The sequence below is a fragment of the bacterium genome (assembly GCA_035380285.1).
In the GTDB taxonomy this organism is placed as follows: Bacteria; Auribacterota; Erginobacteria; order Erginobacterales; family DAOSXE01; genus DAOSXE01.
This window is the reverse complement of record DAOSXE010000009.1, coordinates 1-105,602: the sequence shown is the minus strand read 5'-3', so window position 1 is coordinate 105,602 and position 105,602 is coordinate 1. Positions and strand designations below refer to the sequence as shown.

Below are 105,602 nucleotides of genomic sequence, written 5' to 3'. Positions count from 1 at the left end.
ATCGTTTCTCCTCCCGCAGTGCTACGCTCTGCTTCCGATAAAATCCCGGCCGGGACGGGGTGAATAGGTTGTATTTTCCCGACCGATGAACCACGGCCGCGGCGCGCCTTCGGCGCTGAACAAGGATAGTGTATCGGCGAAGGTATTTGTCAAGAAAAACCCGGGGAATACGTACCGCGGCCGCGCCGGCGGCGCCAGCGTGGAAGAACTCGGGAGTGTTCCAGCCCCTGGCTGTTTCTCTGTACTCGCTGGGGAGCCGGCCCCGTCCCGGCTGGCCCGTTGCGCTCCGAGCTAATTGTCGGACCGGGATGTCTCCAGCCAGGAACTGCCGTCCCAGATCAGGGTGATGGTGTCACCGGACTTGCCGTCCCATTGACCGGCGAGTCGTACATTCCCGGTGTCGGCGATGATGGTGCGATCCGTACTCGACCCGAGGGTGATGATCAGCATCTGGCCGGGGATGGAACCGTCTTCCAAAGACAGTTCTATATCCGAGAGAGCCCAGTTCACGATACTGTAACAGGCGTACCGGGGATTGAGCGTGTACGTGCCCCCCATGACATCCACCGTGGTCATCGCTGATTGCGGACTCCCCGCCCCGGTTATCGGTATATCGTCATACCGGCCGAAATAGATCCGGGTCTTTCCCCGGATTGCCCAGAGGCCGTTGGAGGGGCGGAATACGGCCGCCTCGGCCGCGGCCGACCCGGCATAATTGCCGGGTGCGGCGACGTCTCCGTAGGCACCGAAATAGAATCTGGAGAAACCCCGTACCGCCCAGAGGCCGGATGAGGGGCGAAACACGGCGATATCGTCATAGCCGTCTCCGTTGAAGTCGGCGGCCGGCGAGATCGCCGTCCAGGTCAGGCCGAGCAGGATGGCCGAGCTGATCGCTGCTTTTCTCATTTCCCCGTCTCCTGGGTCCGTGCTGTCTGAAGAGACTCGGGGTCGATCGCCCCGGTGTTTCTATTGAATATATCATCTCCCCGGAAAGACGACAGGCCGAACCTCCTTCAGAGGAAGTTCAGTTTCATGACCAAACCAGCTCCCCGAGCGCAACCCTTCGGTAAACTCGGGGCCGGCAACCAGGACGAATTTTCCTTGAAATGGATTTTCCGACACCTCTCACCGCACAACACCTCGGCCGGCAGCGCATCTCGTTGGTTCCCGCAGAGAAACCATTAAAATTCTATGTCCCCCTCGCTTCTCGTCGCCGCCGGCGAAGATGCATAAATGATAGGGCGGCCTGGAGGGGACGTCCCCTTTTCACATATTTCAGCTCGACCCTCTGATTTGATCGGATCATGAACCGTCGTTGCACGCGGCGGTTTGGGTACAGGAATTCCAGTTCGCTGTGGAATTCATTAAAGCGTAACAGGCACTTACGTATGAACAGTTGTAGAACCCGTACGTTCCGTTCAAAGTGGAGCATGACGAACTGATAAAGGAACAGCTATCGAATCCGGTGCCGGTATTACCGCTGGCCATGCAGGCGCTTATCCGATAAGTCTCTCGGAAGCCAGCGTTACAATCTGTGGCATCGCTGGCGGTTACCAGCGAGCAGTGGTCATATCCTTCTCCGTCGCAGTCTCTGCTCGAGCAGTTTGAAAGTTCCCAGCAATAAGCAAATCCAGCAGGAGTTACCAGTTCGCCTTCCACTATACACCCGGAAAGCGCAGCACAATTATAGTAACCGCCTCCCTCGCAGTTTTCGGCGAGGCAATTGACCAGCTGGTCGATATATCGGAAACCGATATTCGCCGCTTCCTTGACTTCGCAGGCATAGAGGCAAATATTAGTGGGGCCGTCCATCATGCCTGCAATACCGTTATGAGCGCTATCTAGACAAATAATATTGTTCAGCCGACAACCGTCGGCGTTTTCCATCAGAACGATCTGGGCCGATAAATCCCCGCCGTCGAGCACGCGAAGGTTCTCCATCGTCACACGGTCCGCATCCAGAACAATATGGGCCCCCGAAGCAAGGTTTATGACCGTGCCTCCGGAATCATTTCCCGCCCCGGTGATGATCCTGACCTCATCTATGGTAATGTCGGTCGAGGCCGAGTAAGTCCCGCTGGGGATGAAGACGCTGCGGTAGGTGTCGCTTTCCAGGGCCGCCACCAGATCGGCCCCGTCGTTGGGCTTGACCACGTAATCGTAGAGGCGTTGCCCCCCTCCGCCCGCCAGCGGGGTGTCGGTAGAGCCCCCGAAGTAGGTCCGGGTGACGCCCCGGACCGCCCACAACCCGACCGCCGGGCGGAAAATGGCGATGTCGGCGATACCGTCGCCGTCGTAGTCTCCGGGACGGGGCTCATCTCCGGAACCGCCGAAGTAAGCCCTGGTTACGCCCTGCACCGCCCAGAGTCCGGAAGCGGGGCGGAACACGGCCACGTCGTCGCGGGAGTCGCCATCGAAATCCGCCGCCGTAACGGCGTTGAGGACGTTCGATCCGAAGACGGTACCAAGACCGATGATGATCCATCTCCTCATCGTTTCTCCTCCCGCAGTGCTACGCTCTGCTTCCGATAAAATCCCGGCCGGATAGTGCATCCCGGGCGGGACGGGGTGAATAGGTTGTATTTTCCCGACCGATGAACCATGACCGCGGCGCGCCTTCGGCGCTGAACAAGGATAGTGTATCGGTGAAGGTATTTGTCAAGGGAAAACTGGAGGAGCCCCCGGGCTCGCCGGTGCCTTCTCCCGGGCGATATGAAGGGGAGATGGGAAGAAAGCCGCCGGGCGGGGGGGAGATGAAAGGGAAAAGAGCGCTCGGGAGGATCGGTATTCCTGAACGCGTTGTTTCGGTGTGCTTTTCCGGGAAGAGCTTGTCGATTTCGTCGAACGTACCGGCGAACTCGGGAAAATACTCGGCCAGAAATCGCGTCTTCAACCTCCCTGGTTGACTATATTCGCCATATTGATTCACCGTCAGCGCGCACTGTAAATCATATATAAACCGCCTAAGACGATCAGAACACCGCAGGCTTTTTTCACTATGAGCGCCCCCCGGGAACGCTCGTTCCAATTCAAATAGTGCTGCACTCCCTCGGCGAAGGTGCCGGCGGCGACGATCACCGAGCAGTGACCGATACCGTACGCAAGCAGAAGAGAGAGGCCGTAGAGAAGATTCGACGCGGCCAGCTTGAACGTCACGGCCAGCATGGGCGCCATATAGGCGAAGGTGCAGGGCCCGAGGGCGATTCCGAAGGCGAGCCCGATAATAAAAGCGGCCGCAAGTCCCTTCCTCTTCATCTCCACTCTCCCCGGACCCGACCAGGGCATCGGGATGAAATCAAGGAGATGCAGGCCGATCACGAGGAATATCACCGCGACAAGATAATTACCGTGCCTTCCAACGTCTCCGATCATCCTCCCTGCCCCCGCGGTGACCGCGCCGACGATACCGATGCTCGAAAGGATTCCGACCGCGAAAAGCAGAGAGAGGACAAACGCCCGCCGCAGGGATATGCGGCCCTGCTCGTCGATAAACCCGACGATGAGGGGTATGCCCGCCAGATGGCAGGGACTGAGGATGATACTGAACACCCCCCAAACCAACGAAGCCCCCAGGGCAAGGAGGGGCGTTCCCTCGACGGCACGGGATAAGGCGGCCAATGCCCCGCTCATCGTTTTCAAGTCCTCTCCGGACTTTTCGAGCTCGGACCCGAAGCGGCGGAAGGTTCCCAGGATCTCCTCTTTGCCCATGAAACCCTCGTGACGGGTGAGCTCTTTCCCGCTCGAATCGTAGAAAATCTGCGTGGGGATGAGACGGATGCCGTACTTTTCTCCCGCGCCCCTATTTTTCCAGACGTCGATGAACTCGACTTCAAGAACTCCGCGATATTCCTTCCCGATCTCTTCGAGTATCGGGGCCATCTTTTTGCAGGGGATACACTTGTCGGCCCCGAGGTCGATCAACCTGGGAAGCGGGCCTGTCCTTTCCGTTCCCCGGGAAACGACCGATTCCGTCGCGGCTACCGAACTCCCGACCCGTGAAGATCGGTTTTTCTCCTTCAGCAGGATAAGACCGCCCGCGATAACAAGCACCGCTATGGGAACGCCGAACTTCATCGATCCGCCCATATTCTCACCCGAGCAGGGCTTTGATCTGCTCTACGCTCGGCACCTTTCCGGCCATCTTCACCTCGCCGTCGATCACTACCGCCGGCGTGAGCATCACCCCGTGGGCGGCGATGGCTTTGAGGTCCTTCACCTCGACAACCTCGGCTTCCCGTCCCGACTCGGAGAGAGCCGCCTCGATGTTCTCCTTGGTCTTGTGACACTTCGGACAACCCGTTCCCAGAACTTCAATCTTCATGTGCAGCCTCCTTCTGTTTGTCTTGAAAAGATAATTACCCCCAAAATGTACCGAAGAAATATCCCGTCCCCATCGCCATGGCGACGACGAGGGCGACGAATACCAGCGTCTTCTTCGTCCCCATGACGCTCCGGATCACCAGCATGTTGGGAAGGCTCAACGCGGGGCCGGCCAGGAGCAGGGCCAGTGCCGGGCCTTTTCCCATCCCGGCCCCGATCAGCCCCTGGAGGATGGGAACCTCGGTCAGCGTGGCGAAGTACATCAAAGCCCCGGCCAGGGAAGCGAAAAAGTTGGCGAAGAGGGAGTTTCCTCCGACCAGGCCGGCTACCCATTCCGAGGGGATAAGCCCTTCGTGGCCGGCCCGGCCGAGAAGTGCGCCGGCTACCAGTACCCCGATGAAAAGCAGCGGGAGTATCTGCTTGGCAAAGGTCCAGGCGGAGGCCGTCCACTTCTTGATCTCCTCCCGCTTGAACCAGGCGATCAGCATCCAGATCAGGGAAGCGAGGAAGATCCCGGTCAGAACCCACTTGATCCGGAAGATGAAGTCCCAGATCCCGCCTTCGCCTCTCGCCGCCCCGCTCCAGTTGGCGAAGACCAGGACCCCCACCATCGAGGCGAAGTAGAGCCCGTTCTTCCAGAGCGGCCGCCCGTCTGCTTCCTCTCCCTCGGCAAAGCCGGCTCCGTTTGCCGCCTTCTTCCTCTCCTCTTTAATAAATATGAAGTGCATCGCCAGCCCGATAACCACGCTGAAGACTACTGCCCCCACCGCCCGGGCGATGCCCAGTTCCATCCCCAGTACCCGGGCGGTGAGTATGATCGCCAGGACGTTGATGGCCGGGCCGGAGTAGAGAAAGGCCGTGGCCGGGCCGATCCCCGCGCCCCGCCGGTAGATCCCGGAGAAAAGGGGCAGAACCGTGCAGGAACAGACGGCCAGGATCGTCCCCGAGATCGAGGCCACGCCGTAGGCGAGAACCTTGTTCGCCTTCGCCCCGAAATACTTGATCACCGCCTGCTGGTCGACGAAGACCGAAATTCCCCCGGCGATGAAGAAGGCGGGCACCAGGCAGAGAAGGACGTGCTGGCGGGCGTACTCCTGGAGCATCAGCAGCGCTTCCTTGATCGGACCATCGAAAGACAGGCCGGAAAAGGGCAGGAAGTAGGCCAGCAGAAAGATTGCCAGCATTATCACGAATGTCGCGACCTGTTTCACGGTACGTCTCCTTGAATCCTTATATCTTCATATGTCTATATATGGGGCTAAAAAATTTTAGCCCTCATGCTCCGGCACGAATCTCATCCCGGCTGACCGCCCGGGCTTCCTTTTTATCCTCGATTATCCGCGCATCCTCTTTCCCCCACCGCCGCAGCCCCGTCATTATCGTCGCGATGACGTCGTCCGTGCTCGTCGCCAGCGAATAAATGACCCACAAGCCGTCTTTTTCGTCGTTGACGAACCCCGCATCTCTCAGAATGCCCAGGTGTCGCGAGACGCTCGATTGAGCGATGCCCAGGATGCTGGTCACCTCGCAGACGCACATCGGTTTCACCTCCAGCATCTTCAGAATCCGGATGCGGTTGCGGTCGGAGAGGGCCTTGAATGTTTTCTCCAGTTTTCTCATAGCGGATTGATATATATCGAAATTTATCTATATACTAGCATGCGTGCCTATTCCGTCAAGGCCTGATCCCGGGTATCGCTACATCCCGGAAGAGCAAACCCCGCAGGTATGGCTCGGTTTTCAGGAGGCAGGTCGGGGATAGAGCGGTTAAACTCCTACTGGGAAGATGGCGTACATGAAAAAGTTAATCGTGTCGGCGATTTCAACGTGGCTCTTCCTGAGGGTGGGGGGCGCCGGGGCGGACATGACGTGCGATCCCGGCACCATGCCCAGGCCGGGGCAGTTCCAGGTCGGCTTGCAGGGCGCGTGGACCTGCTCGCAATACTTTGAAGACGTCGAGGCGAGGATCACCCGGGGAGAGGAGAGCTACCTCGTGGCGGCCAAGGACATCAAGGTCACGGACGACCGGTCCTTCATGGTCGGCCTCGCCTATGGCGTGAGCGATCGATTCGGCGTTTACGCCGAGTTGGGCCTCAAAGACGGCGGCACATTCCACTTCAGCGACTGGGAGGCGGACGGCGGCACCTGGTGGTCCAACGAATTTGATCTTAAGAGCGTTTTTGCGTGGGGATTGGGGGCCAAGCTCCGCGTGTTCGAGTCCCGGGAGGGCCTGGGCCTAGTGCTGGCCGCTCGGTACCAGCGCTACGACGACCGTGAGACCGGCGACATGGAATATCCGGGGCCCGGCGTCTCGCGTAACGACTTCAAAGCCGATTACTGGCAGGCGGACGTGGCGGCCGTCGTTTACCAGAAGCTGGGACCGGTGATTCCCTATGCGGGACTGGGCTATGAGTATGCCGAACTGACCATCGCCGGCCGTGCCAACTTGGGCACCCCCTATGCCGACCATATCGACTTTGGCGCCATGAACAGCGATGACGGCCTCAACGCCGTCGTGGGCTTGGGCTGGCGGCCGGCCGGCGGTTGCGGCGTGACCCTCCAGGGCGATTTCATCACCCGCACCGCGGTTGCCCTGGGGGTCAATTATGCCTTTTAGGCGCCCCGGACCTGCTCCAGCACTAAATGCGGGGTAGTATCCGGGTAGGTCTGGATGGGGGAGCCGTCCTTCCCTCCCGGATCACGGGACACAGGTTGCGGGCGCGGGCAACCGGTCTATTAGTGTATGCCCGGAGTTATCGCTACAACGCAGCTACGGCAATAAGAAAACAGCCGAACTCACCATCGGCCAGTTGTTTGAACGTATGGTTGCGAAGCGCGAGCCCCTTGATCGCCGTCAACTCCTCGCGGAAATTCGTCAAAGCCGGCATGCTTGAAGCCGTTCCCTGGACCGTGATTACCACGACCGGCCCCGTGATGCTCCGAAGAGAAAAATGGCCGTTCTGCCTGTACTCGATGTTCAACTTGCTGAGCGTGACGCCGTTCTCCCGGGCGATCGTTTCGATTTCGACGGCCCTGTCGGATCCGGATGCCTTCATCTCCGCCGAATTGGGTGCTTCCCCCGCAAATTCGGCCATAAGAAAACAGCCGAACTCGCCCTCGGCCAGTTGTTTGAACGTATGGTTGCGAAGCGCGATCCCCTTGATCGCCGTCAACTCCTCGCGGAAATTCGTCAAAGCCGGCATGCTTGAAGCCGTTCCCCGGACCGTGATTACCACGACCGGCCCCGTGCTGCTCCGATCATATTCGATGTTCAACTCGCTGAGCGTGACGCCGTTCTCCCGGGCGATCGTTTCGATTTCGACGGCCCTGTCGGCTCCGGTTGTCTTCCTCTCCGTGATATCGGGTACTTCCCTCGTTTCCGTGGTCACCGGTTTCCCGGCCGTCTCCGAGCGGGATACCGTCGGCCCGGCCAGGCATAGCAATGCCGCCGTCAACCCGACTTTAACAATTTTCATCTTCCGCCTCCTTATGGGGCTGCGCCCAAAGCTTGACCGGTCTCTGCTCTGTACTACGCTTCTAGGGAGCGGCGAGTTCAAGCCGTCCTCTTTGCCGTCAACGCCGCCCTGTCTTGGGTAAGCGTCGTATCTCTTTGGCATCCATGGAGAAACCAATCAAATCCTCCATCGACCCCATTCTGGTCTCGTGGGAATACAGGGAGGATTTAGGCACCGGGAAATACCGAAATCAGACCGAGTCGGCGAATGTTCTCAATGCCGTCCCCGCTCGAATCAGCAGCACCTCCGGCGGTGGAAGCTCCCTCCTGAGATCCGGAAATCCGTGGTCCAGATGGGAGCGCTTTACACTCCCCACCGGATCACGGAGAGAAGCTTGCGGAAATTGCTCTCCTCATCTCAGATAAAATAGAAAGGGCGGCCCCCCGAAATCGGAGGGCCGCCCTTCCTTGGTTTTCGTTGACTGAGATTAACTGGAAACCGGCAGATCCACAGTCTTCCTGAAATGGGACTTACCGAGACCCGCCGACTCCGTCACATCAGTTGTTGGAGGCAGCGATGTAGTTGCAGTTGTACCAGTTATCGGTCCCGTTGTCGAACGCGTAGCAGGCGCTGAGGTAGTTGCAGCTTCCGAAGCCATAGGTATCGTTGCTCATGGCCTTGCAGGCGCTGAGTCGGCTGCAGTTGTAGAACCCGTAGTTGGAGTTGTTTTCCCCTTCGCAGGCGCTGAGCATATCGCAAGTGGTGAATCCGTGATTGGTACAGCCGGTAGCCAGGCAGGAGGACAGCCTCTCGCAGGAGTAGAATCCGTTGATTGAAGATTCCCCTCCGTCCGCGATGCACCCCGAGAGGTTGTCGCAGTTATAGAACGCCGTTGCATCACAGTTTTTTGTCCGGCAGTTGGTCATGGCGCAGTGGTCGACGAACCCATAAAAGCCGTAGGAGTCGGACGTAAACGCCATGCAGCTGATGAGGGTGACATAGTCGGCGCCCGCCGCCGCGTTGAAAGCGTAGTGGTCGCTGCCGACGGCGTGGACGTTGATCAGGCGGGAATAATCGGCGTTAGTAGTGACGTAGATCTGGCCGTATGTTCCGCCACCGTTTTGGACCATCAGGTTTTCCACGGTTACCCCGCCGGAGGTAGTCAGGATGAGGTTGCAATTTGTTCCCAGGTTGATTGTCGTCCCGGTTGAATTTCCGATCAGCGGCGTGCCCGCGCCCGAGATCATCTGGACGTTATCCACGGTAATATCGGAGCCGACGGAGTAATACCCGGCGGGGATGTAGACGCTGTTGTAAGTCTCGCTCTCCAGGGCCGCCTTGAGGTCGTCCCCGTCGTTGGGCTTGACCACGTAGTCGTAGGTCCGCTGGCCGCCGCCACCTTGAATCGCAGTATCGGATGAGGACCCGAAGTAGGTTCGAGTCACCCCCCGTACCGCCCAGAGGCCGGTGGTCCCCCGGTAAATGGCGATGTCGGCGATCCCGTCGCCGTTGAAGTCTCCGGGCCGGGCTTCGTCCCCTGTCCCGCCGAAGTAGGCACGGGTTACACCCCTGACGGCCCACAAACCCGTCGAAGGCCGGAAGACCGCCACGTCGTCACGTGAGTCCCCGTCGAAATCAGCCGCCCGGGAAACCAGACTACCGCTTAAACCGGCAAGCGTGACCAAGCTCATCGCCAATATCTTCATCTCAAGACCTCCCTCGGTAATATCTGTATCCCAACGAACTATGTGGTCGGAACTGATTGTATTCCTTCCTTCGCAAGGCAGTCAATACCCTGGCCCCACCAGGGTTATCCTACGTGGCTTAAAAGGGTGCCCCGAGCGGCAAAATCTTAGGTTCCCAGGCTTATCTAAACTGGGTTTAGGCAAAAAAGGGAGGCGGAAAACCGCCTCCCCAGAAAAGGTGAGCTCCCCAGTCCGATGGCGGAACTAACTCTCATCTGGGATTGTTTTTGACTACATCTTCGAGGCGGCCCGCCGGCGGATGGGGAGGATAAAGCCGATTCGGACCTACCGGAACCCGATCTTCCTGGCCCGGGAGTGGGCGGAGGTGATGAAAAAGGGCAATTTCCGGTCCCAGGGCGCCTTTGCCAAGGCAATCAGGGTTTCGCCAGCCAGGGTTTCCCGGATACTGGGTCTTCTCCGGCTCTGTCCGGAGGTTCGGGAGGGCCTGTCCTCCCTCGGTGATCCGTTCTATTCTCGGAAAGTCACCGAGCGGCAACGGAGGTCGATAGTTACTCTCTTGGAGGACAGGCAAGTGATCAAGCTCAGGAAAATTCTCTAACTCCGGCTATGAAAATTTGTCCCGGTTCCGGAGCTATACAACTTTCGGACTGCCTTTAAGGTTCCCAACCCGGGAAAGGACAGAAGAGGATAGCAATTTGTAATAATATTTCTCGCCATAAGGAAATATATAATTATATTGCCACTTATGTAACTATTTCCCCCCCCACCAACGCCGTGTCCGCAAATGTAATTATTTTTCTTGACTTCAGCTCCTTTGTAACGATAATTCTGGTATCATAATCGTTTTTCCGGAGGAAGCAATGGCTGAACCCAAACAGAATAATTCGAAAGTCATGCCTGCGGGTTATGCGGCACTGATCGAGCGCTACGGCCTTGATGTGATTCCTAACTGGCATAAATCACAGGTGACCACCAGTGGAATTCATCGAATAGACCTCGATGGAAATGTTATCAAGGAGGTTTACCCGTCCAAGTACTGGCCGGGGGATACGCCGGGAGACCATCTTGAATTCGCGCTGAAGTATGACGGGACGAACCTCGCGATCCTGGCAGTATTGTTTCATAAGGCAAGCCCGGAAGATCTCCTCGAATATATACGTTCCAAACCAACGGGCAAATATGCCCGGCGGCTATGGTTCCTGTACGAATTCCTGACGGGTAAAACACTACCGCTCGACGACCTTACGACAGGTAACTACGTCAATCTGCTTGAAGCAGATAAATACTATACAGCTACTACGGTCCGTCAGATTCGACGTCAGAGGATTAACGACAACTTACCAGGTAATAGACGCTTCTGCCCGATGATTCGGCGCACCGCTGCCCTTGGCATTTTTGAAGAGGCCGACTTGCCGCGGCGTTGCCGGCAGGTGATAAGCGGCTATTCTCCGGAATTGGTAAAAAGGGCGCTTGTATATCTTTATACCAAGGAGACGAAATCATCCTTCGAAATCGAACATATCCAACCTACCTCCACCCGGACCGAGCGCTTCGTAGGGATACTGGAGATGGCTCGGCAGAATGACTTCTGCCAAAAGGACCGCTTGATTGAAGTTCAAAACCGCATAGTCGATGCCCGGTTCCGCGATACCGATTACCGCTCCAGCCAGAATTATGTTGGGGAAACGGTAGCCTGGCAGCAGGAAAAAATCCACTTTGTTGCTCCAAAACCCGAAGACGTCACCGGTCTGATGGCGGGTCTGATCGATGCCCACCAACGGATGCAGGATCAGGGGATACCAGCGGTTATTCACGCCGCTGCCGTCGCTTATGGATTTGTTTTTCTCCACCCGTTCGAGGATGGCAATGGCCGTATCCACCGGTTTTTGATTCACAACATACTTGCCCGAAGAGGCTTCACTCCAGAAGGAGTAATGTTTCCCGTTTCTGCGTCCATGTCGAAAAACCCCGCCGACTACGATGCCTCTCTGGAAGCGTTCTCCCGGCAGCTGATGCCTTTGGTCAAATATTCTTTAGATGAAGAAGGGCGGATGACCGTTCACAACGATACGGTCATCTGGTACCGATATATCGACATGACGGACCAGGCTGAGGCGCTTTTCCGCTTCATAGATCAGACCATAGAAACCGAACTTGCCGGTGAATTGGAATTTCTGGCTAATTACGATCAGACCAAGAAAGCCATCCAGGAGATCGTGGATATGCCCGACCGGCAAATCGATCTATTTATTCGCTTCTGTCTACACAACAAGGGAAGACTCTCCGCCCGGAAACGGACGAGTCACTTCAATTTTCTTACGGAGGCAGAAATCGCTTTGCTTGAACAGGCAGTCCAATCCGCCTACGGAAGCACTATTGCCGGTGATTGACGAGATCGGAGGCAGGTATGCGACTTCTGTCGATCAGCGCTACCCGCGACCATAGTTAGGCAGAGAGAAGGCCCATGGCATTTGCCATGGGCCTTTTTAGCTCCCCTTCGTGTACTCATTGAGAACTTGGCTTACCCTCCCTCCCTGGGAGAGGGAACCAGCCTTTTAGCCTCTCTATCATCCGAATCCCGCTGAGCGGCAGATGCTCACGGAATAGAGCCTGCAGATCCCCAACTCCGCCACTTGCTCCTATTGTTACCGGGAAATGCTGTAGATGCTGTGGTGCTGAGAGACCTCAAGGTACCAGAGCGGGGGTTGAGGAGGATGCTGGCCGGTAGGACGGTATCAGGCAGCCCGCCGCGCCGAGTTCGTAGCTAGTTACAAGAATCACTATCCTTATAAGAGCAGCTCTCCCAGGCAGAAACGGTGCAGTTGGTAGCAGTAGAGGAAGATATGTATTGGCATGAGTGGAATCCGTAATCGGAAATACCTGAGCCATAGGCCCGGCAAGCACTGATCATGTAGCAACTGGAAAAAGCCATCGAATCAACTTCTACTGCGATGCAGGACGAGAGATTTTCGCATCCCGAAAAACCGTAGTCTGTCTCGCCTTCAGAACCCAGCACCGTACAACTGGAGAGTTCCAAGCACATGGTAAATCCTGCCGGTGAGCAACTGACCGCTTCACAGCCTGAGAGCTTAAAGCAGCCGGCAAAGCCGGAACTAAGGCAATGGTAGGCTTGGCAATCGCTGAAAGTACAACTGCCTGATCCCTCTCCGTAATACCCTGTTCCATAAACTGATGCGTAGCAGCTTGCTACTGCGAGATAGTCGGTTCCGGTGGTGAAACGGAGACCATACATAGTTGCTGGCCCGCTTATGTAACAGTTCGTGATCGTGACGTGATCTGTCCCTGGAATATGAATGCAACCGTGTTGTGCATCGCCGCCGTCATAGAGGTATAGATTTTCTACCTGGCAACGATCGGCTTCGATTGATAGGTAGGCATCATCCGTAAAGTCAATCTTGGTATGTTTTTCACTTTCCCCCACGACTCTGCATACGTTTGTTATATTGATGGGAGTCCCGACAGAATAGGTGCCATCAGGGATAAAAACACTGCGGTAAGTATCGCTCTCCAGGGCCGCCACCAAATCGACCCCGTCGCCGGGTTTGACCACATAATCATAGGTTCGTTGTCCCCCTCCAGCCGCCAACGGAGTGTCGGTAGAGCCCCCGAAATAGGTTCGGGTGAACCCCCGAACCGCCCATAATCCGACCGCCGGGCGGAAAATGGCGATGTCGGCGATACCGTCGCCGTCGTAGTCTCCGGGACGGGGCTCATCTCCGGAACCGCCGAAGTAAGCCCTGGTTACGCCCTGCACCGCCCAGAGTCCGGAAGCGGGGCGGAACACGGCCACGTCGTCGCGGGAGTCGCCATCGAAATCCGCCGCCCGGGAAACCAGACTACAGCTTAAACCGGATAGCGTGACCAAACTCATCGCCAATATCTTCATCTCAAGACCTCCCTCGGTAATATCTGTACCCCAACGAATTATGTGGTCGGAACTGATTGTATTTCTTCCTTCGGCAGGCAGTCAATACCCTGGCTCCACCAGGGTTGCCCTGAGTGGTTTAAAAGGGCGCCCCGAGCGGCAAAATCTTAGGTTCCCAGGCTTATCTAAACTGGGTTTAGGCAAAAAAGGGGAGGCGGGAAACCGCCTCCCCAGAAAAGGTAGGACTTTCTTTGCTACGCTCGGGGTGAACTCACGTCCGTTCGCTTCCCGAGACAGAAAAAGCTCACAAAAAAAGGGGGGGCGTTACGCCCCCCCTTTTTTTGTGAGCTCCCCGGACAAGTCAATAGGCAGAACTTTTCGGGTCGTCTTTGAGTTTCCTCCCGATCTGAGAGGGGAAAAGGCGGCCAAATGTAAACCATCCCGGACCTACCGGAACCCTCTTTTCATAGCCCGGGAGTGGGAAGTGATGCTCCGGAGCGGGGAATATGCCTCTCAAACCGACCTGGCCCGCAAAGTCGGGGTCTCCCGGGCTCGGGTAAACCAGTATCTCCGGCTGCTGAACCTGCCCCCGGAGATCCAGGCAGAAGTAATTAAGATGGGCGATCCCCTCTCCTCCCGGAAGATAACCGAACGAAAGCTAAGATCGCTTATTGTAGGAGCTCGGAAGGAATAAAGGCAGCCGAACGTTGGTCATCCGCTTCGTCGTCTTCGGGTGAGTGTACCCCCTTTGTCAGTTGGTTCTTGTCATTTCTGACGCTCAGAAGATGACGGACAGCAACCAGGCCTTTGCTTTGGGGACTCTGCAGACGGACAACATGACCCGCGGGATTCGCCTTGAATCAGTTGAGCACCGGCAAGCAACCCTGCCTTGACTATCAGTTCGGCAGGAACAGCCTCGTAGGTCTTACCGTCAACCGTTATAGTTCGGCAGTCCAACTCTCCGCATGTGGAACAACACTTGCTTTGGCCGCTGGTGGCTGAGAGCCACTTTTCGATTGCTTCCCCTGCAATCCAGATACGATTCGACTCCAGCGGGTCCTTAAGGAATGCGGATTCACTAAGGGGTTCTTTCTTCAGAACGACGTCGATATCCAGCTCTTTCAAAGAACGCCTGAGTTTCTTAACTGCGTCTTCTACCGCCGTTTCGGTCGTTCCGCAACGGTCACATGTTTGTCCCTGCCGATTTACCAGGCGTTGCCAACGAATGTGCAGTTCCATGTCTCTCCTGTCACCCTGTTTTGTTATAGCGTATTGTTGAAATACGTTATTTCCCTTCCATCATAGCAGCAATGTCTTCCTCTACGGTGCCGATCGGCTTGATGTCGAATTTCTCAACCAGCACTTTGGCCACACTGGGCGAGAGGAAACCCGGCAGCGTGGGCCCCAGGCGAATGCCCTTGACGCCCAGGAACAACAGAGCCAGCAGCACGGCCACTGCCTTTTGCTCGTACCAGGCGATGTCGTAGGAGACGGGCAATTCATTGATGTCATTCAGGCCGAACGCTTCCTTGAGCTTCAGGGCGATCACCGCCAGTGAGTAGGAGTCGTTGCATTGGCCGGCATCCAGAACGCGGGGGATACCGCCGATGTCACCCAGGTCCAGTTTGTTGTAACGGTATTTGGCGCATCCGGCCGTCAGTATCACCGTGTCTTTTGGAAGATTCTCGGCTACCTCGGTAAAGTAACTGCGGGCTCCCTGGCGACCATCACACCCGGCCATGACGATAAAGCGCTTGATGGCGCCCGATTTCACAGCGTCGATCACCTTATCGGCCAGAGCCAGGACCTGGTTATGTGCGAATCCCCCCACGATTTTTCCTGACTCGATCTCTTCCGGCGGCGCGCATTTCTTGGCCAGTTCCACAACCGCGGAAAAATCCTTGGTGCCGCCTTCCGGCCTGTTCGGGATGTGCTTGGCACCCGGATAGTTGACCACGCCAGTGGTAAACAGCCTGTCCAGATAGGTGTTATCCTTTTTTATCGGAATCAAGCAGTTGGTGGTGAGGACGATGGGGCCGTTGAAAGATTCAAACTCTTTATTCTGATGCCACCACGACCCGCCGTAGTTGCCGACAAAATGGTCGTATTTTTTGAAAGCCGGATAGTAATTGGCCGGCAGCATCTCGCCGTGGGTATATACATCCACGCCTGTTCCTTCGGTCTGTTTCAGCAGCTCCTCCATGTCTTTCAGGTCGTGACCGGAAATCAGGATGCCGGGATTTTTCCCCACGCCGATATTCACCTCGGTGATCTCAGGATTGCCGTAGGCTTTTGTATTGGCCTCGTCCAGCAGGGCCATGGTGTTTACGGCGGTCTCCCCGGCCTTCATGACCATACCGACCATCTCATCCGTTGAAAGCTCTCTGGTGGTGGAAGCCAGGGCCTCCATGAGAAAGCCATAGATTTCATCCTTTTCATGACCGAGAACCGCGGCATGGTCGGCATAAGCGGCGATTCCCTTGATGCCGATGATCAGCATCCATCTCAGGGAACGCACATCCTCGTTTTCTGTGGCCGTGATGCGAACCTCATCGGACATGGCTTTGGCCACGATCTCTTCCCTGTCGTCCGAAGCCCAGGTGGCGCAATCCGGAAGCTCGCCGGATATATCGGAATCGACCTTTTCTTTGAGTGCGTCCCGGACCTTCAGGGCTTCCTTGATCCGGTCGATGATCACGTCATCGTCCCAGGCCACGTTGGTAATGGTGGTGAAAAGGGCTTCGCATATGAAGCGGCCGGCGTCTCTGTCCACCGTGCCCTTTTCCTTCAACTTTTCCCCGTAAACCGCGATGCCCTTGCAAATGTAAATGAGCAAATCCTGAAGATCGGCGGTCTCCTCGGGCTTGCCGCACACGCCTTTAATGGTGCAACCGGTGTTTTTAGCCGTTTCCTGACATTGAAAACAAAACATGGTTTCCCTCCTTGGTTATTCTTGCTTTTATCCTGCTTCTCTTTTTCCGTTAATCTGAATTAGCCTGATCACTCAGCCCCAGTCATCTCGCTGGGGTTCGGTGTCTTGAGGATCAGGAACGTCGCGTTCTCATCCGAAAGGTTTTTGATGTTCATAGGCGTCCCGAAAGCAACGGGGATAAGGTCGCCTTCTTCGGCTGTGATTTTCTCTCCGGCCAAATTAATAACCACCTTTCCTTTGATAACCACGATATGAACATTCGAGTTCGCGGTATGTTGGGGAACTTCCTGGCCGGGTTTCAAAGCCGCCTGCATCATCAGCAGGTACTTTTCATCTACCAGCTTCTTCTTCCCCATCCCCTTATCTTGGTACGGCGCTTCTTTCAACACATTCATCGCTGCTCCTCCATTCGTTATGTATCCCGTCATGCTACATAGAAATACTAATATAAAAACAAGCATTTTCCTCATTGGTTCCTCCTTCCCTTAAGGCGGTCGTACTTCGCCGGTCCGAGGCATTCCCGGGCCGAGGCGCACCACTTCAGGCACGAAGGGCCTAACTCCCGGTAGACCGTCCGCCCGCAGGAGGGGCAGACGGCTTCTTCCTCATCGCTCCAAATCTCCGTCTCCTCCCCGCAGGTCGGACAGATGATCTCATCGGGTTGCGGGTTCTTGATGGGTGCCGAGCCGGGGCACTTGAAAATGGTCATGATTCTCCTCTCCGAGAATCTTTCAGTATTTCAGGCACAGTCATACGGATTTTACCTCCTGCTTTTCAATGTCCTTCACCAGGGAACCGATAGTCAGCTCTTCAAGCTCGGAGGTGACCTTCTTTTCGATCTCCAGGAGCTTCTTGCGGAGGACACACTTGTTCCGGTTGTGGCAGATCCGTTTCCGGAACATGCAATCCACCAGCCGGATATCCCCCTGGAAGATCTCGATCAATCCGATGATCCTGATCTTCTCCGGTGGCACCTTCAACCGGTGTCCTCCGGAAACTCCACCCCTGGTATCCACCAGGCCCCTCTTTCTCAACTCCTGGAGAATCCTTCTTAAAAATTGGAGGGGAATCTTGTCCTCACGGGAAATCTCCCCGGAGGAGACGTAATCTCCCCCGGCCAGGGCCAGGAATATCAGAGCCCGGATCGCATAATCGGTGTTCTTGGTCAGAAGTTTCAATTTATCGCCTTGTTTTGAACCTTAATTGATACCAATTTAGTATTAATTAAGAAGTATGTCAAGGGACTTCTCCATATTTTTTCAGTTGATCTGACTCAAATCAAAGATGAGATAAAAAGAACCCCTCCGTGTATCGCACCTTCCCTCCTTAGTTCTCATTTCCTCTCCTTTGCTTGGTGTTTGCGCTGATAATACCCTTGAAAATGACTATTAGTGAAGACGCAAGTAGTTAGGAGCAAAGGGGATGGATATGCCGAGAGAGAAGAGACAATGCGGGGGGCTTGAGGATTACCAATGGCTGATCGCCCTGATTATTGAGGCCGTGGTCAGGGTAATCACGGCCATTTTCGATAAAGACAAACCGAGTAAGCCGGATACGGGTCCGGCTGCCGAGACCACAACCAACAACGAGAAGGAGCAGAACAATGGCTAAACTACACGGACCTTTGTTCTCCCTGGACGCCAGGGGGAAGCTGGGGAAGGCGCTGGTCTATTCGATCTGGAAGGGGCTTAACTACGCGCGGAAGTACGTTATCCCCTCCAATCCTAATACCACCGCCCAGCAAACGATCAGAGGATACTTTTCCGCTGCGGTGGCCGCTTATAAGGCGGAGGACCAGGCGACGAGAGATGCCTGGGAGGCGGCTAATACGGCTCTGGGTAAGCCCATGACCGGGTTCAACTATTACCTGGGACTGTATGTGAAGTATCTGATCGACAACGCTGGAACGCCGCCTGATCCGCCTTTTATGCCGCCCAGCGGAAGCTAAGCGGCTCCGGTGGCTCCGGAAGATACCCCCGCATCGCCTTATGGCGGTGTGGGGGTTTTCTTTTCCCCATAAACGCCCCTCTTCGTACCCTCTCCGCTTCCACTCCGCTTTAACCGATTTATTTACGGCGCTTCACCCTGCCGGGGTGGGGCGCCTTGTTTTTTAGGGGGATGGCTCGGGCCGGCGAAGCTGGACCGAGGCGGGCGGGGGGATTTAAGGGGGAGGGACGCGGAGCGGAGGCGGCGTGTGGACGCGGGCCACCGGCACGCGCGAGGGGCGAGTGAGGGAGGCGTAGTTAACATAACGTTTCGTTATGTTAACCCGAATGGGCGTCGCGGAGGGGTGAGGCAAGGGCAAGTTCGCATAATATGCGAAAAGCAGTCACGCAAACCAAGTGCCAGAAGGGGTGAAGGAGTCTTTCTCGTCGAGTTTGACCGGGAAATGGCCTAGGGTGATCGGGATGGCTATAGCTTTAATCAAGGTCATAAATTCTCCGGATCTCTTCCAGCACGGAGTCAAGATTCGTTGAACCTAATCCTAATGACTCGAAATCGATTTTTTCCGTTTCCATGCAAGAAACAAACTCTCGTAAATCGTCTTTGACCTTGTCGGGTATGTCCCCGCCAAAGTCCGGATTCAGGATTCGATATAATCTAAAAACATCGTTCCTATGCTTCTTGATATCCTTGCTGTCGATAGTCTCCCCTTTCTCCTTGCGCCTGCTCAAGTCAAGCCAGGCACGTGTTTTGAGAGGGATCAAGTGCTCGGGGCCGACAAAGGAAAGGCCATCCGAATCTTTTTTCCCGCCCTGAAGGAAGCGATAATAGTCATCGTCCAGGAGAATGGCGGATAGGCTTGCAACTTCTTTGCCGATTGGGATGGGAGTCAAGTGGCTCTCATTGGCCACCTGCAGCATATCGGGCGCTCGGGAAAACAACTCCAACATGAATGGATAACCTTTAGTCGCAGGTTCTTTGAAGCGGTAAAATTGCCGCCTGCCCGTCGCTTTTTGCTGGACTTTGTATTTTCCGCCCCGGACGAATTCCCAAAATGTTTCTACGAATGATCTATCCAACGCTTCGACACATAAGACTATGTCCAGGTCTTTGGTGGCACGAAAAGGAAGGCCGGTTTCCCCGAATGCCAGTTCGCAGGCGGTCCCCCCGATAAGCACATAGCGGTCCGCGTAGGGACGGAAGTGTTCTTTAAAGAGGTCCAATCCTATTACCATGGTTGTTCCTTCATCATTTCTTCTAGCGCGGCTTCAATACGCTCGTCCTTGTTTCCCTTGAGAGAAAGATACAACGACAGCCGATCCACCAGTTTATTTTCAGAAAACAGGGCCGGGGCGTAACTCCACACCTCGATTTCGAGTGCCCCCGGCTCCTTAGCGGGAAGCTTTTCGGCTTCCCGCCGCTGATTCAGCAATTTCCAATCTTCTCGGCTCAAGGCAAAAACGGGATTGGCCGGTTCGGCCAACATCGAGTAATGAGCCAGCGCCGTCAGACCTGCGCGCGGCCCCGGTGGTTCCAAGTGCGGCCGATCGATAAAAAGCCGCTTCTTCACCGGACTGCGTAAAAAAGACTGAGCCTTTGCCCAGATATCTTTCGGGGATTCGATAAATCTTAGGCGGCGTTCTCGACCTTGGGAAATTATCTCGCCCAAGCCGGCGGACTCCAGTTCATCGAAGGCACGAGTCATCGTCATAGCGGAATAGCCCAGACATTGAGCCATATCGGTTGGCGTTACTATCTCTTCCGCGTTTCCACGAAGCAAAACATATATGACCAGCGCCTGAGTGGAGGGGCTGAACGTCATGGTTTCGGCTCGAAGCTTCTTGAAATGCTCGCGCAGATCAATGCCCAGAAAGGGGAGGTACATCTGGTTTCCGGGAACCACGAAGGGCAGTTTGTGCTCGATCAGCCGTTTGCGGTTGTAGGCGGTGACCCTCTCCTTCACATAGACGATTTCTCCGTCCCATTTGGTTTTTACCTGGTCCATGTGTTTGCGGACGGTTGCCGGAGATTGCTCCTGTTTGCCGTGGTCTAGCATAAAAAGGTAGGTCATATCAAAAAGTCGTACTTCGAAGAAGGTGTAGGCGTCCCGGAGGAAAAACGGCAGATGTATGCTCTCCGCCCACGTATTCGGGCCGAGCGCAACGTCTAAGGTTTCTTTCATATATCGCTTGAGCTGCCCGAGTTCTGTTTGCATGCCGCCTCCTTATCATTAAACTTGCATAATAACTTTATCACAGTTAATGTGCGGCTCAAGCGTTATTATCTAAAATTATTCGCAAAATCGGATTCTCGACCTCACCCTCCACCAGGCAGTTGTTTCCGGTAACCGCATCTAGCTCGCTCCCAAGGGCCTACCCCCCGAATTGTTTGTGCCCGAGCCGGATAAAGCGATGGCGCAGAACGTTGAACGCTCTGCGCCATCGAACTGGCTCCTTGGGTAGGACTCCCCGTCGCTACGCTCGGGGTGAACTCACGTCCGTTCGCTTCCCGAGACAGAAAAAGCTCACAAAAAAAGGGGGGGCGTTACGCCCCCCCTTTTTTTGTGAGCTCCCCGGGTAGGACTCGAACCTACAGCCTAGTGGTTAACAGCCACCCGCTCTACCATTGAGCTACCGGGGAATAATTTTTGCTAAATAATCGCGCCCAATTCCCGACTTGAGGAATTTCTCTTTTTCTCTCGCTTTTCTTCTGTCCCCAACTCTCTCGCAATAGACCATCTCAAAGGGGCGCCTGCTCCTGGTAGAGCGCGTTTCGCCCCTGTTATGAGCCTTAAGCCTAGCTTCCGGAGCTTGTGAAATACCCGTATAAAGTTTTCCGTCTTTCTCGCTCAAAAGAACGTAGACATAATAATCCATCACCGCCACCCGCTCCCTGCCCGCCTTGCCTGCCATCTGCCGCAGGCAGAGTAGGCAACGTTTGGCGGGTACCATTGAGCCCGCCTCCGGCGGGTAAACTACCGGGGAATATCGAATTTCAAGGAGCAAACTATCGTATTTCCAGAAACGGCAATATAGCCGATTGCCGCTTCGACGCAAGGAAAAAGTGATTCCATCCGTTCGGCAAGAACATAACCGGCAACGAACTCGTACTCCACAGGGGACTGATGACAAACTCCGGGAAGTGTTACCTATGTCCTGAACCCGGACACTCCCTATCTGTGTAATCTGTGGACTCCCAGAGAGGCTGTGGTGGGGTCTGCTGAATTTAGGATACTGTATCTGAATTCTTCCCCCAATCAGAGTAATCAGGGGCAGAAATCTCCCTGGACCGGGGGAGGGGGCTACTGAATACTGGATTCTGACTCCTGAATTCTTTTCCTGAACCCCGAACCCTGAACCCGCTCTTCCCGCCCCCTCTTCCTCACCGTTGCCGATTTTTCCGGAGGAAGCTATGATCCACCTGGAATGAAGAATCGCTACGACATCCTCGTCGTCGGGGCCGGCCACGCCGGCTGCGAGGCCGCCGCCGCCGCCGCCCGGATGGGCTGCCGGACCGCCCTGGTGACCATGGACCTGGACGAGATCGGCAAGCTCTCCTGCAACCCGGCGGTGGGCGGCCTGGGGAAGGGGCAGCTGGTCCGGGAAATCGACGCCCTGGGGGGGATCATGGCCCGGGTCACCGACGGCTGCGCCCTGCATTACCGGCGGCTCAACACCCGCAAGGGGCCCGCGGTCCAGGCCACCCGGGCCCAGGTCGACCGGCACCGCTACCAGGCCCTGATGAAGGAACTGCTGGAGGGGATCGAGGGCCTGGACCTCTGGCAGGACACGGTCGAGGAGATCGCGGCGGAAGGAGAAAGGGTCGCGGGAGTCCGCGCCCGCGTCGCCGGGGAGATCGCGGCGGCGCGGGTGATCCTCACCCCCGGGACCTTTCTCAACGGGCTCATCCACGTGGGCCTGACCAGCTTTCCCGGGGGGCGGATGGGGGCCGAGGCCTCGTCCGGTCTGGCCGGTTCCCTGGCCGCGCTGGGGCTGAAGCTGGGACGGTTCAAGACCGGCACCTGCGCCCGGCTCGACGGGGAGACGATCGATTTTTCCCGCCTGGAGGTCCAGGAGCCGGACCCGGCCCCGCGCCCGTTCTCGTTTCAGGGGCGGCGCCGCCGCGGCCGGCAGCTCCCCTGCCACCTGACCTGGACCACCGAGGCCGTGCACCGGATCATCCGGTCCTCCCTGGACCGCTCCCCCCTCTTTTCCGGGGTCATCACCGGGACCGGGGTCCGCTACTGCCCCTCGATCGAGGATAAGGTCGTGCGCTTCCCGGAAAAGGACCGCCACCACGTCTTCCTGGAGCCGGAGGGCTGGGAGACCCGGGAGTATTACCCCAACGGCCTCTCCACCAGCCTCCCCCTCGATGTCCAGGCCGCGATCCTGGCCGGCATCCCCGGCCTGGAGGAGGCCCGGATGCTCCGCCCCGGCTACGGGATCGAGCACGACTACGTCGACCCCACCCAGCTGACCCCGGCCCTGGAAACGAAGGCCTGGGCCGGGCTCTACCTCGCCGGCCAGATCAACGGCACCACCGGCTACGAGGAAGCCGCCGCCCAGGGTCTTTTGGCCGGGATCAACGCCGCCCTCTCCCTGCGCGGCGAGGAGCCCCTGGTCCTGGGCCGGGAAGAAGCGTATATCGGGGTGATGGTCGACGACCTTGTCTTCCGCGGCACCCGGGAGCCGTACCGGATGTTCACCTCCCGGGCCGAGCACCGCCTCCTTCTGCGGGAGGACAACGCCGATCTCCGCCTCCGGGAGCACGGTTCCCGCCTGGGGCTGGTGGGCGCCCGGGCCCGTTCCGCTTCCCGCCGGAAAGGCCGGCTGATCGAGTCCGAGCGCGCCCGCCTGGCCGGGATCAAAGTCGTCCCCGGGTCGGAGGGAGAAGGGGTCCTGCGCGAGGCCGGGTTCCCCCCCCTGAAGAAGCCCTTGACCCTGGAGGAGGTCCTGCGCCGGCCGGGCGTGGAGTATTCCCTGGCGGCCCGCCTGGCCCCGGCCCCGGCCGCGCTGCCGAAAGAGGTGGTGGAGGGCGTCGAGATCGCGGTAAAGTACCAGGGCTTTATCGAGCGGCAGGAGGAAGCGGCGGGGCGCCTGCGCGCGGGCGAAGGAGTGGGGATCCCCGCCACGTTCCGGTTCCGCGGGCTCCCCGGTCTCTCCAACGAGGTTCAGGAGATCCTGGAGCGCCACCGGCCCCTGAACGTGGGGCAGGCTTCCCGGATCCCCGGCGTCACCCCCGCGGCGATCTCGATCCTGCTGCTGCACCTGAAGAGAGAACGGAAACGATGACCCGGCTGGCGCTGATCGATTACGGAATGGGGAACCTCCTCTCCGTCCGCAAGGCCTTCGAACGCGAAGGGGCGGCCTGCGAACTTTTGGCCTCGCCCCGCCCCTTCTCGGACTGCGACGGCATTCTCCTCCCCGGGGTGGGCGCGTTCGCGGACGCCATGGCCCAGCTCCGGGCCGCCGGCTGGGTGGAGTGGATCGGGGAGGCGGTCTCCTCCGGCAAGCCCTTCCTGGGCATCTGCCTGGGCATGCAGCTCCTCTTCTCCTCCAGCGAGGAGGACGGCGATCACGCCGGCCTCGGCCTGATCCCGGGGAAGGTGGTCCGGTTCCCCGACCGCCCCGGTTTCCACGTCCCCCACATGGGCTGGAACCAGCTCGAGTTCCCCCGTCCCGGAGTCCTCTTCGCCGGAGTCGCCCCCGGCGCCCACGTCTATTTCGTCCACTCCTACTACCCGGTCCCCGACGACCCCGGCGTGGTCGCCGCCGTCACCGACTACGGCGGCCCCGTGGCCGCGGCCGTGGAGCGGGGCAACGTCTTCGGGGTCCAGTTCCACCCGGAAAAGAGCCAGGCCGTGGGGCTGCGCATCGTGGCCAATTTCGTCGGGGTCTGCGGGGGAGGGCGCTGAGGTGCTGGCCCGCCGGATCATACCCTGCCTCGACGTCAAGGACGGCAGGGTGGTCAAGGGGGTCAACTTCCTGGAACTGCGCGATGCCGGGGACCCGGTCGAGCAGGCGCGCTTTTACGAATCCGAGGGCGCCGACGAACTGGTCTTTCTCGACATCACCGCCTCGGCCGAGGCCCGGGCCACCATCGTCGACCTGGCCCGCCGCACGGCCGAGCAGGTCTTCATGCCCTTTACCATCGGTGGGGGCATCTCCTCCGTGGAGCAGATCCGCGACATCCTCCGGGCGGGGGCGGACAAAGTATCCGTCAACACCGCCGCGGTGGGAAACCCGGGCCTCGTCAACGCCGGCGCCCGCCGTTTCGGCAGCCAGTGCATCGTGGTGGCGATCGACGCCCGCCGCCGCCCCGCCGGGGGCTGGGAGGTCTACACCCGCGGGGGAAGGACCCCGACCGGGATCGACGCCGTGGCCTGGGCCCGGGAGGCCGAGAGCCGGGGCGCGGGCGAGATCCTGCTCACCAGCATGGACGGCGACGGCACCCTGGCCGGGTACGACCTGGCCCTGACCCGGGCGGTATCCCGGGCGGTGGGAGTGCCCGTCATCGCCTCGGGCGGGGCGGGCACCCTGGAACATCTCCGGGAAGGCTTGGTGGAGGGGGAGGCTCACGCCGTCCTCGCCGCCAGCATCTTCCACTACCGCACCCACTCCATCCGCGAGGCCAAGGAATACCTGGCCGCCCGCGGCGTCCCCATCCGCCTCTGACCCGCCTTCGTTTCTTGCGTCCTGCCCGATGGTGCGCGGCTGCACGGTTGCCCCCCCCTTATATGTCACAAAAGCTGTGTGACAACTTTTATGACATTTTGTAAGGTGGAGAGATGAAAACGCACAAGATATCCATTCATCGCGAGAGATGGCGCCGAGGTTGTTTGCGTACGTATCGCAAACTCAACATTCCTTTATTGGTTTCGCATATCACTCAACACGCCGCCGGCCGTGATCCGCTTTTCATTCAAAAAGATGATTATGTGATGATGTTGGGCTTGCTGAAGGAATGCGCGGAGTCGTTTCGTATCCGTATACTTGCTTTTTGCCTGATGACCAACCATGTTCATATCCTCCTTCAACAGCAGAACGACAATCTGCCGGCGGCCATGAAATTCTTATTCCAAACGTATGCGGGCCGCTTCAATCGCAGATATGGCCGAAGCGGACATCTCTTCAAATCTTCCTACCGCCAACTCGCTTGTTTTGATGGAGCTTACGCGCTCAGCAATTCCGTTTACATTCACCTCAACCCCGTGCGCGCCGGTATGGTTGAGGAATATCGAGAATATCAATGGTCATCATGGCGGCTGTATTGTCGGGTTGACGCTCCGGTTGCTTTTGTGGACGCAGCGTTCCTTCTGTCCCTGTTGGGAGAAAATCGGGAAGAACAGGTTTCGACTTATTGCGACCTTCTCTCGAACGCTCTTGCCCGAGGTTCTGAAGAACGATTCCCCCAAAGCAGCGCCGTCTTCGCTCTGGATATCTGGAAAAAACGTGCCTTAGGGCTGCTTCAGTTTCATAGTCGGGACCGGAAATTTGCGCCGCCCTCCCAGGGAGACCTGATCGGCGATGAGGCTTTGGAAGCGGTGTTAGGGGAAATTGCGCGATCGGGAGGCTTCAAAGGCCTGAAGACGCCCACGGCGCGTCTTTTTGCTGTGGAACAATTGGAAGCGCGTGGTTATCGATTGAATGACATCGCTGACATGTGGGGTATATCTCTTCGTACGATTATGCGTTTGAAACAAGAAAATGTCACAAAAGATGTGTGACAACTTTTGTGACATTTAGGATTTCGACATGGGCTCGGAGGGGGGAGGTCAGCGCCACTGAGGGTAGCGGTAGTCGGCCTCGTCGTCGGTCAGCCGGTAGACCTGGTTCTTGAGGGGATCCCCGGCCAGGCTGAGGATGTAAAGCTGGTGGAAGTCGTTCCCGTCCCGCCGGGAGGAGAAGACCATCCAGGCGCCGTCGGGAGAGAGGGAGGGGGAATGGTCCTCCCCCAGGTCCTTGGTCAGCTGGATGTACCGGCCCTCGTCCAGGTAAACCATCCAGATATCGGTCTCCTTGCCTTTCGCCGAAGCGTAGATGAGGGCGCTTCCGTCGAGGGACCAGCACATGCCGCTGCCCTCGGCCGGATGGTTGATGATCTCCTTCGGCTTCTCTTCGACCAGGTCGAGCGTGTAGTTCTTGTACTGGTCCAGCTTGCCGTAGCCGAGGATCATCTCGTCCCCCCCCGGGCAGAAGAGCATGGTGCCCCCCTTGCCTTCCTCGAAGGGGGCGAGGAAACGCCGCACCCCGGTATCCATGTCGAGCAGGCAGAGCTTATCGACCCCGGTTTCGGTGCAGAAAAAGGCCAGCGTCTTCCCGTCGGCCGACCAGGCGGGGTAGGCTTCGGCGCCGGGGGTTTCGGTGACGCGGCGCAGGTCGGAGCCGTCGCTGGCGATCAGATAGATCTCGGGGTTGCCGTCGCGGTCGGAGACGAAGGCGATCGTCTCCCGGTCCGGCGACCAGGCCGGCTGCGAGTCGTCGGCGGGGTTGAGGGTCAGGTTCCGGCCTGCGCCCTCGGAAAAATCCAGCAGGTAGATGTCGTTGTCTCCCTCCAGGTCGGCCTGGACCAGCAGCTGCATGTCCGCCGCCGGGGAAGGGAGAGGGACCATCCCCGGTTCCGGAGTGGGGGTGGGAACCGCTTCCGCCCCCGGGGTCGTCGCCGGTTCGGGGAGAGCTTCTTCCCGGTAGTCCCGGGTAATCTGGCACCCCGCCGCCGCCAGGAGAGCCCCCGCGATCATGATTCTCGGGACTTTCATTAGCGGGAATACTAGCACGGATTCATTGCGGCCAACAGAAAAAGGACCGGGAGGCCCGTACGGGCCTCCCGGTCCCGGTTTTTTCCGGCCGCGGCCGGTCTAGAAGAGGAACAGGGCGCCGAGGATGAGTTCGAAATCGGGGGAGCCGTCGTCGAGCCCGATGCCCAGGCCCAGGTTGGCGTTGATGGCCTCGGTGAAGAAATACTGGCCCCCGAAGGTGAGTTCGACGTCGTTGTCGGTGTCCTCGTAGGGTTCGGTGGCGAAGTTGAGCTCCCCGGTCAGGTCGAGCTGCTGCACCGCCTGCCATACGACCCCGGCACCGAGTTCGAACTGGGTGTTGCCGTCGAGCTCGGTCTTGTGGTCGTTGACTTCGATATCGGCGTCGGCGTTGATCCGGATGCCGATGTGGCCGATGAGGGCGAAGATGTCGGAGAAATAGTAGCGGGCCGCCCCGAAGAGCTCGAAGTTGAATTCGCCGCTGGCCCAGGGATGCACGATCTTATCGCTGCCGGTGGGCAGGGTGAAGGAAAGCCCCGCCGAGACCAGGAGGGGATCGGTCAGGATCTGGTACTTGCCCCACATGAGAATGTCGCTGAAGCCGGTTTCGGTGTCGCCCTCGTCGGGGTCGAAGCTGAGCAGGTAGAACCGGGTCCCCACCTCCAGGGCGGGCAGGGCGCTCGGCGACCAGGCTCCCAGGGGGCCGATCATCCAATCCTTGGAATTCTCCCACTTCTGGTAACGGAACTGGCCGTCGACCCAGAACCCGCCCTCGCCGCTGGCGACGGTGGCCCCGTCCCAGTAAGGGGAGTTGGGGAGACGGACGTCTCCGGTGATCTGCGCTCCGGCCGCGAGCGGGAGCGTCATGGCCGCGATGGCGGCGCATACAGCCCACAGTTTCATGCACACCTCCTGTTTGGCGTTTCTGCCGATTGCCGGCTCGTGGTTTTAGAAAAGGTACGAGGAACCGAGGAAGAGGTAAAGGAATGATTCGCTGGCGTCCACCTTCTCCAGGGTCCAATCGTCGTTCCAGCCGATGTACTCCCCGCTCCCCCAGCTGTAGTTGAGCCCGATGTTCATGGTCGTGTTCTGGGTTTCCCGGCCGATACTCAGGGTCAGGCCGTACTTGTTGATGTGGGCCGGGTAGTACGAGGTCTGGGGGTCGGCGTCGGGCGAGGCGGAAAGGCTGGTGAAGAAGCCGGCCCGGATCGGGTACCGGTCCTTGATGTAGTACTCTCCTCCCAGGCTGAAATCGACCACGGCGTCGTACTTCATCGGGTACGCCCAGGTGAGGCCGAACTGGTCTTCGCCCTCGACCCGGTTGAAATCGGCGCTGAAGTGGTAGATGACGTCAAGGGCCAGGGCGAATCGGCCGCGTTCCTCGTAAGCGATTCCGGCCGCGATCTGGGCGGGAATGGTGTTCTCGGTGTCGACGTCGTCGACGTAGTTGACCAGGTTCCCGTCGCCGTAACTGTACTTGATCAGGTACTCGCCGGAGCCGGTCAAGTGAACCGAAGGGGCCTGGAAGGTCACTCCCAGGATCCAGTTGGGGCTCAACTGGTAACGGGCCCCGAGCAGGGCCAGGATGCTGAGGTCGTTGTACTTGATATCCTCCGACCAGGTGTAGGTGGCGGCCCGGATGATGTCCCGGAACCAGCTATAGGTCCGGTAGACGCCGAAGACCGATATTCCCACCGAGAAACGGTCGTCGATCCTGACCCCGGCCGAGGGACCCAGCCAGAGTGACTGATCGTCCTTGTTGTATTTGAAGTAATCGTACTGGTTGACGTAGGCTTCCAGGTCGTTGCTCCGGGCCATATCGGGGACGAAGGCCGAGAGAGCGAAGGCCCAGTCCCGGTTGAGTTTCCAGACGGAGCCGAACGTGGTGGGTACGACCAGGAAGGAGTCGACGTCGATGTTTTTCCCCGGGCCCCAGCCGTCATCGACCGTGTAATCGGCGAAACCGTAGAGGCTGGCCGAAAGGGATACGGTGCTGGAATCGGTGTAGGGGAGCCCCCCGGGATTGAAGAAACAAGATTCGACCGAGGTGGCCAGCCCGAGGGCGGCGCCCCCCATCCCCGCGGCGCGTTCGCCCACGATGTAGTCGCGGTAGTTCCCCTCTCCGGCCCAGACCCCGCCGACCGCCAGGCCGGCCGCCAGCAGCGCCGTCGCGCGTAGCTTCACGTCGCACCTCCCTGTTGAAGACGAGCCCGATTCCTGATTTTCGGACCGCTCCGAACGGCGTCGGGCTCCCCGCATGGCTTGATTCGCAGCCGCGATGATTTTACTGTCAGGCCCCGGCCAATTTCCATAGTATTATCGGTACCGCAGCCCCTTGCGGGGCCGCCAGGAGGCAGATGCTGAGATGACGCGCCGGCAGTGGTTGCTCGTAAGCGCCGGGTTGCTCCTGGTCACCTCCGGCGTCCGGGGATCGGACGACCGGGTCCAGGACCTGCTTTTCGACCTTCAGGTCGGGAAGACCGACGTCCGCGTTCAAGCCGCCCGTTCACTGGGGAACAGCCACGATTCCCGCGCCCTCCAGCCCCTCCTCGATATCGCCGTATCCGCCCACGAGAAGACCGAGCTTCGCCGGGAAGCCGTCATCGCCCTGGGCAAGCTCGGGGACAGCGAAGCCCTTCCCGCCATCCGCGACATCGCCGTCAACCCCGCCGACAAGGAAGATCTGCGGGTCACCGCCATCGAGGTGCTGAAGCGGATCGGTCCCCGCGGCGCGGTGGAGGAGATCGCCGCCGCCCTGGAGAACCCCAAGGACGACGACGACGTCAGGCTGGCCATGATCGGTTACCTGGACGCGGCCGGCGGCCGCGGGGCGGTTCCTTCCCTGCTCCTGGTGGCGGAAAACGCCCGCGACGACGACGACGTTCGTTCCGCCGCCCTGGATCTGGCCGTCAAGCTCGATCCCGGCGCCCTGCGCGAATGCCTGGAAACGATCATTCTCAACCGCCGGGACGACAAGGACGTCCGCCGCCGAGCCCTGGAAATGTTGAGGACGGGGGGGATGAAGGAACTCTCTCCGGCGGTGGTCGACGTCGCCGGCGACCGCGAAGACCGCGACGACATCCGCCTGGCCGCCCTGGACGTTATCATCGGCACCCGCGATTCCCGGGCGGCTCCCGTGGTTCTCGACGTCATCGACGACGGCAAAGACGATTGGGAAGTGAGGTCCCGGGCCCTGCAATACGTCCCCGCCGTCCGGCCCCGGGGCTGGGAGGAACGGGTCGGCCGTGTCGCCCTCGACCCCCGGGAGAAGGACCTCCTCCGGGTCCAGGCCTTCGCGGTCCTGGCGGAACTGCGCGAATCTTCTTTCTGCGGACAGGCGCTTCCGGTCGTTTCCGATCCTCGGGAAGACTCCGAAGTGCGCGCCTCCGCCGCCGCTTATCTGGGGGAGTGCCGGTGCGACGGTGCCTGCGAGGAACTGACGAGGATCCTGCGGGAGCCGGCCAAGGCCGGGTTCCTGGGAATCTTCGGCGGCCGGGGGCCGGCCCCCGAGCTGCGCGTCTCCTGCATCAAAGCCCTGGGCAAACTGCGCTGCGCGGACGCCCGCGAGATCGTCGATTACCTCTCCCGCCGGGACGAGGACCCCGAGGTGCGCAAAAGCGCCCGGGAGGTCCTGGACCGACTCTGAGGTTCCCTGCGGGCGGCACCCCTCCCTCGGCGGTTCTCTGCTGTTTCTCGGCCAGGGAAATGGTACTATTCCCGGGTAGGGTGCAAGGTCCGTAAACGGTTTTTCGGGAGGAACGATGCCCGCTCAACCGACGCACATGAAAAGCTTGGCCGTCATCGCCGCCGAAGGTACGCTGTCCCTTAATCAGCTCAAGGAACTGGAGCGGCTGCTGCTCGCCCGCGGCAACTTCACCCGCGAGGTCATCCGCCGCGACATGGAGTGGTTCTGTCTCGACCTGGGCCTGGACGGGTACTACTTCCGCCACACCCCGCTCCCCCGGATCGCCCGCCATATCGAATCGCTGCGCGCCGCCCGGATCATCTCCGAAAACAGCGGAGGCGAGCCGCTCAACCTGCAGCTGATCAGCGAAGAAGGGGCCTCGGCCGCGTACATGATCCGCGACGATTACCGCCTGGTTCGCGAAATCAAGCGCAGGATCGAGGAGAACCACCCGGTCTTCCGCCTCGACAGCTACCGCGGGCGGGGGTATCCCCTGCGCTTTCTCAACGTCACCAACCCCAGGTTCCCGAAACGGCGCGGCGGGGAGGAGTGGACCTTCCGGGCCGCGGCCAGCCGCGGCTTCATCAGGAACTCTCCCCCCGACACCATCGTTCGTTACCAGGCCCTGTGGGAAGAGTTCCGCCGCCGCGAAGTCCCCCTCACCCGCTTTTCCGCCCGTGAGGACACCGGGGAGACCCGGGTCATGATCGCCCTCTCCCGGGCGGCGTCCTCGGGGTTCTTCACCGCCGTCGACTTCGTATTCAGGCGGTTGGGCCTTCAGATCAACCGGGAATACGTGGAACCGTTCGCCGACGGGACCGTCATCTTTTCCCTCTACCTCCCCCGTCTCGAGAACCGGCGCAAGGAGGAACTTCTGCGCCAGGAGATCGCCATGGCCGTCTGCGTTCCCGAGGGCCGCCTTTCCGAACCGTTCTTCGACGGGACGATGAGCGCCGCCGAAACGGCCTGGACCGCCGCCGCGTCCGCCTTCGCCCACCAGTTCCTGACCACCTACACCGAGGAGTACATCACCCTGGCCCGGGCGCTCAAGGACCAACCGGAACTGCTGGGACTGCTGGGGGTGTTCAAGACCCACCTGGCCAAGGACACCTACCACGAGGAGCGGATCGAAGCCACGGTTCTGCGGTATCCGGAGATCGTCCGCGACCTTTTCCGCGTCTTCTCCCTCCGGTTCCGACCCGACCGCCGCCGCCGCCCGTGGCGCCCCGCCGCGGAAGCGGCCCGCCGCCGGATCGAAGCCGAGGTCCCGGTGGATATCGAGCGCCATATCCTGGAAATGTTCGTTGTTTTCAGCACCTCGACCCTCAAGACCAATTTCTACCTCTTGGAGAAAAACAGCATCGCCTGCCGACTGGATCCGGGTTTTCTCAACGCCGTCGATTACCCGGAGGCTCCCTACGGCATCTTCTTCGTCCTGGGCAAGCAGTTCCGGGGATACCATATCCGTTTCCGGGACATCGCCCGCGGCGGCATCAGGATTCTCAGGTCCGCCACCAAGACCGATTACGACCTCAACTCCGACTTCATCTTCGACGAAAACTACAACCTGGCTCTGACCCAGCAGCGCAAGAACAAGGACATCCCCGAAGGCGGGGGGAAGGGCACCATCCTCCCCGGTCCCGGGCAGGGAGCCCGCGCCGACGAGTTCTTCCACTACTACATCGACGGGATCCTCGACCTGATCCTGCTTCCCGACCCCAGGATCGTCGATTACCTGGGGGCCGAGGAACTGCTCTTCCTGGGGCCCGACGAAGGCACCGCTCACCTGATGGATTGGGCGGCCCTGCATGCGCGCCGCCGGGGTTACCGCTACTGGCGCTCGTTCACCACCGGCAAGAGTCCGCAACTGGGGGGAGTTCCCCACGATACCTACGGGATGACCACGCACGGAGTGCGCCAGTACGTGGAAGACGTGATCTCCAAGCTGGGGTGGAAAGAAGAGCGCCTCACCAAGTTTCAGACCGGAGGGCCCGACGGCGACCTCGGCAGCAACGAGATCAAGCTCTCCCGGGAAAAGACGCTGGCGGTCATCGACGGCAGCGGGGTTCTTTTCGACCCCGAGGGAATCGACCGCGCCCAGCTGCTGAAACTGGCCGAGGCCCGGCGCCCGGTCTCCGGGTTCCCCCGCCGCCGGCTGTCGCCGCGGGGGTTCTTCGTGGGCGCGGACGAGCGCGAAGTGCTCCTTCCCGACGGCACCCGGGTGGCCAACGGCACGGAGTTCCGCAACGGATTTCATTTTTACCCCGGCCTGGCCGTCGACATCTTCGTCCCCTGCGGCGGCCGCCCCCAGGCGATCCGTATCAGCAACTGGCGCTCCTTTCTCGACGCCGAGGGCCGCCCCAGGGCCCGGGTGATCGTGGAAGGAGCCAACCTCTTCATCACCCAGGAGGCCCGGCTCCGGTTGGAGGAGGCGGGCGTGATCCTGTTCAAGGACGCTTCCGCCAACAAGGGGGGGGTAACCTCTTCGTCCCTGGAAGTCCTGGCCTCCCTGGCCCTGAAAGACGACGAGTACGAGAAACTGATGTCGGTCCGGCCCGGGGGGAAACCCCCGGCGTTCCGGGTCAGGTACATCGAGGAGACGATCGCCCATATCCGGCGCAAGGCCCACCAGGAGTTCAACCTGCTCTGGAACGAGCGGGAGCGCACCGGGGAGCCCCTCTCCGTGCTTTCCGACCTGCTCAGCGACAAGATCAACCTCGTTACCGACCTGGTGCGGGAATCGGATCTCTTCCGCAACCGGAAACTGGTGGGGGCGATGGTCGAACGGCACGTTCCGGGGGCCCTGCTCCGCCGCCTCGGCGCCCCCGGAATCTTCCGGCGGGTTCCGGAAGTGTATCTGCGCGCGTTTTTCGCCGCTTCCCTGGCCTCGGATTACGTCTACGCCCGGGGCCTGAATTCCGGGGAAGTGGATTTTCTCTCCTTCGTGGAGGAAGTCGTCCGTGGGTGAGGGACGAGCCCGGACGCCGCTCTTCTCCCGGCCCCTGGTTCCCGCGGTCCTGATCCTGGGCATCCTGGCCGGCCTGGCCGCCGCCGGGCGTTGTTTCTTCTCCGGCCCCATCGACTGCTCCCTGGGGTGGATGCGTTTTTCCTGCACGACGGCGGAGCGGCCGTTGCTGATCAGCCTGATCTCGGCGGTGCTGCTGGTGTCGGTTCTGATCCGCCGGGGATGGTTTTCCCGGCCCTCTCCGACGGCCTGGGCCTGGGGCCTGGGCGGCGTCGCCTTGCTCTGGAGCGCCTTCTACGGGGGGGTGGGAGTTTATCTGCACCGGACCTGGCGGTCCTCCTCCCTGGACATGGCGCTCCACTCCCAGATCCTGTGGAACATCCTGCGGGGGCGGTTTCTGGAGTCGAGCTTTTTCGAACATAATTTCGCGGCCAACCATTTCTGGCCCGGTCTTTGTCTGTTGGCCCCCGTCTACGGGGTGTTCGGGAACGAGGGCATGATCGTCCTGCAGGCGGCCGTGGTCGCCTTCGGGGCGTTCGGGGTATATCTCCTGGGACGGCTGATCGCCGGGAGCCGCCGCTGGGCCTGGGCGGGGGCGATCACGTACCTGCTGCACCCCACGCTTACCATCGGAGTCCTCTTCGATTACCACTTCGAGCTTTTCGCCGTCACTCCCGCCGTTTTCGGGATCTATTTCCTGCTCCGCCGCCGCTGGTGGGCGGCGGGAGCCGTCATCGCCGCCGCCGTGTCGCTCTATGAAATCAACGCGGTTCCTTTCATGCTGGCGGGCTTGATCCTGGCGGCGCGCCCGGGATGGCGGCGGCCGGGCCTGATCCTGGCGGCGGCGTGCGCGGCCTATCTCGTTCTCCTGGTCGAGGTGATCATGCCCCACTTCCGCTATCCCGGGTATTTCCCCCACCTCGACCGCTTCCGGAAGCTGGGGCGAACCCCGTGGCTCATGGTCAAGCATTTTTTCTCCGCCCCCGTCGCCTATCTGCGGCGGTTCGCCACCCCCTTCCGTCTCGAAAACCTCTGGTATCTCCTTAGGTCGGTCGGTTTCGTCGCCCTCCTGGGGGCGGAGTGGCTGCTTCCGGTTCTCCCCATCGTCCTCGGTCTCTATCTGAGCATGTACGAGCTGCAGATCGATATCCGGGTCGGATATGTGGCGCCCACGCTTCCCTTCATGCTGACCGCCTCCTTCTACGGCGCGCGCCGCCTCTTCCTCCTCCCCGGACGGCTGGGGGGGTGGATCAAGGCCTACGGGGTCGTCCCCTTCCTGGCGGTCACGGCGGCGTCTTCTCTCTGGATGCAGTTTCACCGCCCCTTCCGGGAGAACATCTTCGAACCCCCGCCCTACAGGCAGTTGCTGGCCGGCGCCGCGGCGCTGATTCCCCCGCGGGCCTCCCTCAGCGCCGACAACCATATCGGCCCCCATTTCGTGGAACGCGACATCCTCCTGGTCACCCCCCAGGTCCATTTCCGCAACCGCCCGGTCGACTATATCTTCACCGATTTCAACACCTGGGGGCGCAAGGACCGGCCGTATCTCTGGCGGCTGCGGCGGTTCCTGGAGGAGGGCAGGTACGGCCCGATCTTCTTTTCGGGCGGGGTGCTCGTTCTCAAACGGGGGCGGCTCGATCCGGTCCGGGCGCGTCGGGTCCTGGAATACATGAACTCCAGGAACCTGTAGGTTCGCTTCCTTCTTCGCAGCGCCGGTGTTTTATGGTACAAATAAGCCCGGCCCCGCACCCGATCACGAGGGAGGACGCAGATGAGCAATGACCGATTCGATCAGGTGGTTTCGGAGTTGATCCAACCGATGTCGGCCTTGCCCGACGGGCCCTATGACGCTCTGTATCTCCTGCGCAAGGACGGAGGGCTGGTCTACACCGAGGGCTACTGGCATCCCGGGGGAAAAGTCATCGGCAAGCTGATCTACTACCCCGACCCCCACGGGCGCAAGAACATCCACGGGCGCTCCTATACCAGCATCGTCAAGGACGTTCGGGACGGGGAGGAGGTCTACGTTTCCCACGAGGACCAGCTCTGCCGGGTTTTCCGGCTTCTGCCCGATCTGCCCCCCGACGCCAACCGGCTGATCCTGGCCGAATACCAGATCGCGTTTCCCCTCGAGGATTTCGCCGGTTTTTTCGACCCCCGCCGGGGTTTGGCCTACCTGATGGCGAACCATCCCGACGTCGACGCCGTGGTCCGCAAAACCGCGGAGATCCTCGAAGTCTCGGTGGCGGACCTGGGGATCACCGGTTCCTCGGCCCTGGGGAAAAAGGGCGGCGATATCGATCTGGTCTTCTTCAACAGCCCGGAGAAGAACATGGAAACGGTGCGCCGGCTCTGGGGAATCGTCTACAGCCAGCCGGACAAGCAGGTGGTGGAGTACGGCAAGTTCTGGCCCCTGAAGATGTACGTGGACGGCGAGGAGATCTGCACGTTTTGGGGATACCGGAGCAGCGCCTCGGCCCCGGTGCGGGACTGCCGGGTGGAGCTGCTCAAGGACGAGGTGGAGGTCTACGGGACCGTTTCCGACAACCTTCACTCCCTCTACGTTCCCCTGGTTCTCGGTCTGGAGAACGTGTACATCGACGGCGAGAAGACCGGCCCCATCCGGACGGTCATCTACGACGGCGCGGTCCGGGGCGAGTTCAGGAAGGGCCTGCGCCTGCGCATCATGGGCAAACTGGTCAATCTGATCAAGGATTCCGGGGAGACGGAGACCGTGGTTTCGGTAACCGACGGATTCAACATCACCCTGGAGCGGTTCAAGGCCGGCGTCCCCCACCTGGAGCGCCCGGTCCGGGAGTAAGCCCCGCTCCCGCTCCCCTCACGGGCGGGCATGCTCTGTTTCCCACCCTCAGAACTTGGGTGGGATACGCTCTTTATCGGGAATTTCTCCGTAGGCTCCGGCCCGGGGGTCGGGCGGTTCGGGGTCGGGCTTGGGTATTTTGGAGGGTATGAGTTCGGGGGGAGGCTCTTTGAGGGGGGGCGAAGCTTTGGCCGAACGGACCTCGAAGCGCACCTGGAGGTAGGCGCGCGCATCCCAGGGGTCGCGCGCCAGGAAGCGGGCGTAATAAACGCCGCCGGCGGTCGATTCGGGACGGAGCACCGGAGGCGTCCAGGTAAAGCGGCCGGTGGCGGGGTCGAGTTCTCCGCCGACGGGAGCCGAAACGATTTCGTAGGTCAGTTCGTCGAAATCGGGATCGTCGGCGTGAATGATCAGCGAGTGCCGCACCCCGGCCAGGACGCCCACGGTCAGGGAAGAAGGGGCGAAAGCCGGCGGCCGGTTGGTTTCCCGGGAAATCAGGGGGAAGGGGGGGGCGTCCAGAAAAATCCGGGTTTCCAGTATCCCCCGCCCCCGGGTCTGGACGTAGAACGGTTTGAGGGGGCCGCGGGCCTCTTCGTCGAGGACGTTGGGAAGTTCGTCCCGGGCCGAGGCCCTCGCGGCGAAATAATCGTAGTAGCGCATCTCTTCCCGGGAGAGCGGGTAACCCGAAAGAACCGCCGTCGCCACTCGAATGGTGCCGGGGGCATCGGGGAATGCCGGGAGCCGGGGGCCGACCTCGTCGATGATGTCCCAGACGGTAAAGGAATCGGCTTCGCCCCGGTAATAGTAGGTGTCTCCCTCATTGACGGTCTCGTATCCTTCGCGCATGACGTAATGTTCTTCTACCTCTTCCGGGGCCAGGAATCCCATGAGATAGAGGGTGAGGTCGGTGTATTCGCGGGTAGGGGGCCGGGGAACATAACGGTACAGCCCCGGAGAGACGGGGACGAACTTGCCGATTCCGCTGGGGTTGGGACGCATGATTCCCCCGGAGAGATCGCAGCGCGGCGGCCAGTGAAAGCCGGGATCGTAGAGAAGGGGCAGGGAAAGCCAGTTGACGTATTGGTGACCGAACTCGTGCAGATAACCGGTGGAGGCTCCGTCGAAGAAGAGACCGGGGCGGAAATAATTCCCCCCCTGCAGCCGTTCCGCCGGAGGATCTCCCCGGGTGATGTTTCCCGCCCCGATCCCCTGGGCCGGGTTGGAAAAGTCCTGATGAACGGCGGCCGCGGAGTTGAGGAGATCTTCGCCCGGCGGAAAATAGCGGAGCGAGAAAACCGCCAACTGGTCGTAGTCGTCGGGAAGGTAGCGGTAAAGCCGCTCGATGATTCCCCGCCACGTATCCCAAGCGTTGAAGAAATCGCCGTCGACCGTGAAGTTGACCAGATGTTCGCTGAACTGAAAATCGGCGGCTGCACGCCAGATATGGATTTCGGGGATTTCGTCGGTCAGTACGGCCGCTCGCAGATGGTAACGGGTGTCGGTGGAATACCCGTCTTCGCCCGGGTGGCAGACGAGCAGCGTTCCCACTTCGGCGACCTTGCCGTCGCCGGTGATTGATGCCCGAACGGCATCGAGGCCGTCGGGCAGTAAGCCGGTATAAATACCGTCGCCGGCGCTGAGGTCGGGCGCCTCTCCGTTATCGAAGAGTTCGTAATCCCGGACGTTGAAAAGGACGGCTTCGGGTTCGCCTTCGATTTTGACTTCCAAGGTCACTGCTTCCCGATCGCCCCGGTCGAGAGCCGCGCCGTCGAATATCCGCGGATTGAAACGATACCATGCCATCCAGGGCGGGGCGTAATCAGGTCCCGGCCGCGCCGACGGTTGCTGTTGTTCCTCGTAACCTCCGAAAATCCGGAGGGAAAGAGCCCCCTCCAGGCCCCGTTCTCCCCGGATGCGGAGGCGGTAGGAGCCGGGTTCCAGCCAGCGGTCGATGGTTTCGGCGAAGGTACCCGGGAAAACTCCCTGATCCCCGTGGCGTTCGGAGGCGTCCAGGGGGAACTTCCCGGTCCCGTAGAGGGCGATGTCGAGATCCCGGGGAACTTCCTCCGGAGCCGCGTTCCAGGAAACCTTGATGTAAGCCATCCCCGGCCGGTCGATGGTGAAAAAAGCGATGGATTCCCGGGCCTGACTGAATCGGTACTCCACCCCCTCTTCGGCTTGATCGCGGCGGTCGGAAAACCAGATATCGTGCCAGGAAGACGATCCCTCGAGCCGGTATGTACGGACTCCGAGCAGGTTTTCCCGGGGCAGGAAGCGGTTTTCCCGGATTTCCAGGCCGGGGAGCTCTTCGACGCCGGCTTCCAGCAGGGCCTCAAGATCGAGATCGACGGTAAAGATTAGGCCGCCGGGGGGATCGAAGCGGGGGGAGGCGGAACCCAAAAAGGTTCCGTCCGATAAAATATCCACCGAAATTTCCCCTTCCGGGACGCGGACGTATTCCGTGCGCCTCAGGTTCAGCGGGAAACGATAGTCTTTGAATTCGGCGATCTCCAAGTCCCGATCCGGAGGGAGGTCGACGGTTCGATAGACGGCCTTGTCGGGCGAGAATATCCCCGCCCCCGGCGACGGAAGGAAGGAATAGCCCGCGACCCGGAATTCGTCGGCGTTCTCTTCGGGCCAGGCCCCGGTACCCCCGTTGATTCCGGTCCGATATCGCAGGGTCAGGGAGTCCCCGTCCACCGCCGGAGTGAAGAAGGGTGTCGAACGGTTTTCGTCGATAACCGCGACGGTTGCTCCCTCGCCGTTCAGGATCTCCAGCCGCGAGCGTTGGGCCTCGGCGGCGGGGTCGTATTGAAAGTCGATTCTTTCCAGGCGCAGGCGCATCGCCGCCGCACCCGGTTTGCGGAAGGTCCATTCCTTGAGGGCAGCCGGTCCGGTTTGGACATAGGAGAAGGGGGCGCTTACCGTCGACCACTTGGGCGGGGATGAAGGAAGCGCCGCTCCGTGAGAAGAATGGATGAAAAAAAAGAATGCCGCCGCCATACCCCCAATTCCCGCCGTGGTCTTCATGGCCTGCCTTTCGCCGGTTTCGGCCGTTCCCGTTCGCATCTCCGTTCATGTCCTACGGGAGCAAGAACTTAAAAAATATAGCAGGCTCCGGCGGAGATAGCCAAACGGCGGGCTGAAAAAACGGAAGGTCCGGAGAAGGTCCGGAAGTCAGGCGGGCGCGGCCATCCGGGAAAAGAGATCTTCGTATTCCCGGGTGATTTTTTCCCAGGTGTACGCTTCCCGGATCCTCTCCGGGGCGCGGCGCCGGTACTCCGCGGCGACCTCGGGGCGGTCTTCCAGGTACTGCAGCTTTTCCCGGAGATCGTCGATGTCCCTGCGGAAGAGAAGGCCGTAATCCCGGATGACTTCGCGGTTGAAGGGAACGTCCAGAGCCAGAATGCAGTTGCCGTAGCCCAGTGCCTTGAGCAGGGAAGGGTTGGTCCCCCCCACCGAATGCCCGTGGATATACGCGTAGCAGTTGCAGTGAAGTTCCTTGATTTTTTCGTTGCTGTCGACATGCCCGAGGGCGATCACCCGGGGATCGGGGAAATTCCGCAGTTTCTCCATCAGGGGACTCCGGTAGTTGGCCCCCCCGGCGATAATCAACTTTTTTCCGGTTTTCATCCCGGCGAACGCCTCGGCGATGAGGTCGGGATGGTTTTCGGGGATGATGCGGCTGGCGATCAGGTAATATTCCCCCGGGGCGACTCCGAATTCCTCGATCAGGCCGGGGTTCCGCGAGCTTTCGATTTCGGCGCCGTAGGCGATATAGGTGGAAGGGCAGTTCCATTCTTCCAGGTAAATCCGCTGCATTTCCAGGGAGTCATTGACGATCTCCTGGCAGAAGATGGTGGCGCACCGGGCCGCGTTTTTGAAATAGGCTCGGGCCAGGCTCCCCCACTTGCCCCGCGTCCATTCCAGGCCGTCGACGTTGAGCGCCAGCTTTTTCCCCAGCAACCGGGGGAGGATGCAGTGGAACCCGTTGCCGGGATTGACGAAGAAGAGAACGTCGTAGCGGCGGGGCAGGGCGTCCAGAACCGAGATGAAGGTATGGGTGAGGGTGCCGAAGTTCTTGGTCTCGATCGAGGGAAGGTAGCGGAGGCGGATGCCGTCCTTGAGGGAAGGACGGTCGTCGAACAGGGACTTTCGACAGTAGACGGTGACGTCGTGGCCTTTGCCGGCCAGCCGCGGGGCCAGTTCCCCGATGAAGGTCTCGTAGCCGCTGTAGGTGGAGGGGTACCCCCGGCAGCCGAGGATGGCTATGCGCAATTTCCGCGTCATCTTTCCGTCTTCCCGCGCCTTGTCTCCATGAAGCGTCCGACCATGAAAAGACTAGGGTATCGGCGTCGCGACGGCAATTGTATTTCGGGAGAAAACGGGGAGTCGTCGGGGCCCGGCGCGGGAGTCTCAGTAGGCTCCGCGGCCGCTGATGACGGCGCCGAAGGTACGGGCCAGGATTTTGAAATCGAGGGCCAGCGACCAGTTGTTGACGTAGGTGAGGTCGAGCTTCATCCATTCCGGGAAATCGAGCATGTTCCGCCCGCTGATCTGCCAGAGGCAGGTAATCCCGGGTTTGATGCTGAACCTGCGTTTTTCCCAGCGGTCGCATTTCCGGGCTTCCTCGACGGGAAGGGGCCGCGGCCCCACCAGGCTCATGTCCCCCTTGAGCACGTTGAAGATCTGGGGCAGTTCGTCCAGGCTGAAGCGCCGCAACCACTTCCCGATCCTGGTGATGCGGGGGTCTTCCCTGATTTTGAAGACCGGGCCGTTCATCTCGTTGGCGTTGAGCAGACGGGCCTTCTCGTTTTCGGCTCCCACCTGCATGGTCCGGAACTTGTACATTTTGAACGCCCGCCCGCGCAGCCCGCTCCGTTTCTGGGAAAAGAAGACCGGGCCCGGGGAACTGATCTTGATCAGGAACCCGATCGCCAGAAAAAGCGGGGAAAGGAGCGTGATCATGACCAGCGCCCCCACCCGGTCGATCGCCCGCTTGAGGAGCATGGAGACGAAGCTGTCGGGGTTGGGCTGGAAGGAGATGAGGTTGGCCCAGCCCAAACGCTCGACCGTGGGGTTGAACTTTTCCTGGGGCTCGCCGACCGCTACCCTGACTTTAACCTGGAGTTCCTGCCCCAGACGGATGATCTGGTTGAGGCTGAGGCCGATTTTGCCGTTGGGGAAGATGACGACTTCGTCGATGATCTGGTTGTAGCGCAGGATCTTCTCCCAGACGTCGATCCGCCCGAGCACCTTCACCCCCCCGATGCGCTCTCCGGGCTGGAGATCGGGGTCGTCCGTCAGTAGCCCGAAGATACTGATCCCGCAGGGCCATTTTTCCTGAAGGGTGTCGAGAAAAGCCAGGGCCGCGGTGCTGTTGCCCACCAGGAGAATCTCCCAGTGGGGCCGGGAACGGGCGAGGAGAAATTCGAAGAAAGACTGTTTGAGCAGGGCAAGCCCGTAGGCGAAGAACCCGAAGAAGACCAGGGCCAGCCGGCTCGTATCCTGGCTGTTGAGCGCGAAGGAGACCGCGACAATAATGATGACCAGCTGGATTACCGCCTTGGCGGTCGGCCAGGCCATTTCCCGCAGCGGCACCCGGGATGGAAACGAATGGGCGTGGTTGAGGTAGAGAAAGAAAGGCAGGCCGCCCGCCGCCGCCGGCAGAAGCCACAGGGGAAGGGCGAGAGGAGCGAACGGCGCTCCCGCCGGAATGAAAAAACGAAGGAAAACCAGGTTCCGCACCAATTCGGCCGCCCAGAGAGCGACTACCCCTAGGAGGGCTTCCACGATGAAACTCAGAACATAATAACTGGTGTATTTCTTGATCATGACATATCAGACCCGGCGCGGGCGCGTTATCATTTAAAAAAGCAATTTTCATGCCAGTCGGGGGATGCTCTGCGGGAGAAGGCGTTGTTCATTGCCCGGCAAGGCATTGCATCCGCGCCTCCAGCCGACGAGATCTGTTCGGAAATGCCAAACCCGCCTGCCCTGTTCTCGGATTACGGCGGAAAACAGTGTCAAACTGGCATGGCGGAGGGGGAGAGAATATCGGTATAGAACCGGACCGTTTCCCGGCCGGCCCGGTCCCAATCGAAGAGAAGCGCCCGCTCGCGGCCCCGCCGGGAATATTCCCGGCGCAGCTCGGCATCGGACCAGAGAAGGAATATCCCCCGGGCGATATCCTCGATGTCGAGGGGATCGACCATGACCCCCGCATCTCCCACCACTTCCGGGAGAGAAGAGTCCCGGGCGGCGACGACCGGAGTGCCGCAGGCCAGCGCTTCCAGAGGGGGAAATCCGAACCCTTCCAGAAACGAGACCAAGACGGCCGCGTCGGCCAGGTTATAGAAGAGGGGGAGCCGATCATGGGAAACCTCGCCGACATGCAGGACCCGATCGGCGATGCCCCGCGCCCGGGCCAGCTCCATGACGGGAGGGTATGCCGGATGCTCGAACCCCGCCGCCACCAGCCTCAGGTCGGGACAGTTCCGGGGGCCGTCTTCGAGAAGGAGTTTAACCGCATCCAGAAGCCGGGGGAGGTTTTTGTTGGGGCGGTTGGTTCCGGCATAGAACAGAAAACGTTCGGGGAGGGAATACGTTTCCCGGACGGTCCGCAGAAGATCGGGGCGCTCGATCGGACGGAATTTCTTTTCGAGGCCGTAATACACCACGCGGTCGCGTCCGGCGGTTTCGGGGAAGAGGATCTTCAAGCGATCGGCGGTATGGCGGGAGATGCAGATGATCCCCCGGGCCCGGCTTAGGGCTCGCCGGTAGGTAAAACGGTAAAAAAGGTCGATCGTTTTCTGATGGAGAAACGCGCGCCGGGATTCGAATTCGGGGTATTTGTTTCTCAGGCGCTGCACCAGGAGAGGCTGAAAATCGTGCAGCGTGACCACGGAGGGACAGGGGAGGATGAGCGGTGTCAGGGGGATGAGCGAATGGTAAAGGTCGATTTTCCCCGCCGGCAACCAGGGAGAGAGGTCGAGGAGGGTTCCGGCCGTGGGCGAAGCCGGGCCCGGTACCCGCACTTGTCGGAAATTCCCGGCTCCGGGCAGGTCTCGGCATTCGTTGTTCCCGACGAAGCAGAGGTACTCGTTGGCGGAGTCGACTCGGGCCAGGGCCTGAAGGAGATTGGAGACGTAGCGGTTGACTCCGGGCCGGTTCGTCTCCAACAGGCGGACGTCGAGCCCTACCCTCATTTCCTTTCTCCGGTTTCGCCGCCGCCGGGGCGGACCCGGCTCCATCCCGTCTCCAGGCGTTTCTTCATCCGGATGATCGAATTCACCGTTCCCGGGCCGGGGAAAGAGAGCAGCCAGAAGCCCCAGCACCGCCAGCGCCGGGGGTTGAGGGCGACCGCCCTTCGAAACTCGTTTCGCGCCGCTCGGGTTTTTCGTTCACGGAGCTGGAGCAGGCCGCAGTTTTCGTACAGGATCGCTTCGCGTTCCCGGCGGAACCGGGCCAGGCGGGGAAGCTTGCGGATGAGGATGGATGTGTCGTGGTCGAAGGTTTCCTTCAGTTTGTCGATGAGGAGGGATTTGTTGCCCGAATGCTGCCTCCAACCGGCCAGCGGGCGTCGGACGCCTTCGACCCGGACCGCATCCGCCAGGCGGATCTTCAGGTCTTCGTCTTCGCACAGCTCGATACTCTCGTCGATGACCCCCACCTGCTTGAGGCAGTCGGCCCGAACCACGATGGTCGAGTTGGGGATGAAATCCTTGATGAAGACGTTCTCGGCCAGGTCCCTTTTCCGGAACAGCCTCCGCTTCAGATAATAGCCGGTTACGGTCCCGTTCTCGTCGATGCTGTGACAGCCCGAATAAACCATGCCCAGACGGGGATCTTCCCGAAACCGCCGCAGCTGCGCTTCGATTTTGGAAGGGTACCAGACATCGTCGGCGTCGAGAAAAGCGATGAACTCCCCCCGGGCCAGGGAGATCCCCAGGTTCCTCGCCGCGGCCGCGCCCCGGTTTTCCTGGCGGTAGTATCGTACCGTCTCCTGGTAGGCGTCGGCGCAGGCGGCCGTTCCGTCGGTCGAACCGTCGTCGATGAGAAGCACCTCGACCGGCCGGTAGGTTTGGGTCAGGACGCTCTCGATCGCCCGGGGCAGGAACCGGGCGGCGTTGTAGCAGGGGATGACGGCGCTGACCAGTCCCGGCTCCCACGGTATCCGCTCCCGGCGTTCGACGCTCATGACGGTTCCGTCCTGTCCGTGGAGGAATCCGTTCTTCCGAGGTTCCGGTAGATGTCCGCCAGCAGTTTTCGGGAACGCTCCCAACCATACGCGGTCAGGGCCCGGCCGCGGGCGTTTTTCCCCAGATCGCCCATGTCATCGAACCGTTCGACCAACGATTCCAGCCGTTGTCGGAAGTCTTCCCGGTCGCCCGGGCGGAAGCGAAGGCCGCATCCATCCTCCCCGAGAGCTTCCCTGATCGCATCCAGGTCGCTGGCCAGCACCGCTTTCTCCATGGCCATCGCCTCCAGAAGTTTGATCGGGATCAGGTTTCTCCCGGCCGGGGTATCGGGGCGGGGGATGACGAAAATGTCGGCGCCCGCGTAAAGTTCGGGCATGGACGGGGCCTCGACCCGCCCCAGATACTCGTAGAGACCGGGGTCGGTTGCGGCCCGTCGCTGCGCCGCCTCCGCCAACGGTCCATCGCCCGCCAGAACGATTCTGGCGTTTCTTCGGGTAGCCGCGCTCAGGGTATTCCCGGCCTCCAGCAGGAAATCGACGCCGTTGATCCAATCAAGGTAACCGCTGTAAAGAACGATCCGTTTTCCCGTCCAGCCCCGTTCCCGGCGGATTTCGTTCCGTCGCCCCGTCCACGGTTCGGGGTCGAACAGGCGCCCGTCGATTCCATTGGGGACAACGGCCACGCGGGCTTCGTCCAGGCGGAACAGTTCGGCGATCCGGCGTCCGAGGATGCCCGTCTGAACCACGACTGTGTCCGCGCTCCGGGCGACGTCCGCTTCCCGAGCCCGGGCCAGGCGTTTGGCCGGGAGATACCACCCGGCCGGGATACCGGGCCGACGGCGCTGGCCGACCTCGTCGGCATAGGGAGTATGAATCTCGTAGAGGAGCGGGACCCCGAGGAGGCGCGCCGACCGCCGTCCGGCCAGGGCGCATTCCAGAGGCGTATGGGCGTGCACCAGATCGGGGACGGTCGGGGGGAAGGCGCGGGCCATCGCCCGGCCGTTGAGAGAGGCCCTGACATGGCGGGAGACGACCGGTAGTTCCGGTACCCGAACTCCGGCCACGCTTTTCACCAGGAAATTATCGTGGCGTCTCCAGTCTTCCCCGGTTCCGTCCCCGCCCGCCCCCGGGGTTACGAAATAATGGGTGTTCCCGTCTCCGCGCAGCAGTTGAGAGAGACGGCGGCTGGTTCCGAGAGTTTCCGGCCAGCATCCCAGGGAAAAATGAAGGATTTTCACCGGCTGTTCTTTTCCGGGAAAGGCTCGCCGACGGGTTCACGGGTGGCGGCGTACCAGTTGAGGTTGATCATGCCGGCATAGAGGAAATAGCGGAAGAGGTGTTGAGGCGACCCCGCGAAGAGAAAAATGACGTTGAAGCTCACGAGAACGACGGTCAGCCAGAGGTTGGCATTTCGTTCTTGGGCCGAGTCGGTGCCCCGGAAAAGCCGGACCCCTCGCTGGAGGTGAAGGGCGAATATCCAGAGCAGGAGAACCGTTCCCGGGATTCCCAGCATCACCCCGGTGGCGATATACGCGCTGTGGGAGCCCCCGATTTCGACCGCGTATTCGGAGTAAGCGAGATAGAGCGATTTCCGGCCCACCCGCTCGAAGCCGATCCCGGCGAAGGGGTGCCGGGAAATAATATCGAAGGCTTCGTTCCACCAATAGAGCCGGGTGCGGGCGCTGACCACCGCTTCCCGGTGGCCGTACACGTCCGACGAAGGGAATATGGTGAATATTCTTTGGGTGGCGGCGGGAAGGGAGGAGATGACCCGCGGGAACGCATAAGAGATCACGAGTATGACCGTCACGGCGGTCAGGGGAAGGATCAGGGCCAGGAATTTTTTACGGAGCACCCCCGCGAATATCGCGCAGAAGGCCGCGGCCAGCAGCGTGGCTCGAGCCCCGGAGAGGATGATGCAGGCCCCGGCGAGCAGGAAAAAAAACGACTTCAGGAACCGGTTTCTCGGGAACCCCGGGAAAGCGATGAGAATCAGGAAAAGGTGAAGGCCGTACCAGCCGAAGGTCCAGCCCCGGAAAACAGTTCCGGTCGAGCCGCTCTCGGGAGCGGGGCCCCAATCCACCAGGAAGAACCCGGCCGGCGCGACTACCCCGAGGTAGGTCATGGCCAGGTGCAGGAGCAACCCGCCCACGTATATTCCGGTCAGGCATCGCACCGTCACCATCAGCTTGCGTTCGCGGTCTTTGCGGAAGAGATGGAAAGCCAGAAGGTAGGTGGCCAGCCCCATGAAAAAGTTCCAATAGTTGCGGAAATTGCCCATGTCGACGGAGCGGGCGAAAACCTGGGTGGGGAGGCTGGGGTTGCGGAGGAAGGAAACGGCGCCCAGAACGAAAAAGAGGATCACGGAAACGGGCAGGATTTTGAAGCCGGGGCCTTTTACCTGGGAGACGAGGGTGTGGGCGCCGAGGAGGAGCACGAGGCCGGGAACCACCAACTCGCAAGCCTTGAGGTTGGGAATGGAGGTGACGAATACGGCCAGGGGGAGAACGATGACCAGAGTGAAGGGGATGTAGGTTTTTTCGAAGTTGATCCAGAAATATCCACCGGCGAGCGCGATCGCCACCAGGGAAAAGAAGAGGGGGATCTTCGTCCCCGAGGCGATGAGCCAGATGAGCGCCCCGCAGAGCACCGCGGCCGGCAGGAAAACCGTCAACGCTTCCGTCGCGCGTTCTTCGGGAGTTCTCATAAGCTCTCCAACCGGGCCCGCGCCGCCTCGGTCCGTTCCGCCGTGCGGGCGTCTCCGGATCCCGCGGTTCGGGGGATGAGGATCGTCCCGAAGCTGGCCCGGTTCCGGAACGTGCCCCGCCGGACCGCCACCGGCGCTTTTTCCCGGTGGCCGTACCGATCCGACACCCAGCCTTCGACGACTTCCGTTCGGGTGGCTCCGTCGCCCCCGACCCCTTGGATGAGAAGCGACGAACCATCGCGCTCGGCGATTACGGTTTCTCCTTCGAGGCGGACGCCCACGCCGGGGGCGAAGTGGAAGAAGCTGGAGAACCCGTGCCGTCCCCGGGCCCGGAGAGTGTCGCGGACGACCCAGAACCGATCGGTTTTGGAAAAGAAGAACTGCCGGCGGTGGGCGAGGCGCCTGTGGCCGCCCGGGAGCCGGGAATAGACGTATTCGGCGTCAAGTCGATCGAAGGAGTCTTCCGACGACCAGGAAATAACCCTGACCTTGCCTCCCGGGGGAAGCGAAAAGAGATTGTTGCCGTCGAGAACACCCTGTTCCCGGCCGTCGACGACCACGGTGTTGTGGGCGGCGGTGCCGCGGAACGAGTTTCGGAGTTCGGGGTCGGCGGTATAGAGATAGGTCCCGGGGTCGATGAGGAAGGAAGCCCCGTCCGCCGTCAATTCGAAACTGAGCCGGCTGTTGTGCCGGTGGGCGGTGGGGGCTCCCGGGGCCGAGGCCAGGGCGTCGACGATAAGGTAGAGTCCGCGGTCGCGCATGATATAGTAACCGCTGCCGGGAAAAGCCCGGCTGCGCGGAGCCGGGACCGTTTCCCCGGCGCGCTTCATCGGCCGAAGAGCTTCTTCACCCAGCAGCCAGAGGGAATCCTCATGCCTGTCGCCGGCAGCGCCGGCGAAGTCCTCCCGATCGAAAAGCGCCGCCCCCAGAGCGAGCAGGTCCCGGTGGTCGAACCGGCTCCAGGAGGAGTAGCGGCCGGTGATCTGCACCCTGCCGTCGTCCTGATCGCCGATCCGGGGGGCGTTCCCGTCGGGACCGGTGTAAGCGAGGATGAACTCCAGCATCTTCTCCAACCGGCCGAGCGCCTGGCCGCGGAAGCTGCGGTCTCCCCTGCGGTCCAAAGCCAGAACGGAAAGAAAGATCTCGGTGGCGAAACGATGATAGTAAATGGAACCCTCATAATCGGCCCCGTCCGGGGAAACCTGGATCATAATTTCCCGGAGAAGAAGCTTCAGGGAGACCCGGCGCCACCGGCGCGCGCGGTTCATCCCGGGAAAGGCCGAGCCCAGGTAAAACAGGGTCGCCAGCCCCAGAAGGTAGTGGTTGTTGGCGGGACGTTCGTCCTCGAGGTTTTTTTCTATGTGCCGGCCGTGCTCTTCCAGGGATGCGAGAAAACGGCGCCAGAAGGCGGCTTCGATTTCGGGAGCTTCGCGGAAGAAGTGATACCCCCATACCCAGTTCAGGGCGCGGTGGGCCGTCTTCATGGTACAGGCCCAGTTGATGCCCAGGGGCCGGGGATTGCGGTCGATCCAGTCGGACACCTCTTCTTCGAATTCGCGGGCATAGGCGGGGCGCCCGGTATACCAGAACGCTTTTCCGAGGGTGGGAAGGTGGAGAAAACTGCTCAGATCCCAGGGGACCTTTACGTCGGACCGGTCGTGAAGTCGGAGATAAGGCTCTCCCCGGCCGTAAGGGAGGAGGGGATTCCACCGCTCTCCGCTTTTGAAATCCCGGTGCCAGTCTATGTCCGGTCCCAGCCCGGTCTTTCCCGAACCCAGGAGGTCGAAGACGTGGCCGCAGATATCGTCGGCGTCGGCCACCGCGTTCGGAAAAGCCTCGGGGAAGTCCCGGAGTACCGCTTCGACGGCGGCGCGCCGGTCACCGGGGCGGATGAAAAAACAGCCCCCGGCCTCGGGATGGAGGGGGTCGGAGGAGTTCGTCGCGCGCGGCTTCACGAGGTTCGGTCCGGTTGCGCCGTTCCCGCGGTCACGAGCAGCCCTCCGGCCAGGCCCTCGATCGGCTTCGCCCAGCGGTCGAGGAGCCGGCAGCGGTGCAGGCGGGGAACGGCGTAAAACGTATAAAACCGGCGGTTGACGCTCACGGCGATTCCGGCCCCGGCGAAGAGTTTTTTCATCCGGGCCCGGGTCAGGGGCCTCTGCCAGCCGAAACGCCGCCGGGCGGCGGCCCGTTTCATCCTAACGTTGTTGTAGTGAGGCCCGGCGGGAACGACGATGACCACGGACCCTCTGGACCAGCGCCCGTGGAGATCCACGATCGCCTCGATTTCCCCGTCGGGGAAATGCTCCACCACCCCGGAAGAAAAAACGATGTCGAAACGTTTTTCCGGCCGCAGGGTCGTGAAGTCGGCCCGGCGGATCTCGACGTTGGAGACTCCCCGGAAGAGGGATTCGGCGATGGCTACGGCGCGGGGGGACGAATCCATGAGAACGGCGCGCTCGGCGCCGTTCCGAAGGGCCAGGTAGCTTAGCCTGCCGGTACCGCACCCCAGCTCCAGGACCGACCGCCCCCGGAAGGAAACGGCGGCGTTCATCTCCGCGAAGACGCGAAGCGTGAGGTGGTCGATATCCGGCTCCGGGGCTTCCCTCCACCAGATATCCCAGTCGTGCCGGCTCTCGGCGGGAGCAGCGTTCTTCATGGCCGGGGCCCCTCGGCTCCGGTGTCCCGCAGTTCCCGGAAAAAAAGGAGGAAACTGACCGCCGCCCGCAGGGCGAACGTCAGCGAAGTGGCGTACGCCGCTCCGATCAGGCCGAACCGTTTGATGAATGCGATGTTCATAAGCACGTTTACTATACCCCCGGCCAGGGTCACGTAGCAGTTGAGATCGGTCCTCCCCCGGGCGAAAAGAACGGTTCCGGATATCTTCTGGAGCGCATAGAAGAAAATTCCCGGCAGCAGGGCTCGAAGCACCGCGGCGGATTGCCCGTACTCCGGACCGAATATGAGTCCGATCAACGGCCCGGCGAAGAGGAAGACTCCCCCGCAGACCGCGAGCATGGCCAGTCCGACCAGTTCGGAGAGATGGGAGAAATAAGTCCTCAGCAGCCGCCGGTTCCGGCAGGCCTCCGAGAGGTAGGGGAAGAAGGTCTGAGAAATCCCTTCGGGGACGAGCATGAGCCCCAGCGCCACGGTGCTGGCGGCTCCGTAACGGCCGACCAGAACCGGATCGCCCAGGATGGCGCTCAGGCACAGGGTATCCATGGTCAGGGTCAGGGTCGCGAAACTGAGGCCGAGGGAAGCGAAGGCGCCCAGCCGGACCATCCTGGCAAGGAGGGCCCGATCCCAACGGAAACGGATCGAGGGGCGGGTCAGCACGAGCATGAACACCGCTCCGGCCCACTCCGCCGCCCCCAGCCCGGCGGCGTAGCCGGGAAGGAGGAAGCCGAGGGTGAGCGCGCCGACCAGGAGCACCCGCCCCCCCGCCAGGAGAGCCTGGCACCCGGCCATGAGCCTGATCTGTTTCATCCCCTGGAGGAAGGCCGCCGCCCCGGCGGTGAAGACGGCGGGCGGCACGGTCCAGACCAGGACGAGAAGGTAGCGGCGGGCGACATCGTCGCCCAAGGGGTCGAAAGCGCTCAGAACGGCGACCAACCCGGCCGCCACCGCGAACGAAACGAGGAGGGAAAAAGAAGCGCCTTGAGAAAAAATCTCCCGCCCTCGGGCGCCGCCGCCGGCCTCGGCCGCGTACTTGGAAACGGCGGCGGGCAGGCCCAGGGCCGCCGGTATGGCCGCCAGCTTGAGCACGGCTCCGATGACCCTGATATGGCCGAAATCCCCCGGTCCCAGAATCCGGGCCAGGAAGATGCCGAGTAGAAGAAGGACGCCCTGGGAAAACCCCATCGACGCCAGGAGGTGCCCCGCGCCCCGGGTCCGGGCCCGGTTGAAGCCCTTAGTCAGCGTCTTGATCGGATCCACTGCGTACCCTCGATTCCTCCGAGGCGGTCGGCCCGGTCCCCGGCGGTTTGCGGAGCAGGAACATGAAATCGCGTCCCCGGCGCGGGAAAATCCGGGCCAGGAGGAAGACCGCCCCGGAAAGAACCTTGCTTTTAAATATCCAATGCATTTTGGGGATATAAAACCCCACGGAGCGAAAACGGACGACGACGAAGCCCGCCGAGCGTATTTTCGCCGAGAGCTCCCGATATCCATACTCCCGGAGATGTTCCGGGATTTCGATCTTCGGTTCCCGACCTATTTTTTGACGCAGGATATTGCGCAGGGTATAGAGGTTGGGGGTGGTCAGGACCAGGTCGCCGCCGGGCCTGAGAACCCGGAAAATTTCGCGCAGCAGTCCGGTGTCGTCGGGAACATGCTCGATTACTTCGGAACAGAGGGCGGCGGGAACCGACCCGTCGGGGAAAGGGGTGCGGGCCGCGTCCGACTGGACCAGCCTTGCCGTCGGCGCCCGGTTGCGGGCGCGCTCCAGCGCGGTCAGGCTGATGTCGACCGCCCGGATGTCGGCTCCGGGGAAAACACGGGCGATGGTCTCGATCAGGAAACCGTCGCCGCAGCCGAACTCCAGCACGGCTTCGGCCTCCGCTCCTTCTCCGGGGGGACGTAGGGCCTGGGCCAGCAAGTCGATGATGGCGGCGGTACGCCGGCGGTGGAAAAGCCGGATGCCGGGAAAAGGACTCTGGTAGGCGTCGGCCAGCAGAGATTGTTTCCTGAACTCGTCGATTTCGGCGGCGGTGAAGCCGGGCCGTTCTTGACGCCGGTTCGGCGTAAGCTTATGAACCATGGTCGAGCACCTCGCGATAAAAATTCTCGAAATCGCTGAAACGGTTGTCCCAGGACAGTTTCATCAGGGCCGTTTCCCGAAGCCGCTGCCGGTCGAAGGAAGCCGCCAATACGCTTTCAATCTTGCGGCCGAGGTCTTCCGCGCTCTCGTTTTCGGCATCGAAGAGCGCTCCCACCTCCGTACCCATCCGCTTCCGGATTTCCCCGAGAGTCCGATGGAATCCGATCGAGGGCGTTCCCGCCATCAGGGCTTCCACGTAGGCGATTCCGTACCCCTCGGACCTGCTGGGCATGACGAAGACATCGGCCGCCGTATAGTACCCGGCCAACTCTTCCCGGGTGACCTGTTCCACGATTTTCACCTCGATCTCGGAGCGCCGGAGCCGTTCCCGGGCATACCCGGCGCCGTCTTCCCCGGTTCTCAACACCAGCCGGCACCCCGTTCGCAGGGTCCGGTTGCCGACAAACGCCCGGATGAGTATATCCAAACCCTTTTTCCGGACGGGCTGGAACGTCCCGTAGAAAAACACCGCGGGCTTGCCCTCCAAACCTAATTCTCCGCGCATCCGTTCCCGGTTCAGAAGAGGGATACGGTCTTTCCGCACCGGTATGTGGATGATCCTGGATATTTCCGGACATCTCACTCCCAACCCTATGGCCCGATCCCGGGTATATTCCGAAATATGAATCACCCCGCCCGTGTTTTCGGCGATCCTGGCCGCGACCTCCGGCTCGCGGGAGCAGCCGGGGGGGAACCAGAGTTCGTAATTGGTGGCCGCCACCGGGACGGGGAGACGGAGAGCGGCCAGGCTCAATCCGGCCGTGTTGCTCAGGGAGTGAAGATGAATAAGGTCCGGCCGCGCGGCCGCGACCGCCCCGCGCAGAATATCGGCCAGATAGGCTGCCCTGAGCCTTGCCTCCCATCCCAGGGGGGCGAACGTCGTGCGGTGGCGGCCCGCCAGAATCCGAACCGACCGTTTCAGTTTGCCCAACGGCCCCCGCCGGGGGAGTCCGATGATTTCTATCCCCTCCCGGTGGAAGGAGCGGTCGGTCCCGGCGAATACGCTCACACGCCAGCCCCGGTCCCGGAACTGACCGGCCAGGTCCCAGAGATGGGTGGCGATTCCGCCGGCGGCGTCGCCTCCCGCTTCCGGAGGTATCGGGCCGATATGCAGAACGCAGGGTTTCACGGCTGTATTATTCTCCGGCTCCCGGGCTTTCTCCCGCGGTCAGGTGCTGCACCAGGAACGGGAACTTTCCCCGGGCCGTCCGCGCGATGGCGTCCGTAAATACGATTTCCAACCGCAGACTTTCTCCCAGTTTTCCGGTCAGCTCTCCGCGGATGGCAACCGTGTCCTGTTCCCCATACCCCCGGTCGGGAACGATGGTCAACGTTACCAGACCCGGCGATTTCTGGGAAAATTGATATTGTCTGACCCGGTCATAGATCCGGGAATGGGAGTTGACGGCGGTCAGGGAAACGATATTGCCGGTTTTCCCGATGAGAACCTCTTGTTCCCAGCGGCCGCGAATCGCCTCCAGAAGAAGATAAGGGCGGCCGCAGGCGCAGGGGGTTTTCCTCAAGCGCGCGCGATCGCCGGTCCGGTAGCGGATGAAAGGCATGGTGGTGTTGATGAAGCCGGTTGCCACTATTTCTCCCTCGCCGCCGTCTTCGGTCACGGGCCGACCCTTGTCGTCGACGATCTCGGTATACCCGTACTGGGGGTAGAAGTGGTACAAACCGCCGCTCTCGCATGCCCCTCCCAACGCGACCTGCTCGGTCTGACCGTAGAGATCGAAACAGCGGGCGCCCAGGTTCGACTCGATGAATTCCCGTTGCCGGGGGTAGATATTCTCCGAGGAAGTCAGGACGGCATCGAGGCGCGGGGGGCGCAGGTCGGGCCGTTGCGCCAGAAAACGGGCCAACGCCAGAACCGCGGAGGGGTAACAGTGCAGGTAAGCTGTCCGATACTTCCGCATCGCTCCCAGATACAGCTCCAGATTGTCGTCGGTGAGGTCGTAAACGGAAAGGAGCAGTTCTTTTCTCAGGGGATCGTACCGCCAGGTCTTGCGGTAACCGCCGGTTTTGACCACGGCTCCTCTCAGCACCGCCCTCCGCGAGTTCGGGCGGACTCCGATCCGGCCCCATAAATCGAACACGAAAGCCGCTTCCGCCGCCCGGTGTTCCGGCCGGGTGACAATTTTCAACTGCCTGCCGGTAGTGCCCCCGGTGGTGATCGAAAGCGTCCCCCTCCGCTCCGCCCTGCGGTCGAGGAGCCGGTCGTGGTGTTTGTGCGCTTCTTCCCGGGTGAGGAAGGGGATTTCGCGGATGATGGCGGGGTCGCTCAGGCGCTCTCGGCCGATCCCGATCCGGTCGAAGAGCCCGCGATAATACGGGACCCCGTCGTAGGCATCCTCCAGGCAGCGGCGCAAGCGGTGGTTCTGAAAGGCGGTTACCTGCTCCCGGTTCCAGCCCCGGGAAGATCGGAGCAAGGCGCGGGTTTTCCCGAACGCTCGGCCGTAACGGGTGGAAACCGGAACCAGCCCCCAGGCGTGCTTCAATCCTTGTTTCAGGGGAAAGGGCAGGGCTCGGGCCAGGTCGCGAACCTTTTTTCCCGACGAATTCATGGGTTCGTACGGCCGGGGAGGGCGCCCGGCGCCGGCGGACGCCGGTGCCACCCGGCGAAATCCTCCCTTGATTGAGGAATGGTGCGGCTAATTGTGACCGCGGCCGGCCTCGTGCCCGGGCCCGCGCCGGGCGCGGAAGCCTAGGGGAACCGCCCGTTCGAGGGATTTGGTATACAATCGGCGCCGATAAGTCAACGGTTTTTCCCCGTTCGATCGGTTTCCGGTTTCCAGGAAAGCGGCCTCATGTTACGATTTCCGCGTCCTTGCCGTCGAGCCGGAAGCAGACCTGCGCGACCGGGAGGCAGGTTGAAGATCGGAGGAGGCAACGTGCCCGAACGCATACTGGTGGTTGACGACGAAGAGCCGATATGTCGGCTTCTGAGCCTTATCCTTCAGAAAAAAGGTTATCAGGTCAAGGCCGTGGGGACGGGCGGGGCGGCGTGGGAGGAAGTCCAGGCGGCCGGCCAGCGCCACGCCTTCAATCTGGCCCTCGTCGATATCCGGCTCCCCGATATCAGCGGGCTCGATCTGGTGGGCCGGCTCAAGCAGTCGTTTCCCCAGACCGAGATCATTCTCATGACCGGCCACGTCTCGGTGGAAACCGCGGTCAAGGCCATCAAGCTGGGTGCGTTCTCCTACGTCACCAAGCCGATTCAGATCGAAGAACTCGACCAACTCGTCAGGCAGGCCCTGGAAAAGCAGCGGTTGCTCGTGGAGAACCGGCGGCTGCTGGCCGAACTGCGGCAATCCAACAAACGGTTGGAGGATCTGAACAAGACCCTGGAAAAACGGGTGGAGCAGAGAACGGGAGAACTTCGGGAATCGCGGGCGGAAATCGAAAAGACCGCCCGGGAGCTTTCGATCATCAACGAGATTACCAACACCATCGCCGCCAGTCTCAATTTGAAGGAGATTCTCCCCCTGGTGGTTCAGGAAATCCAGAAGCTGATCGCCTTCGACCGCGCCAGCATCTCCCTGGCCTGGGGTTCGGACATGGTCAACGAAGTCTACTTTCTCGAGCCCCGGGAGGAGCGGTTCCCGGAACTGGGGCGGACGTTCCCTCTGAAGGGGACGGGGATCGAGTGGGTGATCAACAATATGCGCGCCCTGGTCCGCGGCGACCTCTCCGGGGCCGACAGTTTCCTGGAAGACGATTTTATCAAGAAAACCGGGGTGAAGTCGGGGATCGTCGTGCCCCTCATCCGCCGGGGGCAGGTGATCGGAACCCTCAACCTGGGGAGCATGCGGCCCGACGCTTACGACGAATCGCACGAGAAGATACTGCAGCAGATCGCCGGTCAGCTGGCCGTAGCCATCGACAACGCTAAGCTCTACCGGCAGTTGGAGGAGCACAGCCTCAACCTGGAAAAGGAGGTGGAGAAGAGAACGGCATCCCTCGAACAGTCCTTCCAGGATCTGAAGGAGGCGCAGGAGCGGCTGATCCAATCCGAGAAGCTGGCCGCCACCGCCAAGCTGATCGCCGGGGTGGCCCATGAAGTCAAGAACCCTCTCAACTCCATGTCTTTTTCCACCGTCAACATCGCCACCATCCTGGAGACGAGCCCCGATATCGAGCGGGCCCGGGAGCTTTCCAAGGAGAGTATCTCCATCCTCAAGGCGGATATCGGCAGGCTCAAGGATATGGTGGACGTTTTCATGTCCTTCGCCCGGCCCGTTCACTACCAGCGGGAGAAGGTCGATCTCAACGAGGTGATCGAGGGCGCCATCCGGGGCTTGCGGGGAGAATTGGAAGAGAACGGTATCGGGGTCGTGGAAGAGTACGATCGGGATCTTCCTCTTCTGACGCTGGAAAAAGACGAATTTCACCGGTCGATCCTCAACCTTCTGCTCAACGCCCGCGACGCGGTCGAGCGCGGCGGCCGCATCGAGGCCAGAACGGCTCTTCGGGAAGGGAAGGCGGTGGTGGAGATCGGGGACGACGGCTGCGGTATCCCCCCCGAGATCCAGGGGAAAATTTTCGATATCTTCTTCACCACCAAGGCCAAGGGGAGCGGTCTGGGGCTCTCGCAGGTCTTCCGGATGGTGGAGAGCCACGGCGGCCAAGTCGGTTTCGAGAGCCGGAAGGGGAACGGCACGGTTTTCCGGTTGGAGATCCCCCTGGAGGATATATGACGGTTCCGCTGCGAATTCTGGTCCTGGACGACGAGGAGAATATCCGCAAGAGCCTGGGGACGTTTTTGCGGATGCACGGGTACGAGAGCGATACCGCCGCGGTTCATACCGAAGCGCTGAAAAAGCTCCAGGAAGGCGGCTTCCAGATTCTGATCACGGACGTGAAGATGCCGGATAAGAACGGGATCGAACTGACCGAAGAAGTGAGCCGGCGGTTTCCCGAACTCACCATTCTCGTGGTTACCGCCTACGGCGACGTCCGCGATGCGGTCCGGGCCATGAAACAAGGGGCGTACGAATATCTGACCAAGCCCATCGATCAGGAGGAACTGCTCATCATCCTCGGCCGGATCGCCGAACATTACGCCCAGATCTGGGAGATCCGGGAGCTGCGCCGGAAGCTCAAGACCGAGTCCCCCTACCCGGGGCTGGTGGGTTCGAGCGACGCCATTCGGGACACCTACGCCTTGATCGACAAAGCCTCCCGGAGCGATTACAGCGTTCTCATCAGCGGGGAGACGGGAACCGGCAAGGAGATCGTGGCCAACGCCATCCACCATAACAGCGGTCGATCCCGGGGTCCCCTGGTCGCGGTCAACTGCGGAGCGCTCTCGGAGACGATGATGGAAAGCGAACTTTTCGGGCACCTCCAGGGCGCTTTCACCGGGGCGGTCAGCCATAGGTTGGGCCGGATCCGGTCCGCCGACGGGGGGACGCTTTTCCTGGATGAAATCGGCACGCTCAGCCCCGCCGCCCAGGTCAAGCTCCTGCGGGTTCTCGACGAGAAGACTTTCGAGCCGTTGGGCAGCGACACTCCCATCAAGGTGGATATCAGGGTCGTGGCCGCGACCAACGAGGATCTGAGCCGGGCGGTCAGGGAGGGGCGCTTCCGGGAGGACCTTTATTACCGCCTCAACGTGATTCAGATCGATCTTCCCCCCCTGCGCGACCGTAAGGAGGATATCCCTCTGCTGGCCCGACACGTCCTGAACCAGTTGGGCCGCAGGGAGGTGAAGATATCCTCCGGGGCCATGAACCTCCTTCTGCGCTACGACTGGCCCGGCAATATCAGACAGCTGGAAAATGTGCTCAAGAGCGCCTTGACGCAGGTCGAGGGCGATACCATGATCTTCGAGCACCTCCCCGGGTATTTCGCCGCCGGGGAGGGCGCCTCCGCCCCCGAATTCGCCCATTTGACCTCGTTTAAGGAGAAGGTCGAACTTTTCGAAAAATACCTGATCGAAGAAGCTCTCCGGCAGACTTCGGGCAATATCACCCAGGCCGCCCGCCAACTCGATTTTCCCCTGCGCTCCTTCCGCCGTAAGATGGAACGGTACGGGGTCAAGGGCGGCCCGGGAACCTGAGCCGCCTTTCCCCCACCATGCCAAATTGGCATTCCCGGGCCGGGAATATCGCTCGCTCCAGCCATTTCTGACGTTATCGCCATCTATACCCGCAAGGTAAAAAGTCCATAAGATGATGTATATGAGTGTATAAGAGCAATATTCCCAAATTCGGCATATTTATTGCTTTAATATGGTGTCATGAGCGCCAACGTCCAAAACATTCTGATCGTGGACAAGATCAAGAGTATCCGCCGGGCTATCGCCCTCTACCTCGAACTGAGAGGGTATCGGACTCTCGAGGCCGAACACGGCCGGGAAGCGATGGAGATGATGGACCGGCACGACGTGGGACTGATTCTGGTGGATCTGATGATCTCGGGAATGGACACGGCGACTCTGGCCGAGCGGATAAAAACTACGAAGATAGGCGTAATTTTCATGAGCAGCTACCTCCCCGACCCCGAATCCGGTTTCGGGTCCGAAAACGACACGTTTCCGGTCCTGGTCAAACCTTTTGCCGGGGAGGAACTGCTGGGAGAGATTGAAAAACGGATGCCCGCGGCTCTGCCGGTCTGCTCCTGAGGCGGTTGCGTTCGTAAGAGATTCGAGAGAAGTATGAAACGGATGATATTGATAACGACCGGGGTTCTGATGGCGGCTACGCTGGGAACCGCCGGTGAGCGTGGAACCCTGATCGACTGTCCCGTGAACCCGGTGTTCGCTCCCGAGGGCGGAGTCGAAAACCCCTGCGTGCTCTATGATCGGGACGGCTTCGGCGGCCGTCTGCCCTTCCGGATGTGGTACGGCGCCGACGATCCCCAGACGGGGGTTCGGGGCCTTCGTCTGGTTTCTTCCCGCGATGGAGTAACCTGGGACGGGGAAGAATCCACGGAAGTTTCCGGCTTGGCCTCCGGCGCCCTCGACCGCCCGGTGGTGGTGTACGACCGCGCTCGTTTCGGCCGGAGCGACGGGCCCCTCTATAAAATATGGTACCTGGCCGGAATGGGCCCGGCGGATTCCCTGGAAGCGGTTCGGTACGCCGAGTCGGATGACGGCGTCGCCTGGTTCGGCGACCGTCCTCTGAGAAGCAGCCTCCGTTTCCCGCTGGTGGTCGGTTCCCGGGACGGGCAGGGCAGCAGGTCTTTTTCCGAGGACCCGGGGCGGCGCAGCAAACGCTGGTTCGGCGGTATCGCCGGCCCGGGGTGCGTGATCTACAATCCGGATGGGACCAACCCGGGCAGCCGGACGCGCAGTGACCGCTCCGACGACGAGCCCCTGGCATACAGCTATGTCATGTACTACACGTCGGCCAGTTTCGGGGAAGCTCCGGACGGGAGTCTTGGCCAGATCTCCCTGGCTTATTCGCCGGACGGCTGCACCTGGACCCGTTGCGGCGACGAACCGGTCGTGGTTCCGGGAGGAATGGCTTCGACCTGGGACGCCCTGGAAGCTTCCCGGCCCCGGGTGGTACGGCTCAACGGCATCTACCACATCTGGTATGAAGGCGCCGCCGCCGACGGCGCGCGCGGGATCGGGCACGGGACTTCCTACGACGGCATCAACTGGATCCTGGACGACGAAGCCGTCATGCATGCCGCCGACGGGGAAAGCTGGCGCGGTTCCCGCACCGGCGCCCCCTGGGTCCTCCCGGGGGTTTCGGTCTACACTTCGGCTTTGACCGGTGTGGCCGGATACAAACTCTGGGCGGTGGGAGAAGATCTTTCCGGAGTGACCGCCGTCGGGTACTGGGAGGCGGGTGGAGGATACGAGCTGGCCGCCTCCGGAGTCCGGGATCTCCTGCCCGACGGGCCCGGAGATGCCGGCGAATGGTCCGCGTCGGGCGCCGGCTCCAACTGGGAATGCGTGCGGACCGCCGACGGCGACGGCACGTACGTTTACACGGCGAACGATTGGCTCACCGACCGCTATCTGATGGAAGACTTGGGTTTGCCGGTTCAGATCGACAAGGTCGAAATGATCGTGTATGCCCGCAAGGCCGTTCGCTCCAGTCTAAAGATTTCGGCGGGTATCCGTTCCGGCGGGGCAGACGACTTGGCGGAGATCGCCCTGGGTAACGGGTACGCCGCCTACAGCCGGGAGTGGACGGAGGACCCCGCCACCGGAGCTCCGTGGACGGTCGCGGGGGTCAACGCCCTGCAGACGGTGTTGGCGACCGGCTCGATTCACGGCCGGGAAGCCCGGGTGACTCAGGTTTCGGTCAGGGTCTATTACACCGCCGTAGCCACCCCCACTCCTTCGCCGACAGCCGCCCCGCCCACGCCCACTCCCGGTCCCGCGGAGACCCCGACGGCCAGTCCCGCCCCGACCGCCACCTCGATCCCCACCCCCACCGCCCGGCCGACCGATCCGCCCGCGCCCACCCCCACGCCGATTACGGGCCCGGTGGTGTTGGCGGCCGACGATTGGGAATCGGGCGATTTCAGCGGCGGCACCGGGTGGCTCTACAGTTGGTTCCACAGCGGCGACGCCGAGGTCATCTCCATCACCGATCCCCACCAGGGCCGGTACCATCTCCGCTTGCGCGACGATACCGGGTATGTCGACCGCGTTCTCGACGTCTCCGGCTACCGAAACATCACCGTCGGTTTCTGGGCCAAAGCGGAATCGTTCGAAGGGTCCGAGGAAGCCGCGTTTTCGGTCAGCACCGACGACCAGATCTGGCACGTGCTCCAGTCCTGGTTCAACGGCGACGACGACGGGGTTTACCGTTATTACGAATACGATCTCGAATCCCTGGGGATTTCGGCGGACGGCGAACTCTGGCTGGCTTTCGACGCCGAGATGAGCGGGACCGGGGACCGTCTCCTGGTGGACGAGATCGTGGTAGCCGGGGTTCCCGCCCAGGCGACCCCCACCCCCGCCGGCGCAACCCCCACCCCGGGAACGGCGGCCACCCCCACTCCGGCTCCGCCGGCGACTCCCAGTCCCACCCCGGAATCGTCCGACCTCGATATTCTCATCAACGCGGCCAAGCCCGCCGTTCTCGATAACGGGGGAAGCCTCGAATTCACGGTTGCCGGGCTCTGGTCGTATATCGAAGTGGACGGCGCCAGGACCGAACTCGAATCCGGCGACCTCCTCCGGCTCACCCTGGGCTCCGACGGCAACGGGAGCATCTATATGTCGGGGTCGAGGCTGACCACCTTCGGCTTCGATGACGTCACGGTTGCCCGCAACGGCGAAGAACTGGGGACCGGGACCGTTACCGCCGTCTATATCAGCGCCTATTCCGGCCTTTCCTCCACGCTTTCGCTTTCGGTTCCGCGCCAGTCGGCCTGGACGCAATTCCGGGTGGACGGAACCGACTTGATCTACGGCACGGATGAGCAGAGGATCTTCGTCGGCGTCCTCAAACCCGACGTCTCCGGTTCGCTCAGTCTGAACAATGCCGCGACCACGGTCTGGTTCACCGGCGGCGCCGAGAGCTATGCGATTCTCCCTCCCACTACCCCGACGCCCGCTTCTTCGGCCACGCCGACCGCGGCTCCTTCCAATACGCCCAGCGCAACGCCCACGCCCAGCGCGACCCCCACCTGCTCCCCGTCCCCGACCCTGACTCCGACGCCGAGCGCGGCCCCGACCGAGACCTGTACGCCGCCTCCGACATCGACTCCGACGCCGAGCGCGGCCCCGACCGAGACCTGTACGCCGCCTCCGACATCGACCCCGACGCCGAGCGCGGCCCCGACCGCTACCTGCACGGCTCCGGCGACCCCGCCCCCGACCGCCGCCCCCACGGCGACTTGGGTGCCGCCCAGTTCCACCCCGACCGCGGTCGAGCCCACGCCCCCTCCCAGCCCCACCCCCGTCAACATCGCCCTGGGAAAACCGGCGATCGCGTCGGGCTCCTGGAGTTCATCCTACGGTCCCTCCCGTGTTACCGACGGGAGCATGGACGAGGAGACGATAGATTACTGGCTGCTCCCCAGCCGGACCGCCGGCTGGGTCCGGGTCGATCTGGGGGACTGTTATTTTCTCGACGAGATCCGCTGGCTCAACACCCACAACGGTGCGAATAACGACCGGGCGGCCACCGACTGGAGGCTGCTGATCTCCAAGGACGGGGTGATCTACACCGAGCTGGCTTCCGGGACCGAGGAATTTTCGGGTTCGCCCTCCTGGGTGACCGTTCCCTGTTCACCGGAAATTTCCTACCGCTACCTGATGCTCTGCGTCGACGGCTATTTCGGCTACGGCGGCGGAGTCAACGAGATCGCCGCCGCGGGAACGTTGGATAATCCGGGCGCGCCCAATGTGGCTTTGGGCAAGCCGGCCACCGCTTCGGACTCCTGGAGCCAGGATTACGGTCCCGTCCACGTCACCGACGGGAGCTATTTCGAAGAATCCGTCGATTACTGGCTCCTGCCCAGCTATACCACCGGCTGGGTGGAGGTCGACCTGGGCAAGATCTACGATCTGACCAAGCTCCGCTGGCTCAATACCCACAACGACGGGGCCGACGACCGCGCAACCACCGACTGGCGCATGGAGATTTCCGTGGACGGCGAAACGTACACGCCCCTGGCGTCCGGGTCCGAGGAATTTTCGGCGGTGCCCACCTGGGTGACGATCTCGGAAGTGAAATACCAAACCCCCGTCACCGCCCGCTACGTCCGTCTCTGGGTGGACGGCTACTACTTCCGGGGCGGCGGAGTGAACGAAATCGAGGCCTACGGCCAGGAAAAGAACATCGCGCTGGGCCAGACCGCCATGGCTTCGGGTTGCTGGAGCGGCGATTACCCGGCTTCCCGGGTGGTGGACGGGGAGATACTCGAGGACGGGACGCTCGATTACTGGCTCCTGCCCAGCTACACCACCGGCTGGGTACAGGTGGAACTGGATTCCGTCTACGAGCTTAACGGCATCCGCTGGCTCAACACCCACAACGACGGGGTCAACGACCGGGCGACGACTTCCTGGCGGCTGGCGATCAGCGAAGACGGCGTCGGCTTTACCGACGTCGGCAGCGGGTTCGAGACTTTTTCCGATGCTCCCCAGTGGATAGAGGTCACCGGCTTGGACGACTCCGCGGTCGCCCGCTACGTCCGCCTCTATGTGGACGATTATTACTGGCGGGGCGGGGGAGCCAACGAGATCGAAGTCTACGCCGACCTCAAACTGGGGACCGACAATCTGGCTCTGGGCAAGCCGGCTTCGGCCTCCGGCTCCTGGAGCCTGGATTACGGCCCCGCTCACGTCACCGACGGGAAGACCGTCGAACAGGGCGAGATCGATTACTGGCTCCTGCCCAGCTACACCGCCGGCTGGGTCGAGGTCGATCTCGAGGACGAGCATCTCCTGACCGAGATCCGCTGGCTCAACACCCACAACGACGGCGCCGCCGACCGGGCCGCGACCGATTGGCGGTTGGCGGTCTCCGCGGACGGCATCGAGTACACGGAAGTCGACTCGGGAAGCGAAAGCTTTTCTCTCACCCCCAGTTGGGTGGCGGTCCCCCTCGAAGCCGTCAGCACCCGCTATGTCCGTCTGTACGTGGACGGCTACTATGCCCGGGGCGGCGGCATCAACGAGCTGGCCGTCTTCGGCGAATAGCCGACTCCCCGGCTTTTCAAGTTTTCCCCGTACCCCGGATACTGGCATCACCATGTAGGGGTGGAGTAAGGGGTTACTCTATGTTCCATGCTCTATGCCCTTTGCTTTCTCTACCATGAAGGGCATGAAGTTCATGAAGGGGGGAAAAGAGAGGGTTCGGGGTTCAGGGGGCTTACGCTATGTCCTATGCTCTCTGCTTCTCGCCACAGGGCACGGAGAGTTTTGGGAGGGTTGAGGGCGGGCTGAAGATGCCGCCGGCCAGACAATGGAAGCCCTCTCCTGTTCCCAAATCTGCGTAATCTTAGTTCCACCCTTTCCCAATCTGCGTAATCTTAGTTCCTCCCTTTCCCAATCTGCGCAATCTTAGTTTCACCATGAAGAACATGAAGTTCATGAAGGGGAGGGGATTAGCTACAAAAGGCACAAACGGGGAAAGGGTTGGCCACAAGAGGCGCAAGAGGCACAAGAGGATTCAGAATTTGTTTTACTCTATGCTCTATGCACCATGCTCTCTGCCATTTGCTTTTCTCCACCATGAAGGACATGAAGTTCATGAAGAAGGGGAAAAAGGGGAGAGCTGGGGAAGTTTTACGCCCTGCGCCCTGCGCTCTGCCCCATGTCCCCCTGGGGACTGCGGCGGAGCCTGAATCCTGAACCCCGAACCCTGAACCCTGAACCCTCTCTTTCCCTATGCTCCATGCTCTATGCTTTTTCGACCATGAAGCGGCGGAGGGCTATTGAATGCTGAATTCTGACTCCTGAATTCTTCCCCCGCACCCCGGAAGGCTTCTTTAAAAGAAGCTCTGGGGGACGGTGATCACGTCGCCGGGACGGATTTCGATATCTTCGACGTCTCCGCTCTGGATGCGTGGTATATCGACTTCGATTCTCTCCGGAGACCCGGTGTCGGTCCGCAGGATGCGGATGCTGCCTTCCTTGGCGTAGTCCGTGAATCCGCCGGCCATGGAAATGGCCTTGAGCACGGTCATGTTGCCGACCAGCTCGAAAGAACCCGGTTCCTTGACTTCTCCCAGGACGAAGAACTGTTTCTTCTGCAGGCGCACCCGGACGTAGGGGTTCTTGATGTAATTTTCCCCCCAGAGCCGGGTGAGCGTTTCTTCCAGCTTTTGCGGCGTCAGTCCCCCCGCCTGGACTTTTCCCAGGAGAGGTAGCGTGATCATCCCTTCCTGGTCGACCTCGACCTCGGTGTCGAGGTCCTGGTTCCTCCAGACGGTGATCCCGAGAATATCCTGGGGCTGGATGACGTAATCGGGGGGCTGGGCCGCCGCGGTGTTCCCGCTCAGGCAGAGAAGGGCCGGCAGCATCTTGAGGGTCAGGATGATCGCCGCTTCCGGTCTTTTCATCCCTTTTCTCCGGAGAGGTAATAGTAATGGGCGTAATACCTGATTTCACGGGGGGAAATGTTGTTGAAGACCACCCCGATAACCCTGGCTCCCGCCGTCTCCAGCTGATTTTTAGCCTGCAGCACGACCGAACGGGAGTGACGGTTATGCTCTATCAAGAGGATGACGGCATCCACCGCGGCTCCCAGGCAGAGGGTATCGCTCACCCCCAGGGTTTGGGGCGAATCGAAGAGAGCCAGGTCGTAGCGTTCTCGGATCTCCCCGATGATGCCCGCGATCGATTTGGAGTTAAGCAGGGAAACGCCCTTCTCGCTGTCGCTTCCGCTGGTGACGACGTCCAGGTTTCCGGTTTCCCCCGCTTTCTGGACCGCGTCTTCGATCCGGCAGCGGCCCTCGAGGATATCGGCCAGCCCCAGGCGGTTGTCGAGCCCGAGGATCGTGTCGATTTTGGGCCGGCGACAGTCCGCGTCGACCAGGATGACCCGGTCTCCCAGCTTGGCCATGCAGAGACCGAGGTTGGCGACGGTGGTGCTTTTACCTTCGCCGGCCACGGCGCTGGTCAGCATCAGGGTTTTGATGCCTTCCGTGGCGCAGGCGTGAGTGACGGTGGCGCGGAGGAGGCGGTACGCCTCCAGGGAAGCGAAGTCTTCGGGGTCGCGGGCCAGGCTGACCGTATCCCGGGGAATGAGAGCCAGCACCGGCAGGTGCAGGTATTTTTCCACTTCTTCCACGGACACCAGGCGCTGGTTCAGGTAGGAAAGAAAGAAGGCCAGGGCCACGCCCGCGCCCAGGCCCAGGATCCCGCCCAGGAGCAGGCTCAGCATTCTTTTCGGCTTGACCGGTTGCTTGGGAACACCGGCCTGTTCCACCACCTCGATCCGGACTTTGGGGATGCTCTCCCCGACTATGGCTTCCTCCATCCGCTTGCGGGTGGTAAGCACCACTTCCTGATCGACCTCGATCTGGCGCTTCAGCCTCAGATACTCGGCCCGGCTCTCGGACTTGAGCTGATCCTCCATCCAGACCTCTCCCAAGGCTTCGGCCAGAAGCTGTTCTTCCTTCAGAGACTGCTGATATTCCGTTTTGATTCCGTTGAGCATCCCCTGGGATAGTTCGTTGAGCTGGTTTTTGATCTTGCTGATCCGGGCCTTGACTTCCAGGACTTCGGGGTGCTCCGGCTGGTACTTTTCCTCCAGGGAAGCCAGTTCCACCTCGTTGATGTCCAATCGGGCGCGCAGGTCCTGGAAATGTCGGTTATCGCTCATCAGAACCAGGGAGGAGATGCGGGCGTCGGGGGGGAGCGCTTCCAGTTCGGCCAGCTGGACTTCCTTGAGCATCCGCCGGGTCTTGGCCTTGATATAAACGTCGTTGAGTTCGGCGATCCGGTCCTCGTCGAGGGGGCGGTCCTGAACGAAGGCCAGCCCCTTTTCGATCTTAAAAGCCCGTAGGGCGGCTTCGGACTGGTCCAGTTTTTCCCGGTTGAGGTTGAGCTGATGGCGCATGTTCTCGATGACTTCTTCCAGAAAAACCCCCCGAACCAATCTTCTCTGGGCGACGAAATGCTTGACGACCGTGTTCGCTATTTCCGCGGCCAGGACCGGGTCCCGGTCTTCATAGGCGATGGCGATGATGGTGGACCCCTCGATGGGAATGACCAGCAGGTTGTCCTTGAGCTGGGCCAGCGCCGCTGCGGCCGCGTTGGGCCGGTTCGGATACCACCTGCCGCCCAGGTTCAGTTCCCGGACGACCGGTTCCAGCACCGGGTTGCTCTGGATGATCTGGTTCTGGGTCCGGTAGAAGCGTTGGGAGTCCTGCGGCGCGATGAAGGGCAGGTTGGGATAGAACATCACTTCGGGTTGTTCCATCTCCACCCTGATTTTGGTTTGGGCCCGGTAGATATCCGGCTGTCGGAATACCGTCAGAACCACCCCGGCCACGGTGACGAGGGGGATGGCCACGATCAGGGTCCAATGTCTCCTGATCACGGCCCAATAGTGAAGCAGATGGATGTCTTCGTTCAAGGCGATATCCTCTTCAGAACCCGCGGCACAATTTATAAATATGCCATAAGGCCGGGATTTCCGAAAGTTAAAAAGTGACAGCAAACTCCAGATATGTCTGGTTTCGGAAGTAGGAGGCGTCCGGGAAATCGCTGCTGTTTTCGGTATGGCGGTAGCCGGGTTTGATGACGATATCGGCCAGGATCTCGAAAGCGGCCTCGGCTTCCAGCTTCCAGAAAGTTTCATCGGCGGAAACCGCTTCTCCGGCTACATCCAGGCTGGAAGGATAGTAGCTGAATATCCCCAGATAGGTCGCCGTCAGCTTGACTTTGGGCAGCAGCCGGTAATGAACCGTGCCCTTGACCCCGTGTTCCCAGACCCCGCGGTGGGTGATTTCGTAGGTGTCCTCGATCTTATGCCAATAACCGGCTTCCAGGTACAGTTCCGAGCTGACCATGGCTTCGCAGTCGAACTCGGCATAAGGTCCGGTCAGGTTCTGACCGGAGTCGTAATCGCGGGCCTGGTAACCTCCCCAGACCTGGAGCGTGAGCCGCTTGGCGAGGCGATAATTGACGCCGATCCGAAGCAGGTGGGAATAATAGTCGGAAGCGTCGTCTTCGTAGTCCGAGAACCGCAACGAATACGAGCCGCTCAGCCGTAGGGAAGGGTTGAGCTCATAGCGGAACGTCGCTTCTCCCACGTTGCTGACCCGGTTGAAAAAGCGGCGCATGATCGAGGTGTCGTAATAAAACCACTCGTTGTCGTATTCCAGTCCCCAGGTTATCTGCTTGGTCAACTGGTTGCCGAACCGGGCTTCGACCAGGTTGAAATTGTAGTCCGCGTTCCGTTCCTGAGGCACCACCGGCCGGCGGATATCCTGGGGGGTCTCCTTGCGGAGAAAAATGTCGTTGAGGTGGACCCAATAGCGGGGAGTGAAGAAATGGGAGAATTTCACCGCCGCGTCCTGGTCGACGTCGAGACGGTCCGCACCCGTGTAGTAATAGATGAAGGCGGGCGTGTATTCGACGAAGCAACTTGTCTGCCGACCGGGAAAATCGAGAGCCAGGGTGGGGATAACCAGGCTTTTCCAACTGCCCTCCCGAAGGTCGTCCGACTCCAGCCCGATGTTGTCGTCGTACTCCTGGACGATTCTGACGGCGGGGGCGAGGGCGTCGTCTTTGGAGAAGAAGGCCTCGAGCGCGGTCGTGAAGAAGGTGTCTTCCTCGATCACTTGGGCCGTTACCGCCCCGGGCGCGGCCAGCGCCGCCGCCAGAACCGTCGACTTCAGTACCGTCTGTGCGCGCATACCCGGTGCCCCGCCACATGGTTTCGATTCACGCGGAAGCTCCCGAAGGCGTTTCGCCGGCATCGGGAAGAGGGAGGATCGTCAGCAGTTGAGTGGTTTCCCTCTGTTCGAGGATGGAGAAATGGGCGTGGTGGCGGCGGACGATGTTCCTGACATATTCGACGAAGAGCAGGTCGTGGCGGGAGAAATCGTCTTCTCTGTCCGTCGGCTCCCCGGAAAAAGCCCGTTCCCACTCCCTTTCGAAACAGCCCGGAGCTTCGACGGCGAAGGAGACGCCGGCGGCGAGGCGGTGGATTTCCAGGCGGAGAGGCCGGTCGGCGGGAAGATGGTTGTCGATAAATCTGATCTGGTAATAGAGGGCGCGGCCCCAGCTGCGCCGATGGCAGAAAATGGGGGAGGACGTTTCGCCGGCTACTTCCACGTTTCGCGGCATCTGGGCCAGGTAGCCGCGGAGATCGCCGAGGACGGCCTCGAGCGGCTCCATTTTGGCCTCCGAGCGTTGGCCCCGGGGGTGGAAGTTGAGGGATTCGCCCAGGTCCAGGAAGAGATCCTGCAGTTCTCTGGCGGCCCGGAGGACGACCCGGGTTTGGTCGCGGAGTGAAGGTTCCAGGGCCAACACCGCCACCCCGGTGGTTACCCCGGTGAGAAAATTGGCGATATCGTGCTTGAGAACCGAGAGGATGATTTCCCGGTCCCTGAGATAGCGGGAAAGGCGGTTGTAACTGTCGACCAGCGTGCGGACTTGGATGATGAAAAAAGCCGGGGCGGTCGATTTGGAGATGAACGACTGGGCGCCGGCCTCGGTCGCCGTCCGCATGTTTTCGATCGTGGGTTCGATGCCGGTGAAAAAGGCGATGGGGACCGGATCCAGCCGCCGGAGCTTGCGCAGTTCCCGGCAGAGTTCCAAACCGGACATGGACGGCATCAGCCAATCGATCAGGAAGAGGCTGGGCGCAAGGTAATCGACCGCTTCCAGGAGTTCGGCGCCGGATTCGAAGGCCAGAACGTCGTACCATTCCCCCAGCCGCCGGGAGTAGACGGAGCGGATGTCTTCCTCGTCGTCGACGAAAACGATCGAGTGGCGCTCGTTGTCCATGTTCAGGCTCTCTCGAAACCGGCGCCGGGGAAGCGTTCCTGCAGGAAATCGGCCAGTCTCCGGGGGTCCCAGGGTTTCTGCAAAACCAGGTCGGCTCCTCCGGAGGCTTTCCCCAGCAGTTCGGTGTGCCCGGAAACGACGACGATCAGGAACCCGCGTTTCTCCGCCGGGAATTCGGAGGCGATCTCGGTCAACCACTGGCTTCCGGTTCTATTGTCGCCGCCTTTCCCCACCCGGACGAAAATATCCAAGAGCACCACCCTCAGGGTCGTGGTGTGGGCCCGGAGGAAGGCGTCGGCTTCGGCGATGGTCGACACGTGGCGGCATTTCCATCCGAAGGCTCCGAAAAAATGCATGGCCGTGGCCGCGCAGGAGATGTCGTCTTCTACGACCAGGACGTCGGTCGTCCCCGCCCGACGGGTGTGCGATTTCTGTTCCCGGGCATACTCGTCCAGGCTTCTGATCCCGGTTTTGACGTCCGCGAGCATGAGTCTCGGAATCTGCAGCAGGATGTCGAGGGGGATAAACAGCGGAGTGACGGCCATGATGACCGCCACCGCCGGGAGCATGGAAAGCGCGCCGTCCAGGCCGGCGCGCAAGTCGAACCACTCCACCCGGCCCAGCCCTCCCCAGTCCAGGAGCTCCTTTCCGGCCGAAAAAAGCAAGGCCGCCGCCACCGCCGCGATGCCGCCGGCCGCGAGCATGGAAGGGATCCAGAGCAGAACCCTGGTCATGGAGCCCCGTCCTCTTCCCACCAGGAGTACGCGCAGGACGATTCCGAAATAAGCCAGGTAGAATACGCAGCCGGTGATGATCTGTCCGGCCCGATAGTGCTTGAGCGCGTCGGGGCCGCCGGATTCCGGGGCAATCCTCCATGTCGGCAGCAGCCCCAGCAGCGCTCCCGCCCCCGCCAACAGGATGCCGGCATGAATCCAGGCCCGGGTCTGGCGTTTCGCCAGCCAGAGCGGTAACGACGCTGGTTCTTTCTTCATCGGTCTCCCGGTTTTGAATCCGAAACCTGCGCCACAAGTATAAGGGACGGAGTCCGGTAAATGCGACTAATCTCCCCGCCTCGCCCCCGAACCATTGTCACATGTAGGCATGGACGGCGGCAGAGAGCATAGCGCATGGAGCATAGGGAAAGAGAGGGTTCAGGATTCAGGGGAAGAATTCAGGAGTCAGAATTCAGTAGCCCCCCGCCTCACTCCCTGAAGATCTTTGCACCTGTACAAAGCATAGGGCATAGAGCATGGTGCATAGAGGCCCCCGAACCATTGTCACATGTAGACATGGATGGCGGCAAAGAGCATAGCGCATGGAGCATAGGGAAAGAGAGGGTTCAGGGTTCGGGGTTCAGGATTCAGGCTCCGCCGCAGTCCCCAGGGGGACATGGGGCAGAGCGCAGGGCGCAGGGCGCAGGGCGTAAAACTTCCCCAGCTCTCCCCTTCTTCATGAACTTCATGTCCTTCATGGTAAAACTAAGATTATGCAGATGGGGAAAGGGAGGAACTAAGATTACGCAGATGGGGGAATAGAAGAGGGCTCCCACTGTCTGCCGCCGGACATCTTCAGCCCGTCTTCGTCTCTTTAAAATCCTCTTGTGCCTTTTGTGGCTAACCCTCTCCCCTTCATGAACTTCATATCCTTCATGGTAATCGCTTCCGCGAGCTCAGAGCTTGCGGCTTTGATTGAGGTGGGTGCAGAGGAAAGCGGGGTAGGCCCGTTCGGGGGTTTTGACCTCCACGGGCGTTCCCCGGGCCTCGATCCGATCGCCCCGGCGGTATTCTCCCCGCAGTCCTCCGTGGTAGAGAACCAGCGCTTCGGGGACCGGGTAAGGACCGTTCACGGAAGCCCCCTGCAGGCCGAGCACGGAAGGCATATAAAAGGTGTGAGTGTCGTCGGCGACGGTCGCGGTCAGGACCGCATCGGGACCGAGCGCCTTCATCTCGAAAGCGGGAAGCGGAATTTCCCCCGGGTCCAGGTAGGAGAAGAAGGGGCAGATCAGGTTTCCCCAGTCGTCATAGAAACGGATGGCCCAGAACATTCCGTACTCCCAGACCTGGCGGTTCGGATCCCTGGTGATTTCATAGATCTGATCGACGATATGCCAGCCTTCCCGGACCGTTCCGTAAAAAACCAGGTCGAAATCGTGAGCGGTCTCCAGGTTCCCGAGGGCCATCGATCCGGTGCAGCCGATGTTGCCGACATCGATTCCCAGCATCCCCGCGATCTTACCCATGGAGTCGTCGATCTCGGGTTTCAGCCGCCTCGCCGCCGCCAGAGAGCGGCGATGGTCGACGAACCCGACCATCTCCTCCAGATCGAAGAGGCACTTATAGCGGGCGAAGACGGGTTTTCCCGCCTGGGCCTCCGGCGCCAACCGCCGGTAGATCTCGAGCTGGTCGGCGTAGTCGACCCAGGTCTCCTCGCCGTTTCCCGAGGTTTTGTGCTTGATCACGCTGGCGTAGGGAAGTCCGAATATCCGTTTGGCCCCGGCGGTGTCGGGAGCGTAGATGATGTTGCCCACCAGTTTGTCTCGGGGGTGGCAGTACCCCTCGGAGAAGATGATCAGGCCGTCGCGGCGGATAAAGAGCATGGCGTCCCGGATCGTTTCCAGTCGGTCCATGGACAGGACGAATTCGCGGAACCGGCCGTCATCGCGCACCCGGGAATAAAAGCCCGTGTCCGTCATGGGCGGTCTCCTTCGATCTTATGCACCTGGTCGAGGTTGTTGACGACGACCGCGGAAAAAGTTTCCGCCGGGGCTCGGACGCCGTTTTTCTTCCGGAACGTCCGCATCCGGCAACGGGTCCCGGTCCCTTCGACCCGGTCCCCCTTGCGCCAATCGCCCCGTTCGCCGCCGTGATAAAGGATCAACCGGGAGACTTCCCCGGCTCCGGGGCCCTCGGTACGGGTATCCTCCAAGCCGAGCACGGTGGGGTTGAAGGCGTTGTGAGTATCGTCGGCGATCCTGGCTCGGAAGGAAATCCCGCCGAGTTCCTCGCATTCGAAATCGCGCAAAGGGGCCCGTTCCGGATCGAGATAAGAAAAGAAGGGGCAGACCATGAAGCGGTCGTCTCCATGGTAGTCCCAGAACCGGATCGGCCAGAATTTGCCCGATTCGTAAACCCGCCGGCGTTCCTCCCGGTCGGTCAATCCCCGCATGAACCCGACCATCTCCGCCACCTCGTCCGCCGTGCCGTAGATGACGAAATCGAGGTCGTGCGGATCGTCGTAACACCCCAGGGAAAGCGATCCGGAGATCCCGATCCGGCGGGGATCGATTCCCAGCAGGGCGGCGGTCTGTTCGGTGACCACCCGGATGTTTTCCGCCGCCGGATCGGACTCGGAGCGTCCGATGATGGTTTGCAGGGAATGCAGGGTGGGGAAGGCTCCCTCCAGCTCGCTTACCGGGACCATCGCCTTGTAGCGGGAATAGACCTGTCGCGCCTGTCCGGCCTGGGCGGGGTCGAGGTCGATGTAGCGCCGGAGCTGGAGGGGGTAGAAGCGGTCGAGGGGGTTGGTGGCCATGATCTCCTTGGTGATGTTTTCGAAGAGGCGGCCGAAGAGGGTTTTTCGGGTGTAGGCCGGGGCCGGGGCATCGGCCGGAATCGGGGTATATACGATATGGGAAATAAGCCGCCTTTCCCGCAGCGGTTTTTCGAACTCGTGGTAGTAACCCTCGGAAAATACCAGAGTCCCATCGCGGCGGAGGAAGTAGGTGGCGTCGACGAAGTCGGACCCGGTGTCCAGAGGCGTGAAAAAATCGGAGAAATCCGGGTCCCGGCGCAAGGCGTCGACGCTTTCATGGTCGTTTATCATGGTTGTCTCCTTCCCGGAACATTTGGCACGGTAGAATATTACAGGATATACTAATGCATAAGGGATAGCAACCGCCCGACGACACCTCCCGATGAAGCCGAAAAAAATGATATTGGCCGTGGACGACGACCGCGCCGTTCTGACCGCGGTCCGCTTCGTCCTGGAGGAGGAAGGGTACGAGGTGATCACGGCCGAGAGCGCGCCGGAAGCGCTGCGGTTCCTGGATTCCGAGGTCGTGCCCGCCCTGATCATCTCCGATATCCGCATGCCCGGCCTCGACGGGTTCGAGTTCTGCCGCCGGGTCCGGTCGCTTCCGGGCAACGAGCTGATGCCCTTCATCTTCCTGACCGGGGAAACGTCGGTTTCGTCCCGTGTCAACGGTCTCTCCAGCGGCGCCAACGCCTACCTGGTCAAACCCTTCAACCCCGTGGAGCTGGCCGCCACCGCCCATGCCACCCTGGAACGGCACCAGGCCTACGAGGAGCGGGCGGTGAGGGATCCCCTCACCGGTCTGCTCAACCGGCGGGGGCTGGCTCAGGTTCTCAAATCCGAATTCTCCCGTTCCAGCCGCTACAGCCGGCCCTTTTCGGTCGCCATGGCCGATATCGACCGGTTCAAAGCCCTGAACGACACGTTCGGTCACCTGGCCGGCGACCGGGTCCTGGCCGGGGTCGCCGGGATCCTGGCCGGAAAGACCCGGGAACAGGACACGGTCGGCCGCTACGGGGGGGAGGAATTCCTGATCCTGCTCCCGGAAAGCCCCCTGGACCGGGCGGTCATACTCCTGGAACGGCTGCGGAGCCTGGTGGCCGCGGCCTATTGGGAGGTCGATCCCGGATGTCGCCTGACCGCGACCATCAGCCTGGGCGCGGTCCAACTGAGGGAGGACGACCGCGTCCCCGAGGAAGTGATCCGGCGCGCCGACGACGCCCTCTACCGGGCCAAGGGCGAGGGGAGAAACCGGGTGGTCCGCGGTTAGCCTACCGCCCCGGCCGCCGCGGGGTCCCGGTGATTTTTTCGCGCGGCCGATGAATATCGGCCGATCGATTGCGTCCAATTCGATACGAACGGCCGAGTCCGGCCGCAACCAGCTACCAGGAGCCTGCAATGAAAACAAGACTGCAATTTCGGTTTCGGCGAGGGAGTTTCCCGGCCGCGGTCCTGGCTCTCGCGATCGGCGGGGGCTGCGCTTCCTACCAGGAACAGGCCCGGAAAGACGCCCTGGTCACGATCGAGCGCGATACCGGGCTGAAGACAACCGAGGTTCCGGGGACCGAGGGTTCCTACCTGGGGAAAATCCACCGGGGCTATCGGGTTCTGTATACCGGCAAAGCCGGGGATGTCTGGGGCCGCTACGCCGCTCGGTTGACCATGGGAGAGATCGGGCGCGAAGTCGGTGGAGTGGCCGCCTTCCTGACCGGGAGCTACGAGTACGGGCCGGGGGCGGCGGGGAGCCCCCTCGACCGGCTTCTGGCCGAAGCCATCGGGCAACCGCTCTCCGTCACCATGATCCTGGTCCACGGCAAGGCCGGCGCGCCCCGCCTCGACATCCTCAGCGACTACGCCAATATCGAGCCCGACGATCCCCAGCCGCAGGTCGCCCGGATCGGGTGGGGCGCGGGGAGCCTTTATTCGTCGGACCGGGCGTTCGCCGACCGCGTACTGGCCGACGCTCCCCTGATCGAGCGTTTGGGCGACCTGCGCGGGGCTTATATCCGGGTCGACGGCGAAGCGGTTTCTCTTTTCTGGGCCGGCCAGGAAACCGACTTCAGCTCCATGATCAACGATCACGGCGGCTACTCCGAGATGCTCAACGCCTTCCTCGACGACCTGGCCGACCTCGCCGACGACATTCCCGCGCGCCCGGCGGGCGCCCCCGGCTGAAACGCGGGGGATGCGCGGCGTGGTCGATTGCGCCCGGCATTCCGGTCGCCTATAATGTGCGCATGATCGTTCCCGTCCTCATGTACCATTCCGTCAGCCGCCCCGGAACGCCGGACCTGCGCCCTCCCGGCTACTGGACGACGCCGGAAATCTTCGAAGCCCATCTTGAGGCGCTCTCTTCCGCCGGTGCCGCCGCCGTGGGGCTGTCCGACCTCCTCTGCTTCCATCGGGGGGAGAAAACCCTGCCTCCGCGTCCGGTGGTGATCACCTTCGACGACGGGTATCTTAATAACTTTCAAGAAGCGCTGCCGCGCCTGGTACGGCGGGGCTTGACCGCCGTTTTCTTCGTCACGGCTTCCGCCGTGGGGGAACCGATGATGATGGGGCTGCCGGAGCTGGCCGAGCTCAGGAAAGCCGGAATGGAAATCGGGTCGCATGGGATGTCCCATGTTCTCTACAGCGGTTTGCCGCGAACCCGGTTGGAGTGGGAGTTGCGCGAATCCCGGCGGGTCCTGGAAGCCGGGCTGGGGGCGCCGGTGGACTTTTTCTCTCTCCCCCGCGGCTATCTTCCCCGGTGCCTGCCCCGTCTCGCTCGGGAGGCGGGGTACCGGGGAATGTGCGTCTCCCGCCCGGGGAGGAACCGGGCCGCCACCGACCCTTTCCTCTGGCGCCGGCTCACGGTCCGCTGCGGGGACGGTCCGGAGCTGCTGGCCGGACTCTGGGGCCGGTGGGGCGCCGGTTACCTCCGCTGGTACCTGCGGGAGAAGGTCAGAACCCTGGCCCGCCGCCGGTTCGCGCTGTTACGGCCGCCGGCGCCGGACGTTTCCCCCGGGATCTGAAACCGCCGGTTCCAGCCGCCGCGGTTCAGAGTCGATGGCTCAGCCCCGGCGGGGTTTTGAGGATCTCGGAAAAGATGACCCCCTGAATCAGGGGGTCGTCGGAAAAGACCAGGTCCGGGCGCCGCGGCGGTTCCGGTTCGGAGGGGAAGGAGACCGTCGGGGCCGGCGCCCGCTCCGGTTTCACCGGCGCGGGCGCCGGAGCTTTCCGCGGAACCGGTTTCGCCCGGGGAGGCGGCTCCGGTTCCGGTCTCCCGAAGGCCTCGAAACTTTCGTTCCGGAAGCCCGGCGCGGGGAAGGGGGGCCGGGGGGGGCGCCGGCTCCGGAAGAGGTCGTTGAAGGAGAGTTCCCCGGCGCCCACCCCGTCTTCGGAATCGGCGTCTTCCGGTTTCATCGTCTCCTTCAGGCGCCGCCGGGACTTGGCCGAGAACTCCAGGGTAAGGATCAGGAACAGGACCGGCAGGATGACGGAAAGGATGGCGTCCATCCCCATGGCCGGCTCAGCCTTCCTTCTTGGGGGTTTTCGCCGCCGACCCGGAGATGGAGTCGCGCATCCCGGTATCGGCCTGGATGTTCTTCATCCGGTAATAGTCCATGATCCCCAGGTTCCCGCTCCGGAAGGCTTCGGCCATGGCCCGGGGTACTTCCGCCTCGGCTTCGACCACCTTGGCCCGCATCTCCTGGGTGCGCGCCCTCATTTCCTGTTCCTGGGCCACCGCCATCGCCCGCCGTTCCTCGGCCTTGGCTTTGGCGATCTGCAGGTCGGCCTGGGCCTGATGCTGCTGCAGCTCGGCGCCGACGTTTTTACCCACGTCGACGTCGGCGATATCGATGGAGAGGATCTCGTAGGCGGTGCCCGCGTCCAGCCCCTTAGCCAGGACCCGTTCGGAGATCATGTCCGGGTTTTCCAGGACTTTCTTGTAGGTTTCGGCCGAGCCGATCGAAGTGACGATGCCTTCTCCGACGCGGGCGATGATGGTCTCGTCGGTCGCCCCTCCCACCAGGCGCTCGATGTTGGCCCGGATCGTCACCCGGGCCCGGGCCATGAGCTGAATCCCGTCCATGGCCACGGCGTCGATGGTGCCTTTCCCCTTTTCGGGGTTGGGACAGTCGATCACCCGGGGGTTGACGCTGGTTTTGACCGCCTCCTCGATGTCCCTCCCGGCGAGATCGATGGCGCAGGCCTTTTCGAAGGTGAGCGGGATTCCGGCCTTGTCCGCCGCGATCAGGGCCCGGATGACCTTGGCCACGTTGCCTCCCGCCAGGTAGTGGGCTTCGAGATCGTTGGTGGCGACCTGCAGGCCGGCCTTGGTGGCCATGATCTTGGCATCGACGATGATCACGGGACGGATCCCCCGCAGTTTCATCCCCACCAGGTTGAAGAGCCCGACGTAGGCGCCGGCGGCGACGGCCCGGATCCAGACCTTGAAGAAGTAGAGAAACGTTCCCAGCATGACGACGATGATGACGAAAACCGCCAGCCAGATGAATTTCGCTATATCCATGAGTCCCCCCTTATCCGGTTACGAGTTCGGTCGATACTACCACAATCCGGTTTCCTTCCACCGATTTGACGGCGATTTCGGTGCCGCGGGCCAAGTACTCGCCCTCCGTAACCACGTCGATACGGCGCCCCTCGATTTCGGCGATCCCCGCCGGCCGCAGGTCCGTTACCGCCTTTCCCGCCTTCCCCGCCAACCCGTCCATGCTGCGGTCGGCGCCCGAATACCCGCGTTCCGATGCGTGAAGGAAGAGCTTCCGCCCCAGCGGCGTCCGGGCGACCGTCCGGATCGCGACCAGCACCGAGATCAGGGCCGAGCCCAGGGCCACCAGGAGCCAGACGGGTCCGAAGTCGGTATTCCGGAACGCGAGCACGACCGATCCGGCCAGCGCCAGGGCGCCCAGGGTCCCGACCACGCCGCCGGGCACGAATACCTCCAGGCAGATCAGGATCAGCCCCAGGACCAACAGCGCGACCATGGCGGTCATCGGGTTCTCTCCTCTTCCCCCGCCGGGGAAAGTTCTTTCCTCTCTTTCCGGACCACCACCCGGTTCCCGGAGACCTTGACCACCTCGACGTCCTCGCCTGCGGGAAGGGCGTCCCCCTGGCTGACGACGTCGAGGCGTTTCCCCCGGAAGAGCGCTATTCCGGCCGGGCGCAGTTTGGTCACGGTTACCCCCCTCAAGCCGGGGACGATACCGGCGTTCTCGGCCGAGGCCTTATAACCGCTTTCACGGTTGTCCAGGACCAGACGCCGCGCCAGCGGCGATCTCCGCCGGACCAGGAGACGGGAGGCGCCGGCGGCGAGGATGAAAACGCCGGCCATGGCCATGCCCATGGTCTCCAGGGCGTCGGTATAATCGAGGTTGAGTCCGCTTCCCGGGCGGATGAGGGGACCGCGGGCCATGGCCGCGATCAACCCCCCCAGGATCAGGCCGATCCCCGCCGCCCCCATGAAGCCGAAGCCGGGGGTGACGAAAAGCTCGACCGCCAGGAGAACCAGGCCGGCTCCGAAGACGACCACTTCCTCGAAACCGGCCAGTCCGGCGATATAATGGCCGAAGAAGAAAAGCCCCAGCAGGGCCAGGCCCGTCACGCCGAAAAACCCGAAGCCCGGGGTCTTGAATTCCAGGTAGAGACCGCCCAATCCTCCCAGGAGAAGAACGACGGAGACGGCGGACGAGGTGAGGAACCGGGCCAGCTTTTCGGCCGGTGAGGGTTCGACCCTGACGATTTCGGCGTTCGCGGCTCCTTCGCCCTCCAGGAGCCGGCCGATATCCGCGACCGTGCCCCGGGAAAGAGCGATCCCCGGGCGTTCGGCCTCGACGTTGGTCAGGGTCAGGAGTTTGCCCTTTTCGATGATGAACCCGCCCGGTTTCTCGGGGTCGGGGATTTCCACGTCCCGGTCGACCATGGCCCGCACGATCTCCACCGGGTGTCCCTTGGCGGCGGCGGTGGAGGCGATGGTGGCGGCGAGAGCGGAGGTCATCTTCTCCTCCACCGCCGCCGGCAGTTCCTGGGCTCCGGAGAGGGGGCCGGAGGCGATGGGGGTGGCGGCGCCGATGGCGCTGCGCGGGGCCATGAAGATCCGATCGGTGGCGACGGCGATATAGGCGCCGGCGGACATGGCCCAGGTGTTGACGAAGGTAAGGGTGGGAATGGGGGTTTCGGAGAGGATCTTCATGATCTCGGTGGTGGCGTCCACCCTTCCCCCGGGAGTGTCCATGTCGACGACGATCAGGGAAGCCCCGTTCCCTTCGGCTTCCCGCACCCCCCGGGCGACCTGGTGGACCAGGCCCCACTCGATCTCTCCCTGAACGGGGATAACATACACGGGACCGGGCGCCGGAAGTTCTTCTCCTTCCGGCGGTCCTGAGAGCAGGATCGCGAGAACGCTGAGCAGGGTCTTCATCGGTCGTTGCCGTCCGGCAAATACTGGATTTAAAGCATACCATGATGTAAGCTTAATCAAAACCGCAATAAAAACCGGGAGGATTGGATGAAGACCCTGTGCCTGTTGCTGCTGTTGTCGGTTCCGGCCCTGTCCCCGGCCGCTTCGCCGGAAAGAGAGATCCTGCCCTTCGAACCCGGCGACACTCTCGAGGAGGTGCGCTACAAGATCGACCACAACGGCTACGAGTTCGAGGTCGCCGAGAACTGGGTCACCCGGCTCTCCGCCGAGGAACGCCAGCGCCTGCTCTCCCGTCACGCGCCCCTCGAGCCCAGGGCCAAAACCGCCTCCGACGAGATCGGGCCCCTGGCCGACCTCCTCGGCCGGCAGGCGCTGCCCACCAGCTTCGACTGGCGCAGCACCGGCGGGCGCAACTACGTCAACCCCATCCGGGACCAGGGGTATTGCGGCTCCTGTTACGCCTTCGGCGCCGCCGCCTCCGCCGAAGGATCCTACAACGTCGCCAACGATCTCTACGGCGGCAGCCGGGCCCAGTTTTCCGAGGCCTTCATCGCCTTCTGCCTCGACGACCACTACAGCGGGTTCGACGGCTGCGACGGGTCCGACTACGACTACGACGAACTGACCGCCCTGGTCGCCTACGGGGTCTGTTCCCTGGCCGCGTACCCCTATCCCAGCAGCGCCTACGACTACGGGATTTCCCCGCCCTGTCCTTTCGGCACCTACCCCGCGACCACCAGGATACAATCCTGGCACCGCATCCCCTGCAACGACATCGACGCCATCAAGACCGCCATCTACAACTACGGTCCGGTCGATGCCTCGGTCAATGCCGGGACCGCTTTCGAAGGGTACTCCGGGGGGGTCTACTCCGACAGCGCCACCACCTGTTCGGCCTCTCCCTGTTACTACAGCACCACCAACCACGTCATCTGCCTGGTGGGCTGGGTCGATACCGGCCCCGGCACCGGGTATTGGATTCTGCGCAACTCCTGGGGCACCAGCTGGGGGGAGAGCGGTTACATGCGCATCAGCTACTACGCCGCCCGCGTCGCCTGCGAGGCCTGCTACCTGGTCTCCTCCGGGGGCGGTTCGTCCGGGGACAACCCTATCCTCGCCGGGGGCGATTACAACGGCGACGGCCGCTCCGATATCGCCGTTTTCCGCCCCTCCACCGGGCAGTGGCTGATCCGGGGGAGGACCAAGTTCTATTTCGGCCAGACCGGCGACGTCGCCGCTCCCGGCGACTATGACGGCGACGGCACCACCAATCCCGGTCTTTTCCGGGGCTCGGCCGGGAAGTGGCTCTACCGCGACGGCGCCACCATCTACCAGGTTTATTACGGGCAGGACGGCGACATTCCCGCTCCCGGCTACTGGCACGGGAACACCGACGATTGCTGGGTCGCTCTTTTCCGCCCCTCCAACGGCAAGTGGTTCGTCTACGGCATCACCCAGTTCTTCTACGGGAACTCCTCGGACATCCCCGTCCCCGGCGACTATAACGGGAACGGGACCACCGACCCCGCCGTCTTCCGTTCCACCGGGCAGTGGCTGGTGCGCAACCGCACCCGCTTCTATTACGGGGCCTCCGGGGATACTCCGGTGGTGGCCGATTTCTGGTACGGCGGCGCCGACAACCCCGGGATCTTCCGTTCCTCCACCGGCCAGTGGCAGATCCGCGGCTACACCCGCGCCTACTACGGGACCGACGGGGACGTCCCGGTCCCGGCCAACTACGGGACCATCGCCGCCCGGAAGGACGACATCGCCGTCTTCCGTCCCTCCAGCGGGCAATGGCTGGCCAAGGGAGTCACCCGGGCCTACTACGGGAGCAACGGGGACGTCCCCGTGACCCGGTGAGGGAGAATATGCCGGCGCGCCGCCGGAGATCGCTTCCGGTCCGGTTTCTGGCCGCGGCGGCGATGTGCGGCGCTTTGGCCGCGGCGTGTTCGGAAGAAGAGGAGCCCGCCTTCAACCCGCGCGGGCCCGAAGAAAAGCCCTGGCTCCCGGAGATCGTCCCTTACCTGGACTCCCGGCCCTCTCCCCGCGACCGCGAAGGGAAGGCGTCGGTCGAGCCCCGGGGGCCCTTCCCGGTCGGGTCGGAGCACGATTTCAGGGTCACCGCCACCGTCGGGCCCGGGGGCATCGATCCGGGAGGGTTCATCGTCTTCCAGATTTCTCCCTGGTGGGGCTGGTCTCCCCCCCAGGCCCGGGAGCCCGGGGCTCCGGGTTTCGTCGAGGTATCCGCTTCCTTTTCCTCCCCGCCGCTGCGGACGGCGGTCCTCCCGCTCAACCGGGTCCTGGTCTGCTCCCCCGGCGCGTCGATTCCGGGAGGAGGGACGGTCACCCTCGATTACCGCCGGGTCCGGGTAGACCGTTTCGCCGAGGCGGCCGAGCTGTTCCAGGTCTTTGTCGACGCCGACGGCGACGGGCACTCGGCTCCGCTCGAGCCCTCGCCGGCGGTGGCGATCTCGGCCCGGGACCCGGTTCGGCTTCAGGTCCACTCCCCTTCGATCGTCGTTCCCGGAAAAGAGCTGGAGGTCGTCGGCTGCGGCCTCGACCCGGCCGGGAACTGGGGGCGCCTGCCCCCCGGTTCCTACGAACTGACCGTGGTTCAAGACGGCCGCGAGGCCGGCCGCCTGCTCCGGGACCTGGTCGAGGAGGCGGAGAGCGTCAGGTTCGCATGGATTCCCGCCGCCGCCGGGATCTATTTTTTCCGTATTTCCGGCCCCGGCGACCTGGAAGGGACCGGTAACGTCACCTGGTGCCGTCCCGGAAGTTCCGCCCTGAACCTGTATTTCGGGGATATCCACGGGCATACCCGGGTCTCGGACGGGACCGGCACCCCCGAAGATTTCTACCGGTTCGCCCGGATCGTTTCCGGACTGGACATCGCCGCCGTTACCGATCACTGCGACTACGGGACCATCCGCTTCCCCGGGGAGCCCTGGCAACGCAACTGCGCGGCCGCCCGGGAGGCCTACCGCCCCGGGTCCTTCGTCACCCTGGCCGGTTACGAGTGGACCAACTGGAACTACGGGCACCGCAACGTCTATTTCCGCGATGGCGACGGGCCCGTCTTCACCTCCCTCGACCCCGCCAGCGATACGCCCCCGGAACTGTGGGAACTGCTGAAGCCTTACCCGGCCATGACCGTGGCCCACCATCCCGGGGGAGGGCCCGTTCCCGAGGATTGGAGTATCCCCCCTCCGGCGATGGAGCCTTTGGTGGAAGTCTGCTCCATTCACGGATCTTCGGAATATTACGGCTGCGAAAAGGCCATCTACCACCCGGTCAAGGGAGCCTTTGTCCGGGACGCTCTCGAGCGCGGATATCGGCTGGGGATGATCGGCGGCGGCGACACGCATGACGGCCATCCCGGCCGCCGCAGCGTCGGCGCCCTCGTGACCGGGATCATGGGGGTCTGGGCGAAGGACCTGACCCGGGAATCTGTGTGGGAAGCTCTCCAGGCGCGCCGGGTCTACGCCACCAGCGGTCCCAAGATCATCCTCAATTTCCGGGCGGCCGATTCCCCCATGGGCTCGGAAACTTCATGGTCCGCCGCTTCGGGTCCGCTGCCGTTGTCCTACCAGGTTATTGCCTGCGCTCCGCTGGCCCGGGTCGAAATCGTCCGCGCCGGAGACGTGGTTTTCCGGGAACCCGGAGAAGGAGTGACGGCCCGGGGGTTGCTGGAAGATCCGAACCCCGTCGCCGGCGAAACCTGGTATTACCTCAAGGCCGTTCAGGAGGACGGGGAGATGGCGTGGTCAAGCCCGATCTGGGTAAAACTCGACCGAGGGAACGCCCCGGTCCCGTCTCTTTCTCCCTGAACGGGCCCGGGCGGGGAGTCCGGATACGCCGCCGCCCCGGCCCGGCCGGGCGGATTTAAGGCTGAGGCTGCGGTGCCGGAGGAAGGGAGGTCTGAGGTTCCTGCTCCGGGGGAATATCCTCGGCCCGGGGAGCGGGAGCGGGTTCGGGCGGCTTCGGGGCCCGAGGCTCGAATCCGGGGGTATAGACGATCTCGGCGGTTCCCTGAAGTTCGTCCATCTTTTTAACCAGCGCTTCCTGGAGCTTGCGCAGGGTCAGATTGTCGGAGAGGCGGTCCTGAACTTCTTCCAGAGTCAGGGTACCCTCGGGAGTATGGTCCTCCACCAGGATCAGGTGGTAACCGAAGGGGGTTTCGACCACCTGGCTCACTACCCCGGTATCCAGGGAGAAAGCGGCTTCCTCGAAAGCCGGGACCATCTGTCCCTTGGTCACCGTCTCACCCAGCATCCCTCCCGCGGCCGCGCTGGGACATTCGCTGTATTGGCGGGCCAGGGCCGAGAAATCGGCGTCGGCCGCCTCGGCCTGGGCGCGGATCTCGGCGGCCAGGGTCGCGGCTTCTTCCTTGGTCCGGGTCGCGGCCGAGCCCTGAGCGCCTTGGTAGCCGATCAGGATATGACGGACCGCGATCGATTCCGGTTCGGCGAACTGATCGGGATTTTCCCGGTAGAAGGTTGCGACTTCTTCCTCGGTGGCGTCGGCCACGCCCAGGTACTTCTTCAATTTCAAGGCCTGCCGGATATTGTCCTGGATGGTTTCGTCGGCGATTCCCCGGGCCCGGGCTTGTGTCAGCACTTCCGGGGGAAGAGTATCGAATTCGGCGGCGATCTCTTCGTCGCTGACGGCGATATCCGTCCCGGCCAGGGCGTTTTCGAGGAGAATCTGGCCGACCCGGTTCTGGATGGCCTGCCCGACCAGGAGCGGCCGCAACCCCTGCATCTGGCCGGGGGCGACTCCGTTCTGGGCCGCGGCTTGAGCCAGCATCATATCCAGGGCGGCGTTGATTTCGCCGGCGGTGACCGGCGTCTGATCGACCGTAACCAGAACGGTTTCGGGAGCCAGGCCCGCCAGGGGATTGGACGGCCCCTGTTGGCCGCCGGCCATGGAGCCGGGAAGGGCGACCGTGGAGTCGTCCTCCCCGTCGCCGCCGCAACCGGCCAGGGCCACGGCCAGGACCGATGCTAACGTCAGGGAAAGTAATTTTTTCATGCGTACACTCCTCGCAGTGCGACGGGATTCCCCCGCCGTTGGTTGTTCAAGCTCGAGCAGTATGACATCGGCGTCGAACCATAGTCAAAGTCTTTTCCGGGTCTTTGGCCTCGGATACGATATCTATGACCGCCGGGGGTGCGGAAACGTTCAACCCCCGGCGTTTCCCCTGCCGGTTGCCGGCCCCCAGGGCGCCTCCCCGGCGCCGTTTTTCCCCGGCCTCCGCCGGTTCCGGCCGCCCAGGGTCGGGCGGCGCTGCGGGAGCGGCCCTTCGTAGCTCTTCCTCTCCTCCACCTCCGCTTCCGTCAGACTCCCCTTGCGGACCACCAACCCGTCGAAAGGCTTTCCGGTCAGATCGCGGGCCAGAACCTCGATCCGGTCGCCGTAGACGTCGGCGGTGCAGAAGTGATGGAGCATGGCCGTCCAGCGGCGGAAGGGGTTGGGCAGTTGTTCGGGCTTGGAGAGGGTATCGCCCCCTCCTCCGGTGATGATGTAGGGGATGCCGTCTTTATGGAACCGCTCGTAGTTGTGGATGTGCCCCGTGAAAACCAGGTCGACTCCGGCGGCTTCGAGCAGGGGCATGATCGTGTTTCTGGTTTTGAGCGCCCCTCCCGGCCAGGGCCAGGAAGAGGAATAGGGGGGTTCGTGGAAAAAAGCCACCTTCCATTTTCGCCGGGTCCGGGCCAGGGCGCGTTCCAGCCATTCCAGTTGGTCCGATCCGTTTTTCAACCCCAGGTTGGTGTCCAGACCGAAAAACGCCACCGGGCCGACCAATTTCCGAAACCAGGGTTTCTTCCCCGGAGGCCGCAGCAGGTCGTAATAACGGGGACTGTTCCGATCGTGGTTGCCCTGGACTCCCAGAAAAATCGTGTTCGCCAGAAGCTCGGCGGCGGGTCGGGCGAACTGCTCGTCCCATTGCGGTTCCTGGCGCCCGTCCTGGACGTAGTCGCCGACGTGCAGGACCACCGTCGCATTGGATCGGGCGATATTTTCGGCGATACGCCGGTGGATAGGCACCCCGCGCTGGTTGTCTCCATAGACGGCGAAGCGGAAGACGAACCCGTCATCGTCGGAGAGTGCCAGTTCTTCGGCCGCCACCGGGGGCAGGGGGAGGTCCCAGGCCTTGGGGCGGCGGGGAGGAGGCGGGGGCAGGGGAACATTCATCCGCGGATTCAGGAAACCATGAAGGTATTGACCAGATAGATAGAAACCGCGGTTACGACGATGAATCCGATGATGATCGCCCAGAGGGCCGCTTCCGGGATATGCATGATGCCTCTCTTTCCGTATCGACGCTCCTTCGGAGACTTCGGCTATATTTACCACAACCGGACGCCGCCGCCAAGCGAAATGCCGCCGGCGTCCCGCGGGCTTCGTCAAAAAAACCAGAAGCCGGAATCGGCTTCTTCATCCAATTGCCGTCGGCACCCGCTGAGTTGCCGGGCATAGGTCGCGGCCCGCTTGCGCACCTTGAGCGCGACCTGGAGAAGCCAGGTCTTGTTCCGGTAGGTTCTCCGGTTGAAGCCGGTATGGCCTTCGTGGTACGCCAGATAGAGGTGGTAGGCGTCTCTCTTCGATATGCCGCAGAGCCGGGAGCTCTGGTCGCAGTACCATCCCAGGAAGTCCATGGTATCGCCGAAGTCGTCCCGCTCCGCCCACCGCTTTCCGGTTTTGAGCATATAAAGATCCCAGGTTTCGTCCAGTGCCTGGGCGTAGCCGTAGGCCGAAGAAGGCCGCGGTCCGGGGATAAACCCCAAGATCCAGGTCCGGGGGGGGCGGGCGTCGTCCCGGAAACTGGATTCCTGGTAGACGATCGCCATCATCACCGGGATGGAAACCCCCCATCTCCTCTCGGCGTCCCGGGCGGCTTCGTACCAGTCGGGGTACTCGGCGAAGATGGAGCAGATGTTCCCGCAATCGGACGGGGGCGAGGCGCAGCCCGCGGCGACGGCCAGGAGGCCCAGCAGGAAGAGTGAGCCCAGGGAGATATCTTTCCGCGCTCGGGGCCGTTTCGGCCTCATCTGCACGGGGGGAGCTTGCTCATGGTCAGTTCGTTGATCCCGTCCGGCCGCCGCCGGTACCGGAGATCCCCCATCATCTGTTTCATCAGGAATATCCCCAGCCCTCCGATCGGACGGTGTTCCAGGTCCTGGTCCAGGCGGGGAGAGGGGATCGAGGTGGGATCGAAGGGCTTGCCCCGGTCCCGGAGAACGACGGAGAAACCTCCCGCCTCGTCGTACCGGCAGACGGCTTCCAGGGGCCCCGGCACGCCCGCCGGATAGGCGTAATTGATGATGTTGGTGCAGGCTTCGTCCACGGCCAGGTGGATCTCGTCCAGGGCCTCGCGGGGCAGGCCGCATTCGGCGGCGAACCCGATGATGGAATCGACCACCGTTTCCAGCTGGCTCAAACTGGCTTCGGCTCGGATGTGCTTTTCCCGCGGGGGCATGGGAAACCCTCCGTGTCATTTGCCGTCCCGATCACGTATAATGAACCGCGGTTCCCCGGGGGGTCAAGGTCAAAGGCGGCTCGCCGGTCGCGGATGGGACACATGGTACACCAAGACGTCGGGACAACCGGCGTACGGGTGGCGGGCGGCAACGGATGGGGGCGATGAAAATAGCCGTGGACGTTCAGAGTCTGGTCGGGGTTTTGAGCGGGGTGGGGTACTATACCCGCGGCCTGATGGAAGGGCTGGCCCGTCTCGCCCCCCCCGAGAAGATCGTTCCCTACTGTTTTCGGGGTTCGGTTCCTCCCGACCTCCCCGCCCCGGTCTATGCCCGGATGGCCCCGGTTCAGGGGCGGCTGCCGGCCCGGTGGCTGCGCTGGAGCTGGAAGACGGTGGGTTTCCCCCCCGTCAACTGGCTGCTTCCCGGGTTCGACCTCTTTCACTTCCCCGACTTCATCATTCGCCCTACCGGCGGAGTCCCCGCCGTCAGCACCGTGTACGACCTGACCTTCCGCCGCCATCCCGAGTTCGTCGAGCCGAGGAACCGCCGCTACCTGGAGAGAAAACTTCCGGCCAGTCTCCTCGATTCGAGCCGGGTGATCGTCATTTCGGAGTTCACGCGCAGGGAACTGCTGGCCTGTTACCCTCTGGCCCCCGGCCGGGTGCGGGTGGTTCCGGGAGGCGTGGACGAACTTTTCCGGAAACCGGTGCTGGCGGACGAACTGGCCCGGGTGCGCTTCCGTTACGGTCTTCCCGAAAAGTATGTCCTGACCGTGGGCACCCTGGAACCGCGCAAGAACCTTCCCGGTCTTCTCCAGGCCTGGAAAATCCTGGCTGCCCGCCCCGCCGTCGCCGGGTGCAAGCTGGTCGTGGCCGGGATGGACGGCTGGTTGACCGGGGGCCTGGAGGAAGCCCTGGCCGATCCGGCTCTGGGGCGGGGCGTCGTCCGCACCGGCTACGTCGCGCGCCTGGACCTCCCCGCCCTCTACCGGGGAGCCCGGGTTCTCGTCTTCCCGTCCTTTTACGAAGGCCAGGGCTTCCCCCCCCTCGAAGCCCAGGCCGCCGGGACGCCGGTGGCCGCTTCCCGCACCGGTGCTCTTCCCGAGATGCTCGGGGACTCCGCGGCCTGGTTCGACCCCGCTTCCCCGGAGGAGATGGCCGCCGTCCTCGAACGCCTGCTTTCCGACGAAGGGGAGCGGGAGAGACTAGTGCTCGCCGGCACCGCCAACTCGCTGCGGTTCACCTGGGAGGAAGCGGCCCGCAAAACTCTGGAGGTTTATCGCGAGGCCCTGGGCTCGAAGGGAGGCGGCGATGAAGGCTAAGAGCGCCTCGCCGCCCCGGATCTGCATCGATGCCCGGTGGATCTTCTCCCGGATGTCGGGGATCGGGCGCGTTACCGAGAAACTGATCGGACACCTGGGAGAGGTCGAGGGCGACGAGGAATACCTGCTGATTTTCAACGACCGCTCGCTGAAAGAGCGCTACGCCGCCCGCTGGGCGGACCGCCCGCGCCTGCGCTGCCGGCTGGTTCCCTGGGGGATTTACGACCCCAGATCCCAACTCGGCTTGCCCCGGTGGCTGGGGAAGGAAGGAGCGGACCTCTATCATTCCACCAATTATTTCATCCCCCTGGCCCCCTCTCCGGTTCCGATGATCGCCACCGTTCACGATCTCATACCCCTGCGTTTCCCCTACTTCACCCCCCGCGCCCTGAAGACGCGTTTCAATTTCGTTTTCCGGTGGGTGCTGCGCCGCTGCGTGCGCCGGGCGGCCCGCATCGTCGCCGTTTCCGAAACCACCGCCGCCGATATCAGGGCCTTCCTCGGGGTCGAGGCCGCCCGAATCGAGGTGATCCATAACGGGATCGATCCCGCGTACCGGCCGCTTCCCCGGCCGGAAGCGGCAGCTCTCCTTCCCCCGGGAGTGGATGCGTCCGAGCCGTTCGTTCTCTACGTCGGCCGTTTCGATCCCTATAAGAACGTCGCCGGGCTGGTCCGGGAGTTCGCCTCTTTCTCCGCCGCCGCGGCGACGGCCCGCCTGGTCTTGGCCGGCCATCCCGATCCGCGTTACCCCGAGGCCATCGACGAGATTTCTCGGCAGGGGCTCGCCGGGCGCGTTACGGTCGTGGACGGAGCCGACGAAGCCCAGCTGATCGCTCTCTACAACCTGGCTCGAGTGGTGGCGCTCCCTTCTCTCTACGAAGGGTTCGGACTCCCCCCCCTGGAGGCGATGGCCTGCGGCACCCCGGTAATCGTTTCCGACCGCGGCTCCCTGCCCGAAGTGGTCGGAAGCGCCGGAATGGTGGTCGACCCCGGTACCGCCGGGGCCCTGGCCGGGGCTTTGCGGCGGGTCTGGGACGAACCCGCGCTTCGGGAAGAGCTGTCGGCCCGGGGCCGGCGCCGCGCCGCCGAATTTTCGTGGGCGGCGACGGCGCGGAGCACTCGGGAAATGTATCGGGCCCTTTTGGAGGGCGGGCGGTGAACGTGGCCCTGGTTCATGATTGGCTCAACGGGATGCGGGGGGGAGAGAAGGTGCTCGAAGTTTTCTGCGAACTCTTCCCCTCCGCCGACATCTTCACCCTTTTTTACCGGCCCGAGCGTGTTTCCGAACGGATCCGGGGGATGAACGTCCGCGTTTCTTTTCTTCAAAAATTCCCGGGCTCGGCGAACCGCTACCGGAGCTATCTTCCCCTCTTCCCCCGGGCGGTCGAAAGCTTCGACCTTTCCGGTTACGACCTGGTCGTCAGCACCAGCCACGCCGTGGCCAAGGGGGCGCGCCGCCGCCGGGGCTCCTTCCATTTCTGTTACTGCTTCACCCCCATGCGCTACGCCTGGTTCTTCTCCGAGGATTATTTCGGGAAGAACCGGTTGAAGCAGGCGGTTCTGAGCCCGTTCCTGGGATACCTGCGCCGCTGGGACCGGGCTTCTTCCCCCCGTGTCGACCGGTTCGTGGCCATCTCCCGGACGGTGGCCGATCGGATCTACCGGGCCTACGGCCGCCAAGCCGACGTGATTTTTCCCCCGGTGGATGCCGATTTCTATGCGCCCGGCGGCCGGTCCGGCAGTTATTTTCTCATAGTTTCGGCCCTGGTCCCTTACAAGCGGGTGGAAACGGCGGTGGCCGTCTTCAACCGCCTGGGTTTGCCCTTGAAGGTGGCGGGAAGCGGTCCCCTGGAACATCGTCTCCGGCGCCTGGCCGGTCCCGGGGTCGAGGTTATGGGCTGGCTCCCCGACGAGGAGATCCGGGAACTCTACCGAGGCTGTCGGGCGCTGATCTTTCCAGGGCTGGAAGATTTTGGTATCGTTCCCCTGGAAGCTCAGGCCTGCGGCCGCCCGGTAATCGGACTGGGCCGGGGCGGATTGACCGAAACCACGATTCCCTGGGGAGATCCCGGAGAGGAGGCACCGACCGGAATATTCTATACCCGGCCGTCGGAGGAGGACCTGGAGAAGGCCGTCAGGGATTTTCTGGAACACGAGGGCGACTTCGATCCCGTCCGGATACGAAGCCACGCGCTGAAATTCGATCGGTCGATCTTTCGCGGCCGTATCGCCGCCGAACTGAAGGAATATCTGCCGAACCATGAGCGAAAACGGGAATAGGCTTAAAGCTCAACGCCGGTTGACGGCCTTTTTTACGGTCTCCGCCCTGGCCGTGGACGGTCTGATCCTCATGGCCAGCACGCTGCTTGCCTACTGGATCGGCTTCCATTCCGTCCTGGGAGCGGTCTTCCCGGTAACCAAGGGCGTGCCTCCTCTGAACGAGTACCTGGAGGCGCTCCTGGTGGTCATCCCGCTGTTCTGGCTGGTTTTTAAATGGTTCGGCCTTTATCACCAACGCACATATTTCTCTTCCAGTTGGCACTTTTTCACCATTACCAAGGCCGTGACCGTGGCCGTTTTCAGCCTGATGGCCCTGACCTTCCTCTATCGGGAAGACTTCTCCTACTCCCGGCGCTTGGTCGGTTTCTTCTGGGCGCTCTCGATCTTCGGACTCACCCTGGCCCGGCGTGGCCTGGACTTGGCCGAATTGAAGTGTTGGAGACGGAACCGTCAGCCGCGCCGGGTGCTCCTGCTGGGAGAGGGGCCGGTCGCCCGCCGGCTTTTCGAGAATTTCCGCCGCAACCCCCGCTGGGGAGCGGAAGTGGCGGGGCTGGCTTGGATCAAGGCGCCGCCGGATCCGGAGGAGTTTCCCCCGGGAATGGTCCTGGGCGGCCTCGACGACCTGGACGCCGTGCTCGAAGCCACCCGGCCCGACGAATTGATCATCACCAGCCTCGAGCTTCCCCACGAACTGCTGTTGGACGCGATCGTGCGCTGCGAGAAACAACTGATCTCGGTCCGCCTGGTCCCCGACGTCTTCGCCATCATGACCAGCCGGGTGGAAGTGGTGAACCTGGACGGGGTTCCTCTCCTGGGATTGCGCCCGACTCCGCTCAACCGGGGCTGGAACCGGTTTCGCAAACGCTGCTTCGACCTGGCCGGGTCCGCCGTGGGCCTCATCCTGGTCTCCCCGGTGGTCCTGGCCTGCGGGGCCTTGATCAAGCTCACCTCGCGGGGACCGGTCTTCTACCGCCAGGAACGGATGGGGGAGAACGGCAAGATTTTCACCATCTACAAGCTCCGGACCATGCCCGCAGACGCAGAGGACCGCACCGGCCCGGTGCTTCCCGCCAACGACGACCCCCGGGCCACGCCCCTGGGCCGCCTGCTGCGCCGCTTGAGCCTGGACGAACTCCCCCAGTTATGGAACGTCTTCCGCGGGGATATGAGCCTGGTCGGGCCCCGCCCGGAGCGACCGGTCTTCGTCGAACGCTTCAAGGAGAGCATCCCCCGCTACATGTCCAGGCACCTGGTCAAGTCGGGGTTGACCGGCTGGGCGCAGGTCAACGGCTTGCGGGGCGACACCTCGATCCGAACCCGGGTCGAGTACGACATGTATTACCTGGAAAACTGGTCGCTCTTCTTCGACATCAAGATCCTGCTCCTCACCCTCTTTTCCCGCAAGGTCCACCAGCTCACCCGCGGCCGTTAAGGCCGCCCCGCCGGTCAGGGCCGGATGACGACGGGGGAGCCGATGATGAGGAAATCGTAGAGTTCCTCTTCCTGGGGGTGGAGGAGGCGGACGCATCCGAACGAGGCCGCTTCCCCGATCTCCTCGGCTTTGCGGCTCCCGTGAATACCGTAGGCTCCCGGCGGGGCCTTGAATTCGATCCAGCGGGTTCCCAAGGGGTAGTCGGGATCGTCGGCGGTGACGATCACCCGATTGTAGGGGTCGGTCCAGGCGGGGTTGACCAGTTTTTTAAGAACGACGAACTCTCCCTCGGGCGTGCTGTCGTTCTTGCCGATCGTGACCGGATAGGTCCTGATCAGGGTCTCGTTCCGGTACAGGCGCAGCGTCCGCGCTCCCTTGTCCACCTCGACCCGGAATGGTCCGGACACGACGGTGATGGTCTGTCCGGCCCGGATCCGGTCGGGATCCGCCAGGTCGTTGATCCGCGCCAACAGGCCCACGCCTACGTCGTAACGGGAGGCGATGGCGCTGAGCGTGTCGCCGCGCTCGACGGTGTAGGGCCGGCCCAGGGCCCGGATCTCCTCCCAATCGAGATCCAGCGCCGCCGGCGTGGGGAGGGGAAGGGGCTCGGCTTCCACGCCGGGTTCCAGTTCCCCGGTGTCGATGATGATGACGTCGGCCGGTTCGCTCCCGGCGGGAACGGCTTCGCCCGCGGGGCGCGTGCTCTGACATCCCCCGAGGACGAACGCCGCGCCGGCCAACAGCAGAAGTGCGGTGCGTGCGGTCATGGTTCGATCCTTTCTCCAGGTTGAGTGTTCGCGACGGCATCATACCCCAACCCCCGTCCGGGAGCGCAAGAAAATCCTCGAACGCCGGACGGCGGCGCTTGACCTCGGCGACGCGGACGGCTAAACTGCTATTGAAGTTTGTTCGCCCCGGGTTACGGGGCGAAACCAACAGGGAGGTGCGCGATGTCGGCGTTGTCGATGGCGGATACCCCGGTAAGGTTTACCGTGGGTGAATTGGCTCGGAACTGGTGGGTCCTGGTGCTGCGGGGAATTTTGGCCGTGATTTTGGGGATCTTCGCCCTGGTCTGGCCGGGTGCCACCCTCTGGGTCCTGGTGATTATCTTCGGAGCCTTTGTCTTGGCCGAGGGACTCGCCCTGCTGATCTCGCTGCGCCACCTTCCCGCCGCCGCCCGGGGCGGGGCCGCGGTTCAGGGGATAGCGGACATTCTCATCGGGATCGTCGCCCTCTTCTGGCCGGGAGCGGCCGTGGTGGGGATCGCCATTCTCCTGGTCGTCTGGATGCTGGTGGCGGGAGTGACCCAGCTCTCCAACGCCTTCAACATGCCGCCGGGCATGGACGGCCGGGGGGTCATGGGGTTCACCGGGGTCGTTTTTCTCTTCTTCGCCCTGATCGTCATCTTCCATCCCCTTTCCGGGGTGGTGGCCCTGGCCTGGCTGTTCGGGATTCTGGCGCTGCTGGCCGGGATCTCGATGCTGTTCCTCGGGTTCCGCCTCAAGGGGCTGGAAACCCGCTGATTTCCGGCCTGAATCCGGCGTTTTCGGGGCCCCGGAGGGGGGCGCTACCCCTTCGGGGCCCCGGCCATTCCGTGTTTAATTCTTTTCGGGAGCTTTTCCTTGGCTTTGCCCGGGCCCGGTGATATTCTATATTGTTTTGGAATGTTGTTAACTCCTAACCCATGGGGAGGAACCATGAGACGTTCAGCAGCGATCTTGCTGGCCGCGGTGGCCGCGGCGGTCTGGTGCGGGGCCGGGTGGTCGATCAGCTTCGAGTCCTCGGACCTGCGCGTCAACTCCAACGGGGGGACGGTCGCATCCAGCGAATTCGGCCTGGTCTCCCTGGCCACCGACGCGGTCGTGGCCGCCTGGATCGACTACCGGGACGGGTACGATTCCGTCTACTGCAACTACTCCACCGACAACGGGGCCAGCTGGCTGGGGACGGACGTCAAGCTCAGCTCCGTCACCTCAGACGAGCTGAAACTGGTCACCGACGGAACTTACGCCTACTTCGGCTGGGCCGAGGACCACTGGGCCGAGGGGCGCCGCGGCGATATCGCTTTTCAGCGCCTCGACCCCATGACCGGCACCTTCAGCGCCCTCACCTACCTCGACAACGGCAGTGCCGCCGCCAACGATTCCTACAGCCTCTCCCTGGCCGCCTCGCCCACCGGCGAGGTCTATGCCGCCTTTCAGAACTTTTATGACATGGTCTTCCGCTTTTCCGACGACGACGGCCTGACCTGGAAGCCGCTCGTGACCATGACCACCAACTTCAAAGAGTACCCGGGCGTCACCGTCGACGCCAACGACGACCCCATCTACTGGTACGGCGATAAAAATTTTCAGCCTCCTGCCACCTTCGTCGTGATCAAGGGCAACTATAACGCCGGGTCGGTGACCTGGAGCGAACCCGCCACCGTGGTCACCATCGCCCAGCGGCAGAAGGTGATCGCCGACGACGCCAACGCCTACGCTTTCTGGTGGGCCAACACCGACCAGGGCGGCCGCGAATACGGGATCTACACCACCCGCAGCGACGACGGCGGGGAGACATTCCCCTACTCCGACACCATGCTCTCCGGAGGCGGTTACGTGGACAAGGCCACCTACCAGGTCGGCGACGACGACGGCGGCAACGTCTACGCCCTCTGGGCCGAGGACAACCGCCTGCGCTTCGCCAAGTCGGACGACGTCGGGGAAACCTGGTCGGTCCAGACCCTGGTCACCTACTCCTGCGGCTATCCCAAGATGCTGGTCGACACCACCGGCAGCCTTTTCAGCGTCTACGAGGACACCGCCAACTATACCGAGGGCACGGAGATCATCGACACCCTGGTCTGCCGCTACAGCGCCGATTCCGGGTCCAGCTGGTCCGCCGACCTCCGCGTGGACGGGAAAGGCACCACCCCCGACGGCGACCAGCGCAACGAGTCCATCTCCCTCGACGCCGGGGCCGGGTACTTCTACGTGGTTTGGCGCGAGTACCGCGCCGGCGACGGCGGGAACAACATCTACTTCAACCGCGCCTCCCTCGACGCCACCCCCACTCCTTCCCCCACCCCCGAGGGCTACAAGACCCCGTCCGCGACTCCCTCGGTCCCTCCGACCGCGACTCCGAGCCCGTCCCCCCTCACCACCCCGGTGCAGCCCACGCCCGTGGGGGGCAACCTTCTCGATAACGGAGATTTCGAATCCTGGACCCAGGACACCTATGGGACCTACTACCCCGATGAGTGGACGGTGGAGTGGGGAGTGGATGTCGGCCGCGAGAGCGGGATCGTTCATTCCGGCAACTACTCCGCCAGTTTCGACAACTACACCACACCCGGTACCTTCGGGCGTGGAGTCTACCAGAGCTGGATCGGCCCGATCGAGCCGGGCGAGACCTACACCTTCGCGGTCTGGGTTTACTCCGCTTCTCCCGGGATGATGGGAATCGGCGGCCGCTGGTACAGCCAGACCGGCTACTACACCTACTGGACCGAAAACGTCTACTCCACCACGTCCGGCCAGTGGGAGCTGATCCAGGTCACCCAGACCGCTATCGCCGGCACCGCCAACGCCCGGGTCGACATCGAGGCCAAGAACCCGTCGCTGGCCCTGGCCGGTTACGCCGACGACGCCGTCTTCTACAAGGGGTCGGCCATGACCACTCCGACCCCCGTTCCGACTCCGGTCACCGGCGGCGGCGCGGTCATCGGCGACTACACGGGCGACGGCACCGCCGATATCGCGGTCTACCGTCCGTCCAACGGACTGTGGCTGATCCGTCAGAGCACCCGTTCCTACTACGGCAGCTCCACCGATCTCCCGGTACCGCAGGACTATGACGGCGACGGCGCCTGGGACGTGGCCATCTTCCGGCCCTCGCAGGGCAAGTGGCTGGTCCGCAACGGGCTCACCGCCTACTTCGGGGCCGCCACCGACACCGTGGTCCCCGGAGACTACAACGGCGACGGGACCGCGGACATCGCCATCTTCCGGCCCTCGCAGGGCAAGTGGATGGTGCGCAACGGCCAGACCGCCTACTTCGGGTCCTCCAGCGACGAAGTCGTCCCCGAGGACTACAACGGCGACGGGACCGCGGACATCGCCGTCTTCCGGCCCTCGCAGGGTAAGTGGCTGGTCCGCAACGGTCTTACCGCCTACTTCGGGGCCGCCACCGACACCGTGGTCCCCGGAGACTACAACGGCGACGGGACCGCGGACATAGCCGTCTTCCGGTCCTCGCAGGGCAAGTGGCTGGTCCGCAACGGTCTCACCGCCTACTTCGGTGCCGCCACCGACATCCCGGTGGGCGCCGATTATAACGGCGACGGGACCGCGGACATCGCCGTCTTCCGGCCTTCGCAGGGCAAGTGGATGGTGCGCAACGGTCTCACCGCCTATTACGGCGCGTCCACCGACGACCAGGTCACCAACCCCTATCCCTACTGAGAGCCGGTCCGGTTCGAACAGAAGGGGCGCCGGCCGCGAGGCCGGCGCCCCCCGTTCCGTGGAGGGGGCGCTTCGGCGTCCCGGGGAGGTAAGAGGATAATGCCGTCTCGGCCCGACGATGTTTCCCTGGCCATCTGCGGCCAGGCGGGGCAGGGGATCAAAACCGTGGAAAGCCTGCTCCTCTCCCTGTTCAAAGGGGGCGGCAACCACGTTTTTTCTTCACGGGAGTACATGTCCCGGATCCGGGGAGGAATGAACACGACCTCGATCCGGGTCTCGTCCCGCCCGGTCCGGGCCTACTCGGAACGGGTGGACGTGGCTCTCGTGCTGCACCGGGGCGGCGCCGCGCACCTGGGCGAGCGCCTCACCGCGCGCTCGCTGGTCGTCGGCGAAGCCGACGATCTGCCCGAGAAGGAGTCGGGCCGCGGAATTTTTCTGGCCGTCCCCTGGCGGGAAATGGCCCGCGAGATCGGCGCCGAGCACTACGTGAACTCGATCGCCGCCGGGGTCCTGGCCGGTGTTCTGAGAGCTGAGCGCTCCTCGGCGGGGGAGGCCGTGGAGGCGTACTTCGCCGGGAAAGGCGCCGAGGTGGCGGCCGGCAACCGGACGGCCTTCGACCGCGGGTACGCTATCGGGGAACGGTTCCGGGCCGAGCGCGGTGAGGATGTCCCCTCCCTGCCCGGCACGGGCCGCCCCGGGGAACTGCTTCTGGCCGGGACCGAGGCCGTCGCCCTGGGAGCGATGGCGGGGGGCTGCGATTTCCTTTCGTTCTACCCGATGTCGCCTTCGACCGGGGTGGGCGTGTTCATCGCCGGCCACGCCGACGGTTTCGGGATCGAGGTCGAGCAGGCGGAAGACGAAATTTCCGCCGTCAATATGTCCCTGGGCGCCTGGTTCGCCGGGGCCCGCGCCCTGGTCACCACCTCGGGCGGGGGCTTCGCCCTGATGGCGGAGGGGCTGAGCCTGGCCGGGGCGATCGAATCCCCGGCGGTGATCCACCTGGCCCAGCGCCCCGGGCCCGCCACCGGCCTTCCCACCCGGACCGAACAGGGCGACCTGCTCTTCGCCCTCTTCGCCGGTCACGGCGAATTCCCCCGGATACTGCTCGCCCCCGGGTCGCTGGAGGAGGCCTTCAGTCTCTCCCGGGAAGCCTTCAATCTGGCCGACCGTTTCCAGGTGCCGGTCGTCGTTCTCACCGACCAATATCTGCTCGATTCGCACTACGATCTCGCCCCCTTCGATCTCGAAGGCTTTTCCGTCGAAAAAGCGCTGGTCGAGTCTTCGCCGGAGTACCGCCGCTACGCCTTCACCGACACCGGAATTTCGCCTCGGGGCGTTCCCGGGTTCGGGGACGGTCTGGTCTGCGCGGACAGCGACGAGCACGATCAGAGCGGCCACATCACCGAATCCATGGTCGTTCGCACCGCCATGGTCGACAAGCGGCTGAAAAAGGCCGCGGCGATCGAAAAAGCCGTTCCCGCCCCCGAATTCTTCGGCGACGAGGATTACCGTCTTCTTGTGTTGGGATGGGGGTCGACCCGCGAAGCCCTGATCGAATCTCTGGAGGGACTGAAGGGAGAAGGAGTGGGGTATCTGCATTTTTCCTGGATTCATCCGCTCTGGCCGGACCTGGGCGACTGGATGAAACGCGCGCGCCGGACGGTGGCGGTCGAGAACAACGCCACCGGCCAGTTCGCCCGCCTGATTCGGATGACCACGGGTCAGGAGGTTGCGGGATCCGTCCGCAAATACGACGGGTTGCCGTTCTCGGTGGAAGAACTCTCAGCGGCAGTCAAAAGGGAGCTTTCCCGATGAGCGCCGACCGGTTCGAGATGGCCGGCCTGGACATCGCCTGGTGCCCCGGGTGCGGCAACTTCGGCATTTTGAAGATGCTGACCCGGGCTTTAACCGAGCTCGGGATCGAGCCCCGGCATCTGGTCATGGTCTCGGGCATCGGCCAGGCGGCCAAGATTCCCCAGTACCTGCGCTGTCATTATTTCAACGGGCTCCACGGCCGCGCGCTTCCCCCCGCCACCGCCATCAAGGCCGCCAACCCCGGTCTGACCGTGATCGCCGCAAGCGGGGACGGCTGCACCTACGGCGAAGGGGGAAACCATTTCATCCATGCCATCCGCCGCAACCCCGACATCGCCCACCTGGTCCATAACAACATGGTATACGGCCTGACCAAGGGGCAGGCCTCGCCCACCAGCGCACCGGGGTTTCGGACCCCGGTCCAGGTCCACGGGGTGTACGAGGAGCCCCTCAACCCCGTGGCGCTGGCCGTCGCCCTCAACGCGTCTTTCGTGGCGCGCGCCTTCATCGGCGACCCCGACGGCACCCGCGAGATCGTGAAACGGGCCATAACCCACCGGGGGTACGCCCTGGTCGATATCCTCCAGCCGTGCGTTTCCTACAACGATCTCAACACCTATGCCTGGTTCCGGGAGCATACCTACCCCCTGGGTGCCGACCACGATCCTTCCGATCAGGAAGCGGCCTTCCGTCGCGCCCTCGAGACCGAGAAGCTTCCCCTGGGCGTTTTTTACGTCAACCCCGCTCATCCCCAGCCTTTCGACGAGGAGGTCCGCCGCTTCCAGCCGGAAAAGAAAGCCCCGCTCTACCTCCGTAATCTCGACAGCGCCAAGCTTCGCGACCTCATCTCCTCCGTCGGCCGCCGCTGAGCCGCCCCCCCCCGGGATTCCGATTTTTTTCACATGTAGGCATGTAGCTACTGTAGGGGGGGGGAAGAGAGGGTTCAGGGTTCGGGGTTCAGGACGTGACGGCCTTTGGTCCCCCATATAAATCTTTCCCCATCAGAGTTAATCAGAGTAATCAGGTGCGATAAGGGTTCAGGGTTCGGGGTTCAGGGGGATTACTCTATGCCCTATGCTCTTTGCCGCCATCCATGCTACATATGACAATGTGCTCCATGCTCTATGCCCTTTGCTTTGCACGGGTGCAGAAATCTCCGGGGGCTTCTATGCTCCATGCTTCCCCCCCTGAACCCCGAACCCTGAACCCTGAACCCTCTCTTTCCCACTTTCCCCCCAGCTCAGACCCCGGCGAAGATTTCGTGCCGGAACCGCCTCAGGGCGGCGAAGCACAGAAGGATGACGGCCCCGCTCATCCACAGCGGCGCATCATAGCCCCAGGCGGCTCCCACCGGCCCGAAAATCAGGGAGGAAACGGTCTGTCCGGCCAGGAGGGCGAACGTAAGCACGCCGTAGTTGCCGCTGAGCCGGTCGACGTGGAACACCTTCGAGGCCCAGAAGAAGATGAGGACCATGATCAGTCCGTCCCCGATCTCATGGGCGACGCGGAAGGCCAGGCTCAGCCCCGGGGGAGGGAAGATCATCAGGATCTGGGCGGCGCCGGAAAGGACGAACCCCCACCCCATCAAACCGCGGATCGAGAGCAGCCGGTCCGAATATCTGCCCCCCAGGAACGAGGCCCCGGCCAGCGCGGCCAGGGCCGTGCCCATATAGAGTCCGGTCGCTTTCAGATCGTAGCCGAACCGTTCGCGTAGGAACGGGGTGTAGGAAGTGACTTCGGCCCCCCAATGAAAGGCGAAAAAAAAGAGGATAACGATAAAGATCCGTTTGCCCCGTTCGGAAGTATCGCTCCGGTAGGTGGAGATCGGGCTTCTGACCTCCCGGCTGCGCCCGAGCCGCAGGGAGAGCAGGGCCAGGGCCACGCAGCCGGCGGCCGAAGCCCGGAAGACCGCCTGAAAGCGGAAAGTCTCCAGAAGCCAGCCCCCGGCGACGACGGCGACGGCGAAGACCAGGGTGGTGACGGAGCTGTAGATCCCGAAGTGTCCGCCCCGTTTCTCCGGCCGCGCGCTTTTCAACACCAGGCTCTCCAGCGAGACCTGGGTGATGCTGGCGCCCAGTCCCCCGAGAAGGAAAATGAGAATCAGGGTCCACCCTTCGCCCGCCCAACCCAGGCCCAGGTAAAAGACGGTCAGACCGACGAAGCCGGCCATAACCAGCCGGCGCGATTCCATCCGGTCGTTGAAAACACCGAAGGGCATCGCCAGCAGGAGGGTGGTGAGGGCGAAGAGCGACATCAGCGCTCCGATTTCCCACCCGGTCCGTCCATGTTCGATCAGGAACAGGGGCAGGAAAAAGAAGGTAAGCCGATAGACCAGAGCGCGACCGGCTGCGATTCCGGCCGGCCAGGGCAGCGTATTGGTGTCCCCGGGATCGTTCCGGGCGGCGTGGGCGTTCATTCCAACTTCCGAGTTATGAGCCTGGCTTCAGCATGAATGAGAAACATTAACCACAGAGGCTACAGATGGAGGGGAACGCAAAGAGCATAGGGCATAGAGCATATTCCCGTCATTGCGAGCGGAGCGAAGCGATCTCCTTATACTTGGACTGATCAAGAGATCGATTCGTCACCTTCGGCTCCTCGCAATGACCTTTCTCCGAACCTGAACCCCGAACCCTGAACCCTGAACCCTGAACCCTGAACCCTCTCCCCCCCTCTGTGGCCTGTGGTTCAACTCCCTTCCTGAACCCTGAACCCTCACTCTCCCCCTTTCATGCCCTTCATGGTCGAAAAAGCATAGAGCATGGAGCATAGTGCATAGAGTAAAACAAATCCTGAATCCTCTTGTGCCTTTTGTGGCTAACCCTCTTCCCTTTATGCCCTTCATGTTCTTCATGGCGATCGTTTCCTGAATCCGGAACTCCCCCATCGGAGTTAATCAGAGTAATCAGGTGTAGAAGTCTCCAGGCCCGCATCCGCTCGATGCAGGACGACGATCGAAACTTCGCCCGGTTGCCAGAGCCGCATGCGCGGCCCCCAGGTGCCGGCTCCCCGGCTGACGATGATCTGCATGGATCCGACCCGATAGTGCCCGGCCAGCCAGGGATGCCGGGTTTTGACCAGCAGACTCCAGGGCCAGATCTGCCCCCCGTGCGTGTGCCCGGAGAGCATCAGGTCCACGCCGGCCCCGGCCGCGGCCTCAGCCGGCGCCGGCGAGTGGGAGAGCAGGATGGCGACTCCCTCCGGTTTTCCTCCCAGGGCTTGGACAAGACGTTCGTCGTTTTCCTCTCCTTCCCGCTCCCGCCGATAGTCGATACCGGCCAGAACCAGGCCGGGGAGCGGTTCGGTATGGGTATTGAAGAGTTGGTTGAAACCGGCCCCGTCCAGAATCTCCCGGGTGACGGTTTCCCGGCCGTAGGATTCGTGGTTGCCGGGAACCGACCAGACCCCCAGCGGTGCGGCAAGGCCCCGGAGGACCGGGATCAGCTCTTCCGGATCGTTTCCGTAGCCTTCGAGGATATCGCCGAGAAGCAGGATCGCGTCGGGTCGTTCCCGTTCGACCCGGTTCACCAGCGCTTTCATCCAATCCGCACCCAGGATGGTTCCCAGGTGGGTGTCGGCGATCGCCGCCAACTTGATCCCTTCCAGTTCCGGGGAAAGGCCGGGCAGCCGGATATGGTAGGTGACGATTTCCGGCGGGCGCAGACCCTGGACGAGTGCCAGGACGGAGAGCGCCCCCCCCGCCAGGAGAGCCGCGCCGCGCCATCTCGGCGCCGTCCGGGGAAAGAAGAAGCCGAAACCGGTCAACAGGTCCGCCGCCAGCACGCAGACGAACGTGATGAAGAGAACCCCCAGCCAGATCATGCCCGCCACTTCCACCCCCGTCGCCGCGGCGCTCCGGCTTCCGTGGCTGACGAAGCGCGCCAGGTAGAAGAGTATCCAGAGTCCCGCGCCGATGGCGGCCAGCGGCCCCGGCGGCAAGAAGCGCCTGACGCGAGGAACCGAGGAGATGCGCCAGAAGACGTAGAACTCCATCACCGTAACCGCGACCAGGAGGACCGTTCCGAACATAAGCCGGGTTCTTATCCCGGGCGCCGTCCGTGGTACGACGGATCAGGCCCGGAGTTCCGCCGGGGGCAGCTTCCCGGCCGCGAGCTTTTCCACCACGCTGCCGACGGTACCCGCGCCTCGGTAGACGGCGATGCCGCTTTCGCGCAGCACCCCGGCGGCGTTAGGGCCCACGGAGCCCGTGATCAGGGCTTCGGCTCCCTGCTCGACCACGTACTTGGCGGCCTGGATCCCGGCGCCGCCGGCCGCCCCGGCCGATTCGTTGCCGCGGGCATCCACCGCCAGGGACCCGCTGTCGATAAAGAGAAAGTACCGGCAGCGGCCGAAGCGAGGATCCACGAAACTCTCCAGGGTGGTTCCCTGGGCCGTAACCGCGATTTTCATGGGTTTGCTCTCCTTGGTTCCGTTATGTAAATCCTCCTGCGCCGTCTTCGGCCTGTCAAATCAAAACTCCCACCCGCCCCCAAAACCGGGGGATTAACCACAGACACAGAGAGGGGGAAGAGAGGGTTCAGGGAGGATTTACCATGAAGGACATGAAGAGCATGAAGGGAAGAGGGTTAGCCACAAAAGGCACAAGAGGGCACAAGCGGATTTGCTCTATGCACTATGCTCCATGCTCTTTGCGTTCCTCCCCATCTGTGGACTCATTGGGGGGCAAGGCGGAGGGCTACTGAATACTGTATTCTGAATTCCCTGAACCCTGAACCCCGAACCCTGAACCCTGAAAACATCCCCCGAACGCTCTCCTCCGGGGCCGTTAGGTGTTATATTTATACAAGATGTCGATCGATCCCATCTTCGCCGGGAGGAACAATGAAAACACCGCGGCCGTGGTTGCAGTTCTGTATGTTCTGGCTGGCGACGGCCACGGTTTCCGGGTCCGTGCTTGGGGACGAAGCGCCGGACGAGGTATCCGCCGCCGCCCGCGCGGGTCTGCGGCCGTTTCTTGAGAGCATCCCCGCCGCGGACCGGGCAGCATACGGATTCGCTCCCGTCGACGATTTAGCCCAAGCCGGGCTGGGAGAGCCTTTCCGGCTCTACAGCATGGCGCCCCGCGATCTGCTGAACGCCGGTCCGGACGTTACGGTCTCGTCGCTCATCCGCCCCGCCGGAAGCTGGTTCTTCCCGGTCGAGGTCGGGGGCGAGCCCAGGGCCGTGCTGACGGTGGCCGAGATGAACGGAGCCTGGACCGCGGTCGGGATCGGCAAAGCCGCCCTGGCCCGGGAATGGAGCGAAATCGGGCGGCACTGGGCCCCACGGGGGTACCGTCCCCGGCTGGTGGCCGTCTACCAGGCGGCGGCTTACTTCTTCACGCTCCCCGGGCTCGACGACTACAATTTTACGCCCCTGAGTTTCGAGGGCCGGGGTTTCGCTCCGGGGCTCAAGAGCGGACCGGGCTATCCCGAACTCGCGGAACTTTCCCAGGTCATGGCCGGTCTCAAGCCCGTCGTCGCCGAGAATCTGAATGCGCCGGGACGTTAAAAGGCAATCCCCCGGGCCGGATCGGACCCGGTTCCGCCTGTCTTCATTGCTGGCCCTATCGGTCTTTCTGTGGGCCGCCTTTTGCGGACAAGGAGCGGTCCTGTCGGTTCCGGAAACGTTCCAGGAGCACAGCCAATGGTGCTGGGCGGGAACGTCGCAGCCCATACTCGTATATTACGGCCAAGAACCGACCCAGTGCGAGATCGCCAATTGGGCCTGGACCCGGGCCGATTGCTGCGGGAACCCGACGTTTAATTGGGACAACGTCGACTGTAATTACTGGAATTACCTGTACGGAACCTCGGGGAGCCTGCAGGCCATCCTCGCCCACTGGGGGGTGGCCAGCGCCGCCACCGCCGCCGAGCTCTCCCAGGCCACCGTGACCGCGGAGATCGCGGCCGGCCGTCCTTTCGTCATGCGCTGGGGCTGGGTCGGGGGAGGGGGGCATTTCCTGGCCGGACGGGGAATCGAGGGCGACAACGTCTACTACATGGACCCCTGGCCCGGGAACGGCTACGAAACCGCCGCCTACGATTGGGTGGTCAGCGCCGCCGGCGACCATGATTGGACTCACAGCCTGCGGCTTACCACGGACCCCCCGCCGTCTCCGTCGCCCGTCGCCGGCTGTACGCCGTCGCCCTCTCCTTCATCCCCGCCATCGCCCGCCCCGACTCGTTCTTCCACCGCCACCCCGACCGTCTCCCCGTCTCCCACCGCGTCTCCTGCGCCCTCGCCTTCCGTGCCGCCGTCTCCTTCTCCCAGCGTTCCGCCGTCTCCGTCGCCTTCGACCACGGGTTCCACGACCCCGTCCCCCGGCCCGACCCCGTCATCGTCGCCTCCGCCCTCGCCCAGTCCGACGACCTCGCCTTCGCCGGCGCCCGTGGTCAGGTTCGCCGTCATCGGCGACTACGGCGAAGCTTGCGGAAATCTCGGGCCCGAACACGAGGAAGACGTGGCCGACCTGGTTAAAAGCTGGGACCCGGACTTCATCATCACCCTGGGAGACAACAATTACCCGGTGGGATCGGCCTTCACCATCGATAGCAATATCGGCCAGTTCTACTCCGATTACATCTATCCCTACACCGGGAGCTGGTTTTCTTCGGCCACCCAGAACCGTTTCTGGCCGGTGATGGGGAACCACGACTGGTACACCTACCCGCCGGCGCCCTATTACGACTACTTCGCTCTGCCCGGCAACGAGCGCTACTACGACCTGGTCGACTCTCGGAACATAATCCGGTTGTTCGCCCTCGACAGCGACACCAACGAACCGGATGGAACCTCGGCCGGGTCGACGCAGGGAATCTGGCTGCAAAACGGGCTTGCCGCCTCGACCGCGGTCTGGAATATCGTTTATCTGCACCACTGCCCGTATTCTTCCTCTTCCTCCTACGCTCCCGGCGTCGCCTACATGCGCTGGCCGTTCGCCGCCTGGGGGGCCGATGCCGTCCTGGCCGGCCACGCCCATCACTACGAACGTCTCAGCGTCGACGGGATCCCCTACTTCGTCAATGGCGCGGGCGGCGGCGACCTCTATTCGTTCACCACTCCCCAGCCGATCAGTCAAGTCCGCTACAACGCCGACTGGGGCGCCCAATGGATCGAAGCCGCATCCGATCACATCACCTTCAGGTTCTTCAACACCGCCGGGGACGAAATCGATTCCTACACCCTCTACCCCCCGCCCCCCACGGCCACGCCCACCCCGTCGGCGCCCCCCACCGCCACGCCCAGTTCCACCCCGCCGCCGACCGCCACCCCTTCGCCCACGGCCA

Annotated in this window: 86 protein-coding genes, 1 tRNA gene and 1 pseudogene; 33 read left to right on the top strand and 55 right to left on the bottom strand. The window is 62.3% G+C overall.

What is annotated here, in order from left to right; all coding sequences use genetic code 11:
- Positions 1-291: 291 nt before the first annotated feature.
- Together PLZ73_05035 and PLZ73_05030 are read right to left on the bottom strand one after the other, a co-directional pair.
- Positions 292-906 carry a hypothetical protein gene (locus tag PLZ73_05035; GenBank protein ID HOO77235.1) on the bottom strand — a complete coding sequence of 205 codons (615 nt, stop codon included), beginning with the start codon at positions 904-906 and terminating at the stop codon, positions 292-294.
- A gap of 396 nt (positions 907-1,302) precedes the next feature.
- Complete coding sequence (locus PLZ73_05030) at positions 1,303-2,493, bottom strand: VCBS repeat-containing protein (protein HOO77234.1); 1,191 nt, start codon at positions 2,491-2,493, stop codon at positions 1,303-1,305.
- A gap of 152 nt (positions 2,494-2,645) precedes the next feature.
- Between PLZ73_05030 and PLZ73_05025 the strand changes: the two genes are divergently transcribed.
- Positions 2,646-2,906: a hypothetical protein gene (locus PLZ73_05025; GenBank protein ID HOO77233.1), complete on the top strand. Its 261-nt coding sequence runs from the start codon at positions 2,646-2,648 to the stop codon at positions 2,904-2,906.
- A 25-nt stretch (positions 2,907-2,931) separates the two neighbouring features.
- Here the strand turns inward: PLZ73_05025 and PLZ73_05020 are convergent, their stop codons facing one another.
- The 5 genes and pseudogenes from PLZ73_05020 to PLZ73_05000 all read right to left on the bottom strand — a co-directional run bounded on the left by PLZ73_05020 (position 2,932) and on the right by PLZ73_05000 (position 5,940).
- On the bottom strand, positions 2,932-3,630 hold the full coding sequence (locus PLZ73_05020) for a cytochrome c biogenesis protein CcdA (protein ID HOO77232.1): 699 nt from the start codon (positions 3,628-3,630) through the stop codon (positions 2,932-2,934).
- Positions 3,631-3,699: 69 nt separating this feature from the next.
- Positions 3,700-4,074 (bottom strand): annotated as a pseudogene (locus PLZ73_05015) (thioredoxin domain-containing protein).
- A 16-nt stretch (positions 4,075-4,090) separates the two neighbouring features.
- Positions 4,091-4,321 carry a thioredoxin family protein gene (locus tag PLZ73_05010; protein HOO77231.1) on the bottom strand — a complete coding sequence of 77 codons (231 nt, stop codon included), beginning with the start codon at positions 4,319-4,321 and terminating at the stop codon, positions 4,091-4,093.
- Positions 4,322-4,355: 34 nt separating this feature from the next.
- Positions 4,356-5,504 carry a permease gene (locus tag PLZ73_05005; GenBank protein ID HOO77230.1) on the bottom strand — a complete coding sequence of 383 codons (1,149 nt, stop codon included), beginning with the start codon at positions 5,502-5,504 and terminating at the stop codon, positions 4,356-4,358.
- 91 nt (positions 5,505-5,595) lie between these two features.
- Complete coding sequence (locus PLZ73_05000; protein ID HOO77229.1) at positions 5,596-5,940, bottom strand: metalloregulator ArsR/SmtB family transcription factor; 345 nt, start codon at positions 5,938-5,940, stop codon at positions 5,596-5,598.
- Between the two features lie 175 nt (positions 5,941-6,115).
- On the opposite strand from PLZ73_05000, the gene PLZ73_04995 reads away from it, so the two are divergent.
- Entirely contained in the window at positions 6,116-6,937 is an 822-nt protein-coding gene (locus PLZ73_04995; GenBank protein ID HOO77228.1) for a hypothetical protein, read from the top strand.
- A gap of 142 nt (positions 6,938-7,079) precedes the next feature.
- Here PLZ73_04995 and PLZ73_04990 read toward each other — a convergent pair whose 3' ends face one another.
- Complete coding sequence (locus tag PLZ73_04990) at positions 7,080-7,796, bottom strand: hypothetical protein (GenBank protein ID HOO77227.1); 717 nt, start codon at positions 7,794-7,796, stop codon at positions 7,080-7,082.
- A 536-nt stretch (positions 7,797-8,332) separates the two neighbouring features.
- Positions 8,333-9,481 carry a VCBS repeat-containing protein gene (locus PLZ73_04985; GenBank protein ID HOO77226.1) on the bottom strand — a complete coding sequence of 383 codons (1,149 nt, stop codon included), beginning with the start codon at positions 9,479-9,481 and terminating at the stop codon, positions 8,333-8,335.
- A 298-nt stretch (positions 9,482-9,779) separates the two neighbouring features.
- Between PLZ73_04985 and PLZ73_04980 the strand changes: the two genes are divergently transcribed.
- Both PLZ73_04980 and PLZ73_04975 read left to right on the top strand, forming a co-directional pair.
- Positions 9,780-10,079 carry a hypothetical protein gene (locus tag PLZ73_04980; GenBank protein ID HOO77225.1) on the top strand — a complete coding sequence of 100 codons (300 nt, stop codon included), beginning with the start codon at positions 9,780-9,782 and terminating at the stop codon, positions 10,077-10,079.
- Positions 10,080-10,341: 262 nt separating this feature from the next.
- Positions 10,342-11,871 carry a Fic family protein gene (locus PLZ73_04975; protein ID HOO77224.1) on the top strand — a complete coding sequence of 510 codons (1,530 nt, stop codon included), beginning with the start codon at positions 10,342-10,344 and terminating at the stop codon, positions 11,869-11,871.
- Positions 11,872-12,245: 374 nt separating this feature from the next.
- Here the strand turns inward: PLZ73_04975 and PLZ73_04970 are convergent, their stop codons facing one another.
- The 6 genes from PLZ73_04970 to PLZ73_04945 all read right to left on the bottom strand — a co-directional run bounded on the left by PLZ73_04970 (position 12,246) and on the right by PLZ73_04945 (position 17,477).
- Positions 12,246-13,388, bottom strand: coding sequence for a hypothetical protein (locus PLZ73_04970; protein ID HOO77223.1), 1,143 nt, complete (start codon positions 13,386-13,388; stop codon positions 12,246-12,248).
- Positions 13,389-14,132: 744 nt separating this feature from the next.
- A complete protein-coding gene (locus tag PLZ73_04965; protein HOO77222.1) occupies positions 14,133-14,606 on the bottom strand; it encodes a DUF2703 domain-containing protein in 474 nt (157 codons plus the stop codon).
- Between the two features lie 46 nt (positions 14,607-14,652).
- Positions 14,653-16,299 carry a hydroxylamine reductase gene (hcp, locus tag PLZ73_04960; protein HOO77221.1) on the bottom strand — a complete coding sequence of 549 codons (1,647 nt, stop codon included), beginning with the start codon at positions 16,297-16,299 and terminating at the stop codon, positions 14,653-14,655.
- Between the two features lie 68 nt (positions 16,300-16,367).
- Positions 16,368-16,769 (bottom strand): cupin domain-containing protein, encoded by a 402-nt coding sequence (locus PLZ73_04955; GenBank protein HOO77220.1) that lies wholly within the window; start codon positions 16,767-16,769, stop codon positions 16,368-16,370.
- Positions 16,766-17,008, bottom strand: coding sequence for a hypothetical protein (locus PLZ73_04950; protein ID HOO77219.1), 243 nt, complete (start codon positions 17,006-17,008; stop codon positions 16,766-16,768). The genes PLZ73_04955 and PLZ73_04950 overlap by 4 nt, the downstream gene beginning before the upstream one ends.
- A 40-nt stretch (positions 17,009-17,048) precedes the next feature.
- Complete coding sequence (locus PLZ73_04945; GenBank protein HOO77218.1) at positions 17,049-17,477, bottom strand: Rrf2 family transcriptional regulator; 429 nt, start codon at positions 17,475-17,477, stop codon at positions 17,049-17,051.
- Between the two features lie 244 nt (positions 17,478-17,721).
- On the opposite strand from PLZ73_04945, the gene PLZ73_04940 reads away from it, so the two are divergent.
- Both PLZ73_04940 and PLZ73_04935 read left to right on the top strand, forming a co-directional pair.
- Positions 17,722-17,910, top strand: coding sequence for a hypothetical protein (locus tag PLZ73_04940; GenBank protein ID HOO77217.1), 189 nt, complete (start codon positions 17,722-17,724; stop codon positions 17,908-17,910).
- Positions 17,903-18,247, top strand: a complete 345-nt coding sequence (locus PLZ73_04935) for a hypothetical protein (GenBank protein ID HOO77216.1) — start codon at positions 17,903-17,905, stop codon at positions 18,245-18,247. Before PLZ73_04940 ends, PLZ73_04935 begins: the two co-directional genes overlap by 8 nt.
- A gap of 472 nt (positions 18,248-18,719) precedes the next feature.
- Here the strand turns inward: PLZ73_04935 and PLZ73_04930 are convergent, their stop codons facing one another.
- The 4 genes from PLZ73_04930 to PLZ73_04915 all read right to left on the bottom strand — a co-directional run bounded on the left by PLZ73_04930 (position 18,720) and on the right by PLZ73_04915 (position 21,194).
- Positions 18,720-19,478, bottom strand: coding sequence for a hypothetical protein (locus PLZ73_04930; GenBank protein HOO77215.1), 759 nt, complete (start codon positions 19,476-19,478; stop codon positions 18,720-18,722).
- Positions 19,472-20,458, bottom strand: a complete 987-nt coding sequence (locus PLZ73_04925) for a hypothetical protein (GenBank protein ID HOO77214.1) — start codon at positions 20,456-20,458, stop codon at positions 19,472-19,474. Before PLZ73_04925 ends, PLZ73_04930 begins: the two co-directional genes overlap by 7 nt.
- 353 nt (positions 20,459-20,811) lie before the next feature.
- Positions 20,812-20,883: transfer RNA gene (locus tag PLZ73_04920), tRNA-Asn, on the bottom strand.
- Positions 20,874-21,194 carry a GIY-YIG nuclease family protein gene (locus PLZ73_04915; GenBank protein ID HOO77213.1) on the bottom strand — a complete coding sequence of 107 codons (321 nt, stop codon included), beginning with the start codon at positions 21,192-21,194 and terminating at the stop codon, positions 20,874-20,876. The genes PLZ73_04920 and PLZ73_04915 overlap by 10 nt, the downstream gene beginning before the upstream one ends.
- Positions 21,195-21,668: 474 nt before the next feature.
- On the opposite strand from PLZ73_04915, the gene mnmG reads away from it, so the two are divergent.
- The 4 genes from mnmG to PLZ73_04895 all read left to right on the top strand — a co-directional run bounded on the left by mnmG (position 21,669) and on the right by PLZ73_04895 (position 25,969).
- Positions 21,669-23,534 carry a tRNA uridine-5-carboxymethylaminomethyl(34) synthesis enzyme MnmG gene (gene mnmG, locus PLZ73_04910; GenBank protein HOO77212.1) on the top strand — a complete coding sequence of 622 codons (1,866 nt, stop codon included), beginning with the start codon at positions 21,669-21,671 and terminating at the stop codon, positions 23,532-23,534.
- Positions 23,531-24,157, top strand: coding sequence for an imidazole glycerol phosphate synthase subunit HisH (gene hisH, locus PLZ73_04905; GenBank protein ID HOO77211.1), 627 nt, complete (start codon positions 23,531-23,533; stop codon positions 24,155-24,157). The genes mnmG and hisH overlap by 4 nt, the downstream gene beginning before the upstream one ends.
- 1 nt (position 24,158) lies before the next feature.
- On the top strand, positions 24,159-24,917 hold the full coding sequence (gene hisF, locus PLZ73_04900; protein ID HOO77210.1) for an imidazole glycerol phosphate synthase subunit HisF: 759 nt from the start codon (positions 24,159-24,161) through the stop codon (positions 24,915-24,917).
- Positions 24,918-25,030: 113 nt separating this feature from the next.
- Positions 25,031-25,969, top strand: coding sequence for a transposase (locus PLZ73_04895; GenBank protein ID HOO77209.1), 939 nt, complete (start codon positions 25,031-25,033; stop codon positions 25,967-25,969).
- Between the two features lie 48 nt (positions 25,970-26,017).
- Here PLZ73_04895 and PLZ73_04890 read toward each other — a convergent pair whose 3' ends face one another.
- The 3 genes from PLZ73_04890 to PLZ73_04880 all read right to left on the bottom strand — a co-directional run bounded on the left by PLZ73_04890 (position 26,018) and on the right by PLZ73_04880 (position 29,182).
- Positions 26,018-27,001, bottom strand: a complete 984-nt coding sequence (locus tag PLZ73_04890; protein HOO77208.1) for a hypothetical protein — start codon at positions 26,999-27,001, stop codon at positions 26,018-26,020.
- Positions 27,002-27,100: 99 nt separating this feature from the next.
- Complete coding sequence (locus PLZ73_04885) at positions 27,101-27,901, bottom strand: hypothetical protein (GenBank protein HOO77207.1); 801 nt, start codon at positions 27,899-27,901, stop codon at positions 27,101-27,103.
- Positions 27,902-27,946: 45 nt separating this feature from the next.
- The gene (locus PLZ73_04880) at positions 27,947-29,182 is read right to left on the bottom strand and encodes an outer membrane protein transport protein (protein ID HOO77206.1); all 1,236 of its coding nucleotides are present in this window, start codon (positions 29,180-29,182) and stop codon (positions 27,947-27,949) included.
- Positions 29,183-29,363: 181 nt separating this feature from the next.
- On the opposite strand from PLZ73_04880, the gene PLZ73_04875 reads away from it, so the two are divergent.
- From PLZ73_04875 to PLZ73_04860, 4 genes are all read left to right on the top strand, one after another.
- Positions 29,364-30,644, top strand: a complete 1,281-nt coding sequence (locus PLZ73_04875) for a HEAT repeat domain-containing protein (GenBank protein HOO77205.1) — start codon at positions 29,364-29,366, stop codon at positions 30,642-30,644.
- 115 nt (positions 30,645-30,759) lie between these two features.
- Complete coding sequence (locus PLZ73_04870; GenBank protein ID HOO77204.1) at positions 30,760-33,651, top strand: NAD-glutamate dehydrogenase; 2,892 nt, start codon at positions 30,760-30,762, stop codon at positions 33,649-33,651.
- Positions 33,644-35,338 carry a DUF2079 domain-containing protein gene (locus PLZ73_04865; protein ID HOO77203.1) on the top strand — a complete coding sequence of 565 codons (1,695 nt, stop codon included), beginning with the start codon at positions 33,644-33,646 and terminating at the stop codon, positions 35,336-35,338. Before PLZ73_04870 ends, PLZ73_04865 begins: the two co-directional genes overlap by 8 nt.
- An 81-nt stretch (positions 35,339-35,419) precedes the next feature.
- Positions 35,420-36,469: a hypothetical protein gene (locus PLZ73_04860; GenBank protein HOO77202.1), complete on the top strand. Its 1,050-nt coding sequence runs from the start codon at positions 35,420-35,422 to the stop codon at positions 36,467-36,469.
- Between the two features lie 48 nt (positions 36,470-36,517).
- Here the strand turns inward: PLZ73_04860 and PLZ73_04855 are convergent, their stop codons facing one another.
- From PLZ73_04855 to PLZ73_04795, 13 genes are all read right to left on the bottom strand, one after another.
- Positions 36,518-39,538: a hypothetical protein gene (locus PLZ73_04855; protein ID HOO77201.1), complete on the bottom strand. Its 3,021-nt coding sequence runs from the start codon at positions 39,536-39,538 to the stop codon at positions 36,518-36,520.
- Between the two features lie 108 nt (positions 39,539-39,646).
- Positions 39,647-40,759, bottom strand: coding sequence for a DUF1972 domain-containing protein (locus PLZ73_04850; protein ID HOO77200.1), 1,113 nt, complete (start codon positions 40,757-40,759; stop codon positions 39,647-39,649).
- A gap of 126 nt (positions 40,760-40,885) precedes the next feature.
- Positions 40,886-42,304 (bottom strand): sugar transferase, encoded by a 1,419-nt coding sequence (locus tag PLZ73_04845; GenBank protein HOO77199.1) that lies wholly within the window; start codon positions 42,302-42,304, stop codon positions 40,886-40,888.
- 191 nt (positions 42,305-42,495) lie between these two features.
- Positions 42,496-43,677, bottom strand: coding sequence for a glycosyltransferase family 1 protein (locus PLZ73_04840; GenBank protein ID HOO77198.1), 1,182 nt, complete (start codon positions 43,675-43,677; stop codon positions 42,496-42,498).
- Positions 43,674-44,669: a glycosyltransferase gene (locus PLZ73_04835; GenBank protein ID HOO77197.1), complete on the bottom strand. Its 996-nt coding sequence runs from the start codon at positions 44,667-44,669 to the stop codon at positions 43,674-43,676. Before PLZ73_04835 ends, PLZ73_04840 begins: the two co-directional genes overlap by 4 nt.
- Positions 44,666-45,907, bottom strand: coding sequence for a glycosyltransferase family 4 protein (locus PLZ73_04830; GenBank protein ID HOO77196.1), 1,242 nt, complete (start codon positions 45,905-45,907; stop codon positions 44,666-44,668). The genes PLZ73_04835 and PLZ73_04830 overlap by 4 nt, the downstream gene beginning before the upstream one ends.
- A complete protein-coding gene (locus PLZ73_04825) occupies positions 45,904-47,376 on the bottom strand; it encodes an O-antigen ligase family protein (protein ID HOO77195.1) in 1,473 nt (490 codons plus the stop codon). Before PLZ73_04825 ends, PLZ73_04830 begins: the two co-directional genes overlap by 4 nt.
- Positions 47,373-49,331, bottom strand: a complete 1,959-nt coding sequence (locus tag PLZ73_04820) for an alginate lyase family protein (protein ID HOO77194.1) — start codon at positions 49,329-49,331, stop codon at positions 47,373-47,375. The genes PLZ73_04825 and PLZ73_04820 overlap by 4 nt, the downstream gene beginning before the upstream one ends.
- Positions 49,328-50,032, bottom strand: coding sequence for a class I SAM-dependent methyltransferase (locus tag PLZ73_04815; GenBank protein HOO77193.1), 705 nt, complete (start codon positions 50,030-50,032; stop codon positions 49,328-49,330). Before PLZ73_04815 ends, PLZ73_04820 begins: the two co-directional genes overlap by 4 nt.
- The gene (locus PLZ73_04810) at positions 50,029-51,309 is read right to left on the bottom strand and encodes a flippase (GenBank protein HOO77192.1); all 1,281 of its coding nucleotides are present in this window, start codon (positions 51,307-51,309) and stop codon (positions 50,029-50,031) included. Before PLZ73_04810 ends, PLZ73_04815 begins: the two co-directional genes overlap by 4 nt.
- Complete coding sequence (locus PLZ73_04805) at positions 51,284-52,132, bottom strand: class I SAM-dependent methyltransferase (protein HOO77191.1); 849 nt, start codon at positions 52,130-52,132, stop codon at positions 51,284-51,286. Before PLZ73_04805 ends, PLZ73_04810 begins: the two co-directional genes overlap by 26 nt.
- Positions 52,122-53,321, bottom strand: a complete 1,200-nt coding sequence (locus PLZ73_04800) for a glycosyltransferase family 4 protein (protein ID HOO77190.1) — start codon at positions 53,319-53,321, stop codon at positions 52,122-52,124. The genes PLZ73_04805 and PLZ73_04800 overlap by 11 nt, the downstream gene beginning before the upstream one ends.
- 7 nt (positions 53,322-53,328) lie before the next feature.
- On the bottom strand, positions 53,329-54,810 hold the full coding sequence (locus tag PLZ73_04795) for a hypothetical protein (GenBank protein ID HOO77189.1): 1,482 nt from the start codon (positions 54,808-54,810) through the stop codon (positions 53,329-53,331).
- 276 nt (positions 54,811-55,086) lie between these two features.
- Here PLZ73_04795 and PLZ73_04790 point away from each other — a divergent pair, with 276 nt between their 5' ends.
- From PLZ73_04790 to PLZ73_04775, 4 genes are all read left to right on the top strand, one after another.
- Positions 55,087-56,892: a response regulator gene (locus tag PLZ73_04790; GenBank protein ID HOO77188.1), complete on the top strand. Its 1,806-nt coding sequence runs from the start codon at positions 55,087-55,089 to the stop codon at positions 56,890-56,892.
- Positions 56,889-58,256 carry a sigma-54 dependent transcriptional regulator gene (locus PLZ73_04785; GenBank protein HOO77187.1) on the top strand — a complete coding sequence of 456 codons (1,368 nt, stop codon included), beginning with the start codon at positions 56,889-56,891 and terminating at the stop codon, positions 58,254-58,256. Before PLZ73_04790 ends, PLZ73_04785 begins: the two co-directional genes overlap by 4 nt.
- 180 nt (positions 58,257-58,436) lie before the next feature.
- Positions 58,437-58,820, top strand: coding sequence for a response regulator (locus PLZ73_04780; protein HOO77186.1), 384 nt, complete (start codon positions 58,437-58,439; stop codon positions 58,818-58,820).
- Positions 58,821-58,853: 33 nt separating this feature from the next.
- A complete protein-coding gene (locus PLZ73_04775; GenBank protein HOO77185.1) occupies positions 58,854-63,812 on the top strand; it encodes a discoidin domain-containing protein in 4,959 nt (1,652 codons plus the stop codon).
- A gap of 791 nt (positions 63,813-64,603) precedes the next feature.
- Here PLZ73_04775 and PLZ73_04770 read toward each other — a convergent pair.
- The 7 genes from PLZ73_04770 to PLZ73_04740 form a co-directional block, all read right to left on the bottom strand.
- Positions 64,604-65,176 (bottom strand): polysaccharide biosynthesis/export family protein, encoded by a 573-nt coding sequence (locus PLZ73_04770; protein HOO77184.1) that lies wholly within the window; start codon positions 65,174-65,176, stop codon positions 64,604-64,606.
- Complete coding sequence (locus tag PLZ73_04765; GenBank protein ID HOO77183.1) at positions 65,173-67,197, bottom strand: polysaccharide biosynthesis tyrosine autokinase; 2,025 nt, start codon at positions 67,195-67,197, stop codon at positions 65,173-65,175. Before PLZ73_04765 ends, PLZ73_04770 begins: the two co-directional genes overlap by 4 nt.
- Before the next feature lie 67 nt (positions 67,198-67,264).
- Positions 67,265-68,482, bottom strand: coding sequence for an outer membrane beta-barrel protein (locus PLZ73_04760; GenBank protein ID HOO77182.1), 1,218 nt, complete (start codon positions 68,480-68,482; stop codon positions 67,265-67,267).
- A 28-nt stretch (positions 68,483-68,510) separates the two neighbouring features.
- The gene (locus PLZ73_04755; GenBank protein ID HOO77181.1) at positions 68,511-69,578 is read right to left on the bottom strand and encodes a response regulator; all 1,068 of its coding nucleotides are present in this window, start codon (positions 69,576-69,578) and stop codon (positions 68,511-68,513) included.
- A gap of 2 nt (positions 69,579-69,580) precedes the next feature.
- Entirely contained in the window at positions 69,581-70,570 is a 990-nt protein-coding gene (locus PLZ73_04750; GenBank protein ID HOO77180.1) for a hypothetical protein, read from the bottom strand.
- 677 nt (positions 70,571-71,247) lie between these two features.
- The gene (locus PLZ73_04745) at positions 71,248-72,270 is read right to left on the bottom strand and encodes a hypothetical protein (protein ID HOO77179.1); all 1,023 of its coding nucleotides are present in this window, start codon (positions 72,268-72,270) and stop codon (positions 71,248-71,250) included.
- Positions 72,267-73,400, bottom strand: coding sequence for a hypothetical protein (locus PLZ73_04740; protein HOO77178.1), 1,134 nt, complete (start codon positions 73,398-73,400; stop codon positions 72,267-72,269). The genes PLZ73_04745 and PLZ73_04740 overlap by 4 nt, the downstream gene beginning before the upstream one ends.
- Before the next feature lie 91 nt (positions 73,401-73,491).
- On the opposite strand from PLZ73_04740, the gene PLZ73_04735 reads away from it, so the two are divergent.
- The 3 genes from PLZ73_04735 to PLZ73_04725 all read left to right on the top strand — a co-directional run bounded on the left by PLZ73_04735 (position 73,492) and on the right by PLZ73_04725 (position 76,123).
- Positions 73,492-74,379, top strand: coding sequence for a diguanylate cyclase (locus PLZ73_04735; GenBank protein HOO77177.1), 888 nt, complete (start codon positions 73,492-73,494; stop codon positions 74,377-74,379).
- Positions 74,380-74,507: 128 nt separating this feature from the next.
- Positions 74,508-75,284, top strand: coding sequence for a hypothetical protein (locus tag PLZ73_04730; protein ID HOO77176.1), 777 nt, complete (start codon positions 74,508-74,510; stop codon positions 75,282-75,284).
- 62 nt (positions 75,285-75,346) lie between these two features.
- Positions 75,347-76,123, top strand: coding sequence for a polysaccharide deacetylase family protein (locus tag PLZ73_04725; GenBank protein HOO77175.1), 777 nt, complete (start codon positions 75,347-75,349; stop codon positions 76,121-76,123).
- Positions 76,124-76,148: 25 nt separating this feature from the next.
- On the opposite strand, the gene PLZ73_04720 is transcribed toward PLZ73_04725, so the two are convergent.
- From PLZ73_04720 to PLZ73_04705, 4 genes are read right to left on the bottom strand one after another with little or no spacing between them, the layout of a single operon-like run.
- Positions 76,149-76,613 (bottom strand): hypothetical protein, encoded by a 465-nt coding sequence (locus PLZ73_04720; GenBank protein ID HOO77174.1) that lies wholly within the window; start codon positions 76,611-76,613, stop codon positions 76,149-76,151.
- Positions 76,614-76,620: 7 nt separating this feature from the next.
- Positions 76,621-77,625, bottom strand: coding sequence for a flotillin-like protein FloA (floA, locus tag PLZ73_04715; protein ID HOO77173.1), 1,005 nt, complete (start codon positions 77,623-77,625; stop codon positions 76,621-76,623).
- Positions 77,626-77,635: 10 nt separating this feature from the next.
- On the bottom strand, positions 77,636-78,109 hold the full coding sequence (locus PLZ73_04710; GenBank protein HOO77172.1) for an NfeD family protein: 474 nt from the start codon (positions 78,107-78,109) through the stop codon (positions 77,636-77,638).
- Positions 78,106-79,533 (bottom strand): NfeD family protein, encoded by a 1,428-nt coding sequence (locus tag PLZ73_04705; GenBank protein ID HOO77171.1) that lies wholly within the window; start codon positions 79,531-79,533, stop codon positions 78,106-78,108. Before PLZ73_04705 ends, PLZ73_04710 begins: the two co-directional genes overlap by 4 nt.
- 87 nt (positions 79,534-79,620) lie before the next feature.
- Between PLZ73_04705 and PLZ73_04700 the strand changes: the two genes are divergently transcribed.
- Together PLZ73_04700 and PLZ73_04695 are read left to right on the top strand one after the other, a co-directional pair.
- The gene (locus PLZ73_04700) at positions 79,621-81,396 is read left to right on the top strand and encodes a C1 family peptidase (protein ID HOO77170.1); all 1,776 of its coding nucleotides are present in this window, start codon (positions 79,621-79,623) and stop codon (positions 81,394-81,396) included.
- Between the two features lie 8 nt (positions 81,397-81,404).
- Positions 81,405-83,366, top strand: a complete 1,962-nt coding sequence (locus PLZ73_04695) for a CehA/McbA family metallohydrolase (GenBank protein ID HOO77169.1) — start codon at positions 81,405-81,407, stop codon at positions 83,364-83,366.
- Between the two features lie 55 nt (positions 83,367-83,421).
- Here the strand turns inward: PLZ73_04695 and PLZ73_04690 are convergent, their stop codons facing one another.
- The 4 genes from PLZ73_04690 to PLZ73_04675 form a co-directional block, all read right to left on the bottom strand.
- Complete coding sequence (locus PLZ73_04690; GenBank protein HOO77168.1) at positions 83,422-84,570, bottom strand: peptidylprolyl isomerase; 1,149 nt, start codon at positions 84,568-84,570, stop codon at positions 83,422-83,424.
- Between the two features lie 150 nt (positions 84,571-84,720).
- Entirely contained in the window at positions 84,721-85,734 is a 1,014-nt protein-coding gene (locus PLZ73_04685; GenBank protein ID HOO77167.1) for a metallophosphoesterase, read from the bottom strand.
- A 212-nt stretch (positions 85,735-85,946) separates the two neighbouring features.
- Positions 85,947-86,591, bottom strand: coding sequence for a hypothetical protein (locus PLZ73_04680; protein HOO77166.1), 645 nt, complete (start codon positions 86,589-86,591; stop codon positions 85,947-85,949).
- Positions 86,588-87,019, bottom strand: a complete 432-nt coding sequence (locus tag PLZ73_04675) for an ATP-binding protein (protein HOO77165.1) — start codon at positions 87,017-87,019, stop codon at positions 86,588-86,590. The genes PLZ73_04680 and PLZ73_04675 overlap by 4 nt, the downstream gene beginning before the upstream one ends.
- A gap of 164 nt (positions 87,020-87,183) precedes the next feature.
- On the opposite strand from PLZ73_04675, the gene PLZ73_04670 reads away from it, so the two are divergent.
- From PLZ73_04670 to PLZ73_04655, 4 genes are read left to right on the top strand one after another with little or no spacing between them, the layout of a single operon-like run.
- Positions 87,184-88,341 carry a glycosyltransferase family 1 protein gene (locus tag PLZ73_04670; protein ID HOO77164.1) on the top strand — a complete coding sequence of 386 codons (1,158 nt, stop codon included), beginning with the start codon at positions 87,184-87,186 and terminating at the stop codon, positions 88,339-88,341.
- Positions 88,331-89,500, top strand: a complete 1,170-nt coding sequence (locus tag PLZ73_04665; GenBank protein HOO77163.1) for a glycosyltransferase family 1 protein — start codon at positions 88,331-88,333, stop codon at positions 89,498-89,500. Before PLZ73_04670 ends, PLZ73_04665 begins: the two co-directional genes overlap by 11 nt.
- Entirely contained in the window at positions 89,497-90,621 is a 1,125-nt protein-coding gene (locus PLZ73_04660) for a glycosyltransferase (protein HOO77162.1), read from the top strand. The genes PLZ73_04665 and PLZ73_04660 overlap by 4 nt, the downstream gene beginning before the upstream one ends.
- Positions 90,602-92,053: an undecaprenyl-phosphate glucose phosphotransferase gene (locus PLZ73_04655; protein ID HOO77161.1), complete on the top strand. Its 1,452-nt coding sequence runs from the start codon at positions 90,602-90,604 to the stop codon at positions 92,051-92,053. The genes PLZ73_04660 and PLZ73_04655 overlap by 20 nt, the downstream gene beginning before the upstream one ends.
- A gap of 14 nt (positions 92,054-92,067) precedes the next feature.
- Here the strand turns inward: PLZ73_04655 and PLZ73_04650 are convergent, their stop codons facing one another.
- The gene (locus PLZ73_04650) at positions 92,068-92,820 is read right to left on the bottom strand and encodes a L,D-transpeptidase family protein (protein HOO77160.1); all 753 of its coding nucleotides are present in this window, start codon (positions 92,818-92,820) and stop codon (positions 92,068-92,070) included.
- 183 nt (positions 92,821-93,003) lie between these two features.
- On the opposite strand from PLZ73_04650, the gene PLZ73_04645 reads away from it, so the two are divergent.
- The 4 genes from PLZ73_04645 (at position 93,004) to PLZ73_04630 (ending at position 99,182) form a co-directional block, all read left to right on the top strand.
- Positions 93,004-93,576 (top strand): DUF308 domain-containing protein, encoded by a 573-nt coding sequence (locus PLZ73_04645; GenBank protein ID HOO77159.1) that lies wholly within the window; start codon positions 93,004-93,006, stop codon positions 93,574-93,576.
- Between the two features lie 174 nt (positions 93,577-93,750).
- Positions 93,751-96,498, top strand: coding sequence for a carbohydrate binding domain-containing protein (locus PLZ73_04640; GenBank protein ID HOO77158.1), 2,748 nt, complete (start codon positions 93,751-93,753; stop codon positions 96,496-96,498).
- A 99-nt stretch (positions 96,499-96,597) separates the two neighbouring features.
- On the top strand, positions 96,598-98,313 hold the full coding sequence (locus PLZ73_04635; protein HOO77157.1) for a 2-oxoacid:acceptor oxidoreductase subunit alpha: 1,716 nt from the start codon (positions 96,598-96,600) through the stop codon (positions 98,311-98,313).
- A complete protein-coding gene (locus PLZ73_04630; GenBank protein ID HOO77156.1) occupies positions 98,310-99,182 on the top strand; it encodes a thiamine pyrophosphate-dependent enzyme in 873 nt (290 codons plus the stop codon). The genes PLZ73_04635 and PLZ73_04630 overlap by 4 nt, the downstream gene beginning before the upstream one ends.
- Before the next feature lie 371 nt (positions 99,183-99,553).
- Here the strand turns inward: PLZ73_04630 and PLZ73_04625 are convergent, their stop codons facing one another.
- The 4 genes from PLZ73_04625 to PLZ73_04610 all read right to left on the bottom strand — a co-directional run bounded on the left by PLZ73_04625 (position 99,554) and on the right by PLZ73_04610 (position 102,723).
- Complete coding sequence (locus tag PLZ73_04625; GenBank protein ID HOO77155.1) at positions 99,554-100,729, bottom strand: MFS transporter; 1,176 nt, start codon at positions 100,727-100,729, stop codon at positions 99,554-99,556.
- 168 nt (positions 100,730-100,897) lie between these two features.
- A complete protein-coding gene (locus tag PLZ73_04620) occupies positions 100,898-101,167 on the bottom strand; it encodes a hypothetical protein (protein HOO77154.1) in 270 nt (89 codons plus the stop codon).
- Positions 101,168-101,205: 38 nt separating this feature from the next.
- Positions 101,206-102,342 (bottom strand): metallophosphoesterase, encoded by a 1,137-nt coding sequence (locus PLZ73_04615; protein HOO77153.1) that lies wholly within the window; start codon positions 102,340-102,342, stop codon positions 101,206-101,208.
- 42 nt (positions 102,343-102,384) lie between these two features.
- A complete protein-coding gene (locus PLZ73_04610) occupies positions 102,385-102,723 on the bottom strand; it encodes a NifB/NifX family molybdenum-iron cluster-binding protein (protein ID HOO77152.1) in 339 nt (112 codons plus the stop codon).
- Positions 102,724-103,155: 432 nt separating this feature from the next.
- Here PLZ73_04610 and PLZ73_04605 point away from each other — a divergent pair, with 432 nt between their 5' ends.
- Together PLZ73_04605 and PLZ73_04600 are read left to right on the top strand one after the other, a co-directional pair.
- Positions 103,156-103,824: a hypothetical protein gene (locus tag PLZ73_04605; protein ID HOO77151.1), complete on the top strand. Its 669-nt coding sequence runs from the start codon at positions 103,156-103,158 to the stop codon at positions 103,822-103,824.
- On the top strand, positions 103,808-105,602 hold a 1,795-nt coding region (locus PLZ73_04600), incomplete at its 3' end, for a metallophosphoesterase (protein ID HOO77150.1). The genes PLZ73_04605 and PLZ73_04600, both read left to right, overlap by 17 nt.

What these genes read in the sequence shown, in the direction of transcription:
- PLZ73_04735 (HOO77177.1), top strand. Translation starts at nt 73,492, where the DNA reads ATGAAGCCGAAAAAAATGATATTGGCCGTGGACGACGACCGCGCCGTT.
- PLZ73_04730 (HOO77176.1), top strand. Translation starts at nt 74,508, where the DNA reads ATGAAAACAAGACTGCAATTTCGGTTTCGGCGAGGGAGTTTCCCGGCC.
- PLZ73_04785 (HOO77187.1), top strand. Translation starts at nt 56,889, where the DNA reads ATGACGGTTCCGCTGCGAATTCTGGTCCTGGACGACGAGGAGAATATC.
- PLZ73_04925 (HOO77214.1), bottom strand. Translation starts at nt 20,458, where the DNA reads ATGCAAACAGAACTCGGGCAGCTCAAGCGATATATGAAAGAAACCTTA.
- PLZ73_04615 (HOO77153.1), bottom strand. Translation starts at nt 102,342, where the DNA reads ATGTTCGGAACGGTCCTCCTGGTCGCGGTTACGGTGATGGAGTTCTAC.
- PLZ73_04850 (HOO77200.1), bottom strand. Translation starts at nt 40,759, where the DNA reads ATGACGCGGAAATTGCGCATAGCCATCCTCGGCTGCCGGGGGTACCCC.
- PLZ73_04760 (HOO77182.1), bottom strand. Translation starts at nt 68,482, where the DNA reads ATGCGCGCACAGACGGTACTGAAGTCGACGGTTCTGGCGGCGGCGCTG.
- floA (HOO77173.1), bottom strand. Translation starts at nt 77,625, where the DNA reads ATGGATATAGCGAAATTCATCTGGCTGGCGGTTTTCGTCATCATCGTC.
- PLZ73_04970 (HOO77223.1), bottom strand. Translation starts at nt 13,388, where the DNA reads ATGAAGATATTGGCGATGAGTTTGGTCACGCTATCCGGTTTAAGCTGT.
- PLZ73_04640 (HOO77158.1), top strand. Translation starts at nt 93,751, where the DNA reads ATGAGACGTTCAGCAGCGATCTTGCTGGCCGCGGTGGCCGCGGCGGTC.
- PLZ73_04895 (HOO77209.1), top strand. Translation starts at nt 25,031, where the DNA reads ATGAAAACGCACAAGATATCCATTCATCGCGAGAGATGGCGCCGAGGT.
- PLZ73_04980 (HOO77225.1), top strand. Translation starts at nt 9,780, where the DNA reads ATGGGGAGGATAAAGCCGATTCGGACCTACCGGAACCCGATCTTCCTG.
- PLZ73_04670 (HOO77164.1), top strand. Translation starts at nt 87,184, where the DNA reads ATGAAAATAGCCGTGGACGTTCAGAGTCTGGTCGGGGTTTTGAGCGGG.
- PLZ73_04740 (HOO77178.1), bottom strand. Translation starts at nt 73,400, where the DNA reads ATGATAAACGACCATGAAAGCGTCGACGCCTTGCGCCGGGACCCGGAT.
- PLZ73_04665 (HOO77163.1), top strand. Translation starts at nt 88,331, where the DNA reads ATGAAGGCTAAGAGCGCCTCGCCGCCCCGGATCTGCATCGATGCCCGG.
- PLZ73_04755 (HOO77181.1), bottom strand. Translation starts at nt 69,578, where the DNA reads ATGGACAACGAGCGCCACTCGATCGTTTTCGTCGACGACGAGGAAGAC.
- PLZ73_04685 (HOO77167.1), bottom strand. Translation starts at nt 85,734, where the DNA reads ATGAATGTTCCCCTGCCCCCGCCTCCTCCCCGCCGCCCCAAGGCCTGG.
- PLZ73_05020 (HOO77232.1), bottom strand. Translation starts at nt 3,630, where the DNA reads ATGAGCGGGGCATTGGCCGCCTTATCCCGTGCCGTCGAGGGAACGCCC.
- PLZ73_05010 (HOO77231.1), bottom strand. Translation starts at nt 4,321, where the DNA reads ATGAAGATTGAAGTTCTGGGAACGGGTTGTCCGAAGTGTCACAAGACC.
- PLZ73_04965 (HOO77222.1), bottom strand. Translation starts at nt 14,606, where the DNA reads ATGGAACTGCACATTCGTTGGCAACGCCTGGTAAATCGGCAGGGACAA.
- PLZ73_04930 (HOO77215.1), bottom strand. Translation starts at nt 19,478, where the DNA reads ATGGTAATAGGATTGGACCTCTTTAAAGAACACTTCCGTCCCTACGCG.
- PLZ73_04720 (HOO77174.1), bottom strand. Translation starts at nt 76,613, where the DNA reads ATGGGGATGGACGCCATCCTTTCCGTCATCCTGCCGGTCCTGTTCCTG.
- PLZ73_04990 (HOO77227.1), bottom strand. Translation starts at nt 7,796, where the DNA reads ATGAAAATTGTTAAAGTCGGGTTGACGGCGGCATTGCTATGCCTGGCC.
- PLZ73_04955 (HOO77220.1), bottom strand. Translation starts at nt 16,769, where the DNA reads ATGAGGAAAATGCTTGTTTTTATATTAGTATTTCTATGTAGCATGACG.
- PLZ73_04975 (HOO77224.1), top strand. Translation starts at nt 10,342, where the DNA reads ATGGCTGAACCCAAACAGAATAATTCGAAAGTCATGCCTGCGGGTTAT.
- PLZ73_04655 (HOO77161.1), top strand. Translation starts at nt 90,602, where the DNA reads ATGAGCGAAAACGGGAATAGGCTTAAAGCTCAACGCCGGTTGACGGCC.
- PLZ73_04940 (HOO77217.1), top strand. Translation starts at nt 17,722, where the DNA reads ATGGATATGCCGAGAGAGAAGAGACAATGCGGGGGGCTTGAGGATTAC.
- PLZ73_04635 (HOO77157.1), top strand. Translation starts at nt 96,598, where the DNA reads ATGCCGTCTCGGCCCGACGATGTTTCCCTGGCCATCTGCGGCCAGGCG.
- PLZ73_04620 (HOO77154.1), bottom strand. Translation starts at nt 101,167, where the DNA reads ATGAAGAACATGAAGGGCATAAAGGGAAGAGGGTTAGCCACAAAAGGC.
- PLZ73_04605 (HOO77151.1), top strand. Translation starts at nt 103,156, where the DNA reads ATGAAAACACCGCGGCCGTGGTTGCAGTTCTGTATGTTCTGGCTGGCG.
- PLZ73_04875 (HOO77205.1), top strand. Translation starts at nt 29,364, where the DNA reads ATGACGCGCCGGCAGTGGTTGCTCGTAAGCGCCGGGTTGCTCCTGGTC.
- PLZ73_04680 (HOO77166.1), bottom strand. Translation starts at nt 86,591, where the DNA reads ATGAGGCCGAAACGGCCCCGAGCGCGGAAAGATATCTCCCTGGGCTCA.
- PLZ73_04705 (HOO77171.1), bottom strand. Translation starts at nt 79,533, where the DNA reads ATGAAGACCCTGCTCAGCGTTCTCGCGATCCTGCTCTCAGGACCGCCG.
- PLZ73_04675 (HOO77165.1), bottom strand. Translation starts at nt 87,019, where the DNA reads ATGCCCCCGCGGGAAAAGCACATCCGAGCCGAAGCCAGTTTGAGCCAG.
- hisH (HOO77211.1), top strand. Translation starts at nt 23,531, where the DNA reads ATGACCCGGCTGGCGCTGATCGATTACGGAATGGGGAACCTCCTCTCC.
- PLZ73_04985 (HOO77226.1), bottom strand. Translation starts at nt 9,481, where the DNA reads ATGAAGATATTGGCGATGAGCTTGGTCACGCTTGCCGGTTTAAGCGGT.
- PLZ73_04690 (HOO77168.1), bottom strand. Translation starts at nt 84,570, where the DNA reads ATGAAAAAATTACTTTCCCTGACGTTAGCATCGGTCCTGGCCGTGGCC.
- PLZ73_04915 (HOO77213.1), bottom strand. Translation starts at nt 21,194, where the DNA reads ATGGTACCCGCCAAACGTTGCCTACTCTGCCTGCGGCAGATGGCAGGC.
- PLZ73_04745 (HOO77179.1), bottom strand. Translation starts at nt 72,270, where the DNA reads ATGACGGACACGGGCTTTTATTCCCGGGTGCGCGATGACGGCCGGTTC.
- PLZ73_04950 (HOO77219.1), bottom strand. Translation starts at nt 17,008, where the DNA reads ATGACCATTTTCAAGTGCCCCGGCTCGGCACCCATCAAGAACCCGCAA.
- PLZ73_04630 (HOO77156.1), top strand. Translation starts at nt 98,310, where the DNA reads ATGAGCGCCGACCGGTTCGAGATGGCCGGCCTGGACATCGCCTGGTGC.
- PLZ73_04750 (HOO77180.1), bottom strand. Translation starts at nt 70,570, where the DNA reads ATGAAGAAAGAACCAGCGTCGTTACCGCTCTGGCTGGCGAAACGCCAG.
- PLZ73_04815 (HOO77193.1), bottom strand. Translation starts at nt 50,032, where the DNA reads ATGAAGAACGCTGCTCCCGCCGAGAGCCGGCACGACTGGGATATCTGG.
- PLZ73_05030 (HOO77234.1), bottom strand. Translation starts at nt 2,493, where the DNA reads ATGAGGAGATGGATCATCATCGGTCTTGGTACCGTCTTCGGATCGAAC.
- PLZ73_04775 (HOO77185.1), top strand. Translation starts at nt 58,854, where the DNA reads ATGAAACGGATGATATTGATAACGACCGGGGTTCTGATGGCGGCTACG.
- PLZ73_04890 (HOO77208.1), bottom strand. Translation starts at nt 27,001, where the DNA reads ATGAAAGTCCCGAGAATCATGATCGCGGGGGCTCTCCTGGCGGCGGCG.
- PLZ73_04695 (HOO77169.1), top strand. Translation starts at nt 81,405, where the DNA reads ATGCCGGCGCGCCGCCGGAGATCGCTTCCGGTCCGGTTTCTGGCCGCG.
- PLZ73_04885 (HOO77207.1), bottom strand. Translation starts at nt 27,901, where the DNA reads ATGAAACTGTGGGCTGTATGCGCCGCCATCGCGGCCATGACGCTCCCG.
- hcp (HOO77221.1), bottom strand. Translation starts at nt 16,299, where the DNA reads ATGTTTTGTTTTCAATGTCAGGAAACGGCTAAAAACACCGGTTGCACC.
- PLZ73_05035 (HOO77235.1), bottom strand. Translation starts at nt 906, where the DNA reads ATGAGAAAAGCAGCGATCAGCTCGGCCATCCTGCTCGGCCTGACCTGG.
- mnmG (HOO77212.1), top strand. Translation starts at nt 21,669, where the DNA reads ATGAAGAATCGCTACGACATCCTCGTCGTCGGGGCCGGCCACGCCGGC.
- PLZ73_04805 (HOO77191.1), bottom strand. Translation starts at nt 52,132, where the DNA reads ATGGTTCATAAGCTTACGCCGAACCGGCGTCAAGAACGGCCCGGCTTC.
- PLZ73_04835 (HOO77197.1), bottom strand. Translation starts at nt 44,669, where the DNA reads ATGAGCGTCGAACGCCGGGAGCGGATACCGTGGGAGCCGGGACTGGTC.
- PLZ73_04770 (HOO77184.1), bottom strand. Translation starts at nt 65,176, where the DNA reads ATGAAAAGACCGGAAGCGGCGATCATCCTGACCCTCAAGATGCTGCCG.
- PLZ73_04825 (HOO77195.1), bottom strand. Translation starts at nt 47,376, where the DNA reads ATGAGAACTCCCGAAGAACGCGCGACGGAAGCGTTGACGGTTTTCCTG.
- PLZ73_04645 (HOO77159.1), top strand. Translation starts at nt 93,004, where the DNA reads ATGTCGGCGTTGTCGATGGCGGATACCCCGGTAAGGTTTACCGTGGGT.
- PLZ73_04995 (HOO77228.1), top strand. Translation starts at nt 6,116, where the DNA reads ATGAAAAAGTTAATCGTGTCGGCGATTTCAACGTGGCTCTTCCTGAGG.
- PLZ73_05005 (HOO77230.1), bottom strand. Translation starts at nt 5,504, where the DNA reads ATGCTGGCAATCTTTCTGCTGGCCTACTTCCTGCCCTTTTCCGGCCTG.
- PLZ73_04725 (HOO77175.1), top strand. Translation starts at nt 75,347, where the DNA reads ATGATCGTTCCCGTCCTCATGTACCATTCCGTCAGCCGCCCCGGAACG.
- PLZ73_04625 (HOO77155.1), bottom strand. Translation starts at nt 100,729, where the DNA reads ATGAACGCCCACGCCGCCCGGAACGATCCCGGGGACACCAATACGCTG.
- PLZ73_04870 (HOO77204.1), top strand. Translation starts at nt 30,760, where the DNA reads ATGCCCGCTCAACCGACGCACATGAAAAGCTTGGCCGTCATCGCCGCC.
- PLZ73_04860 (HOO77202.1), top strand. Translation starts at nt 35,420, where the DNA reads ATGAGCAATGACCGATTCGATCAGGTGGTTTCGGAGTTGATCCAACCG.
- PLZ73_04650 (HOO77160.1), bottom strand. Translation starts at nt 92,820, where the DNA reads ATGACCGCACGCACCGCACTTCTGCTGTTGGCCGGCGCGGCGTTCGTC.
- PLZ73_04935 (HOO77216.1), top strand. Translation starts at nt 17,903, where the DNA reads ATGGCTAAACTACACGGACCTTTGTTCTCCCTGGACGCCAGGGGGAAG.
- PLZ73_04855 (HOO77201.1), bottom strand. Translation starts at nt 39,538, where the DNA reads ATGCGAACGGGAACGGCCGAAACCGGCGAAAGGCAGGCCATGAAGACC.
- PLZ73_04710 (HOO77172.1), bottom strand. Translation starts at nt 78,109, where the DNA reads ATGACCGCCATGGTCGCGCTGTTGGTCCTGGGGCTGATCCTGATCTGC.
- PLZ73_05000 (HOO77229.1), bottom strand. Translation starts at nt 5,940, where the DNA reads ATGAGAAAACTGGAGAAAACATTCAAGGCCCTCTCCGACCGCAACCGC.
- PLZ73_04700 (HOO77170.1), top strand. Translation starts at nt 79,621, where the DNA reads ATGAAGACCCTGTGCCTGTTGCTGCTGTTGTCGGTTCCGGCCCTGTCC.
- PLZ73_04610 (HOO77152.1), bottom strand. Translation starts at nt 102,723, where the DNA reads ATGAAAATCGCGGTTACGGCCCAGGGAACCACCCTGGAGAGTTTCGTG.
- PLZ73_04780 (HOO77186.1), top strand. Translation starts at nt 58,437, where the DNA reads ATGAGCGCCAACGTCCAAAACATTCTGATCGTGGACAAGATCAAGAGT.
- PLZ73_04845 (HOO77199.1), bottom strand. Translation starts at nt 42,304, where the DNA reads ATGATCAAGAAATACACCAGTTATTATGTTCTGAGTTTCATCGTGGAA.
- PLZ73_04840 (HOO77198.1), bottom strand. Translation starts at nt 43,677, where the DNA reads ATGAGGGTAGGGCTCGACGTCCGCCTGTTGGAGACGAACCGGCCCGGA.